Source organism: Mucilaginibacter segetis, from assembly GCF_016522075.1.
Taxonomy (GTDB): Bacteria; Bacteroidota; Bacteroidia; order Sphingobacteriales; family Sphingobacteriaceae; genus Mucilaginibacter; species Mucilaginibacter segetis.
This window is the reverse complement of the sequence record NZ_JAEHFW010000003.1, coordinates 346,029-461,371: the sequence shown is the minus strand read 5'-3', so window position 1 is coordinate 461,371 and position 115,343 is coordinate 346,029. Positions and strand designations below refer to the sequence as shown.

At 41.5% G+C, this 115,343-nt stretch carries 106 protein-coding genes (2 of these 106 cut by a window edge); 42 read left to right on the top strand and 64 right to left on the bottom strand.

The window, feature by feature from the left end:
- Nucleotides 1-411: the 5' end (the start) of a SulP family inorganic anion transporter gene (locus I5M19_RS15805; RefSeq protein ID WP_200067326.1), read on the bottom strand. It extends 1,197 nt beyond the left edge of the window; the window shows 411 of its 1,608 coding nt (coding positions 1-411); its start codon is at nucleotides 409-411; its stop codon lies beyond the left edge, outside the window.
- A 142-nt stretch (nucleotides 412-553) separates the two neighbouring features.
- Nucleotides 554-844: a hypothetical protein gene (locus I5M19_RS15800; RefSeq protein WP_200067325.1), complete on the bottom strand. Its 291-nt coding sequence runs from the start codon at nucleotides 842-844 to the stop codon at nucleotides 554-556.
- 139 nt (nucleotides 845-983) lie between these two features.
- Between I5M19_RS15800 and I5M19_RS15795 the strand changes: the two genes are divergently transcribed.
- Complete coding sequence (locus tag I5M19_RS15795; protein ID WP_200067324.1) at nucleotides 984-2,525, top strand: acyl-CoA carboxylase subunit beta; 1,542 nt, start codon at nucleotides 984-986, stop codon at nucleotides 2,523-2,525.
- Nucleotides 2,526-2,637: 112 nt separating this feature from the next.
- On the opposite strand, the gene I5M19_RS15790 is transcribed toward I5M19_RS15795, so the two are convergent.
- The gene (locus I5M19_RS15790) at nucleotides 2,638-2,964 is read right to left on the bottom strand and encodes a hypothetical protein (RefSeq protein ID WP_200067323.1); all 327 of its coding nucleotides are present in this window, start codon (nucleotides 2,962-2,964) and stop codon (nucleotides 2,638-2,640) included.
- A gap of 152 nt (nucleotides 2,965-3,116) precedes the next feature.
- On the opposite strand from I5M19_RS15790, the gene I5M19_RS15785 reads away from it, so the two are divergent.
- From I5M19_RS15785 to I5M19_RS15765, 5 genes are all read left to right on the top strand, one after another.
- Nucleotides 3,117-3,479 carry a transposase gene (locus tag I5M19_RS15785; RefSeq protein WP_200067322.1) on the top strand — a complete coding sequence of 121 codons (363 nt, stop codon included), beginning with the start codon at nucleotides 3,117-3,119 and terminating at the stop codon, nucleotides 3,477-3,479.
- Between the two features lie 70 nt (nucleotides 3,480-3,549).
- A complete protein-coding gene (locus tag I5M19_RS15780; protein WP_200067321.1) occupies nucleotides 3,550-3,966 on the top strand; it encodes a GNAT family N-acetyltransferase in 417 nt (138 codons plus the stop codon).
- Between the two features lie 202 nt (nucleotides 3,967-4,168).
- The gene (locus tag I5M19_RS15775) at nucleotides 4,169-5,284 is read left to right on the top strand and encodes a M42 family metallopeptidase (protein ID WP_200067320.1); all 1,116 of its coding nucleotides are present in this window, start codon (nucleotides 4,169-4,171) and stop codon (nucleotides 5,282-5,284) included.
- Nucleotides 5,285-5,357: 73 nt separating this feature from the next.
- Complete coding sequence (locus tag I5M19_RS15770; protein WP_200067319.1) at nucleotides 5,358-6,257, top strand: nucleotidyltransferase family protein; 900 nt, start codon at nucleotides 5,358-5,360, stop codon at nucleotides 6,255-6,257.
- Nucleotides 6,258-6,954: 697 nt separating this feature from the next.
- Complete coding sequence (locus tag I5M19_RS15765) at nucleotides 6,955-7,320, top strand: response regulator (protein ID WP_200067318.1); 366 nt, start codon at nucleotides 6,955-6,957, stop codon at nucleotides 7,318-7,320.
- Nucleotides 7,321-7,323: 3 nt separating this feature from the next.
- Here I5M19_RS15765 and I5M19_RS15760 read toward each other — a convergent pair whose 3' ends face one another.
- The gene (locus I5M19_RS15760; RefSeq protein WP_200067317.1) at nucleotides 7,324-8,430 is read right to left on the bottom strand and encodes a hypothetical protein; all 1,107 of its coding nucleotides are present in this window, start codon (nucleotides 8,428-8,430) and stop codon (nucleotides 7,324-7,326) included.
- Nucleotides 8,431-8,666: 236 nt separating this feature from the next.
- On the opposite strand from I5M19_RS15760, the gene I5M19_RS15755 reads away from it, so the two are divergent.
- From I5M19_RS15755 to I5M19_RS15720, 8 genes are all read left to right on the top strand, one after another.
- Complete coding sequence (locus tag I5M19_RS15755) at nucleotides 8,667-11,744, top strand: tetratricopeptide repeat protein (RefSeq protein ID WP_200067696.1); 3,078 nt, start codon at nucleotides 8,667-8,669, stop codon at nucleotides 11,742-11,744.
- Nucleotides 11,745-11,775: 31 nt separating this feature from the next.
- The gene (locus tag I5M19_RS15750; protein WP_200067316.1) at nucleotides 11,776-13,566 is read left to right on the top strand and encodes a porin family protein; all 1,791 of its coding nucleotides are present in this window, start codon (nucleotides 11,776-11,778) and stop codon (nucleotides 13,564-13,566) included.
- Between the two features lie 39 nt (nucleotides 13,567-13,605).
- A complete protein-coding gene (locus I5M19_RS15745) occupies nucleotides 13,606-14,682 on the top strand; it encodes an HU domain-containing protein (protein ID WP_200067315.1) in 1,077 nt (358 codons plus the stop codon).
- Nucleotides 14,679-15,389 (top strand): MotA/TolQ/ExbB proton channel family protein, encoded by a 711-nt coding sequence (locus I5M19_RS15740; protein ID WP_200067314.1) that lies wholly within the window; start codon nucleotides 14,679-14,681, stop codon nucleotides 15,387-15,389. Before I5M19_RS15745 ends, I5M19_RS15740 begins: the two co-directional genes overlap by 4 nt.
- Nucleotides 15,386-15,787 (top strand): ExbD/TolR family protein, encoded by a 402-nt coding sequence (locus I5M19_RS15735; protein WP_200067313.1) that lies wholly within the window; start codon nucleotides 15,386-15,388, stop codon nucleotides 15,785-15,787. The genes I5M19_RS15740 and I5M19_RS15735 overlap by 4 nt, the downstream gene beginning before the upstream one ends.
- Before the next feature lie 10 nt (nucleotides 15,788-15,797).
- Nucleotides 15,798-16,610 carry an energy transducer TonB gene (locus tag I5M19_RS15730; protein WP_200067312.1) on the top strand — a complete coding sequence of 271 codons (813 nt, stop codon included), beginning with the start codon at nucleotides 15,798-15,800 and terminating at the stop codon, nucleotides 16,608-16,610.
- Between the two features lie 111 nt (nucleotides 16,611-16,721).
- Nucleotides 16,722-18,050 (top strand): bifunctional folylpolyglutamate synthase/dihydrofolate synthase, encoded by a 1,329-nt coding sequence (locus I5M19_RS15725; protein ID WP_235985860.1) that lies wholly within the window; start codon nucleotides 16,722-16,724, stop codon nucleotides 18,048-18,050.
- A gap of 122 nt (nucleotides 18,051-18,172) precedes the next feature.
- The gene (locus I5M19_RS15720; RefSeq protein ID WP_200067311.1) at nucleotides 18,173-20,629 is read left to right on the top strand and encodes a DUF5686 and carboxypeptidase regulatory-like domain-containing protein; all 2,457 of its coding nucleotides are present in this window, start codon (nucleotides 18,173-18,175) and stop codon (nucleotides 20,627-20,629) included.
- Nucleotides 20,630-20,632: 3 nt separating this feature from the next.
- Here I5M19_RS15720 and I5M19_RS15715 read toward each other — a convergent pair whose 3' ends face one another.
- Nucleotides 20,633-21,718: a lipid A-modifier LpxR family protein gene (locus tag I5M19_RS15715; protein ID WP_200067310.1), complete on the bottom strand. Its 1,086-nt coding sequence runs from the start codon at nucleotides 21,716-21,718 to the stop codon at nucleotides 20,633-20,635.
- Nucleotides 21,715-22,581, bottom strand: a complete 867-nt coding sequence (locus tag I5M19_RS15710; RefSeq protein ID WP_200067309.1) for a caspase family protein — start codon at nucleotides 22,579-22,581, stop codon at nucleotides 21,715-21,717. Before I5M19_RS15710 ends, I5M19_RS15715 begins: the two co-directional genes overlap by 4 nt.
- A gap of 191 nt (nucleotides 22,582-22,772) precedes the next feature.
- On the opposite strand from I5M19_RS15710, the gene guaA reads away from it, so the two are divergent.
- Genes guaA through I5M19_RS15695 form a run of 3 tightly spaced genes read left to right on the top strand, consistent with a single transcriptional unit; the run spans nucleotide 22,773 to nucleotide 26,687 of the window.
- On the top strand, nucleotides 22,773-24,302 hold the full coding sequence (guaA, locus tag I5M19_RS15705; protein ID WP_200067308.1) for a glutamine-hydrolyzing GMP synthase: 1,530 nt from the start codon (nucleotides 22,773-22,775) through the stop codon (nucleotides 24,300-24,302).
- Nucleotides 24,259-25,530, top strand: coding sequence for an ABC transporter substrate-binding protein (locus tag I5M19_RS15700; RefSeq protein ID WP_200067307.1), 1,272 nt, complete (start codon nucleotides 24,259-24,261; stop codon nucleotides 25,528-25,530). The genes guaA and I5M19_RS15700 overlap by 44 nt, the downstream gene beginning before the upstream one ends.
- A complete protein-coding gene (locus I5M19_RS15695) occupies nucleotides 25,527-26,687 on the top strand; it encodes an RsmB/NOP family class I SAM-dependent RNA methyltransferase (RefSeq protein ID WP_200067306.1) in 1,161 nt (386 codons plus the stop codon). The genes I5M19_RS15700 and I5M19_RS15695 overlap by 4 nt, the downstream gene beginning before the upstream one ends.
- 124 nt (nucleotides 26,688-26,811) lie before the next feature.
- Here the strand turns inward: I5M19_RS15695 and I5M19_RS15690 are convergent, their stop codons facing one another.
- The 5 genes from I5M19_RS15690 to I5M19_RS15670 form a co-directional block, all read right to left on the bottom strand.
- Nucleotides 26,812-27,381 (bottom strand): MarC family protein, encoded by a 570-nt coding sequence (locus I5M19_RS15690; RefSeq protein WP_200067305.1) that lies wholly within the window; start codon nucleotides 27,379-27,381, stop codon nucleotides 26,812-26,814.
- A 7-nt stretch (nucleotides 27,382-27,388) separates the two neighbouring features.
- Nucleotides 27,389-28,594 carry an MFS transporter gene (locus I5M19_RS15685; RefSeq protein ID WP_317193245.1) on the bottom strand — a complete coding sequence of 402 codons (1,206 nt, stop codon included), beginning with the start codon at nucleotides 28,592-28,594 and terminating at the stop codon, nucleotides 27,389-27,391.
- Nucleotides 28,595-28,648: 54 nt separating this feature from the next.
- Nucleotides 28,649-30,205: an APC family permease gene (locus I5M19_RS15680; RefSeq protein WP_200067303.1), complete on the bottom strand. Its 1,557-nt coding sequence runs from the start codon at nucleotides 30,203-30,205 to the stop codon at nucleotides 28,649-28,651.
- A gap of 173 nt (nucleotides 30,206-30,378) precedes the next feature.
- Nucleotides 30,379-30,657 (bottom strand): hypothetical protein, encoded by a 279-nt coding sequence (locus I5M19_RS15675; protein WP_200067302.1) that lies wholly within the window; start codon nucleotides 30,655-30,657, stop codon nucleotides 30,379-30,381.
- Between the two features lie 73 nt (nucleotides 30,658-30,730).
- Nucleotides 30,731-32,974 carry a sodium-translocating pyrophosphatase gene (locus I5M19_RS15670; protein WP_200067301.1) on the bottom strand — a complete coding sequence of 748 codons (2,244 nt, stop codon included), beginning with the start codon at nucleotides 32,972-32,974 and terminating at the stop codon, nucleotides 30,731-30,733.
- A gap of 151 nt (nucleotides 32,975-33,125) precedes the next feature.
- Between I5M19_RS15670 and I5M19_RS15665 the strand changes: the two genes are divergently transcribed.
- Complete coding sequence (locus tag I5M19_RS15665; RefSeq protein ID WP_200067300.1) at nucleotides 33,126-34,577, top strand: APC family permease; 1,452 nt, start codon at nucleotides 33,126-33,128, stop codon at nucleotides 34,575-34,577.
- Entirely contained in the window at nucleotides 34,549-35,967 is a 1,419-nt protein-coding gene (dacB, locus tag I5M19_RS15660) for a D-alanyl-D-alanine carboxypeptidase/D-alanyl-D-alanine endopeptidase (RefSeq protein ID WP_200067299.1), read from the top strand. The genes I5M19_RS15665 and dacB overlap by 29 nt, the downstream gene beginning before the upstream one ends.
- Before the next feature lie 14 nt (nucleotides 35,968-35,981).
- Here dacB and I5M19_RS15655 read toward each other — a convergent pair whose 3' ends face one another.
- Together I5M19_RS15655 and I5M19_RS15650 are read right to left on the bottom strand one after the other, a co-directional pair.
- Nucleotides 35,982-36,368: a type II toxin-antitoxin system VapC family toxin gene (locus I5M19_RS15655; RefSeq protein WP_200067298.1), complete on the bottom strand. Its 387-nt coding sequence runs from the start codon at nucleotides 36,366-36,368 to the stop codon at nucleotides 35,982-35,984.
- A complete protein-coding gene (locus I5M19_RS15650; RefSeq protein ID WP_200067297.1) occupies nucleotides 36,343-36,528 on the bottom strand; it encodes a hypothetical protein in 186 nt (61 codons plus the stop codon). The genes I5M19_RS15655 and I5M19_RS15650 overlap by 26 nt, the downstream gene beginning before the upstream one ends.
- Nucleotides 36,529-36,871: 343 nt before the next feature.
- On the opposite strand from I5M19_RS15650, the gene I5M19_RS15645 reads away from it, so the two are divergent.
- Genes I5M19_RS15645 through I5M19_RS15630 form a run of 4 tightly spaced genes read left to right on the top strand, consistent with a single transcriptional unit; the run spans nucleotide 36,872 to nucleotide 39,207 of the window.
- Entirely contained in the window at nucleotides 36,872-37,588 is a 717-nt protein-coding gene (locus tag I5M19_RS15645; RefSeq protein WP_317193241.1) for a bifunctional helix-turn-helix domain-containing protein/methylated-DNA--[protein]-cysteine S-methyltransferase, read from the top strand.
- A 4-nt stretch (nucleotides 37,589-37,592) separates the two neighbouring features.
- Nucleotides 37,593-38,300, top strand: a complete 708-nt coding sequence (locus I5M19_RS15640) for a 2OG-Fe(II) oxygenase (protein ID WP_200067296.1) — start codon at nucleotides 37,593-37,595, stop codon at nucleotides 38,298-38,300.
- Entirely contained in the window at nucleotides 38,297-38,560 is a 264-nt protein-coding gene (locus I5M19_RS15635) for an Ada metal-binding domain-containing protein (RefSeq protein WP_200067295.1), read from the top strand. Before I5M19_RS15640 ends, I5M19_RS15635 begins: the two co-directional genes overlap by 4 nt.
- Nucleotides 38,561-38,610: 50 nt before the next feature.
- The gene (locus I5M19_RS15630) at nucleotides 38,611-39,207 is read left to right on the top strand and encodes a tetratricopeptide repeat protein (RefSeq protein WP_200067294.1); all 597 of its coding nucleotides are present in this window, start codon (nucleotides 38,611-38,613) and stop codon (nucleotides 39,205-39,207) included.
- Nucleotides 39,208-39,209: 2 nt separating this feature from the next.
- Here the strand turns inward: I5M19_RS15630 and I5M19_RS15625 are convergent, their stop codons facing one another.
- The gene (locus tag I5M19_RS15625; protein ID WP_200067293.1) at nucleotides 39,210-40,157 is read right to left on the bottom strand and encodes an MBL fold metallo-hydrolase; all 948 of its coding nucleotides are present in this window, start codon (nucleotides 40,155-40,157) and stop codon (nucleotides 39,210-39,212) included.
- 84 nt (nucleotides 40,158-40,241) lie between these two features.
- Here I5M19_RS15625 and I5M19_RS15620 point away from each other — a divergent pair, with 84 nt between their 5' ends.
- Complete coding sequence (locus I5M19_RS15620; RefSeq protein ID WP_200067292.1) at nucleotides 40,242-40,547, top strand: hypothetical protein; 306 nt, start codon at nucleotides 40,242-40,244, stop codon at nucleotides 40,545-40,547.
- 2 nt (nucleotides 40,548-40,549) lie between these two features.
- On the opposite strand, the gene I5M19_RS15615 is transcribed toward I5M19_RS15620, so the two are convergent.
- Nucleotides 40,550-41,644 (bottom strand): AI-2E family transporter, encoded by a 1,095-nt coding sequence (locus tag I5M19_RS15615; protein WP_200067291.1) that lies wholly within the window; start codon nucleotides 41,642-41,644, stop codon nucleotides 40,550-40,552.
- Nucleotides 41,645-41,699: 55 nt separating this feature from the next.
- On the bottom strand, nucleotides 41,700-42,575 hold the full coding sequence (locus I5M19_RS15610) for a nucleoside phosphorylase (RefSeq protein WP_200067290.1): 876 nt from the start codon (nucleotides 42,573-42,575) through the stop codon (nucleotides 41,700-41,702).
- A gap of 135 nt (nucleotides 42,576-42,710) precedes the next feature.
- Between I5M19_RS15610 and I5M19_RS15605 the strand changes: the two genes are divergently transcribed.
- Nucleotides 42,711-42,884 carry a DUF6496 domain-containing protein gene (locus tag I5M19_RS15605; RefSeq protein WP_183551407.1) on the top strand — a complete coding sequence of 58 codons (174 nt, stop codon included), beginning with the start codon at nucleotides 42,711-42,713 and terminating at the stop codon, nucleotides 42,882-42,884.
- 36 nt (nucleotides 42,885-42,920) lie between these two features.
- Here I5M19_RS15605 and I5M19_RS15600 read toward each other — a convergent pair whose 3' ends face one another.
- From I5M19_RS15600 to I5M19_RS15540, 13 genes are all read right to left on the bottom strand, one after another.
- Nucleotides 42,921-43,442 (bottom strand): hypothetical protein, encoded by a 522-nt coding sequence (locus tag I5M19_RS15600; RefSeq protein ID WP_200067289.1) that lies wholly within the window; start codon nucleotides 43,440-43,442, stop codon nucleotides 42,921-42,923.
- Nucleotides 43,443-43,546: 104 nt separating this feature from the next.
- The gene (locus I5M19_RS15595) at nucleotides 43,547-44,521 is read right to left on the bottom strand and encodes a Gfo/Idh/MocA family protein (protein ID WP_200067288.1); all 975 of its coding nucleotides are present in this window, start codon (nucleotides 44,519-44,521) and stop codon (nucleotides 43,547-43,549) included.
- Between the two features lie 12 nt (nucleotides 44,522-44,533).
- Nucleotides 44,534-46,549, bottom strand: coding sequence for an NAD-dependent DNA ligase LigA (gene ligA, locus I5M19_RS15590; RefSeq protein ID WP_200067287.1), 2,016 nt, complete (start codon nucleotides 46,547-46,549; stop codon nucleotides 44,534-44,536).
- A 77-nt stretch (nucleotides 46,550-46,626) separates the two neighbouring features.
- Nucleotides 46,627-47,469: an endonuclease/exonuclease/phosphatase family protein gene (locus I5M19_RS15585; RefSeq protein ID WP_200067286.1), complete on the bottom strand. Its 843-nt coding sequence runs from the start codon at nucleotides 47,467-47,469 to the stop codon at nucleotides 46,627-46,629.
- A gap of 158 nt (nucleotides 47,470-47,627) precedes the next feature.
- On the bottom strand, nucleotides 47,628-49,700 hold the full coding sequence (locus I5M19_RS15580; RefSeq protein ID WP_200067285.1) for a hypothetical protein: 2,073 nt from the start codon (nucleotides 49,698-49,700) through the stop codon (nucleotides 47,628-47,630).
- Between the two features lie 156 nt (nucleotides 49,701-49,856).
- Complete coding sequence (gene fabG / locus I5M19_RS15575) at nucleotides 49,857-50,600, bottom strand: 3-oxoacyl-[acyl-carrier-protein] reductase (protein WP_200067284.1); 744 nt, start codon at nucleotides 50,598-50,600, stop codon at nucleotides 49,857-49,859.
- 154 nt (nucleotides 50,601-50,754) lie between these two features.
- The gene (locus I5M19_RS15570; RefSeq protein ID WP_200067283.1) at nucleotides 50,755-51,492 is read right to left on the bottom strand and encodes a hypothetical protein; all 738 of its coding nucleotides are present in this window, start codon (nucleotides 51,490-51,492) and stop codon (nucleotides 50,755-50,757) included.
- Nucleotides 51,493-52,198: 706 nt separating this feature from the next.
- Nucleotides 52,199-52,462, bottom strand: a complete 264-nt coding sequence (locus I5M19_RS18760; protein ID WP_200067282.1) for a cysteine-rich CWC family protein — start codon at nucleotides 52,460-52,462, stop codon at nucleotides 52,199-52,201.
- A complete protein-coding gene (locus tag I5M19_RS15560) occupies nucleotides 52,462-52,854 on the bottom strand; it encodes a hypothetical protein (RefSeq protein ID WP_200067281.1) in 393 nt (130 codons plus the stop codon). The genes I5M19_RS18760 and I5M19_RS15560 overlap by 1 nt, the downstream gene beginning before the upstream one ends.
- Before the next feature lie 317 nt (nucleotides 52,855-53,171).
- A complete protein-coding gene (locus tag I5M19_RS15555) occupies nucleotides 53,172-53,369 on the bottom strand; it encodes a cysteine-rich CWC family protein (protein ID WP_200067280.1) in 198 nt (65 codons plus the stop codon).
- A 142-nt stretch (nucleotides 53,370-53,511) separates the two neighbouring features.
- Nucleotides 53,512-55,884: a ribonucleoside-diphosphate reductase subunit alpha gene (locus I5M19_RS15550; protein ID WP_200067279.1), complete on the bottom strand. Its 2,373-nt coding sequence runs from the start codon at nucleotides 55,882-55,884 to the stop codon at nucleotides 53,512-53,514.
- 142 nt (nucleotides 55,885-56,026) lie between these two features.
- A complete protein-coding gene (locus I5M19_RS15545; RefSeq protein ID WP_200067278.1) occupies nucleotides 56,027-57,001 on the bottom strand; it encodes a ribonucleoside-diphosphate reductase small subunit in 975 nt (324 codons plus the stop codon).
- 637 nt (nucleotides 57,002-57,638) lie between these two features.
- Nucleotides 57,639-58,010: a methionine-R-sulfoxide reductase gene (locus I5M19_RS15540; protein ID WP_200067277.1), complete on the bottom strand. Its 372-nt coding sequence runs from the start codon at nucleotides 58,008-58,010 to the stop codon at nucleotides 57,639-57,641.
- A gap of 187 nt (nucleotides 58,011-58,197) precedes the next feature.
- On the opposite strand from I5M19_RS15540, the gene I5M19_RS15535 reads away from it, so the two are divergent.
- Nucleotides 58,198-58,710, top strand: coding sequence for a hypothetical protein (locus I5M19_RS15535; protein ID WP_200067276.1), 513 nt, complete (start codon nucleotides 58,198-58,200; stop codon nucleotides 58,708-58,710).
- 102 nt (nucleotides 58,711-58,812) lie between these two features.
- On the opposite strand, the gene sucD is transcribed toward I5M19_RS15535, so the two are convergent.
- The gene (gene sucD / locus I5M19_RS15530; protein ID WP_200067275.1) at nucleotides 58,813-59,688 is read right to left on the bottom strand and encodes a succinate--CoA ligase subunit alpha; all 876 of its coding nucleotides are present in this window, start codon (nucleotides 59,686-59,688) and stop codon (nucleotides 58,813-58,815) included.
- A gap of 196 nt (nucleotides 59,689-59,884) precedes the next feature.
- On the opposite strand from sucD, the gene I5M19_RS15525 reads away from it, so the two are divergent.
- Entirely contained in the window at nucleotides 59,885-60,622 is a 738-nt protein-coding gene (locus tag I5M19_RS15525; RefSeq protein ID WP_200067274.1) for a carboxypeptidase-like regulatory domain-containing protein, read from the top strand.
- Nucleotides 60,623-60,789: 167 nt separating this feature from the next.
- On the opposite strand, the gene dctA is transcribed toward I5M19_RS15525, so the two are convergent.
- Together dctA and I5M19_RS15515 are read right to left on the bottom strand one after the other, a co-directional pair.
- On the bottom strand, nucleotides 60,790-62,025 hold the full coding sequence (gene dctA, locus I5M19_RS15520; protein WP_200067273.1) for a C4-dicarboxylate transporter DctA: 1,236 nt from the start codon (nucleotides 62,023-62,025) through the stop codon (nucleotides 60,790-60,792).
- Nucleotides 62,026-62,192: 167 nt separating this feature from the next.
- Nucleotides 62,193-63,029 carry a sulfite exporter TauE/SafE family protein gene (locus tag I5M19_RS15515; protein WP_200067272.1) on the bottom strand — a complete coding sequence of 279 codons (837 nt, stop codon included), beginning with the start codon at nucleotides 63,027-63,029 and terminating at the stop codon, nucleotides 62,193-62,195.
- A 142-nt stretch (nucleotides 63,030-63,171) separates the two neighbouring features.
- Here I5M19_RS15515 and I5M19_RS15510 point away from each other — a divergent pair, with 142 nt between their 5' ends.
- Together I5M19_RS15510 and dapA are read left to right on the top strand one after the other, a co-directional pair.
- On the top strand, nucleotides 63,172-65,010 hold the full coding sequence (locus tag I5M19_RS15510; protein ID WP_200067271.1) for a UbiD family decarboxylase: 1,839 nt from the start codon (nucleotides 63,172-63,174) through the stop codon (nucleotides 65,008-65,010).
- Nucleotides 65,011-65,415: 405 nt separating this feature from the next.
- A complete protein-coding gene (dapA, locus tag I5M19_RS15505) occupies nucleotides 65,416-66,294 on the top strand; it encodes a 4-hydroxy-tetrahydrodipicolinate synthase (protein WP_200067270.1) in 879 nt (292 codons plus the stop codon).
- A gap of 64 nt (nucleotides 66,295-66,358) precedes the next feature.
- On the opposite strand, the gene I5M19_RS15500 is transcribed toward dapA, so the two are convergent.
- Both I5M19_RS15500 and I5M19_RS15495 read right to left on the bottom strand, forming a co-directional pair.
- Nucleotides 66,359-66,535: a histone H1 gene (locus I5M19_RS15500; RefSeq protein WP_096354567.1), complete on the bottom strand. Its 177-nt coding sequence runs from the start codon at nucleotides 66,533-66,535 to the stop codon at nucleotides 66,359-66,361.
- Nucleotides 66,536-66,851: 316 nt separating this feature from the next.
- The gene (locus I5M19_RS15495) at nucleotides 66,852-68,063 is read right to left on the bottom strand and encodes a hypothetical protein (protein WP_200067269.1); all 1,212 of its coding nucleotides are present in this window, start codon (nucleotides 68,061-68,063) and stop codon (nucleotides 66,852-66,854) included.
- Nucleotides 68,064-68,125: 62 nt separating this feature from the next.
- Between I5M19_RS15495 and I5M19_RS15490 the strand changes: the two genes are divergently transcribed.
- Nucleotides 68,126-68,866: a DUF5020 family protein gene (locus tag I5M19_RS15490; RefSeq protein WP_200067268.1), complete on the top strand. Its 741-nt coding sequence runs from the start codon at nucleotides 68,126-68,128 to the stop codon at nucleotides 68,864-68,866.
- A 57-nt stretch (nucleotides 68,867-68,923) separates the two neighbouring features.
- On the opposite strand, the gene I5M19_RS15485 is transcribed toward I5M19_RS15490, so the two are convergent.
- The 16 genes from I5M19_RS15485 to I5M19_RS15410 all read right to left on the bottom strand — a co-directional run bounded on the left by I5M19_RS15485 (nucleotide 68,924) and on the right by I5M19_RS15410 (nucleotide 88,647).
- Nucleotides 68,924-70,168 (bottom strand): aminotransferase class I/II-fold pyridoxal phosphate-dependent enzyme, encoded by a 1,245-nt coding sequence (locus tag I5M19_RS15485; protein ID WP_200067267.1) that lies wholly within the window; start codon nucleotides 70,166-70,168, stop codon nucleotides 68,924-68,926.
- Nucleotides 70,169-70,305: 137 nt separating this feature from the next.
- Nucleotides 70,306-71,907 (bottom strand): cell division protein FtsZ, encoded by a 1,602-nt coding sequence (gene ftsZ / locus I5M19_RS15480; protein ID WP_200067266.1) that lies wholly within the window; start codon nucleotides 71,905-71,907, stop codon nucleotides 70,306-70,308.
- 126 nt (nucleotides 71,908-72,033) lie between these two features.
- Nucleotides 72,034-73,377 (bottom strand): cell division protein FtsA, encoded by a 1,344-nt coding sequence (ftsA, locus tag I5M19_RS15475; protein WP_200067265.1) that lies wholly within the window; start codon nucleotides 73,375-73,377, stop codon nucleotides 72,034-72,036.
- Nucleotides 73,378-73,415: 38 nt separating this feature from the next.
- Nucleotides 73,416-74,318, bottom strand: a complete 903-nt coding sequence (locus tag I5M19_RS15470) for a cell division protein FtsQ/DivIB (RefSeq protein ID WP_200067264.1) — start codon at nucleotides 74,316-74,318, stop codon at nucleotides 73,416-73,418.
- On the bottom strand, nucleotides 74,311-75,666 hold the full coding sequence (gene murC, locus I5M19_RS15465) for a UDP-N-acetylmuramate--L-alanine ligase (protein ID WP_200067263.1): 1,356 nt from the start codon (nucleotides 75,664-75,666) through the stop codon (nucleotides 74,311-74,313). The genes I5M19_RS15470 and murC overlap by 8 nt, the downstream gene beginning before the upstream one ends.
- 50 nt (nucleotides 75,667-75,716) lie before the next feature.
- Nucleotides 75,717-76,820, bottom strand: a complete 1,104-nt coding sequence (gene murG / locus I5M19_RS15460) for an undecaprenyldiphospho-muramoylpentapeptide beta-N-acetylglucosaminyltransferase (protein WP_200067262.1) — start codon at nucleotides 76,818-76,820, stop codon at nucleotides 75,717-75,719.
- Between the two features lie 39 nt (nucleotides 76,821-76,859).
- Nucleotides 76,860-78,005, bottom strand: a complete 1,146-nt coding sequence (locus tag I5M19_RS15455; RefSeq protein WP_200067261.1) for an FtsW/RodA/SpoVE family cell cycle protein — start codon at nucleotides 78,003-78,005, stop codon at nucleotides 76,860-76,862.
- Nucleotides 78,006-78,086: 81 nt separating this feature from the next.
- Nucleotides 78,087-79,445 (bottom strand): UDP-N-acetylmuramoyl-L-alanine--D-glutamate ligase, encoded by a 1,359-nt coding sequence (murD, locus tag I5M19_RS15450; protein ID WP_317193239.1) that lies wholly within the window; start codon nucleotides 79,443-79,445, stop codon nucleotides 78,087-78,089.
- A gap of 19 nt (nucleotides 79,446-79,464) precedes the next feature.
- Nucleotides 79,465-80,706: a phospho-N-acetylmuramoyl-pentapeptide-transferase gene (gene mraY, locus I5M19_RS15445; RefSeq protein WP_200067260.1), complete on the bottom strand. Its 1,242-nt coding sequence runs from the start codon at nucleotides 80,704-80,706 to the stop codon at nucleotides 79,465-79,467.
- An 82-nt stretch (nucleotides 80,707-80,788) separates the two neighbouring features.
- A complete protein-coding gene (locus tag I5M19_RS15440; protein WP_200067259.1) occupies nucleotides 80,789-82,249 on the bottom strand; it encodes a UDP-N-acetylmuramoyl-L-alanyl-D-glutamate--2,6-diaminopimelate ligase in 1,461 nt (486 codons plus the stop codon).
- Nucleotides 82,246-84,342 carry a penicillin-binding protein gene (locus I5M19_RS15435; protein ID WP_200067258.1) on the bottom strand — a complete coding sequence of 699 codons (2,097 nt, stop codon included), beginning with the start codon at nucleotides 84,340-84,342 and terminating at the stop codon, nucleotides 82,246-82,248. Before I5M19_RS15435 ends, I5M19_RS15440 begins: the two co-directional genes overlap by 4 nt.
- Nucleotides 84,339-84,746: an FtsL-like putative cell division protein gene (locus tag I5M19_RS15430; protein WP_200067257.1), complete on the bottom strand. Its 408-nt coding sequence runs from the start codon at nucleotides 84,744-84,746 to the stop codon at nucleotides 84,339-84,341. Before I5M19_RS15430 ends, I5M19_RS15435 begins: the two co-directional genes overlap by 4 nt.
- The gene (gene rsmH, locus I5M19_RS15425) at nucleotides 84,743-85,645 is read right to left on the bottom strand and encodes a 16S rRNA (cytosine(1402)-N(4))-methyltransferase RsmH (RefSeq protein ID WP_200067256.1); all 903 of its coding nucleotides are present in this window, start codon (nucleotides 85,643-85,645) and stop codon (nucleotides 84,743-84,745) included. The genes I5M19_RS15430 and rsmH overlap by 4 nt, the downstream gene beginning before the upstream one ends.
- Nucleotides 85,638-86,102, bottom strand: coding sequence for a division/cell wall cluster transcriptional repressor MraZ (mraZ, locus tag I5M19_RS15420; protein WP_200067255.1), 465 nt, complete (start codon nucleotides 86,100-86,102; stop codon nucleotides 85,638-85,640). Before mraZ ends, rsmH begins: the two co-directional genes overlap by 8 nt.
- A gap of 572 nt (nucleotides 86,103-86,674) precedes the next feature.
- A complete protein-coding gene (locus tag I5M19_RS15415; protein WP_200067254.1) occupies nucleotides 86,675-88,159 on the bottom strand; it encodes a glycoside hydrolase family 32 protein in 1,485 nt (494 codons plus the stop codon).
- 65 nt (nucleotides 88,160-88,224) lie between these two features.
- Nucleotides 88,225-88,647, bottom strand: a complete 423-nt coding sequence (locus I5M19_RS15410; RefSeq protein ID WP_200067253.1) for a hypothetical protein — start codon at nucleotides 88,645-88,647, stop codon at nucleotides 88,225-88,227.
- A 161-nt stretch (nucleotides 88,648-88,808) separates the two neighbouring features.
- On the opposite strand from I5M19_RS15410, the gene I5M19_RS15405 reads away from it, so the two are divergent.
- Nucleotides 88,809-89,339, top strand: coding sequence for an OmpA family protein (locus I5M19_RS15405; protein ID WP_200067252.1), 531 nt, complete (start codon nucleotides 88,809-88,811; stop codon nucleotides 89,337-89,339).
- Between the two features lie 80 nt (nucleotides 89,340-89,419).
- On the opposite strand, the gene I5M19_RS15400 is transcribed toward I5M19_RS15405, so the two are convergent.
- The 14 genes from I5M19_RS15400 to I5M19_RS15335 form a co-directional block, all read right to left on the bottom strand.
- On the bottom strand, nucleotides 89,420-90,181 hold the full coding sequence (locus I5M19_RS15400; RefSeq protein ID WP_200067251.1) for an oxygenase MpaB family protein: 762 nt from the start codon (nucleotides 90,179-90,181) through the stop codon (nucleotides 89,420-89,422).
- A 71-nt stretch (nucleotides 90,182-90,252) separates the two neighbouring features.
- A complete protein-coding gene (locus I5M19_RS15395) occupies nucleotides 90,253-90,645 on the bottom strand; it encodes a ribosomal maturation YjgA family protein (protein WP_200067250.1) in 393 nt (130 codons plus the stop codon).
- Nucleotides 90,635-91,207: a hypothetical protein gene (locus I5M19_RS15390; RefSeq protein WP_200067249.1), complete on the bottom strand. Its 573-nt coding sequence runs from the start codon at nucleotides 91,205-91,207 to the stop codon at nucleotides 90,635-90,637. Before I5M19_RS15390 ends, I5M19_RS15395 begins: the two co-directional genes overlap by 11 nt.
- A 3-nt stretch (nucleotides 91,208-91,210) precedes the next feature.
- Nucleotides 91,211-92,554, bottom strand: a complete 1,344-nt coding sequence (xrtN, locus tag I5M19_RS15385; RefSeq protein ID WP_200067248.1) for an exosortase N — start codon at nucleotides 92,552-92,554, stop codon at nucleotides 91,211-91,213.
- 2 nt (nucleotides 92,555-92,556) lie between these two features.
- Nucleotides 92,557-95,073 (bottom strand): XrtN system VIT domain-containing protein, encoded by a 2,517-nt coding sequence (locus I5M19_RS15380; RefSeq protein WP_200067247.1) that lies wholly within the window; start codon nucleotides 95,071-95,073, stop codon nucleotides 92,557-92,559.
- A gap of 50 nt (nucleotides 95,074-95,123) precedes the next feature.
- On the bottom strand, nucleotides 95,124-95,426 hold the full coding sequence (locus tag I5M19_RS15375) for a winged helix-turn-helix domain-containing protein (RefSeq protein ID WP_317193238.1): 303 nt from the start codon (nucleotides 95,424-95,426) through the stop codon (nucleotides 95,124-95,126).
- Entirely contained in the window at nucleotides 95,423-96,034 is a 612-nt protein-coding gene (locus I5M19_RS15370) for a hypothetical protein (RefSeq protein WP_200067246.1), read from the bottom strand. Before I5M19_RS15370 ends, I5M19_RS15375 begins: the two co-directional genes overlap by 4 nt.
- A 102-nt stretch (nucleotides 96,035-96,136) precedes the next feature.
- A complete protein-coding gene (locus I5M19_RS15365; RefSeq protein ID WP_200067245.1) occupies nucleotides 96,137-97,351 on the bottom strand; it encodes a hypothetical protein in 1,215 nt (404 codons plus the stop codon).
- On the bottom strand, nucleotides 97,344-99,716 hold the full coding sequence (locus tag I5M19_RS15360; RefSeq protein ID WP_200067244.1) for a DUF2339 domain-containing protein: 2,373 nt from the start codon (nucleotides 99,714-99,716) through the stop codon (nucleotides 97,344-97,346). The genes I5M19_RS15365 and I5M19_RS15360 overlap by 8 nt, the downstream gene beginning before the upstream one ends.
- Before the next feature lie 115 nt (nucleotides 99,717-99,831).
- Nucleotides 99,832-100,773, bottom strand: coding sequence for a sugar phosphate isomerase/epimerase family protein (locus tag I5M19_RS15355; protein ID WP_200067243.1), 942 nt, complete (start codon nucleotides 100,771-100,773; stop codon nucleotides 99,832-99,834).
- 83 nt (nucleotides 100,774-100,856) lie between these two features.
- Nucleotides 100,857-102,218 (bottom strand): MATE family efflux transporter, encoded by a 1,362-nt coding sequence (locus I5M19_RS15350; protein WP_200067242.1) that lies wholly within the window; start codon nucleotides 102,216-102,218, stop codon nucleotides 100,857-100,859.
- Between the two features lie 150 nt (nucleotides 102,219-102,368).
- Complete coding sequence (locus I5M19_RS15345) at nucleotides 102,369-103,310, bottom strand: right-handed parallel beta-helix repeat-containing protein (protein WP_200067241.1); 942 nt, start codon at nucleotides 103,308-103,310, stop codon at nucleotides 102,369-102,371.
- Nucleotides 103,311-103,354: 44 nt separating this feature from the next.
- A complete protein-coding gene (locus tag I5M19_RS15340; protein ID WP_200067240.1) occupies nucleotides 103,355-104,113 on the bottom strand; it encodes a WecB/TagA/CpsF family glycosyltransferase in 759 nt (252 codons plus the stop codon).
- Nucleotides 104,114-104,471: 358 nt separating this feature from the next.
- On the bottom strand, nucleotides 104,472-105,200 hold the full coding sequence (locus I5M19_RS15335) for a ChbG/HpnK family deacetylase (RefSeq protein WP_200067239.1): 729 nt from the start codon (nucleotides 105,198-105,200) through the stop codon (nucleotides 104,472-104,474).
- 352 nt (nucleotides 105,201-105,552) lie between these two features.
- On the opposite strand from I5M19_RS15335, the gene I5M19_RS15330 reads away from it, so the two are divergent.
- The 11 genes from I5M19_RS15330 to I5M19_RS15280 all read left to right on the top strand — a co-directional run.
- Complete coding sequence (locus I5M19_RS15330) at nucleotides 105,553-106,329, top strand: polysaccharide biosynthesis/export family protein (protein ID WP_200067238.1); 777 nt, start codon at nucleotides 105,553-105,555, stop codon at nucleotides 106,327-106,329.
- A gap of 18 nt (nucleotides 106,330-106,347) precedes the next feature.
- On the top strand, nucleotides 106,348-108,756 hold the full coding sequence (locus I5M19_RS15325) for a GumC family protein (RefSeq protein ID WP_200067237.1): 2,409 nt from the start codon (nucleotides 106,348-106,350) through the stop codon (nucleotides 108,754-108,756).
- A gap of 296 nt (nucleotides 108,757-109,052) precedes the next feature.
- The gene (locus I5M19_RS15320) at nucleotides 109,053-109,970 is read left to right on the top strand and encodes a phosphoglycerate dehydrogenase (RefSeq protein ID WP_200067236.1); all 918 of its coding nucleotides are present in this window, start codon (nucleotides 109,053-109,055) and stop codon (nucleotides 109,968-109,970) included.
- Nucleotides 109,971-109,982: 12 nt separating this feature from the next.
- Nucleotides 109,983-110,975 carry a Gfo/Idh/MocA family protein gene (locus tag I5M19_RS15315; protein WP_200067235.1) on the top strand — a complete coding sequence of 331 codons (993 nt, stop codon included), beginning with the start codon at nucleotides 109,983-109,985 and terminating at the stop codon, nucleotides 110,973-110,975.
- Nucleotides 110,976-111,011: 36 nt separating this feature from the next.
- Entirely contained in the window at nucleotides 111,012-111,617 is a 606-nt protein-coding gene (locus tag I5M19_RS15310) for a D-sedoheptulose-7-phosphate isomerase (RefSeq protein WP_200067234.1), read from the top strand.
- Between the two features lie 13 nt (nucleotides 111,618-111,630).
- Nucleotides 111,631-112,392, top strand: a complete 762-nt coding sequence (locus tag I5M19_RS15305; protein ID WP_200067233.1) for an SDR family NAD(P)-dependent oxidoreductase — start codon at nucleotides 111,631-111,633, stop codon at nucleotides 112,390-112,392.
- Nucleotides 112,385-113,461 (top strand): AroB-related putative sugar phosphate phospholyase (cyclizing), encoded by a 1,077-nt coding sequence (locus I5M19_RS15300; RefSeq protein ID WP_200067232.1) that lies wholly within the window; start codon nucleotides 112,385-112,387, stop codon nucleotides 113,459-113,461. Before I5M19_RS15305 ends, I5M19_RS15300 begins: the two co-directional genes overlap by 8 nt.
- Complete coding sequence (locus I5M19_RS15295) at nucleotides 113,458-113,910, top strand: YhcH/YjgK/YiaL family protein (RefSeq protein WP_200067231.1); 453 nt, start codon at nucleotides 113,458-113,460, stop codon at nucleotides 113,908-113,910. Before I5M19_RS15300 ends, I5M19_RS15295 begins: the two co-directional genes overlap by 4 nt.
- A 7-nt stretch (nucleotides 113,911-113,917) precedes the next feature.
- Nucleotides 113,918-114,601 carry an acylneuraminate cytidylyltransferase family protein gene (locus I5M19_RS15290; RefSeq protein WP_200067230.1) on the top strand — a complete coding sequence of 228 codons (684 nt, stop codon included), beginning with the start codon at nucleotides 113,918-113,920 and terminating at the stop codon, nucleotides 114,599-114,601.
- Nucleotides 114,602-114,625: 24 nt separating this feature from the next.
- Nucleotides 114,626-115,075: a YhcH/YjgK/YiaL family protein gene (locus I5M19_RS15285; protein WP_200067229.1), complete on the top strand. Its 450-nt coding sequence runs from the start codon at nucleotides 114,626-114,628 to the stop codon at nucleotides 115,073-115,075.
- A gap of 82 nt (nucleotides 115,076-115,157) precedes the next feature.
- Nucleotides 115,158-115,343 carry the 5' portion of an HpcH/HpaI aldolase family protein gene (locus I5M19_RS15280; RefSeq protein WP_200067228.1) on the top strand. The gene runs 639 nt beyond the window's last position, so 186 of the gene's 825 nt are visible here — the first part of the coding sequence; it begins with the start codon at nucleotides 115,158-115,160; the stop codon falls past the right edge of the window.

Sequence of the window (115,343 nt, the reverse complement as noted above, 5' to 3'; positions counted from 1 at the left end):
GGCAAGCATCCCCTCAATTACCGGCGAAGGAAAATAATTGGCTATAGTGCCTGCTTTTACCAGCCCCAGAATGATCTGGAAGATACCTGCTATAAGCAGGCTAAGTAAAAACGCCTCATATGAACCTAAACCCGTAATGGCATTTAAAACTATTACCGTTAAACCGGCCGCAGGCCCTGCAACACTTAGTTGCGACCCACTAAAGGCCCCTACTACTATACCGCCTATAATACCGGTAAGTAAACCGGCAAATAACGGCGCGCCTGATGCCAGCGCAATACCCAAACATAAAGGCAGTGCCACTAAGAACACTACTATACTTGACGGGATATCTTTTTTTAAGTTTTTGGGTAAAAAATATTTCTTGAGGTTAAGACCGCCCGTAGCTGTCCCGCCTTGATCTTTTTGCATAAATGATTCGTTAGAAAATTAAACTTTGATAGAAATTGCTGTTACGACTTTAAAAAGCACATAGAAAAACATAAACTTTGCCCATCCAAAAAAAATTGAACAGGTAAAGCAAACCTATACCGGTTGGCACCGGCATAAAAAATTATGCGTTTGGAGGGGGCGTGGGTACTACAGGATGATATACCTGTGTGTAAAGGGAACGTTCCTTATTATGCAATACATTTGTTTCAACAACATACGCTATATGCGCTATGTGGTGAACATAATTCTCGTCAAAAAACTTCTTTTCTTTAAACATATCCTTTTCAGGATCATCCTTATCTGTTTTCGACTCATGCTCAAGCTGCAGGATAACTGCGCTTACGGCTTTGCTGTCCATAGATAAAAATATCGGCGCTGCTGATATAACCATCTTTAAGGTAAAGATGATCATGAACAGCATAGTTACAAGATATTTAAATTTCCGGACTTGCATTTCCACAAATATAGCAAAAATTGATAGTAAAACACCCCTAAAAGGTATTCTTACAATATAATTACTAATTTTAGCGTCAACACAAATAAACCTGATCGTGGATAAAAAGTTAGAGATATTAAAGCAAAAACGCCAGAAAGCATTACAGGGTGGCGGGCACGTACGTATTGAGAGTCAGCACAAAAAAGGCAAATTAACTGCCCGTGAGCGTCTTCATTTTTTACTGGACGATGGTTCTTTTCAGGAAATAGGCATGTTGGTTGCCCATCGCTCTACTGATTTCGGAATGGAGAAAGAACATTACCCCGGAGATGGTGTAGTAACCGGCTACGGTACAGTAAACGGACGTTTGGTATATGTTTTTTCGCAGGATTTTACCGTTTTTGGAGGATCATTATCAGAAACCCACGCCGAAAAAATATGTAAGGTCATGGATCTGGCCATGAAGAACGGTGCACCTGTTATAGGCTTAAACGACTCCGGCGGGGCACGTATACAGGAAGGCGTAGTATCACTTGGCGGTTATGCTGATATATTTTACCGTAATACTATGGCAAGCGGTGTAGTGCCGCAAATATCGGCCATTATGGGGCCCTGCGCGGGGGGCGCGGTTTACTCGCCGGCTATCACCGATTTTATACTGATGGTAGAACATACCTCTTATATGTTCGTTACCGGGCCAAACGTGGTAAAAACTGTAACACATGAGCAGGTAACCTCCGAAGAACTGGGAGGCGCAAACACCCATGCCACCAAAAGCGGTGTAACCCATTTTGCCTGCGCTAACGAAATTGATGCTATACAGCACGTTAAAAAATTGCTGAGTTACATGCCGCAGAATTGCGAGGACAGAGCACCTGCCCTGCCCTACGAAGCCGGAAACGAAACCAGAGATGCTTTAACAACACTTTTACCCGAAAACGTTTCTCAACCCTATGATATCCGTGAGGTTATTGAACAGGTTATAGATAGCGGCTCGTTTTTAGAAGTACATAAAGATTTTGCCGAAAATATAGTGGTGGGCTTTGCCCGTCTTGCAGGTCGTAGTATTGGTATAGTAGCTAACCAGCCTGCTTTTTTAGCCGGTGTGCTTGATATTAATTCATCCACCAAAGGTGCGCGTTTTGTACGTTTTTGCGACAGCTTTAATATTCCGCTGCTGGTGTTTGAGGATGTGCCGGGCTTTTTACCGGGTACCGACCAGGAGTGGAACGCAATAATCACTAACGGTGCTAAATTATTATATGCCTTTTGCGAGGCAACCGTGCCGCGTATTACGGTTATTACCCGTAAGGCTTACGGCGGCGCTTATGATGTAATGAATTCTAAACACATAGGTGCCGATATGAACTATGCATGGCCAAGTGCCGAAATTGCGGTAATGGGCGCTAAAGGAGCAGCGGAAATTATATTTAAAAGAGAAATTAACGCCGCCGATGATCCACAGGCCAAATGGCTGGAGAAAGAGCAGCAATATGCTGATATATTCGCTAATCCCTACCGTGCGGCAGAACGAGGCTTTATTGATGAAGTGATAGAGCCCGCAGAAACACGCATCAAACTCATCCATGCCTTTAAAATGCTGGAGAATAAAGTGGTGAATAATCCTAAGAAAAAACACGGCAATATACCGTTGTAGCTAACTTAGATTTTTGGCTAAAGCCAGTTAAAAACTCTTACATCCGTTGGCTAAAGCCAACGGCAATGAAAAAAAACAGGATAATTAATTCTATTTTCCACAGAGTTATTTATTAGTTTTTGCCAACCATAATGAGTTTATAAATGGTGTCATTATTTTTAGCTACAAACTTCAATAATATTAACAATAAACTTATTATTTCATTGCCGTCCCATTTATGGGGCGGACTATAAAAAAATCTTATTGACTTTATCCAAAAATCATCTCCGATAAGCAAGTCAGGCATCCCATTGTGTGCAATCAAGCAACTATTAAAGTCATCATTAATTTTCATTGCCGTCTCATTTATGGGACGGACTAATTTTAGCCAAAAATCATCTCCGATAAGCAAGTCAGGCATCCCATTGTGTGCAATCAAGCAACTATTAAAGTCATTCATCACTTTTCATTGCCGTCCCATTTATGGGACGGACTAATAAATTACTATATTGGCTTTAGCCAAAAATCAGAAAATGTCATTTGTAAAAGTTTGGATTCATTTAGTTTTCGCCACTAAAAACAGAGAGCCGTTGCTTCAACCAAAACTCAGGTATGATATCTATAAACACATTATTGAAAATTGAAAATTGCAAAGAGAAAGGAATTTTCCTGCAAGCTATTAATGGATATACAGATCATATACACTGTCTGATCTCATTAGGAAAAGATCAAAGTATCTCAAAAGTGGCACAACTTATTAAGGGCGAATCTTCCTTTTGGATAAACAAACATGAACTAACAGTTCAATCGTTTAGCTGGCAGGACGATTACTTCGCTGTTTCGATAAGTGAATCTCAGGTTGAAAAGGTTACTAAATATATCAAAAATCAGGAGATACACCACACCAAAAAAACTTTTGATGAAGAAGTGAAACAATTTATGACAATATATGGCTGGAATATATTTAACACCTGATCTCTAATCATCAGTTTAAAGTTAGCTGTTATTTATTTTAGTAAATTTAAAATCCCAAGTCATATTTACCATGCTCTCCATTGAACAAATACGCCCCGAGCTTACCTGGCGACTGCGACGTGAGGTGTTATATCCTGACGAGCCTTTGTTTAAAATGGAGATGGAGGAAGATAACAACGGTTATCATTTTGGTGCGTTTAACCAGGATAAACTTGTAGCGGTGATATCATTATTTAAAAATGATGCCGACTGGCAGTTCCGAAAATTTGCTGTAAGTAAAGATATGCAGTTTACCGGCGTAGGCACCAAACTGTTGAATCACATTACCAGGTTTGTTGAACGGGAAGGCGGCAGGCACTTATGGTGCAATGCCCGTTTAACAGCCACCGCTTTTTACAAAAAGTTTGGTTTTAGTGAAACCGGAGAGGTTTTTAGCAGGAACGGGCATGATTATGTCATTATGCAAAAACCAATATTATCTAATTAAAAAAAGACCAGCCTGCCTTGCGCGGAGTGGTCTTTTAACTAACTTTAACTGATCTAATTATTATGCCGCAAAGGTGGCCTTATGTTATTAAGTTAATATTAAGCAACCAATAATATTAATATTCGCTTTATCATAATTACGCTGTTCTCCTCAGCTTTATTATATTTGTGCGTAGCCACCTAATGGCTGCTTAATAAAACAAATGGCTAAAAAAAAATCTGAAAGTAAACAGCATCCTGCTGTAGTAAATAAAAAATCGCTATCGTTCTTCGAAAAATATATCAATAATTCATCGCCCACCGGCTTTGAATGGAAGGGTCAGGAGTTGTGGCTCGATTATTTAAAACCTTACATTGATGACCATTATGTAGATAATTATGGTACTGCCGTAGGCATTATTAACCCCAAAGCCGACTACAAGGTGGTTATTGAGGCCCATGCCGACGAAATATCATGGTTTGTAAACTACATTACCAATGATGGTTTAATATATGTGATCCGTAACGGCGGATCAGACCATCAGATAGCCCCGTCAAAAAGGGTAAACATCCAAACAGATAACGGCGTGGTAAAGGCCGTATTTGGCTGGCCCGCCATACACACCCGTCTGGGTGGCGAAAAGGAGGAATCGCCTTCACTTAAAAACATCTTCCTGGATTGCGGTTGCACCAGCAAAGACGAGGTAGAAAAATTGGGCATACACGTTGGCTGTGTTATTACCTACGAAGATGAGTTTATGGTACTTAACGACCGCTATTACGTAGGCCGCGCGCTGGATAACCGTGCAGGTGGCTTTATGATAGCCGAAGTTGCCCGTTTACTTAAAGAGAATAAAGTTAAACTTCCGTTTGGTTTATACATCGTGAACGCCGTACAGGAAGAGATAGGCCTGCGCGGTGCCGAAATGATAGCGCACCGTATAAAGCCAAACGTGGCTATTGTTACAGATGTTACCCACGATACCGGAACACCTATGATCAATAAGATAACACAGGGTGATCTGGCCTGCGGTAAAGGGCCGGTAATATCTTACGCCCCGGCTGTACAAAATAACCTGAATAAATTACTGATAGAATCAGCTCAAAAAGCGGATATCCCTTTTCAACGCCAGGCATCATCGCGCAGCACAGGCACCGATACAGATGCATTTGCTTACTCTAACGACGGGGTACCTTCCGCATTAATTTCCCTGCCGTTACGGTATATGCACACTACGGTTGAAATGATACATAAAAACGATGTAGACAATGTAATACGCCTTATTTATGAAACCCTGCTGAACATAAAAAACGGACAGGATTTCCGCTACATCAAATAATTTCTTAAAACATTTAAGCGTATTCTGTATTTGTGTATAACATATACATTACATATAATAAATTTACTTAAACATGAAACCTACATTATTAATATTGGCCGCAGGTATGGGCAGCCGTTATGGAAGTATGAAACAAGTTGACGGTTTTGGCCCCAACGGCGAAACCATTATTGACTACTCCATTTACGACGCTATTAAAGCCGGGTTCGGAAAAGTATCCTTCATTATCCGGGAGGAATTTCTGGACGACTTTAAAGCCATATTTGAGCCAAAACTTAAAGGAAAGGTTGAAACCGATTATATATTTCAAACTTACGACCTGAAACCTTTTGGTATTGATGAAACCATAGAGCGAGCCAAGCCCTGGGGAACAGCACATGCAGTATTAGCCTCACGCGATCAGGTTCATGAACCTTTTTGCGTTATAAATGCCGATGATTTTTACGGATATGACGCTTTTAAAAAAATGGCCGATTTTTTAACTACCGAAGCCGCTGATGACCGCTACTCGCTTATCGGGTACCAGATAGACCGTACCTTGTCTGATCATGGTTCCGTATCGCGCGGGGTGTGCCAGGTAGAAGATGGTAACATGGTTGCCATTAATGAGCGCCTCAAGGTATATTTTAAAGAAGATGGCTCAGTAGTTTATGAAGATAATGGCCAGGAAGTTCCCCTTCCGTCAAATACACGTGTATCCATGAACTTTTGGGGTTTCACACCTGCCATATTTGAACAAAGCCTGGATCTGTTCAAAAAGTTCGTGGCTCAAAATAAAAACAATCCTAAAGCGGAATTTTTTATACCGCTGGTTGCTGATGAACTCATAAAAAACAATACTGCTACATTTAAAGTAATACCAACCGCAGAAAAATGGTTTGGTGTAACTTATAAAGAAGACAAACCTATTGTAGAAAATAACATTGCAGAGCTGGTAGAAAACGGCACCTACCCTGCAAACCTTTGGGAATAATATAACAGCTTTTTTTAATAATTTTAAATCCTGATGCGCGGTAATATTTACCGTGCATTTTTTTTATATATATTTTTATATATCAGTAATACTTATATATTTGTTATAGGTAATTAATACATAATCAATACAATAACCCCTGATTGTATGGTAGCAGCATTTCCTGATAAGGATATTCATCATAAGAGGGCACACACCCGTTTTAAATGTCCGAAATGCAGAGCAGAATTTGACAGCCGCATTCCCCGGGGTTTTTGGGTTAAAACATTTTTTTTCTGGCTGCCGGTAAAAAGATATATATGCTACCGATGCAACCGTACCAAATATTTTTTGGGCAAATAGCGTGCGTACCCCAATTTTTTTCTGAAAAACTCTGAAAGTTATTATGCTTATTTAAATATTTCTTATAATTGAATTATAACCTACAAATAATTCAATTGCAAACCACCACACATTCTATGGATACCCGTTGCCCTAAATGCGGTAAACACTTTCACCATAAATTACGCAGAAGCTGGGTGGTAAAAAAGCTCTTGTTCTTTTTACCGCTTAAAAGATATTTTTGCGCTAATTGTAAAAAAAGCATGTATATATTAAAACGCAGCTGATCAAATATTTATATATATTAATATTTGGTACAGGTATTGCTATTCACTGTTAATAATATGTATTAATGCTGATACAAAAAACAATTGACATGAGACGGATACTGGCGGTGGATGACGATAAAGATATTTTGGAAGTACTCCAGTTGATTCTGGAAGATTCCGGTTATGAAGTAGAAACACTTTCTGACGGTCATTTTTTAATGGATAAGATAAGGGATACAAAACCCGACCTGATTTTGCTTGATATTATGCTGGGCAATTTAGATGGCAGGGAACTTTGTAAATACCTTAAAAAAATTGACAACACCCTTAACATTCCTGTTATTTTAATATCGGCAAGCCATACAGTTAACACCTCTCTAAACCAGGAAGGCGCTCCTAATGATTTCGTTGCTAAACCTTTTGATATAAGTACACTGCTCAGTAAAATAAAAACGCAGCTGAACGCAGCTTAACACTTATAACTTCCCACTTTCGGCCAGTTCCTCATCAATTTTTTTATTCCATTGCTGCTGCATATAATTATTTATGCTGTGCGCTGTTTCCGCATCATATTGTTTTTGCAATTTGTCCAACTCTCTTAATGCATCAAAATAAGCCACATTTATAGGGCCGTCATAGTTTTCAACGCTAAGTTTCTGCGCAGCTAAATTTTGTTTAAAATGGTTAGCTACAATTTTCGCAATATCAAAATGCCGCTGTTCATGGTTTAACCCGTACCCATTGCGAGCCTCGCTTTTTACCCAGTTTGCACTTTTAGGCGCATAAACCTTAAGATAAAGTTTAACATAAATAATACCTTTAATCAGTTTTACTTCTTCATCGTAGCCTATGCTTGCAAATATTTCGGCACTATGTTTTGTAGAATATTGTGGTTTTTCAAGGAAATCAGTCCATTTTAAAGGTCGGTTAGCATCATAGTAAATCGTATCGCCTTCAGCGGCCGTACTGTAATCGTCAAAAGATAGTTTTACATTTGTTGCAAGCTTAATATTATTATCAGCCTGCACATTTATCCAGTTGTTTATATAAATTAAACTATTGCTGATCACAGTACGCAATAAAGGCTCAATTTGCTGAGCCGGCCCCGCGTTACGTTCATAGGTACTGCTACTGGTATAATCATCCAGCTTAATAAATATATCATCCTTTTGCAATCCAAAGGTTAACGAAAACGTAATATCCCCCTTTACCCGGTTGGCATTTATGGGCCTTTCGGTAATATTTAATGCTTTAAGCATAACTGCTACAGGCCGCATTTTGGTGTTTGCCGGAAAATTAACATCAAAAAAACTCTTCAGGCACTGCAATGTTCCCCCCTTCAGGTCAACCTGTACCGGCTCTCCTTTACCGTCGGCAGGTTGTAACTTACCAATGGGGCCTTTATGTGCACGCTCGTCAGTAAAACTGGTAATATAAAACTCCGCATTACCCACCTTTACAGGCTCATTTTGTAATACGATCTCCTCCCTGCCCTGCCCATCCGGACCAAAAGCACAGTAACAATTACTTCCTGCAAATAACAGGCTGCTGATAATAAATAGTTTTAACAAGTACTTCGCCATTCTTTACATAAACGATTTTGGTATATCAATATTTTGCAAAACTCATTTCAAATAACGCCCGTGATATTGCCTGCATTTACTATTTTTGCATGGCAGCTTCCAAAAGTTTTCCACAAGCATACCAGCAAAACACAATCAACGTTTGAAAGAAAAACGTTTTCCACATTTGTTAATTACTAATGTGGATTGCATTTTTGCGTTTAGCTATTTTAGCATCATCATTACTATGCGCTTATATGACCAAATTTAAATACATCACCTTAATAGCACCGGTATTTTTAGCCCTGCCATCACTTGCGCAGCAAAACCCATCCTATCAAACCAACCGTATCTACCTTAACGCTGGTGAACTGCTTGATAAAGGCAAGTATGCCGATGCTGCTGAACAATATCGCCTGGTAGAACAGTCCCGGCTTAAAACAGGCACACAATCTAAATTTGAATCGGAGCTTTCCCTCCTTAAAGAGAACGCACAGTATTACGAGGCACTTTGCGCGCTGGAACTGGATAACGATGATGCTGAAGGGATGTTTACCCGCTTTATTAACGAACATCCTGAAAATCCGCTGGCTAAAGTTGCTAACTTTCAGATTGGCAGATCATATTTTAAACAAGGTAAATATACCGATGCCTTAACCTGGTTTAACAAGGTAGAAGCGGGTGAACTTACCGGTAGTCAGAACACGGAATATAAATTCCGTAAAGGCTATGCCTATTTTGTAACCAACGATTATAAAAATGCGCAGGTACTGTTCAGTGAGGTAAAAAATAAACGCTCATCATTTACTGACGATGCCACTTATTATTTTGCCTATATAGCTTATTTGAATAAAGATTACCATTTAGCACTGGTAAATTTTGAACGTTTAAAAAATTCTAAAAAATACGAAGACAGCTATCCGTACTACATTACCGCCGTATATTTTTTGGATAACCGTTACGATGATGTACTTAACTACGCCATCCCGATCATAAACAGCACCCATCAGCAAAACGAAACTGAAATGCTGCGCATTATTGCCGCCTCGTATTTTGCAAAAGGCGATTATCCTAACGCGGTTAGCTATTACAACCGTTTTCAGGCGCAGGATGAGGGCCGTACCCAAAACACACAGGACAGCTACCAAATAGGTTACGCTTATTATAAAACAGGCAACTATAATAAAGCGGCAACGGTGTTAGAGAAACTGGTGGCCCAAAATGATAATTACAGCCAGAGTGGTAATTATACACTTGGTGATATATTCCTGAAACTGAATAACAAACAAAGCGCGCGAAATGCCTTTCAGGTAGCCTCAAAGCTAAGTTTTGACAGACAACTACAGGAAGATGCCTTGTACGAGTACGCCAAGCTATCGTACGAACTTGATTTTAACACTCAGGCGCTTGATGCTACACGCTTATATTTGAAAAATTATCCTAATTCCAAACGTACTGATGAGGTAAAAACGTTATTAGGCGAGGAACTACTTAACTCACGCAATTACAAGGAAGCGGTAGAAATTCTGGAACCGATACCTAACAAATCACAAAGTGCTTTAGCAGCCTATCAAAAAGTAGCTTATTACCGGGGTTTGGAATTTTATAATGAACGTGCGTTTGAAAATGCCATAGGCATATTTTTGCGCTCGTTAAACAACCCTATCGACCCAAAAATAGAAGCGCTTACCAATTACTGGATGGCAGAGTCGATGTACGAAGTGCGTAAATACACCGAATCAGTAAAAACCTTCGAGCATTTCTTAAGCATGCCCGAAGCAAAACAAACCGATGTTTATAACTACGCTAACTATGCGCTGGCTTATGCGGCTTTTGGCGGTGAGCAATACGGTAAAGCAGCCAGTTATTTCGAAAAATTTTTACGCGGCGGCGTTACCGATAAAAACACAGAAAACGATGCCATAAGCCGCCTCGGCGATAGTTATTTTGTTTTAAAAAGCTATGGCAAGGCTATGGAGTATTATAATGATATTATAGCACGCCAAAGCCAGGGGCAGGATTATGCGCTGTTTCAACGCGGTATAATACAAGGCCTGCAAGGGTCACAGGACGCAAAAATCAGCACACTTACTGATGTGCTAAACCGCTTTCCTAACTCTGATTATGCTGATGATTCGGCTTTTGAGATAGCTTATGCTTATTTCCTGAAAAATCAGGGTGATACATCGCGAACCGAATTGCAGGCCATGATACAAAAATATCCGCAAAGCAGTTACGTACCACGCGCCTATACTACCATAGGCTTAATTGATTATAATGCCGGTAACGATGATGCCGCTGTAGAATCCTTTAAAAAGGTAGTACACGATTATCCGTCGAGCGATGAGGCACGTACTGCACTTAAACAAATAGAGAAGATATACACCGATAAAGGCGACGCGCAAACCTTTATTACCTATGCAAGTACAACTCCTGTTGGTAATTACACCACGTCCGATCAGGAAAGCATTATGATAACGGCCGCCAACAACCTTTACCTGCGTGGCGACTGGCGCGGCGCAGCCGGTGCGGTGAACGCTTACTTTGATAAGTTCCCTTCCAGGCAGATCTATGAAAAGCAGGCCAGGTTTATCCGCGCGCAAAGTCTGGCTAATTTAGGCGATTACGATAACGCTGTTATTGATTACAATGTGATACTGAACGACTGGACCAGCGCTTATACCGAAAAATCGCTTATAAGCATGGCTAAACTGTACATGGCGCAAAAGAAATATAATGATGCTATCGTGTTCCTGAAAAGGCTGGAAACCAATTCAGAATACAAAGCCGATTATACCTTTGCTATAAACAACCTGTTGTTAAGTTACTCGCAGATAGACATGCCCGACGATGTGCTTAAATATGTTACGCTGGTACGTAACAACGAGAAATCCGCACAGGAGGATAAATATAAAACCGGGTTATATGCGGGCAAGGCGTATCTGCAAAAAGGTGATACCACATCGGCAGTAAACGAATTTGACTATACGCTCAGTAACACCAAAACCGTTGCAGCGGCTGAGGCCAAATACAATATTGCCAATATTGAATACCTGCGCGGCAAATACAAGGCATCGCAAAAAACCTGTTTCGATCTGGTTAAAGAACTGCCCAATTACGATTACTGGGTAGCACGTACCTACATTTTGCTGGCTGATGATTATGTAGGCCTTAAAGACGATTTTCAGGCAAAGGCAACCCTGCAGAGTATTATTGACAACTATAAAGGCAATGATGACATCTTAGAGATTGCCAAACAAAAACTGAGCAGGCTTGCCCCGCAAACCGACGCAGGGCAAAAGCCGGATACTACTACTACGAATGAAAATAATTAGCGAAACAAAGAATAACAATACACGACAAGCAATGAAATTAAAATATACAGGCCTGCTGCTTACCTTGTTAATGGTAGTTTACTTTGTTCCCGCAAATGCGCAAACAAAGCCCGTTAAAAAGCCGGCTAAAGGCACCGAGTCGCAGCAAAAAACTTCAGCAAAAAACTTAGGCGATGCAGCGGCTAAAACCACTGCAGATACTACTAAAAAAGGCGGGCAGGGCAATACCCCTGCAAATGGCGGCAGCCTTTCCGAAGAGATTGTTGTAACTACGGCCTACAAACCTGTTTTAGCCGAGGCTGTAAAAATACGCCGCAACCCCGATCTGGAAGATAAGGTTCCGTTTAAAGCGCCGTTAAGCTATTCCCCACTTGACAAAAAGCTTACCCAGGATAACAACATCCGCCAGCTGGAAGCCATGAAAAGACCTGCCGAGCAGGATTCAGCCTTGCTTAACAATTATGTGAAGGCCGGCTTCGGGAGTTTAAAAACCACCTTTGCCGAAGGTTATTTTGCCAATGGCCGGGATGAAGCACTGCAAACCGGGGGATATTTTAAGCATCTTTCGCAGCAGGGTAATATTTACAAGCAAAACCAAAGCGTTAACGAGTTAGGCGTATTCGGCAAAAGCATTAATGACGAAAACACCCTGAGCGGCCGTTTGAATTACAAACGTATGGGTACCTACTTTTATGGGTTCGATCCGCTTAACCCGCCTGTAAATTTTGAGCCTGCCAGGCAAACCTTTAACACTTTTGGTGCCGAGGGCGAACTGGCCAAAAATTATCAGGATGTTGAGAACGCCTTTACTTACGCCTTAAAGCTTAAAGGCTATATTTTCAGCAACGCATTTAGCGCTAAAGAGAACAACCTGGTACTTTCAGGTTTTCTTAACAAAACAGTTAACCAGTTTTATGCCGGTGTAAGCGGCTCACTTGATCTCAATACGCAAAAGGATAGTTTATATTCTATCAACAATAGCCTGTTAAGAGCAAACCCTTACATTAAGTTCCAGGGCGATAATTACAAGATAGATGCGGGTGTTAACCTGGTTAAGGAATTTGGCTTTTCCTCAAGGTTCTTCGTTTTCCCTGCAGCAAAGCTGGAGTTCCAGGTAATACCTAAATACGTTCGTTTATTCGCCGAGGCTAAAGGCGATGTCAACCGCTCATCATTACAGGAGTTTAGCGAAACCAACCCTTTCATTGGGCAAAACATCAACATACTTAACTCGGTCGATCAGTTAGATATCACCATCGGTTTAAAGGGCACCTTAGCACCGGGCTTAGGCTTTAAGGCCGCTGTTTTCCGCGATAACGTAAAAAACCTGCCGTTATTTGTAAGTAACTTTGCAGCAGAGGGTAATAAATACCAGGTAATATATGATGGCGGTAAAGCGCGCATCAGCGGTTTTAATGGCGAGCTTGACTTTAGGGCCAGCGATAACGTAGATATATTTGGCCGTGTAGAGTTTAAAGATTACAAACTGGCTACCGAGGCAAAACCATGGAACCTGCCTAAATTTAAACTTACAGCGGGTACAACCATACATATCAACAATAAAATTGATGTTACCGGCTCTTTGTTGTTCCGTGGCGCTACTATCGATCCGCAACCGGGTTATGGCAGTTCAGCTTCAACAACGGTGTATTCCAATATCGCATCGTTTGCTGATCTTAACGGGGGCTTATCCTACAAGGTGAATAAAAATTTCTCGGTATTTGTGCAGGCTAATAATATTTTAAACTCATCAAATCAAACGTGGTTATATTATCCAAACTATGGTTTTAATATATTTGGCGGCGTTGGATACAGCTTTTAACATTTTTTGTTGTTTTATAATAATCCGTACTTTTAGCGAATGGATGTAGGCTATTATATAAGTGAGTTGCTGGGGCAGCACGGGGATGTAAATGTACCCGGTTTGGGTTATTTTGCCTATACCCGCGTAAACGGACGCTACGATGCAGCCGAATCAAAATTTTATCCGCCCGGGTATAGCGTACAATTCGATCCGCAATCATTTGAAGACGATACATTGGCGGAATATATAGCCGTTAAAAAAAACATATCCATAGCATCGTCTAAGTATTTTACCGAGAAATTTATAACCGCGCTGAAACAAAATGCGGTGTCCGGCAATGCACAGTTATCAGATTTAGGCTTTTTCAGTATTGAAGGAACAAACCTTTTTTTTCATCCTAACAAGAATGAAATTCCGGGACCCGATTTTTTTGGTTTCCCGGTTATAGATGTGGCAAAAACAGGCGAACAAAAACCTGTAGCAGTTACCGAACCTGTTGCCGTACCGCAACGACCGAAAGAGATACTTACGGAAATTATTAAACCACTGCCGGTTGGTCCGCAGTTTGAATCAGACCGGGCGCATGAGGAATATTTGGTGGAACTTACCACTAAGCGCCGCAGAAAAACAACCTGGGTGTTTATCGGGCTGGCGCTCGCTTTTACCGCGTTGGTGGCATTCCTTATATACCGGTATGATCCTTCTGAATTGAGCCTCATGCAATGGGGATCTGAAAAAAAGGCACCTGCACCAAAAATACAGGTATTACCCCCTACCGATACACCAAAAAAACAGGAACCTGAAAAGGATACTTCTGAAATAATTACACCCGTTGCAAAAACTGATACGTTAGCAAAAACAACCGCTGCAAAAACTGATACGATACCACTTCCCCGATGGGAAATTATGGGCGGAACATTTAAAACACTCAAAGAAGCAAACCGCTCCATACAAAACTATAAAACATTGGGTGTAGAAGCCCGTATTGCTGATGATGTACCCGGGCCAAGAGTACATATTACCCTAGGCACCTTTAAAAAACGCAGTGAAGCAATGACCGCCATACGCGAGTTGATAGACACAAAAAAAGTTAGTAAAGACATTTATCCATTAGAAATTAAACCAAAACTATGACGCTATTATTGCAGGTTGCAGATACAGCCGCACGACTATTAGACACCACTACCCAGGCTGCTACACAAGTATCACAAATACCTGATCAGGAATTAAGGTTTGGCGACCTGCTTATAAAGGGTGGCTGGATAATGTTACCCATAGGGCTATTATTAGTGCTTGCGCTGGTTATATTTTTTGAACGTTACTTTACCATACGTAAAGCTGCTAAAAATGAATCACACCTCATAAAACAGGTACGCGACAGTATTGAATCGGGTAACCTGCAATCGGCAATAGCTATTTGCCGCAACAGTAATTCACCACTGGGCCGTATGTTACAAAAAGGACTGCTACGTATTGGCAGGCCTATAAAGGATATTGAGGGCGCGATAGAGAATGTTGGTAAATTGGAAGTTGCGAAGCTGGAAAAAAACATCAGCATAATAGGCATTGTAGCCGGTATTGCACCCATGTTTGGTTTCCTGGGTACCATTGCAGGGGTTATCAAAATATTTTACGACATATCAAAAACCGATAACATCAGCATGGGTGTGATATCCGGTGGTTTGTACGTAAAAATGGTAACATCGGCAGCCGGACTATTGGTAGGTATAATTGCCTATGTATGCCATAATATACTGAACATGATGGTTGACAAGATGATATTAAAACTGGAAACCGATGCCATTGAATTTATAGATCTGTTAGAAGAACCAAGTAAATGAATCTGAGAAAAAGACAAAGAGGCGCTGCTGCGGAGGTACACACCTCGGCAATGAACGATATTATGTTTTTCCTGATGTTGTTTTTCCTGATAGCATCAACAGTTACCAATCCAAACGTTATAAAACTGATGTTGCCCAAATCATCAAGCGGGCAATCGGTTTCCAAAAAAACAATTACGGTATCGGTAACCAAAGATCTGAAATATTACGTTGATAAAAAGGAGGTGGCTATTGATAACCTGCAAAACACCTTATCAGGCTATAAATCATTAGCTACCGAACTTACTATTATCCTGTATGTAGACAGGACTGTTGCCATACAGGATGTGGTACAGGTAATGGATATAGCGCAGAAATTGAATATTAAACTGGTTTTAGCTACCGAACCAAAAGGTTAGAGCGTTTAAAATGGAATACAGAGAAGAAAATAATTATCCCAAGGCATTTGCAGCAACAGGCATCATAATTGCCGTTGTAATGGCTTTGTGCTATTTTATTGTATTTCATTCGCCCGCCAGGCATGAGGAGGGCACAGGTGGCATTTTGGTAAATTACGGCACTACCGACGAAGGCATGGGTAACGATTATATGAGTACCGAGGAACCGTCAGTTGCCGAAAAAGCCAACAATACCAAACCCGATAAAGTTACCGACGCCCCAACTACCGAACAAAAAGTACAGGAAGAAAGCAGCGATAAAAACATTGTAACCCAAAATAACGAAGATGCGCCCGAAGTAGTTGCCAATACTACAAAACCAACTAATACTGTAGCTACGGAGCAAAATAAAAAAGAAGCCAAACCAACCGTTAACCAAAACGCCTTGTATAAGGGTAGTGCCAACAAAGGTACTGGCGAAGGTGACGGAACCGGTAATAAACCCGGTAACCAGGGCAAGCCAACAGGTACAACACTTACCAATAATTATAACGGCACCGGATCGGGCAATGGCGGCGACCTTAACCTGTCGCAGCGTAACTTTGTGCGCAAGCCCGATGTAAAGGACGATCATCGACGCACCGGAAAAGTGGTTGTAGATATACGGGTAGACCGCGATGGTAACGTAATATACGCCCGCGCCGGCGCCCGCGGAACAACTATTACTGATGCCGACCTGTTGAATAAATGCGAGGAAGCAGTAAAAAACTCCAAACTTAACTCTCTGGATAATGCGCCCGATACTCAGATAGGTACAGTGGTTTTTGTGTTTAAGGTAAATTAAAATTTAAGCGTTTTAAGTACCGGTTGCCTGAGTAGCAGGAGCAGAATTTTGAGTGGTACTTGCAATAAATCATCCTTTAATTATTTATAAATTTACCCGCTTTCCATAGCTATGGCCTATGGACTATGGACTATGGACTACCAAAACACCCTCCATTACCTCTACACCCGCCTGCCCATGTTTACCCGGGATGGTGCTTCGGCATTTAAAAAAGACCTGACCAATACGCTTGCTCTGTGTAAACTCCTCGGCAATCCTCAGCACAGGTTCAAAAGCATACACATAGGCGGCACCAATGGCAAGGGTTCTACCTCACACATGCTCGCAGCCATACTGCAAACTGCGGGGTATAAAACAGGCCTGTACACCTCGCCACATTTAAAAGATTTCAGAGAGCGCATCCGTATAAACGGCGAAATGATAAGCGAACAAACCGTTATTGATTTTGTGGCGCTGCATCAAACGGATTTTGAAAACATACAACCTTCCTTTTTCGAGATGACCGTTGCCCTTGCCTTTGATGTATTCGCCAAAGAGCAGGTTAATATCGCGATAATAGAAGTTGGCCTGGGGGGCAGGCTGGATTCCACCAACATCATCACCCCCCTTTTATCTGTTATTACCAATATAGGTTGGGATCACATGAATATGCTGGGCAATACCCTGCAACTGATAGCTGCAGAAAAAGCAGGCATTATTAAACCAAACGTACCCTTAGTAGTGGGCGAATACCAGCCCGAGGTAGCAGATACCTTTATAAATAAGACGAAAAAGGAAAACAGTGAAATGGTATTCGCATCCGAAGAATGGGGATTGATTGCTGCTGAAAAAGATGGCAATTACCTGGCCGTGGATATTCAAAAACACGTATTGCCAACCTTCGGCCTTTCGGATGATCCGGTGCTGCATCTTCAGCTCGATCTAACCGGCACCTATCAGCTTAAGAATTTAAAAACTGTACTTTCAGCCGTGCAGGAACTAAGGGAACAGGGTTTTACCATTACTGATGAGCATGTTGTAAAAGCACTTAAGCAGGTAAAAACCTTAACCGGCCTGCATGGCCGTTGGGAAGTGATCAATAACCAACCATTAACCATTTGCGATACCGGCCACAACCCGGATGGCATACAGGAGGTATTAAAAAACATTGCTGCAGTAAGCTATAACAAACTGCACTTTGTAATAGGCGTAGTTAATGATAAGGATAGCGCTAAAATTCTGGCTATGCTGCCTAAAGCTGCCGTGTATTATTTCTGTAAACCTGATATTCCGCGCGGACTGGATGCTGAAACGCTAAAGCAACAGGCGGGCGTATTTGATTTGCACGGAGATGTTTATCCATCGGTACAAAGCGCCTTGCAGGCTGCACAGGCTAACGCTGCTGATACCGATCTGGTTTTTGCAGGAGGCAGTACATTTGTAGTTGCAGAGATCATCTGATCGGCGGCGGTTGATAAGCCTTATTAAAGTTTACTGGTGGTTTTCTTTAACAATTATTAACATCCACAGTCTAAAAACTTTATAAAATAAGCCACATATTCGCATAAACCTAATCTGCCAACATGAGATACACCCTTTTACTGTTTGTTCTACTAATTTCCGCAACTGCCTTACACGCTCAGGACGCCATGATAAACGGCAAGATCACCGATGATAACGGCAATGCTGTACCGTTTGCCACTGTATACATAAAAAATACTACTAAAGGGGCCTCAGCAAACAGCGATGGTGAATACACACTTACCTTAAAAAAAGGAACTTATGATATACAATATAAAGCGGTAGGCTACAAGCAGGAAAGTCGTAAGGTTAACCTTACAGCAAACCAGCAACTAAACGTAGTTTTAAAAACGGAAGAGTATCAGTTAAACGAGGTAACGGTACATTCCGGCGGCGAGGATCCCGCCTATGCCATCATTCGCAAGGCCATTAAAAAAAGAAAAAGTTATCTGAACCAGGTAGATGCCTTTACCTGCGAAGTTTATATTAAAGGTTTACAAAAATTGCTTGCAGCGCCAAAAAAATTCCTGGGCTTTGATGTACAAAAAGCTACACGCGAAGCCGGTTTAGACTCCAACCGAACCGGTATCATTTACCTGTCGGAGTCGCAATCAAAATTTAGTTTCATGCAGCCTGATAACGTACACGAGGAGCTGGTCTCTTCTAAGGTTTCGGGTAGTAACAAGGCTTTCAGCTATAACCGGGCCTCAGACATGAAGGTTGATTTTTACGAAAATCTGCAATACTGGGACGGACTTAGTAATCGTCCGCTCATATCACCCATTGCAGATAACGCCCTGTTTTACTATAAATATACCTGGATGGGCATTTCCATAGAGAACGGCGAAACCATTAATAAAATACGGGTTACACCACGCCGCGAGCACGACCCATGTTTTAGCGGTTATATATATATACTGGATGACAGCTGGCGACTGCAAAGCGTTGGGCTTTACATTACCAAAAAAGCCAACATTAACTTTGTGGATACCCTTAAGGTAGATCAGCAATTTTTTCCGGTAAGTAAAGACGTTTGGATGCCTGCTTCTGTTAAGTTTGAATTTACAGGTGGCATATTTGGTTTTAAATTCGGTGGGTATTTTATCTCGCTTTATAAAAATTATGACCTTAATCCCCAACTCAATAAAAAGGATTTTAACGAAGTATTAAAAATAACCAAAGGCGTTAATAAAAAAGATTCTACCTATTGGGAGCAGGAACGGCCTATTCCGCTCACCGCCGAAGAAAAAACCGACTATCAGAAAAAAGCGGTACTGGCTGCCAAACGCGAATCAAAACCTTACCTCGATTCATTGGATAGTGTAAACAATAAAGTAAGCATTGGCAAGCTGCTATTGGGCGGGTATAATCACCGCAACCGCTACGATCATGAATATTATAACTTCAATTCGGTTTTGGGCTCCCTGCTTTATAATACCGTGGAAGGATTCGCTATTGACTACGGCGCATCCTTCACCAAACAGATAGACAGTGCCAACAATCGGTATCTATCGGTATATGGCAAGGCACGGTATGGCTTTTCCAATCATTTATTTAACCTTAACGGCGGCATAACAGTACCTGCCGGACCGGTTAACCTTAACTTTACAGGCGGCTCTGACGTGCTGGATATGAACAACCGCAATTCAATTACCGACTTTAACAATACTATACATAGTTTATTTGCCCGTGAGAATTTCGAGAAGCTTTACCAAAAGAAATACGCGGCTGCTTCTGCATCAACCCGTATTAGTGGAGGCTGGCTGGCCAGCGCATCGGTAGAGTGGGCTAATAGAAAATGGCTGCCAAACACTTCCTATTTCAGTATCTTCCATCCGGCCAACCGCGAGTATTCGTCCAATAATCCGTTATTACCTGCGCAGGATGTTCCGCTCTTTCCGGAGAATCAATCTTTTAAGATAGGTTTCCGTACTACGTATAACTTCAGCAATAAATATGAAACCTATCCTGCAGGCAGGCGTTACCTGCCATCAAAATATCCTACTATTGGGTTATCATTTACAAAGGCGGTAAAAAATGTCTTAGGTGCTGACGCCGATTATAGTCTAATTTCTGCCGATGTGACCAAATCCGACATTCCGTTGGGGATGTATGGCCGCACATCATTTTATATAGCTGCCGGTAAGTTCTTCGATGTAAAAAACATCTATTTTACCGATTTCAGGCATTTTAGCGGCAACCAGGCATTATTTTATAAACCCGGGGAAAGCAAGTTCCTGCTGCTTGATTATTACAACTTCAGCACGGGCAACAAATACCTGGAGGGCCATCTCGAACATAATTTCTCAGGCTTTATTTTTAATAAGATCCCCCTTTTACGATCGCTTAAATTGCAGGAGCTGGTAGATGTGAATTACTTAACTACCCCCACCCTGAAAAATTATACCGAACTGGGCTTTGGCATACTTACACCAGCAGGCATTCGTATCATGTATGGCACTACGCTTAGCGGCAATAGTTCTGTTAATTCAGCTATAAGAATAGGGATAGGCTTTTAGTAACTAATAGCTAAAGGTAAGGTATATTCCACCCCATTGATGCGACCGGCTATAGGCGGTATTTAATTCACTTGTTCTGCCTGAATTAAATGCCCAGGTAATATTAGTGGTTAGCGTTTTACAGGGCAGGGTTACCCCTATGCCACTCTCCCATTCTAAAATAAAATGATTTAACTGATTAAAGCCCAGTGTGTAATCGGAGTGTGAAAACCCACCGCTTAATAATTCATTATACAACATTACAGATGGTTTTACCCCGCCGAAAACAAACAGCTCAAACTTCCTCTTCTTCTTTGCATAGATACCTTTGTTCATGTCGCCCATCGGATTAAAATTCATATACCAATTATCATTATTCAATATCCCTAACCTGCCGCCTAATTGCACATTAGCACCATTATAATAACCGGCCATTCCCTGCCATCCCCACTTTAGCTCATAAAATGTATTGCCGCCTGGCGAGTTCGTTGTCAGCAATTTTTCGTAACTAAGCGAATATAGTAATGTCGGCTCACCGCCATCTGATATCTGATGCGGCCACCCTCTGGGTATAAAGGGTTCGTGGGTATTTCCGTCATTCATAAGTTTATGAATAGCCGTTTGCACGGTTTGCCCCAGTCTAAGCCCCAACACTCCGTAAACAAAATCACTGGCGTAAAGCTCATTAGTGCTTCCGTTTAAATAAATCTGCTTGGCTGATAAGCCTAACAAAAACGCGTAGGGCCTGTCGCCTGCAATTACATCATAGCTTTGCAGATCATCGGGTGTAAAGGCGGTACCATTAATAGATAAACCTGGCGACAGGTGATCTACCTCTGCTTTATATACATACCTCCCTGTAAATAGTTTGGTTAACCATTCCCCGGGTTTAAAAAGTAAAGTATGTTCCAATTTGGGGTTAGTAAATCCGCCGCCAAAACCCATTGTATAATTCTGATCGCGCGCGTTAGAGAACTGAAGTATTGGGTTCAGGTCTTCATCCGTATAGATCATTATACTGCGGTTTTGCTCACGTAAAGAATCAGTTACCTGCGCTTTTGCCATATAACAAGCAGCGCATAATAAAACAATTAAAAATGTAGTTTTCATTTTCTAAAAGCTGGTTGATTTCTGAATTGTGCATCTGCACTGTTGCAGGCATTTATCTTTTCGCATATGCCATTACTGCTTAATTCCATATATACAGGTTGTTGATCGGCCTTAACATTTGCTTTAACCCGCTGAAGTGTGTTATAATAATTAAGCGATGCACCCTGTGTGCAAACCCCGAATAAGGCAGAAGTAAATACGGATCCGTCTGGTTTCGATACCGCGCGTTCCCCATCCAGGCTGGCACCTAAATAAATTATCTGGGCGTTAAGCTTACTGATGTCAAGTCCTTCGGCTAAATTAAAATCGTTATTTATACTTTTTTCACCAGTTAAAGCTGGCAACGTGCCTCCATCGCAGCAATCAGCTATAAAAACAATATTTACTTTTTTGGAAAAGCCGGCAAACTTATTAAACAGCTCATCATCTACCAACTGGCCATCGTATAATAAAATAGTTTCATCTAACGTATCCCCGGGATGAATAGCGGCTTCGTCATGGTTGCTATCGTAAACCTGGCCCCCGTGGCCTGTAAAATACAAATACAGATAGTCGCCATCTTTTAAATTATCCGCATAAGATTGTAGTTGAGAAAGCACGTTCCCCACGGTCGCGTCGTTACTTCTTGTTAATATGGTGATATCATTACTCTCTACGCCTGCCCTTTTAACCAGGGTTTCCATATTTTGAATATCCTTGCTCATACCCGGATTTCTTGTAGATATACCAACAAGCAATGCAAATTTTTTTGTTTCAACGGGTGCAAATTCAGCCTTCTGAGGGGTGAATGGTTTGTAAATAATAAATAATGTGGCGGCAAGTAATACTATAAAAACAATAATATATATGGTTTTGCGGCGCATATTAAAAAAGTGATAAGAGGTTAACTGAACTATACTTAAATTTAGCTATAGGTTTTTAAATTTCACCCCGTTAAAACACCTGATTTTTACACCTCAAATCGCGGTGTTTTTTCGTTTCCCAGTATTTTTATTTCTTGTCACATTTTAACAATCTCCCTTCTCACATCTCAAACAAAAACTTATCTTTGCCCATGCAAGAAAAAATCCTCATTCTTGACTTCGGTTCGCAATTTACCCAGCTTATCGCGCGCCGTGTCCGGGAACTCAATATTTACTGCGAGATCCACCCCTTCAACAAGTTTCCTGATATTGACGAAAGCGTAAAAGGCATTATCCTTTCAGGCAGTCCCTATTCCGTTCGGCAGGACGATGCTCCTTATTTTGAGTTCGCTAAATACCATCAGCAACTGCCCATTTTAGGTGTATGCTATGGCGCACAGCATCTGGCTCATTTTAACGGTGGCGAGGTAATGGCTTCCAGCACCCGTGAGTATGGCCGTGCTAATCTGGATTACATTAAGCAGGAAAACTCTTTGTTTAAGGATGTACCGGCGGGGTCGCAGGTATGGATGTCACACGGTGATACCATTGCACGCCTGGCCGATGATTTTGAGATCATAGCGAGTACTGACAGCGTAAAGGTGGCCGCATTTCAGATCAGCGGAACAAAAACTTACGGTATTCAATTTCACCCCGAGGTAACCCATAGTATTGATGGTAAACAATTACTGCAAAACTTTTTGGTAGATATTTGCGGATGCATACAGGACTGGACACCTGACTCCTTTGTAGAAACCACCATTGCCGAACTGAAAGAAAAATTAGGTAATGATAAAGTAGTGCTTGGCCTTTCGGGCGGAGTTGACTCATCCGTAGCTGCGGTATTACTGCACCATGCTATAGGTACCAATTTACATTGTATATTTGTTGATAACGGCCTGCTGCGTAAAAATGAGTTTGAATCTGTTTTAGATTCATACCGCCATATGGGGCTTAATATAAAAGGGGTTGATGCCAGACAGCGTTTTTATGATGCGCTGGCAGGGTTAACCGATCCGGAGAAAAAACGCAAAGCCATAGGCCGCGTGTTTATTGAGGTTTTTGATGATGCCGCGCACGAGGTACAAGGTGTTAGCTGGCTGGGCCAGGGCACCATATACCCGGATGTAATTGAATCCGTATCGGTTAAAGGGCCATCGGCAACCATTAAATCGCACCACAACGTGGGTGGCTTACCTGATTTTATGAAACTAAAAGTGATAGAGCCGTTAAACACCCTGTTTAAAGACGAAGTGCGTAAAGTAGGTAAGGCTTTAGATATTGATCAGAATATTTTGGGCAGGCATCCATTCCCGGGGCCGGGCCTGGCTATCAGGATATTGGGTGAAATTACACCCGAAAAAGTACAGATACTGCAAGAGGCAGATGCGATTTATATCAACAATTTGCGTGCTGCGGGTGTTTATGATAAAGTTTGGCAGGCAGGCGCTATTTATTTACCGGTACAATCGGTAGGTGTAATGGGCGATGAGCGTACTTATGAGAACGTAATTTGCCTGCGTGCGGTAGAATCGTTAGACGGTATGACGGCCGATTGGTGCCATTTACCCTATAACCTGCTGGCAAAAATCTCCAACGAGATCATTAACAATGTAAAAGGAATTAACCGGGTAGTATATGACATCAGTTCGAAACCACCGGCTACTATTGAATGGGAATAAGTGGCTGATATTTTTTTTAGCGGCAACAATGGCTGCCTGCTCGCCAAAAGTGAGACAGACACCTAAACCCACACCTATACCACCACCGCCAACAGAGAAAAACCCGTCTAAACCCGAAAAACCCGTTGAAAAAAAACCGGTAAAAAAACATACAGATAAACCCGCGTCTATATCAATGATATTACCGCTGGGACTGGATCAGTTAAGACCCGGGCAACAATATTCAGCCGCTAACTTAACCAAAGCCAATATGGCTGCGGAATATTACCAGGGGTTTAAACTCGCACTGGATTCATTGGCTACAAGCACCGGTACCGACTATAAGCTGGAGATCTTCGACTCTAAAGACAGGGTTGCAGAGGCGCATAGCCTGGGTTATAATCCGCGTATACGTTCGAGTGATCTGATAGTAGGGCCTGTTTTCCCCGAGGATATCAAGGCTTTTACATCGGTACTCGCCTCAGCTAAGCAACCTATAGTATCACCGCTTTCGCCCTCAGCACCATCCACCTATAAAAATCCGCATCTGTTAACCATGACCCCGCCGCTGGAATATCATGCTGCGGGCGCGGCCACCTACGTTTTTGAACGTTTGCGCCCCAAAAAAATATTCATACTTAAATCCGGTTACAGCGAGGATAACGATTATATTATACCCTTTAAAAAAACGATAGATAGCTTAAGCAATAAGCACATACAGGTGATAAGCACCACCGTTGTGCATGGCGACCTGAAAGGGTTAATGCCTCAGCTATCAAGAACGGCTGATAATATTTTTATCATACCATCAACAAAGCAGGCTTTTTTAACAATTACTTTGCGCTCGCTTGAGGATCTGTCTGATGAGTACCCCGTACAGGTATTCGGCCATCCGAACTGGGAGAAATTGACCTACTTAAAGGCTGCACAATTACAGCATGTTAATACCCATATCACCTCATCATACAAGGTGGATTATAAAAGTGTAGCTACCGTAGTTTTTTTACGGAATTATCGTCGTGCCTACCATACCGAACCTACCGAATACGCTATAAAAGGCTTTGATGAAGGCTTATACCTGGGCCAACTGCTTGCCGACGGGGATGATCATATCAAAAAACCTGATGAATATAACTACTTAGGCCTGCACAACGATTTCCATTTTGTAAAAGTGCCGGGACAAGGTTGGGTAAATGCCCATGTTGACATATTGAAATACGAAAACTTTGAACTTAAACGGGCCGAATGAAAGCCATTAATCAGCTTAAAACGTTTCACACAATTTTGGGTGCCTACCCGGCTGAAACGCCTTTAAGTAAATTTTTACCGGGCTTTTATAGGCAAAACAAGCAAATGGGCTCTACCGACAGGCGTGTGGCAACAAGGCTTATTTATAATTACTTCCGCCTGGGACGTGCGCTACCCGATCTGCCGGCTGAGGACCGTTTAATGGTTACCGAATTTTTGTGTAACACACAAACCAATTCCTTTTTGCAGCATTTTAAACCGGAGTGGGCTGCCTGCATAAGTTTTGATACTGATGAAAAAATAAAGCTGATTACTGCCGCACACCCCGATTTTAATTTGAATGATGTATTTCCCTGGGTGGGTGAGTTATCCGCGGGCATCAATAAAGCATCTTTCTTAAAGTCCATATTCATACAGCCCGACCTTTTTATTCGTATAAATGCAGGCTTTGATACGCAGGTAAAGGCTGGCCTTACCAAAGCAGGTATAACTTTTAAAGATGAAGGTAATGGCTGCATCTCCTTACCGAACGGCACCCGCTTAGAAGCCATATTCCCAAAGCATAACTGGTTCGAGGTACAGGACCAGTCCTCACAGCAAACCGCTCAATTTTTCAAACCAGAAAAATGGGACAACTGGTGGGATGCCTGTGCAGCATCTGGCGGCAAATCGCTGCTATTGCACAGCTTGCAACCTGATATTAAGCTGGTGGTGTCAGATATCCGTGAATCTATCCTGGTCAACCTCGACGAACGTTTCCAGGAAGCAGGCCTGCGCAGGTATCAGAAAAAACTGCTCGATCTCACCGAAAATAACGATCAGGTTTTACACAACTACGAATTTGATGGTATTATACTGGATGCTCCTTGCAGCGGTTCAGGCACCTGGGGCCGCACCCCTGAAATGATCAGCCAGTTCGATATTCATAAGACCGACTTTTTTAAGCGCCTGCAGCAAAGCATAGCGCGCAACGTGGCCAAACATTTAAAACCGGGCAAGCCAATTATCTATATCACCTGCTCAGCCTTTAAAGCCGAAAACGAAGCCATTGTAGATTTTATGGTAAAAGAGCTTAACCTGCAGCTCGAAGAAATGCAGGTGTTAAAAGGCTACGAACATAAAGCCGATACCATGTTTGTGGCAAGGCTGATAGCTTAAGAAGAGAATAGACATAAGAGTTAAGTGACAGGGGTCAAGGTATAAGAGCCAAGAGTCAGGATAAATGAATCAGGATCGCTTTTAAATCATTTATTCCGGCATTCCTTTCTCCTTCCCATCTATACTACAGCCCCGAATTACTCCTGAACAATTTTATAGCGATCGCCAATAAGATAATACCGAATGCTTTGCGCAGAATATGCAGCCCTGTGGGGCCTAACAACTTTTCGAGCCAGCGTACATTTTTAAGCACCAGGTAAACTATCAGCGTGTTTACTACAATGCCTACAATAATATTTTGAGTTTGATACTGCGATTTTAGCGATAAAAGCGTGGTCATGGTGCCTGCACCCGCAATAAGCGGGAAAGCGAGTGGTACAATAGATACCGCCTCGGGCATTTCTTCCTTAAAAAAGTTAACCCCCAATACCATTTCCATAGCGATGATAAAAATAACCAGGGAACCCGCTATCGCGAATGACGAAATATCCAGCCCGATGATCCCTAATAATTCATCTCCTAAGAAAAGGAAAGTTATCATTAGCACCAATACGGCTATACTTGCCTTCTCCGACTGTATATGCCCTGCACGCTTGCGCATTTCAATAATAACCGGTATGGCTCCCAGTATATCAATAATGGCGAAAAGGATCATGGTTACAGAAAGGATCTCTTTGAAAACTAAAGGATGCATGGTATTGTCAGTTTTGTTCTTTTGATTTTAAGCGAATACTGAACAAAAATGCAATTAAAATATAGAAAGACGATAAAAAGAATACGCTATGTACCGATATTACTGTAATTAATCCTGCACTAACCGGCCCGAGAGTTTGCCCGATGGAAGCGTACGACTGATTGATCCCCATGATTTTGCCATGCGTACCCTCTTTATTATGGTCGGCAATTATCGCATTCAGCATAGGGTTGCGCAAGCCGTTAAATAAGCCATAAAAACCAACGCATATCGCAAATACCAGCGTACCCATAGCAAAGCCGGCTACTACCATAGCCCCAAAACACAACATGGTAGAAATGAGCAATATCAATGATTTGGACGAAATTACCTTAGTAACCAACGGTACCGCCAGCTGCATTAAAATGCCGCTTATTCCAAATCCGGCATAAAACAATCCTATTTGTGATGGACTAAGCTTTAACGAATCAACACTGAAAGTCTGAAAACCTATCAGCATGGTAAATTGTGCCATGGTAAGTAAAAACCCGGTGAATACCGCCGTACCAATTACAGGAGTCTTTAATACCGTTATCAGCGATATAAAATTGAAGCTCTGCTCTTTGGTATGGGAGCTTTTGCCCTTTCTTTTATTAGTTTCTTTCAGAAAAAAAAAGGTAAGCAGTATACCAATTAATGCGATACCGGCCGCAAAAAAGAAAGGCACCTGTATACCAAATTTACTCAGTAACCCGCCTATAGCAGGCCCTATAACAAAGCCAAAACCAAATGCCGAACCTAATATGCCGAAATTGCGTGCACGCTCCTGCGGCGATGATATATCAGATATCATGGCCTGCGCTACAGAAATATTACCACCGGTAAGTCCATCAAGTATGCGGGCGGCGAATAATATAAAGATGCTGTTGGCCAAACCAAACATCAAAAAAGATGCGCAGGTGCCTGCCAGGCTGATGATCAGTATAGGTTTACGGCCAAACCTGTCGGACAGGGAACCCAACACCGGCGTTGCAAAAAACTGCGCGATGGAAAACGCGGCCGTAAGCAAACCGATGGTTTGCTGCGTAACACCAAACTTTTTACCATACGGATAAAGCAATGGGATAATAATACCAAAGCCCATTGAGTTGATTATCGCGATAAAAACAAGTACCCATAATATTTTATTGATCTTCATCCGGCGTGTTTTCTTTTTACTCCTTACAAAAGCGATAAAAACAAAAAAGGTTCTGCTGCGGCAGAACCTTTACATTATAATGGGATAATATTACTCCATAAAATTAGGATTCGGCGGATCGTCCACCCCTTCAACTTTACCATGCCTTACATGCGATCTTTTAACACTGTAACCAAAGTAAATAATAAAGCCTATTAACAACCATACTAATAATCGTAACCAGTTCTCTAAACCTTCGCTGGCTATCATACAGGCACAAATAGCGGCACCCAGAATACAAACTACCTGGTAAGCCGGAGTCCTGAAAGGTCGCTCCAAATTCGGATCGGTTTTGCGGAGGATAAATATACCTATACAAACCAGCACAAACGCAAACAGTGTACCAATACTCACCATTTCGCCCACAACGCTATCCGGAATAAAACCTGCAAATAACGATACGAACACAAAGAACAACCATTGTGATTTATAAGGAGTACGGTGTTTCGGATGTAATTTTGAGAAAACAGGCGGAATTAAACCATCAGTACTCATGGTATAAAATACACGGGTCTGGCCCATCAGCATCACAAGTATTACTGATGAAAAACCTGCCAGAATTGCTACGGTAACTAAATTAGCCAGCCAGTTATAACCCGGCATAGCATGCTTAATAGCATAAGTTACTGAGGCTTCTTTACCTTGTACTAAAAAGTCTTTATAAGAAGTTAATCCGGTTAATACGTGAGAGAATAATATGTATAGTGCAGTACATATCACTAAAGAGATAAGAATACCTTTCGGCATATCTTTTTGCGGATTTTTAGCTTCCTGAGCGGCAGTTGATACGGCATCAAAACCGATGAACGCGAAGAATACCACACTCGCTCCCCTTAATACACCGAGCCAGCCATGATTAAAGGTATCGGCGTAGTTAACTACACCCGTACTGGTAGTAACACTACCCTCATCCGCAGGGATCATGTAAGGAGTATGTAAAGCAGGGTTAATGAATTGCCATCCTAAAGAGATGATCATTAACACGATTGCTACTTTCACAATTACAATAACGTTATTCACAATTGCCGACTCAGACATCCCGCGGATAAGCAGCATGGTAAGCATCAGCAATATAAATATGGCAGGCAGGTCAATCATACCCCGCGTACCAAATTCACCAGCGTACATACCGCTATGCAGGTTGGCTACCTCAAACGGCGAGTGAGAGAGGGAGTATGGTATGTGAACGTTAAAGAACGTATGCAAAAATTCATTAAAATACTGTGCCCAACCTATAGATACCGTGGCGGCTCCCAAAGCATATTCCAGCACCAGATCCCATCCTATTATCCAGGCGATAAGCTCGCCCATAGTAGCATAAGAGTAGGTATAGGCCGATCCGGCTATAGGTATCATACTGGCAAACTCTGCATAGCAAAGTCCGGCCAGCGCGCAACCAGATGCCGCTATAATAAATGAAATGGTAACTGCCGGTCCGGCGTGTTCACCTGCTGCTGCTGCGGTCCGCACAAAAATACCCGCGCCAATAATGGCACCGATACCCAGGGCAATAAGCGAACCCAGGCCAAGCGTTCGTTTTAAGGTTTTCTCTGTCTCCCTCGAGGCAGCCAGTAACTGCTCGATCGGTTTCTTAATAAATAACTTCATTTTAATTTTAAGTAAGATCAGTAATAGTTAAAATCGTGTTGTCCCAAACGTACTTAAATTTATTGAAAAGATAAAGTACAGAATGTAACAACAGCATAGTTGTTAATAACGGAATTAAAAATTGTTAAAATGACTTAATTGACCACCGCTATCATTTAGTTGCTTGTAAGCATTTATCCTATAGCTTTTATAATAAACAATGGGGTAATTACCAGGTTAAGTATCAGCATTATTACCCCTAAACCAATGTTAAATGTGCCTCCTTTTTTAAACAGGGCCCAACCCAGTATAATACCCCCGAATAAAAGCATGGCGGCGTCAAAATAAACCATAAAGGAAATGTAGGGAATATGAATATCTATTTTGAATACATCAAATATATCCGGCAGGTACAGGTAGATATCATATAAACATAATAGATATAAAACTATACGGAATGCTTGCTTATTCATACAAAAACTTATCCATCTAAAATAAACAAAAAAAGCCGCCCGGTTGGGCGGCTGTATGCAAATAGGATTACAATTACGCTTTTTTATCGGTCTTGATCACGTGTGTGATCATCGATTGCACCTTCTCCTGCTTTTGGATAAACTTGCTGTTATTATCCGCTTTATTCAGGTGCGGGGCAATAACCAATGACACTATGGACATCAGTTTGATCAGGATATTCATGGACGGGCCCGAGGTATCTTTAAACGGATCGCCCACGGTATCGCCTGTTACCGATGCCTTATGCGGTTCAGATTTTTTGTAGTATATCTCGCCATTTATTTCCACCCCTTTTTCAAATGATTTTTTGGCGTTATCCCATGCACCGCCGGCATTGCTCTGGAAAATTCCCATCAGCACACCCGATACAGTTACACCTGCCAATAACCCGCCCAGCACTTCGGGTCCAAATGCAAAACCTATAACAATAGGGGTTATTAAAGCGATCATGCCAGGGGCAACCATCTCACGGATAGAAGCCTTGGTAGAAATGGCCACACATTTTTCATATTCGGGCTTAGCCTTGTATTCCATTATACCCGGTATCTCTCTAAACTGGCGTCTAACCTCTTCTACCATCGCCATAGCCGCACGGCCTACAGCCGATATTGCTAACGCCGAAAAGATGAAAGGGATCATACCGCCTACAAATAAACCTGCCAATACATTAGCTTTGTAAATATCAATATGCTCAATACCTGCTACACCCACAAAGGCCGCAAACAACGCCAGCGATGTTAACGCGGCCGAAGCTATTGCAAAACCTTTACCGGTGGCTGCTGTAGTATTACCCACGGCATCCAAATTATCTGTACGGCCGCGCACTTCTTCGGGAAGGCGGCTCATTTCGGCAATACCACCCGCGTTATCCGCTATCGGCCCAAAGGCGTCAATAGCTAATTGCATGGCGGTGGTTGCCATCATACCGGCTGCGGCAATGGCCACACCATACAGGCCTGCAAAAAAGTAAGAACCGTATATACCGGCTGCTAAAACTAAAATCGGCAACACGGTTGATTCCATCCCTATGGCTAAACCACCTATAATATTTGTGGCATGCCCGGTTGATGATTGTTTAATAATACTCATTACCGGACGCTTACCCATTGCGGTATAGTACTCGGTAATAATGGACATCAGCGTACCTACTACCAATCCCACAAGTATGGACATAAATACGCCGGTTTTAGTAAACACCAGTGAACCCGCTTTAAGATCGGTAGTACCCGGAATAACATCCCTGGTTAAATGGAAATTACCATCAGGCAGCATCCACATTACCACAAAATAAGTAGCAATTGCTGTTAATATGATGGATGTCCAGTTACCAATATTTAATGCTTTTTGTACACTGTCGGTTTCCTTTTTTATTTTCACCATAGATGCACCAACAATAGAGAAGATCAACCCTAATCCGGCTATCACCATAGGTAAAAGTACCGGGGCAATACCGCCAAAATTATCAGGCGACACGATCTCGCGGCCCAGAACCATGGTAGCAAGCATAGTAGCTACATAGGAGCCGAACAGATCCGCACCCATACCGGCTACGTCACCCACGTTATCGCCTACGTTATCGGCTATTGTTGCCGGGTTACGTACATCATCTTCGGGGATGCCTGCTTCCACTTTACCTACCAAGTCGGCACCTACGTCGGCAGCTTTGGTATAAATACCGCCACCTACACGCGCGAAAAGCGCTATTGATTCTGCTCCTAACGAAAAACCCGCCAAAACATCCAGCGCTTTGGCCATTGCCTCACCGTTAACACTGCTGCCTGCTACCTGTACCACATAAACCTGGTAAAACACAATAAACAGCGAGCCTAAACCGATAATTGCCAAACCGGCAACACCCAAACCCATAACGGTACCACCTGTAAATGACACCTTTAAGGCTTGCGCCAAACTGCTTTTTGCCGCCTGTGTAGTACGAACGTTTGCTTTGGTAGCTATACGCATACCTATAAAACCCGCAAAAGCTGATAAGAAAGCTCCTATCAAGAAAGACACTGCGATAACCGGGCTTGATGTGGCCACAGTAGTACCCGAGTACGCCAGCAATAAACCGGCAACTACTACAAAGTAGCCCAGTATCTTCCACTCTGCCCGCAAAAATGCCATTGCCCCATCAGCAATGTACCCCGCCAGTTGATTCATGGAGGCATCACCCGTTTCCTGTTTGGTTACCCAGGCAGATTTTACTGCCATCACCAGTATCCCGATAAGTCCAAATACAGGAATTAAATAGATTAAGTAATTGTTCAAAAGATCCATATTTATTAATTAGTTTATAATGTGCTGTACAATTTTACACGTAGCGTGTAAATATAATTGGCTCACGCAAAATAGTAAAATTAATTTCTCCGCAATAGCCTGTAATAATTTAAAGTTTTTGAATAGCTTAGGACTTTAAACTCAACTATTGATGGCAAAAAACACAGGTCAACCTAAAATGAAGCACGAGCTGAGCCTGCTCGACGGCACTATGCTGGTATCAGGCTCCATGATCGGCTCCGGTATTTTTATCGTAAGCGCAGATATTATACGTAATGTAGGCTCATCGGGTTGGCTAATTGCGGTATGGCTCATTACCGGTTTCATGACCCTCACCGCGGCCCTTAGCTACGGCGAGTTAAGCGCCATGTTCCCCAAAGCGGGCGGCCAGTATGTTTATTTAAAAGAATCATATAACAAGCTTATAGCCTTTTTATACGGATGGAGTTTTTTTGCGGTGATACAAACAGGTACAATAGCCGCTGTTGGCGTGGCATTCTCTAAATTTACCGCCTACATTATGCCCGGTTCTTTAAAGTATCTGGTTAGTGAAGACTATATCGTATTAACTACAGGTGCCTTTAAAATCAGTTCGGCACAGCTCGTATCTATCCTGATTATTATCTTACTTACCTATATAAATACTCGTGGTGTTAAAGAGGGTAAGCTTATACAAACCACCTTTACCCTTACCAAAATTTTAAGCCTGTTCGGGTTAATAGGTTTTGGCTTTTTAGCATTTAAAGGTGATATATGGAACGCCAACTGGACCAATGCCTGGGATCTGCACCATCTTAATACCGATGGTACCTTTACCAGCCTTACTATGGGTGCTGCACTGGGTGCCATAGCCGCTGCCATGGTTGGATCCATTTTTAGCAGCGATGCCTGGAACAGCGTAACCTTTGTAGCCGGCGAAATGAAAAACCCCAAACGCGATGTGGCACTCAGCATGATGTTCGGTACTATTATAGTTACGGTAATTTATGTACTGGCTAACGTAGTATATACAGGCGTACTTTCGTTACATGATATTGCAACTGCCGACAAGGATCGTGTAGCCGTAGCGGCATCGCATGTTATATTTGGTAACGCGGGTACTTACGTTATCGCGGTAATGATCATGATATCTACCTTTGGCTGTAATAACGGATTGATACTATCAGGCGCCAGGGTTTATTATACCATGGCAAAGGACGGATTATTCTTTAAACGTACCGGTACGCTAAACAAAGCATCTGTTCCGGCATTTGGGTTATGGATACAGGCATTGGTTGCATCGGTACTTTGCCTGAGCGGTAAATACGGCGACCTGCTGGATATGATCTCCTTTGTAGTAGTGCTGTTTTATATACTTACCATAGCGGGCATTTATATTTTGCGCGTAAAACGCCCCGCTGCCGAACGCCCGTATAAGGCATTTGGCTATCCGGTATTACCCGCCATGTATATTTTAATGGGTATAGCTTTTTGTATTTTATTAGTTATTTACAAACAGGAATACACTTTATATGGTTTAGGTATTGTACTGATAGGAATTCCTATCTATTTTATATCACAACGCAACATCACGAATGAGGATAAACCGGACTTGGTTAATTAGTTTTTTATTTATTGTTACCAATGCGGCACAGGCACAAACCCTGGAACAAAAATTACAAACCGCATTTGAGCGATTGCAGCAGGACGATCAGTGTAAATACGCTACGGTTTCCTTAACGGTTTTGGACACAAAAACTGGCGCACAGGTTTTTGCGGCAAACTCCGAATTGGGCCTTAACCCGGGTTCAACCATGAAAACCGTTACCAGTATTACCGCATTTAATGTTTTAGGGAAGGATTATCAGTTTAAAACACAACTGGGTTATACAGGTACTATCGCAGCTGATGGCACACTTAACGGCGATATTGTTATAAAAGGTGGCGGCGACCCTACCCTGGGCAGTTGGCGCTGGGAAAGCACCAAAGAAGCGCACGTATTATTTTTAATGACGGATGCCATAAAAAAGGCCGGTATAAAAAGAATAAACGGCAGTATAATTGGCGATAACGGGGAAATTAGTCATCAAACCATACCGGATGGATGGATATGGCAGGATTTGGGCACATATTATGGCGCGGCCATTGCCGGACTTTGCTGGCGCGAAAACCAATTTGATATAAAGGTACATACCGGCAGCGTTGGCGACCCGGTTACCGTTACAGGCACAGCTCCCGATATGCCTTACCTGAAATTTAAAAGTGAACTAACAACAGGGGCCGCCTATACCGGCGATCAGGCTTACCCTTATTTACCTGCTTTTAACAGCAATGTAATGCGCGTGCGGGGCACATACGCGGTTGATCAAACCAAAAACAGGGTATCGGCATCCGTACCTGATCCGGCTTATGATGCCGCACTGCGCCTTTCAGATACCCTTAAAAGCATAGGCATACCGGTGATGGAACTGCCTCAGTCATCACTGATGTTGGGCGAACAGGGTAAACCTGTACCACAGGCTACCCGAAACCTAACCATCATTAACTCTCCTGAATTAAGCAAAATAGTTTACTGGCTCAACAAAAAAAGCATTAACCTTTATGCCGAACAATTATTGGTTACCCTTGGCGCTAAGCTGGGTAAACCGGCTGATCCTAACAATGCCGTACAGGCATTAAAGGATTTTTGGGAAGCCCGTGGTATCGATCCTAACTCTATGAATGTGTTTGATGGCAGCGGCCTTTCGCCTCAGGATCATATCACCACGCTGACTATTGCCCGCATATTACGCTCCGCCAAAACAGCAAGTTGGTTCGATTACTTTTACGACAGTTTGCCCATATACAACAACATGCACATGAAAAGCGGCAGCATCAACAGTGTACAGGCCTACGCGGGTTACCAAAACCATGATGGCCGCGACCTTTGCTTCTCCATTATGGTAAATAACTATAATGGTTCCGGCAGTGGCATACGTTCAAAAATGTTCAGGCTATTGGATGAATTGAAATAATATGGACCCAAAAATCATGTTAAATTAATACCATGCTGATAAGAAATCAAATTTAATTCCTTTACGGTTTTAAATTGCTTATCAGCTGTTATGAGTGGCATATTATAAACTATTGCGGTAGCGGCAATTAAAGCATCAGGAAGTTTTAAATGATATTTTCTCCGGATTTCAACATACTTTTCTTTGATCAATTTATTAATTGATAAGATAGAACAGTCATTTAAAACTTCCACTATTTGTGATTCTTCTTTTGAACTAATATTCTTAAACCCCAGGAGTTCCAGTTCAGTAATAAATGAAAGATAAAGGTTTTTTCCTTGCAGAATTTGTTCTAATGTATCACTACCATCCAAAAGGTATAAGATGATGTTAGTATCAACGAGTATCTCTTTCCCACTCATCTCTTAATTTTTCCTGGATAGTTAAAGCATCCCCTTTAAATTTCAATGTACCATTGTATTTTTTCGCGTTAAATCCACCTAAAGCTTTTTCTTTATATAAAGCTTTTTCGATAGCATCAATCTCTTTTTTGCTGGCACCTTTTTTTAACACTAATACCATAATATCCTTATTTATAACAAAAATAACAAAAACACTTTTATAAAGCTAAATACTTTTCAGGACTTAATACTGCCTGCTTATTGGGCTTTACACCGAAGTTTTCGTATGTTTATATAGATATATAACGTCAAAAAAAGGTATTATTTTGAGCAATAATCGGGTTTTTGCGCTCTGGTTTCTAACTTAAGTTTGTGTTATAATTTTCGATCATGGAAACGCAAAAAAATATCAATTACGAGCGCATAGCCGAAGCCATTAACTATATAAGGCTGAATTTCAAAAGCCAGCCCAATCTGGATGAGGTAGCCGAAAAGGTAAACCTTAGCCCTATCATTTTCAACGCATGTTTACGGAGTGGGCGGGCATCAGTCCAAAAAAGTTCCTGCAATACCTCAGTCTGGATTATGCCAAAAGCATCCTGAAACAACAGCAGGCCACCCTTTTTGATACCGCTTACGAAACCGGACTTTCCGGAACCGGTCGCCTGCACGATCTGTTCATTAATATTGAAGGTATGACCCCGGCCGAATATAAAAACGGCGGCCGCGAGCTGAACATCAATTATAGTTATGCCGAAAGCCCTTTCGGTAACATCATTGTAGCATCAACCGCAAAGGGAATTTGTCACCTTGCCTTTGCTGATGACCGCGACGAGGCCTTCAGCCAGTTACATGTGCAGTTTCCGAACGCGGTTTACACACAGGTGGTAGATATGGCACAGCAAAATGCCCTGCATATCTTCACTAAGGATTGGTCGCAGCTGCAGGATATTAAACTGCATTTAAAGGGTACGGATTTTCAATTAAAAGTATGGCAGGCCCTGCTCACCATCCCGGTAGGCGGATTAAAAACTTACGCTACCGTTGCCGAAAAAGTAAAAATGCCAACAGCAAGCCGTGCCGTGGGCAGTGCTATTGGTGCAAACCCGGTAGCCTTTCTTATCCCCTGCCACAGAGTAATTAAATCAACCGGGGAGTTTGGCCAATATCATTGGGGAGCCAACCGTAAATCGGCGATCATAGGCTGGGAGGCAGCGAGTTTAAGCACCATAGAAGTTTAACGGGATGGATATAAAGCAAAGAATTGAAGCGGCCCACTGGGCAGAGGTAACCGAAAGTATGAATGAGAGAGGTTATGCCTGCATTCCAAAAATACTTTTAACAGAGGAATGCAATAGCCTGATCGCAAGTTATGCGGATGACAGTTTGTACCGCAAAACCATAACGATGGAAAAGCATGGTTATGGCCGTGGGCAGTATAAATATTACAACTACCCGCTGCCCGGCATAGTACAGCAATTACGTGAAATGGTTTATCCGCATATTGCGCCCGTTGGCAATAACTGGATGGATGTATTAAAAATTGAAAAGCAATTCCCTGCTGCTTTAAACGATCTTACTACGCTTTGCCATGAGCATAGCCAAAACCGGCCTACCCCATTAATATTAAAATACGCGCAGGGTGGTTATAACGCTTTGCATCAGGATCTATACGGCGAGATATTCTTCCCGATGCAGGCGGTGGTATTTTTAAGCGAGGCGGGAAAGGATTACCACGGAGGTGAGTTTGTTTTGGTAGAACAACGCCCCAGAATGCAATCGAAACCTATTGTACTCAAGCCCGGCAAAGGCGACATGCTGATATTCACCACCAATTTCAGGCCGGTGATGGGTAGCCGGGGTTATTACCGGGTGAATATGCGGCATGGTGTGAGCGAGGTAATAGCAGGTAACAGGCATACGCTGGGCATTATTTTTCATGATGCGGCATGATAGCACATACCGAGCTTGGAAACAACCTTTTTGGCAGGGCCCGACAACTAAAATATAAATTAACCAATGGCGAAATACGCTTCGCCGGAAACCGCAAACTAAAAATTTATGGAACGTTGCAATGCACATCGGGTAAGCGGATGAAAGCGGCGAACCGGATTTTCTTTATCAGCGAAACTGAGGCCTTAAATAACGGATACCGCCCTTGCGGGCACTGCATGAAAGTAAAATTCCTGATATGGAAACGCCTTAACGTATAATGTAAATAGCATTATTACGTTAGCTGATTATATTTGTTGAAAGTTTACCTATGCTGAAAAGATTGTACCTGCTGCTTATAGCCGTTTTTATACTAAGCGCGGCAAAAGCGCAAACTGCCGACGATGTTTATAACAAATATCTCGATTTTAATCTGGCCCGACTGCAGGGCGAAACGTCAAAGGCTATGGATCTGGGGCAGGAAATTGCACCTAATTCGGATAAACTTACCGATAAGGCACGTATAAGTTTTTATTACTCTATCGGCAAGTTATATGAGGATGACAGCCAAACCGGCAAAGCTTTAAGTTATTACGAAAAAGTGGCCGCTGCAGTACCGGATTATTATGTAGTGCAACGCGCATTAGGATATATATACGCCAAACAGGCCGAAGCTATTGCCGATAAGCTTAACGCGGCAAAGTCGGACCCGGCAGAAAACAAAAGACTTACTGCACTTTATACCGAAGCGGTAAAGAAGGCATTACCCCATCTGGAAAAGGCTCAGGCCTGTGATCCGACTGATGAAACGCTGGCGCGTATAAAAGTGCTCTACAAAAACATTGGTGATACAAAAGCAGCAAGTACATTAAAAGCCCGTTTGGCGGCAATGGCTAAAAACTGTATCGATCTCCTCTCCGATCAATAAATTTAAAACTCCAATGGTTTACCCTGCTGAGGATAAATAATATTTACCCCAAGCTGATTCTCTGCCTTTATTTCATTTTTTATTTTTTTGATGCTTGCCTTTGGTGGCTTAACATGCGTTACCACTACATTTAAACCGTTTAAGGGCATACCCGTAATTTCCTGCAACCTGCCAAGTTCGGTCATTAGCAAGTGTGGGGTAAGGTGGCCAAACAAACTTTTCTCCGGTTGCTCATCCGGGAACGACACCTCTATCATTATCGCTTTTAACTTATGGGCTTTTATTAACGGCGCAACCGCCTGCCAAAGGTTTTGCAGGTTATGGCTCTTCTCTACCGTATCGGCCCCGGTATCGCCAAGGTACAACAGGTAATTGTCCTTACTCCTCACCAAAAAAGCGGCGCTCTGCAAATTGGAATGACTCAATTGGTAGATCTGCACCTGCATTTCGGTATGGGCAATGGCTACCTCGTTACCGGGAGCTAAGGACTGGTAATGATATTTTTTTAACAGTGGCGCTTCTCCTTCATCCGCGAAATTGGCCCAGCTTTCCCAGGTGAAATAGTGAGTTTTTATAGTTTCGAGGCAGCTTTGCAAGCCGTATATGGTTTTGGTACTGTCGTCGGGGGCGTTGATGATCAGTCCTGCTACATGGTCAAGGTGGGCATGCGAAATAAAATAGCCTTTAATGTATTGTTTCAATACCTGTTCGGCAGGTACGGTAAAAGTTTTACTGGCAACGGCTTTAACAATACCATCATGCAGTGTTCCGGCATCTAAACAAATATAATTAGTTGAGCCAACAGGGGCTACCATGTAAGCGGAGAGGTTGCTTTCATCTATACCGCCTTTAACACCCAATGGCACCACACGGAAAGCGGTATTACCCTGCGCGCAAACGCAAAATGGCAACATTAAATAAAGCAGGAATATGGTTATGTTTTTATACATATATATAGAAGTATACACCTTGCAAATTACTAATCAAACAGAAAATACGGTCGATAATTTCTGCGGATTTATTACTTTGGCATCATGAAAATCAGCCGTATTGCCGCTAAAACCATTGTACGCATATTTTTAATATTGTTACTGGCGGCGCTTATACCGTTTATAAAAGGCGATAATGAAAAACTAAAGCACCTTTATTTAATGCCCGCTCATATCTGGACACTGGCTTTCCCTATATTGCTTATTCTCGGTTTTATTGTTCTGCTGGTGATGTGTACCTTAAAAAAATACAGCAAGCCCGATCTTAACTGGCTACTGTTTATCAACACACTGGTGCTAATAGCTTACGGAGTAACTTTATATATAAGCATAAGCCGTCTCATCAGTTAATATTATTCGGTTTTCATTCTTTTTTCCGCCGCTGGTTTATACTCATAATCGCCGCCAAGCAGGTAACCCCAGGGCTTTAGGCTATCGATACGATCAAACACGATCTTAAATATGGCAATTACGGGAATGGACAGGAACATGCCCGACAACCCCCACAGCATTTCGCCTAAAATAATACCTATGAAGGTGATCAGCGCGTTCAAACGTACTTTTGAGCCAACTATTGCCGGCAATAAAAAGTTAGCGTCAACCGCGTGTATACAAACCACGCTTATAGTAACTGCCAGGGTATCGCTTAAAGTACCTGTGGCAAAGGTTACAATAACGCTTAAAAGCAAAGCAGTAAAAATACCCAGGTACGGAATGATATTAAAAAGCCCTACAATTAAACCTAATAAGGTGGCGTATTTAATGCCGATTATCCAAAAGGCGGCCATAGCAGCGCTGGATACAATGATCATCTCCAGCAACAGCCCTAAAATATACTGGCGCAGTATGTTTTGCACATTCTCCACGATATCCATCACCAGGCTGGAGTTATCTCCTTTAAATACCGCTATAGTAAACCTCAACAGCAAGCGTCTGTAAAACAATATAAAAAAGGTAAATACCAATATAAACACGTAAAACAGCACCAATGATGATATGGCGCCGAATGTAGTACCTAACACCGTGCCGCCCGAAGCAATTATTTTTTTGGTGGTATTATTTACATAAGCTATCTGTTTGGTTTCGGTAACGTGGAAGGCGTGTTGTATCCATTCCTGCAGATCTTTTAACGATTGTGACACCTGGCTTTGCAGCATGGGCCAGTCGTTAGCGATATTTGATATTTGCGCACCTACCATATACAGTATACCTCCAACAAAAATCACCATTAACAGTATCGACAAAAAGGAAGATGCACTGCGGGGCAGCCGTAACTTCCGTTCGAGCAAATTGGATACAGGCAAGAGTAAAATAGCGAACAGGAAACCAAAAATAAGCGGGTCTACCAGTTCCTTGGCTGATATAACCAGATAACCAAGTATGCAAAAGCCGATAAGAATGAGGGCGAGTCGTTCATAAAACGGGGCTATTGTTTTTTTTGTCGGCATGGTGTATTAATATATTTTTTAGTTGGTACCTGATTATAAATGTGCGATAAATAACTTATAAATTATTGTTTATTTTCTCTATTATGCCGGCTATGTAGTTATCCACTATTTTACCCGGCTGCTTACTGAATTTTTTTGTGGCGCGGTTAGCCAGTATCACGTTAAATGATATAGCATGATGTCCCAAACTTTTTGCCAGTCCGTAAATGCCGGCGGTTTCCATCTCCAGGTTGGTGATGCGTTTTTCTTTATAAGCAAAGCCTGCTATCATATCCATTAAACCGGGTACGGCCGTTAAGGCCCTTACCTGCCTGCCCTGCGGCGAGTAAAAGCCCGGCGAAGTTATAGTGATACCCCGGGCGATATCTTTAGCCAGCTTATCCAGCAGCATGGGTGATGCCGGGGCCAGATAAGGTTTCATAGCAAAATGAGAAGGGAATACCGACGTAAATTCGTTAAGCATTTCCTGCTCAGCTGCATTGTTTTCTGTTTTGTAGAAACCCATCAATGCATCCAAACCAAAGGCCGCTGATGATACAAGCAAACTATCCACCGGTATATCGGCTTGTATGGCGCCCGATGTTCCTATACGTATAATATTCAATTGCTTTAATCGTGCATTTGGCGTTCGTGTGTTAAAGTCGACATTGACCAGCGCGTCCAGTTCATTTAGTACAATATCAATGTTATCGGTCCCAATCCCGGTAGAGAGTACCGTTATCCGCTTTTTACCAACATATCCGGTATGCGTAATAAATTCGCGCTTGCCTTTTTTAAGCTCAATACTATCAAAATACTTACTCACCTCACCAACCCTGTCCGGGTCGCCTACGGTTATTACGGTATCAGCAACATCCTCCGGCAGCAGGTTTAAATGGTAGGCGCTGCCATCAGCATTCAGTATAAGGTCCGTTTCCGATATAATTTCCATACGCATAATTAAACACAGCAAAACTATTATAGTTATTTAAACTTTATTATTTTTTTTAACTAACAAACACAGCGACATGTATATACTTTGGCAGTTATTTTGCTAATATTTTTATGTAACTAAAACTTAATAATCATGGCAAAGTATTCAGAAAAAGCAGGAGAAAAGGTTGAAAAGACCATGCACGAAATGAAGGAAGGAAAACTGAAAAGTGGCAGCGGTAAAAAAGTTACCAGTAAAAAACAGGCCGTGGCCATCGGTTTATCCGAAGCGCGTAAAGAGGGAGCCAAGGTTCCCAAGAAAAAATAATTGCTGATACTTTAAAAGCCCGGATGCGGGCTTTTTTTATTCGCGGTAATCTTTATAAAATTCGTTGGCTACCCAATCTTCCAGTTTACCCTCTTTATCCCGCTGTATCAACCGGTCTACATCAAAATCCTTTCTTTTGGTGGGCTCTGTTGAATATTTGGCCATCATGGCGCGCAAAGCTACTAAGGTGGCTTTGTTAACATCAAAATCTGCCTTGTGCTGCAGGGCGTATTTAGAGTATTGCGCCATATAAGTAAAACCAAGTTCAGGGTTCCTGTCTGATAGCAGCATTACCGATTCGGTAAGCCTTACGGTAACGGCGGGCGTACCTTTTACCCAGCTTAAAAAAAATTGGGTAGCGGCTTCCCGCTTTTTTGGCTGTGCGGTCCAGGGCATCTGGTTCATCCAATCGGCAATCTTTATAATTTCGGGTTCGTAACGTGCATAGTCTTCATCAGAATTAAAATGATAATTTTTGGGTATATCAATATTCTGGGCAGATGCCTTTATGCAGGTTATTAGCAGCAACATAAAGCCCGATCTGATGATTTTTTTCATTATTTTAAAGCCTGAACCCTATTATTAGGCTATTATAAGCTCAACTGAAAATTAAGGAGTTCTTTTTTAATATCAAAATGTTGTTTTGATGATTTGATTACCTTTTATTTCATTGTAAAGGCATCTATAATTTGCATTAATACAACTGCCTCGTCAATAGTGCAGGGATTTGGCCCCTCATCCTTAAAATAGGCAACTATCTTTTCTATCATGGGCTGCTGTATATGTTCCGGATGGGTAAAACTGATAGTTTCTTCGCCTGTTTCAGTTTTGCAGGTTACATACTTACCAAAAAAAGGAAAGGTAATGCGTCCCTTTGTGCCGATGATCTCGCAGGTATCCGTAGTTTCGCTTTCGGCAACATTAAAGCACCAGGAGCCGTTAACCACCACCTTGTTCTTAAATACTATACTGCCACACACATGGTCGTCCGCTGCGCTGCTGTGTGCCTGGTTTAAACTATAGCCGCTGTACTTTTCGGGCTCACCAAAAAAATAAAGCATCAAATCGAGCTGATGTGGTGCCAGATCATGAAAATATCCTCCTCCGGATATTTCCGGCTGCAGGCGCCAGTTGGTTTCGCTGTCGGCAATCAGTTTTGGTTCGCGTTTTTGCCACATCCTTATTTGCACGGTTCTTACCTCACCAACGGTTTCGTTTTCCAGTAAGGTTTTTACATGCAAAAACATGGGCAGGGCACGGCGATAATGGGCAACGGTTAACTTAGCGCCACTTTGCCTAACTGCATCCGCCATGGCTACAGCTTCCTGCGCATTGCGGGTAACGGGTTTTTCTACATAAACATTGATGCCCTGTTTGATAGCTGCTAAAGCATATTCCAGATGAAAGGCGGGCGGGGTAGCTATAGAAACCGAATTAACGTCCGCATCATTCATCAACTCCCCGGCATCGCTATACCAGCGGGGTACACCGTGGCGTTTGGCGTAGTCGGCAGCCTTTGCGGCATCGCGGCGCATAACCGCTACCAGGCTGCTGTCTTCGATTTTATTGTAGGCTTGTCCGCTTTTTACTTCGGTAACATTGCCGCATCCAATTATACCCCATTTTATCGCACTCATTTAGTAGCTGTTTTACTTTATCATTGCCAGTAACTCGGCATCACTAATAATTGGTATATTTAGTTTGGTGGCCTTTTCCAGTTTGGCCGGACCCATATTATCACCGGCAACCAAGTAGTTCAGTTTAGCGGATATACTGCTTAAAATTTTACCGCCGTTCTGCTCTATCATTTCTTTAAGCTCCTCGCGCGAAAACCTTTCGAACACGCCTGAAATAATAAAGCTTTGCCCGGCCAGTTTTTCGCTTGCCAGCTTTACTTCGCGCTCCTCGGCAACAAACTGTAATCCGCTTGCCTTAAGTTCTTCTATTTCCCGGCGATGTGTTTCATCAGCAAAATAAGTGGTAATACTTTGGGCTATGCGTTCGCCAATTTCGTCGGCAGCGGTAAGCTCTTCGGTACTTGCTGCCATTAAATTATCAATATTTTTAAAATGGGCAACCAGCTTTTTGGCTACCGTTTCGCCTACATAGCGGATCCCTAAGCCAAAAAGCACTTTCTCAAAAGGCATCTGTTTAGATTTCTCTATACCTTCCAGCATATTATTGATGGATTTTTCGCCAAAGCGGCCCAACTGTTTCAACTCATCCGCATGCTGATGAAGGTTGTACAGATCGCTAATATGGGTAATAAATCCTTTTTGATACAGGGTATCGATGGTTTCATCGCCCAGGCCATCAATATTCATGGCCTTACGACTAATAAAATGCTGCATTTTACCTACTATCTGCGGCGGGCATCCTTCGTCGTTAGGGCAGTAATAAGCAGCCTCTCCCTCCTGCCGCAACAGTTCGGTGTTACAAGCCGGGCAATGGGTAATATAGTAAATGGGCTTGGCACCGGGTTTACGCTTATCCAAATTTACGCTGATGATCTTGGGGATAATTTCGCCGCCCTTTTCCACGAAAACGGTATCGCCTTCGTGCAGCTGCAGCCTTACGGTTATTTCGTCGGCATTATGCAGGGTGGCGCGTTTTACGGTGGTGCCGGCCAGCTGTACAGGTTTTAAATTAGCTACCGGTGTAACGGCTCCGGTACGGCCAACCTGGTAAGTTACTTCTAACAGTTCAGTTTCTACCCTTTCGGCCTTAAACTTATAGGATATGGCCCAGCGCGGCGACTTAGCGGTAAAACCCAGCTCGTGCTGCTGCGCGTAACTGTTCACTTTAATAACAATACCGTCAATATCATAACTCAGGCCAAAACGGTCTTTATCCCATTTGGTAATAAATTCCATTACCCCGTTAATATCGGTGCAAAGCCTGCTGTGTTCGTTTACATGAAAACCCCATTGCTTTACTGCCTGCAGGCTTTCCCAATGAGTTTTGAACACCGGTTTATCCGTATATAAAAAGTACAGAAAGCAATCCAGCGGGCGTTTAGCCACCTCGGCAGAGTCCTGCAGTTTTATGGTACCCGATGCGAAGTTACGCGGGTTTGCATAAGGTAATTCTCCGGCATCTATACGCTCGTTGTTTAATCGTTCAAAAGCCTTAAGGTGCATAAAAACCTCGCCCCTTATCTCAAACATATCCGGATAGTTACCGGGTGCTAACTTTTTGGGTATGCTGTGTATGGTGCGGACGTTGGTGGTTACCTCATCGCCTTTGGTGCCATCGCCGCGGGTTACCGCACGCAGCAGTTTGCCGTTCTCGTAAGTTAAGCTCATGGATAAGCCGTCGAACTTCAGTTCGCATACGTACTCAAAGTTATCGCCTATGGCTTTGCGCACGCGCTGGTCAAACTCCAGCAACTCCTGCGCGTTATAGGTGTTCCCTAAGGATAGCATTGGCCAGCGGTGCTTTACTGTAACAAACTCCTTGGTAATATCGCCCCCTACCTTTTGGGTTGGCGAATCGGGGTCGGCAAATTCCGGAAATTGCTTCTCCAGCACGTTTAACTGCTCCAGTTTTTTATCAAAATCGAAATCGGCAATGGTTGGCATTGCCAGCACATAATAGTTGTAATTGTGCTGCTTAAGTTCGGCGGTAAGCGACTCAATCAGTTTTTTTGCTTCAGCGGGCGACATGGAAACGAAGATAGTTTTTTTAGCTTACAGTAAATAAAACATAGCAGTGCATTTTACTAATTTGCTGGTAGCCTGTATCAATACTTTATCGTGATCACCACGGGGTAATGATCTGACGGGGTGCGGCCATGATAGGTATTGGTAAGTATACCATAACGGGTAACCTTAAACTGTTTGCTCACAAAAATATGATCGATACGGCTGTGGCCTGCGGTATTGGCATCAAACCCGTTAAAGGTGTTTGACGGTGCCAGTTTTACAGGCGATAATTCGTAACTATCCTTAAATAAGCCGGAATCGTTCAGCACCGCATAACTGTCGGAAGTTTGATCAACATTAAAATCTCCGGTCACAATGGTTGGGGTGTTACCCGCCATTTCGCGTACTTTGGTTAATACCAGTTTGGAACTTTCTTTACGGGCGATAACACCTATATGATCCATATGGAGGTTGAAGAAGAAAAATTTAAAGCCTGTTTTTTTATCCTGAAATTCCGCCCAGCTGCAAATACGGGGTAATACCGCGTCCCAGCCTTTATTTGGTCGGTCGGTAATGGTGGACAGCCAGAAATCGCCGCTTTTGAGGATCTTGAATTTATCAGCCTTATAAAAAATAGCGGAATGCTCTCCGCCATTTTTACCGTCATCGCGTCCGGCTCCTATCCATTTGTAACCCGGCAGGCTATCGGTGAGGTTATTCAGCATGTGGTAAAGACCTTCCTGTGTGCCAAATACGTCCAATTCATTAAACATGATGAGCTGCGCAATATTGGGATACCGTTGCCGCCAGCCGTTGCCTGCAATGGAATCAGATTTGGCATCGTACCGCAGGTTATAAGTACCTATATTTAATTGCTGTGCCTGTGTTAACGAGGTGCTGGCCAATAGCAACAGGACAATAATGATGAATTTGTTTTTCATGGATGATTTGTTTTATAGTTATTAATTTTAGTTTCGGCTAAAGCAGCAGACAACTGTTGTTTTATATGTTGGTTTAACCATCGGTAATGATCCTGTTTTTGAAGTTTCAATATTAGGGAGCTTATGTTTACGCTGCAATAAATTTTTAATATTTATTGCTACACTTCGCCTTCGCGCTTTCTGATAAACCATTCGGTGCTCAGCAATAATACTATCAGCACGAACACCCATTTAATATCTATCAGCTCGCTGTAGTGTTTATCTTCGTAAACCACGGTTTTAATATTTTCATTCTTACGGATAAGCCCGGCCAGTTGATCAATCTGCGATGGATACAACATTTGCCCGCCCGACCGTGCCGAGATGCTTCTTAACAAAGCATGATCCGCAGTGCTTTGCCGCGCCTCCAGATTGAGCGGTTTAACGGTTATTATCCCCTTGGCGCTGTATTGTTCTTTTCCGTTTTTAACGTTTGCCGCGTAAGTATAATCGCCCACGGGCAGGCTGCCCGCGTTCAGCTGATAACTTTGCCCCGAGCGTGTAAATAAAAAGCTGTAGTTTTTACCATTCTGATTTTTAAGATTAATACTTACATCCGGGGTATTGATGAGTTGCAAAGCATCGTTATATAATTCGGCATTCAGCAGGATATTCTCGCCTTCGTCAAACACTTGCTTAGCAGGATAAACCCTGAACCTGTTACGGTTGGCATTGGCGGTTAAATACTGTACAATTTGCGTAAGCAATTCCTCTACCGCATGGTGGTTACCATAGGTTTGGTAACCCGCCAGTTGCCAGCGCCATAAACCCTCGCCTGCCAGTGCCGCTGTACGCCTGCCGTCGGCTTCGCTAAACGCCAGCAAGGGATAATTAGTGGCAATATTCCCTATTTTTTGTTTCAGCAATACCGATGCGGATGCCGGGCTTTGGTAGATACCAAAAGGTGCCAGCAGGGGCGGCATTTTACTTATTTTGTTTTGGGTAGAATCCGAGAGTGTAAAGGCTGAAAACCCTGCGGCGGGCTGCGCGAAAACTTCCTGCGCATCAGACCGCGAGGTACTTATCTGTATTGCTTTTTGCGCGTTATTAAACCCGTTAACGTCAGTTTGCATGCCTGCTATATACCATACGGGCATTTTACTATCGATAACTGACTTTAACCGGGGGTAGCTTGCTGCCGAGGGCTGGTAAAGTATAGCCATGCTATAATCGCTGAGCTTTAGCGAGGCGAGGTCATCTGTTAAGCCGGTAGTTACCTCAAAGTTCTTGTCGCTTTCTATACCCTGTTTTATCACGCTGATATCAGGGTGAGGTGCATCATACACCAGCAGTACCTTTTGGCGGGCGTCCAGCACTTCTACATAAAAGGTTTCGGTATTGTTTTGCAGGGATAGCTCGTTACTTACCGCGCTCAGGGTTACCGTAAACTTGCGCATCCATTTTTTATCGGCATTCAGTTTCAGCTGAATTATCTTTTTAAAAGCATCTGATGTTATGCCGATATTTTGGCTGTGTACCTGCCTGCCATCTTCAGTTACGGAGAGGTGTATGTTTTCGCCCTTGCTCTGGTAGGCTTCTGCCAACAGCTCCACCTCAAAATCGTTACCCAAAAAAGCGGTCTTATTATAGTTGATGTTGCCGATAAGCAGATCGCGGCGGGGTATGGTATCACCTTCGGCAATGGTATAAATGCTGGTTTTTATATTGCGCGCCTCGTATTGCGGATCGGCGCCTATGTTATACAAACCATCGGTAGCCAATATCAGCGCGCCTATGTTGCGGTTCACAAAACGCTCATTAAGCTGGCGCAGCGCTGCCGAAATATCGGTTTGCCTGCCATTATACGTGTTCGACAAACCATTGTGCAGCTCCTTGTCAAAATTAAATTCGTGTACTTCGTATTCGTTGCCTAATTGGTTTTTAAGGGAATTTAAAGCCCCGGCAGTATTAGGTTTAGCCGGAGTTTTCCCAAATAACTTTATGGATTGTGAATTATCCTGAGCAATTAATATCAATGGTTTTTGGGGCAGATAACTTACCGACTTAATCAGCGGGGAAAGTAATAATACTGCTATGAGGGTAACCACTATGGCTCTTACGGCAAAAAGCGCATACCGTGCCTGCTTTGCCAGCCGCACCGGCTGCCGGTACATCAGCCAGGCGTATAACAAGCCAAGCACTAAACAGGCAGGCAACCACCATCCGGAAACCGATTCCCAGGTTAGTGACATCTTTTGTGAATAGTGAGTTGTGAATGGTTAGATAAACGCATAACATCCATACCCGCAAAATGCGAATTTATTGTGAATGGAATGAATTAAATCCCAACAAAAAAGCCAAAACCCGAATGGATCCTGACTTTTGAATTTTTAGTTTTGAATTTAAAATTAAAGCATTCCGCCGTCAACAGGGATAACCTGCCCGGTAATGTAAGCGGCCATATCTGATGCCAGGAAAACACAGGCATTGGCAACGTCTTCAGTTTCGCCGGCACGTTTAAGCGGGATAGCCGCTGCCCAACCCTCTACCACTTTAGGATCCAGTACTTCGGTCATTTCGGTGCGGATAAAACCCGGTGCTACCACATTGGTACGGATATTACGTGAGCCTAATTCCTTAGCTACCGATTTTGAGAAACCGATGATACCTGCCTTTGAAGCGGCGTAGTTAGATTGCCCGGCATTACCTTGTACCCCTACTACCGAACTCATGTTAATAAACACCCCCTGGCGGTTTTTCATCATGATCTTAGATGCCGCTTTGGTTACATTAAATATAGATTTCAGGTTAACGTTCAGCACATCGTCCCATTGCTCTTCGGTCATGCGCATGAGCAGGCCATCCTTGGTGATACCCGCGTTGTTCACTACAATGTGCAGTGTGCCAAAATCGGCCACAATATCGTTGATCAGTTTTTCGGCCTCGTCGAATTTGGATGCATCGCTGCGGTAACCTTTTACGGTAGTGCCAAAGCCTTGCAGTTCCTGTTCTAAAGCCTGTCCTTTTTCAACAGACGATAAGTAAGTGAATGCTACGTTGGCGCCATGCTCGGCAAATTTCTCCGCTATTTTACGGCCTATTCCTTTAGATGCGCCGGTGATCAGCGCTGTTTTTCCTTCCAGTAATTTCATAGTTTTATTATGATTTTGCAGGGGGTGAAGATAGGGAATTAGTAGGAAAGTCGGAAGTCCGGAAGACCGAAAGACGGGAAGTCCGGAAGACCGTAGTAAGTCAAGTAGATAGTAAAAACACGATCATCTATGTATTACCCTTACATGAACCTGTTTAAAAGCTGTAGGTTAAAAATAAATTACCCGCGTACGAATTAAATGCCTTAGTAGTTGAGCCTCCGTACCTTGTGTTATAACTGGCGCCTGATATGCCCAAACTGTACCTTGCCTCTATCCCTATGCTGATTTTTCTGTTGATGGCACAGTTAAAACCCAGTTTTGGCCCCAGGTAGGATATTTTTGAACTTGACGATACGTAACTGTCCGTATACGCCCCGTCCGTTGCGTACATTTCGTATTTGGTGAACATCACCCCGCCGTTTATACCCCCGTAAACATCAAGCAGGCCGGTTATGGGTAGTTCATAGCCAATGCCTGCATACAGCCCTATTCCCTGGTAATTGCTATATGTTGCGGTGAGGTAGGTAACATCATCATAAGTGTAGGGGAACTCGCTTTGCTTTGGTTTGTAACTGCGGTAATCTGCCGTGCCGGTATAGATAACATTACCCATGCGCCGGGTAACGGTAGCGCCAAAAGTTGGCGCGGCGTTATAGGTTTCTTTAAGATCGCCGAGGGGAGCCTCGTAACCGCCACTAAGTGCTACCGACCAGCCATCCTGCCGGATGATACCACCGCTATTGTAGCTATTGCCATGCATTACATCGCCATCGGCATTCATGCCCTTACTTGATGAGTGCTGTGCTTTTGAAGGCGACCAAATGATCATAAAAAAGGCAAAAAGGAATAAGTAAACCCAACGGATGGGCTGCTTAGGCGGATGAGGGTACATTTTGTGAGATAAGATTTAGTTTAGTGTACTAAACTAATGCAATTACCTGAACCTGAGAAAAAAAACAAGGAAATTATTTATAGGGTGTCTTAATTTTTGTGGGTGGACAGGCTTAACGTGTTTTAACCGTCTTAATTTGTGCAGGGGCACAGGCAAAAAGCTGTAATGAGTGTCTTAATTTTTCTGCTCAATACCTATTTAACTAACTGAAATACAAATAATTAAATATTAAAAACAATAACTGTACCGTAAAAAATATGCGGTTTTGGAGGATTTTGAAAGAGTGAGGTTATTGGGGATTAAAAATCCTGTGGTGTTATATACAAATATACGAAAAAACAGACAATCTTTCAATAACTTCATTGTAATATTGCCTGTTTCCTTTAGTTAAAATTCAAGGCGTAATAAACTCATGCATAGTATCAACCATTCATATAATCACATGGAACTAATACACATTGATGACTAATACATTCATATGCGTCTATTACATCGTGGCCACCGCAAACTCGAGGGCATTGACTGTCAGTACTACAGTAGTTACCCCCACCTTTAATTGCTTTCATTTCGTGCCTTGTTAAGGCTTTCTGGTTGCTTTTAAAATCTTTCATGGTTTAATTTTTAGTTAATTATAATCACATATTAACTAAAGGTAAATACAATATTTCTATAAAACAACATAAATAAATATTTAATCTCTTAATTTTTATCTTAAATCTTTATTGTACTCCTGCTGCAATTCCAGCAAACAGGCGGCGCATAAGCAGCCTTCGTATAATTCGCTTATGTATTGCACTTCGTTAAGGGTTAGCTGCATGGTACTGCACTGGCATGTGGTGAATAAATAAAGATATTGAGACCCAATAATAAAAATTTCTTGTATATGTTGATGCTTTACAATATCTAAACCTAAGGCAATTTTATCAGTAATCCATATTAATAACGACCAATAAAATTGCCTTAATAGCATTAAAAACTAAATACTACTCCATTTCCGGACATACCACCAGAACACACTGGTGTAAGCCTTCCGTTACCGCCACAGCCGCCGGGGCCAAGTGGTATAGTTACCGTCAAACTTGTGGTGTTAACGGAAAAGCTGGTACCGGTAGAGCAATAATAATTACCACCACAGTTAGTATAACTGGGGATATCACCTGATATACTAAATGTAATGGTTACAGTATTATTACCATAGTTATAGCTTTTATTAATATTAGATATAACCGTTGAACATGCATACTGCTGTATTGAATTTGTTTTTACAACTACTTTTTTATTAACCGGTTTTAGCACTGTGAATGAATAAACAACAGCTAAAACAAGGCCTGCTATGAGGCTGTAAATTACTTTTCTTTTCATTTTTTTAAGTTTTAATTGGTTAAAACAATAATTGAATAGTACTGTAACTAGATCACTGTAATAGTTAAGCTAACTAAACGATAAAGGGTGATTAGGTGGCGATCTTTCTTCCATAATAACTAAATTTATTTTATAGTTAAATATAACTTCATTAATTTAATTAATCAAACAAATTGATTTAATATTTTAACTAAAGTTAATAATTAATTATAAACGAAAGTCGTTGCTGATGGTGAGATCAAATCTTTATATGCACTTTGACATAAATTAATGTACAGAACTTATAGCTGCGGTCAAATCACGGATAGGATTTTCCGTTATAAGGCTTCCCTATACTCCTGCTGCAATTCCAGCAAGCAGGCGGCGCACAGGCAGCCTTCGTATAATTCGCTTACGTATTGCACTTCGTTAAGGGTTAGCTGCACGGTACTGCACTGGCATTTGGTGAATGCATTAGCCTTACATTCAAATTTCGCGCCGCAACGCTCACAGGGGATGATCTCGTGTTTGGGCATGGTAATATAAGACCGGATGTCGGGAGGTCCGAAAGTCCGGAAGATGTTTTTTTGTTTTAACGCAAAAAGACCCGCAAGCTATACCGCCTGCAGGTCTTTTTTTTATCTAACGGACCTTCCGACTTGCGGATTTCCGGACTTTCTATGCTGAACAAGTAACGCAGCCTTCTTCCATTGAACAGGTAGGGCCTGCAGGTACATCGTTATTCACATCGGCAACAACTTCGGGTATTACAGCGTCCATATTTTTGCCGCCCTGGTTCTCAACCGTAAACTTAACCGCTTGCGATGCTGCCTGTGTGCGCAGGTAATACATACCTGTTTTAAGGCCCTTTTTCCATGCGTAAAAGTGCATCGAGGTTAGTTTTGAAGCATTGGGCTGGTTAATGAACAGGTTAAGCGATTGCGACTGGCAAATGTACGCGCCCCTGTCGGCAGCCATATCAATAATGTTACGCATCTTAATTTCCCATACGGTTTTGTACAGTTCCTTAATATCTGCAGGAATTTCAGGGATATCCTGTATCGATCCGTTCGCTCTGATGATTTTATCTTTCATGGCGGTGGTCCATAAGCCCAGGTCAACCAGATCGCGCAGCAGGTGCTTGTTCACAATAACAAACTCTCCGCTTAATACACGGCGGGTGTAAATATTAGAGGTATAAGGCTCAAAACATTCGTTGTTACCCAGTATTTGTGAGGTAGAAGCGGTAGGCATTGGTGCTACCAACAGCGAGTTACGCACACCGTGGTTCATTACATCTAAACGCAGGTTTTCCCAATCCCAACGGCCGCTTTCAGGTTTTACACCCCACATATCAAACTGGAACTGTCCTTTTGATAAAGGCGAGCCTTTAAACGTTTCGTAAGCGCCCTCTTTTATCGCCAAATCCTTAGAGGCGGTCATGGCGGCAAAGTAAATGGTCTCGAAGATATCTTTATTCAGTTGCTTAGCCTCTTCGCTCTCGAACGGCATGCGCAGGGCAATAAAGGTATCGGCCAAACCCTGTACCCCTAAACCTATAGGGCGGTGGCGCAGGTTAGAGTATTCGGCTTCTTTAACCGGGTAATAATTATTATCGATGATCTTGTTCAGGTTAAGTGTAGCCTGGTAAGTTACCTCGTATAATTTATCATGATCGAACCCGCCATCAGTAATATAGCGCGGCAGGGCAAGCGATGCCAGGTTACAAACCGCAACCTCATCCTTAGAGGTGTACTCGATAATTTCGGTACAAAGGTTAGAGCTTTTTATGGTACCCAGGTTTTGCTGGTTTGATTTGCTGTTAGCGGCATCCTTATACAACAGGTATGGTGTACCGGTTTCTACCTGTGAATCCAGCACGGCGAACCAAAGTTCCTGTGCTTTTATGGTTTTACGGGCACGGCCTTCTTTTTCATATTTTTCATAAAGGGCTTCAAATTCGTCGCCAAAGCAATCGGCAAGGCCGGGTGCTTCATGCGGGCAAAACAGGCTCCAGTCTTCGTTAGCTTCCACACGTTTCATGAACAGATCCGAAACCCAAAGGGCGTAGAACAGATCGCGTGCGCGCATTTCTTCTTTACCATGGTTTTTACGCAGATCTAAAAACTCAAAGATATCCGCATGCCAGGGCTCTAAATAAATAGCGAAAGCACCTTTACGTTTACCGCCACCCTGATCAACATAGCGGGCGGTATCATTAAATACGCGCAGCATAGGAATGATGCCGTTGCTGGTACCGTTAGTGCCGCTGATGTAGGAACCGGTGGCCCTTACATTGTGGATGCTTAAACCTATGCCGCCCGCGCTTTGCGAAATTTTAGCGGTTTGTTTAAGTGTATCGTATATACCATCAATACTATCATCCTGCATGGTCAATAAAAAGCATGACGACATTTGCGGTTTTGGCGTACCGGCATTGAAAAGGGTTGGCGTAGCATGGGTGAACCAACGCTCGCTCATCAGGTTATAGGTTTTTATAACGCTGTCGATATCGTTTTTGTGGATACCTACCGATACACGCATAAATAAATGCTGCGGGCGTTCTACAATTTTACCTTCTATTTTTAACAGGTATGATTTTTCGAGGGTTTTAAACCCGAAGTAATCAAAGCCAAAATCGCGGTCGTAAATAATGGTGCTATCCAGTAATTCGGCGTTATCCCTGATAACCTCGTAAACATCATCAGCCAGTAAGGATGCCGGTTTGCGGGTTTTTGAATCCACATACTCATACATCAGCTTCATGGTCTCGGAAAACGACTTGATAGTATTTTTGTGCAGGTTACTTACCGCTATACGTGATGCCAGCAGGGCGTAATCAGGGTGCTTGGTGGTTAACGATGCCGCCGTTTCGGCCGCCAGGTTATCCAGTTCTGACGTGGTTACCCCGTCATACAAACCCTCGATCACCTTTTTGGCAACATCTATAGGGTCTACCAAATTAAAACCATAGCACAGTTTCTCTATCCGTGCAGTGATCTTGTCAAATTTTACGCTTTCTTTTCTGCCGTCGCGTTTTATTACAAACATAATGGTAAGTATTTAGTAATTAGTATCAAGTATCCAGACCTGATCTATTGTTTATTTTGTTAACACCTTTTATTATAATCCTTAGTACTTGTATAAGTTTTAAGCAGACTTGCTACTTGACACTTTATACACTTATACTGCTTTAAAAGTCCTCGTCCAGTGAAAATGATTTGCTGTCTGCCGAGGTATTCATTACGCCGCTTTTCTGGTAATCGCCTACCCTTTTCTCAAAAAAGTTGGTTTTACCCTGCAGGCTTATCATCTCCATAAAATCGAACGGATTAGTAGCGTTGTACACCTTATCGTAACCCAGCTCGCCTAACCACCGGTCGGCCACAAACTCAATATACTGGCTCATCAGCTTGGCGTTCATCCCGATCAGGTTAACCGGTAAAGCATCGGTAACAAATTCCTTTTCAATTTCCACCGCATCGGTAATAATTTTAGTAGCCGCCTCTTTTGAAAGTTTATTTTCCAGCATGCTGTACAGCAAACAGGCAAATTCGCAGTGCGAACCCTCATCACGCGATATCAGCTCGTTACTAAAGGTAAGCCCCGGCATTAAGCCACGCTTTTTAAGCCAGAAGATGGAGCAGAAACTACCGGAGAAGAAGATACCCTCTACAGCGGCAAAGGCCACCAAACGTTCGGCAAAAGTTCCGTTATTTATCCAGCGCAGCGCCCAATCGGCTTTTTTACCTACACAAGGCACGGTATCAATAGCGTGGAACAAGCGGTCTTTTTCTACTGCATCTTTAATATAAGTATCAATAAGCAGCGCGTATGTTTCAGAATGGATGTTCTCCATCATGATCTGGAAACCGTAAAAGCAACGCGCCTCGGGTAATTGTACCTCGCTCATGAAATTGATGGCCAGGTTCTCGTTCACTATACCATCGCTGGCGGCAAAAAATGCCAGGATGTGCGATATAAAATGTTTTTCGCCGGGGTTAAGCTTTTCCCAATGTTTCATATCGTCCGAAAGATCGATCTCCTCGGCTGTCCAGAAACTGGCTTCAGCTTTTTTGTACATTTCCCATATAGCAGGGTACTTAATGGGTAAAATAACAAAGCGGTCCTTGTTCTCTCTTAATAATAATTCGGTTTCCTCGGGCATCTCAAAAAATGTTTTTCAGTGTTCAATAACTCTTCAACAACTCATCTTATAGCTGTAAGACATACGGTTAAATTAGAGACAACAATTCCACGCGAGTTACCTGCTGATGAAAAATGTCATCATTTTAAACTCGTTCAAAACACCCTCACTTGATCCTTTTTAAACTAATTTAACTTTAACCTTATCCCCATGCTTTTACATGGGCCTCCGCTTTCACCGGCAGATAAACCGGTAATTGGATAGCGTTGAAAGAACTTATGCTTCAAAGATAGGGCATCCGCAAGTTTACAGGTAGTCTAAGTTTTTAACATCCCCTATAAGTTATAAACAAATAAATATTTTTTGGAATTTATTGCACCATCGCCTGTAAAAGTCAACCAACTATGCTGCAAGCAATTAATAAATATTAACAGATGAAAAGCAACTTTTATTTAACACTAAATTAATTGTTTGTTAACCGCGGACAGCCGCCAAATATGACATTAAAAACATAGTACATTCACCTATGAAAAACATTATTTTTATACTGATTTTAAATTGTGTATACGGCAAAATTTTGCAGATATAAAAATTGTGGAAAACAAAAAAATGATGCCACCAAAAGCAGCATCATTTTTATAAATTTTGACGTGGCGTTTTATTTTAGTTCATCGGCCGGTACAAATTTCATTGATACGGAATTTACGCAATGGCGCACATTTTTGGGTGTGAGGTATTCCCCTTCAAAAACGTGCCCGAGGTGAGCGCCGCAATTATTGCACAGGATCTCAACCCGCCTGCCATCGGCATCGGTTTCGCGCCTTACAGCTCCGGGTATCTCATCATCAAAACTCGGCCAGCCGCAGTGCGATTCAAACTTCGACTCGGAAGTATACAAAGGCGCGTCGCATCTTTTGCACACATACACCCCCTGTGCCTTATTATCCAACAGTTCACCCGTAAATGGCCTTTCGGTACCCTTATATATGATTACCCTTTCCTCTTCGGGTGTTAATTTGTTATAGTCCATAATTTTTATCTCGTTTATATTTTTATGCCCAAGCGCGGCGTTTCAGTGTTATCAATATACGACAATTTGCCGCGTTTATTTGTTTGCCACGTAATGTTTACAAAGGATTGACTTTTTGAATTACCGTAAAAAAGGGCAATCAATTTATGGCTGATATTGTTTAATTTTAAACGTAAAAGTATAGTAGATGCATCTGTTAACCCTTATCACTTATTTTATACTGCAAGGCCACCCGGATATTGGGCCACATACAATGCAGCCTGAAACAGACACCCTGGCTATAGATACCTCGCGTTATGCGGTGTTAACATACACTAAAAGCCGTGATAGTTTCTTGTTTGACAGCGATGTAAAACCGGCAGATCTGTCGGCAGCGGAAATTGCCAAAATTGAGAAAATCATACGGGTAATGGTAAAGGAGTATAACAAGGCAAACAATAAAACCGACAAATCGCAGCCTGTGGTGTTGGTTCATGATGCTATTAAAAAACCCGGCAATTATTATAAGCAGCTTATAGCCGTTACAGATAAAAAAGGCGAAAAACTGGTTTGGGTAAATTGCTTTTGTACCCCGCACGAAAAAAAATACTGGAAAAAAGGTGTAGTAATGGTATTAGATGGCGGACCCTGCTTTTTCAATATCAAAATAAACCTGAGTACCAATACGGTTTTAAACTTTAAAGTGAACGGAACTTCATAACTGTGTTTACTGTTTACAGTAATAAACCCTTTAAATAAAAGATCCCGGCCAAACATGACCGGGATCTTTTTTTAGTTCCTGACACTTAGTGTCTTGAATCTGCTATTTTTTTGCTAATTCTTCGGCCATTGCCGCGCCAATTTCAGCAGGTGATTCCACTACGCGGATACCACACTCGGCCATAATTTTCATTTTAGCGGCAGCGGTATCATCGGCACCGCCAACAATAGCACCCGCGTGACCCATACGGCGTCCCGGAGGCGCGGTTTGGCCGGCTATAAAGCCCACAACAGGCTTAGTACCGTTTTCCTTTATCCAGCGAGCGGCTTCAGCTTCCATACCGCCGCCAATTTCACCTATCATAATAATACCATGGGTATCTGGGTCGTTCATTAATAATTCCACTGCTTCTTTGGTTGGGGTACCAATAATAGGATCGCCACCAATACCAATAGCGGTAGTGATACCTAAACCTGCTTTAACCACCTGGTCAACAGCTTCGTAAGTTAATGTACCCGATTTTGATACCACACCCACATTACCTTTTTTAAAGATAAAGCCCGGCATAATGCCAATCTTGCTTTCATCGGCTGTAATAATACCGGGGCAGTTAGGTCCAATTAAACGGGTGTCCTTATCGGTTAAGTATTCTTTCACCATTATCATATCCTTAGTAGGGATGCCTTCGGTGATACAAACAATAACCTTAATTCCGGCTTCGGCAGCTTCCATTATCGCATCAGCGGCAAAGGCAGGCGGCACAAAAATGATAGATACATTAGCTCCGGTTTCATCAACCGCGTCTTTAACAGTATTAAATACGGGCCTGTCCAGGTGGGTTTGGCCACCTTTACCCGGTGTAACACCGCCAACTACCTGTGTACCATATTCAATCATCTGGGTAGCGTGGTATGTACCTTCGTTACCTGTAAAACCCTGAACTATAACTTTGGAATCTTTATTTACGAGAACACTCATTGGTTTTTTTATTTTGTATGGCAAAGCTAAAGTTATTGGCTTTAAAGTCAAATTAAATTTTGCCCTATAAAAGCGATTGCGCCATTTATCATTAAAATTTACTTTAATGTTATTAATAAAGCGTGTTAAAGTATGTTAAACGGCGAGCATAAACAGCAACGTTCATTAACTTTACGGAACCTAAAACTGTAGATAGATGAAATATCTTTTATTTGTCGCCTTAAGTATTTTATTTTTTAATGCCGGTGCGCAGGATATAACGGGCAACGTAACCGACAGATCTACCGGCCGCCCCCTCCCCTATATTTTAATAAGCGGCGGCAAAAGCGCTGTTTACAGTGATGCCGACGGCCACTTTAGCCTGCCGCCCAATACCGATACCATCAGCATCAGTACTATGGGGTATAAGCCTTACAAACACGCCATCAGCAAAATTACCCGCAAAATAAGTGTACAGCTTGAGCCGGGATCTATAGAGCTGAATGAAGTGCATATTATGGCAAAAAAGAACTTCTTTAAAGATTCCCTTAATACGCGCCGGGAATTTGAACGTACGTTTAACTACCAGCCCACCCGGTTTTCGGATATCTTCCGACCTACATCAACCAACGTACCCTTCGCGTTTGTTACGGTGGATGTTTTTAAAATTATTGATCTGCTGAACAGGAAGAACGACCCGCAATTGAAACTGAAAAAGCAACTGCTGAAAGATGAAAGAGAGAACCACATAAACCAGCGTTTCAATAAAAGCATGATAAGTAATGTATCACAGTTAAAAGGTGATTCGCTCGAAACATTTTTGGTAAGATACCGCCCATCGGTACAGCAAATAGACCATCTTTCGGATTATGAGCTGATACAATACGTTAAGGAAAAAACCGAAGAGTTCCGGGCTGACAATAATTCCGGGGGTACGGCCCTGATACTACATTAGCATAAAATCTAACGCGCCGATAATGATAAGTAACATCCAGGTTAATAAAAACAGGAGTATTCCCTTTCGCTGTTTTAACTTATCCTTTTTTATAATCCCTGGTATAAAATTAGCAAGTGCCAATCCCATACCTGTAAATATTATAATAACTTTTATAAAGGTTAATATCATTCTTCTGCATTTTTCCAGCCGGTAAATTCACCCTCGCTTTTAGATACCACAATGGCAGCTACGCCATTGCCTATCACATTGGTAATGGCCCGTGCTTCGGACATGAACCTGTCTACCCCCAGCAATATCGCCACGCCTTCTACCGGTATAACCTTTATTGCCGCCAGTGTAGATGTAAGTACAATAAAACCACTGCCGGTAACGCCTGCCGCACCTTTTGAGGTGATCATTAATATGCCTATAATACTTAACTGCTGCTCCAACGATAAGGGGATATGAAACACCTGCGCCAAAAATATAACCGACATGGACAGGTATATGGTGGTACCATCCAGATTAAAGGAATATCCGGCCGGGATCACCAGCCCTACAACTGATTTGGAGCAGCCAAACTTTTCCAGTTTTTCCATCATACCCGGTAACGCGGGTTCTGATGAGGATGTACCCAACACAATAAGTATTTCTTCTTTAATATGTTTAAGATACTCCCACAGGCTGAACTTAAATACCCTGCAAATAATATTAAGCACCACAAATATGAACAGCGCCATTGTAATATACACCGATGCCATTAACAGCGCCAGCGGCTTAAGCGTTGACAGACCATAGGTACTGATGGTATAAGCCATACCGCCAAAGGCACCCAACGGAGCCACCCGCATTACGATCTTCATGATATTGAAGAACACTTTTGACAGCTTATCAAATGACCGGATAACGGATTGCCCTGCCTCGCCCATACGGCTAAGGCCGAAGCCAAATAATATGGCGAAAAAAAGTATCTGCAATATATCTCCCTGTGCAAACGCCTCAAACACATTGCCGGGTACAATATGCGCTATAAAATCGCCCCAATGCATATCGGCAGCGGCTTTTTCATACACGTTAAGTTTGGCGGCATCTGCAGCAGCATGATTTATAAAGCCTGCTCCGGGTTTAATTACATTAGCCACTACAACGCCTATAAGCAAGGCAAGCGTGGTAACCAGTTCAAAGTAAAGCAGGGCTTTTCCGCCAACGCGGCCCACTTTTTTCATATCATTCATGCCGGCTATGCCCAGCACAATGGTGAAGAAAATAATTGGCGCTATCAGCATAGTAACCAGCTTGATGAATATCCCGCTGATAAGTTTGGCCGTGGGTGCAAAATCCTTGAAGTACAGGCCCACCAGCACCCCTAATAAAATGGCGACTATAACCTGAAAGGTAAGATTACCAAATAAGCGTTTCATTAATAAGTAAATGGTTAGCCGCGAGGGTTTAAAATTTAATTCAGATCGGTTACAATATAAGATGTTTTATTTTAAGTTGGTATAGTTGGGTATCAGGAAGTCCGGCAGATGGTAAGCAGGTATTATAAATGGTCCAAAAATCTCATTCGCCAACTCTCTGCTTACTATTATATCTTCCCGGTGATGCCGTTGTATATCATCTGGATGGCTAAAAAGGTAACCACAATAGCAAAAACCCAGCGAAGCCAGCCTGATGATTTGGTGTGTACCAATATTTTTGACCCTGTTAAAGCACCCAACAGTACACCTATCACCACCGGCATAGATAAACCCGGATCAATATACCCTCTTTGCAGGTAAACTACCGCGCTTGCCGCAGCGGTAACGCCTATCATAAAATTACTGGTGGTAGTTGATACCTTAAAGGGTATCCGCATAATGCCGTCCATAGCTATCACCTTTAACGCGCCTGAACCAATACCCAGCAAACCGGATATAATACCCGCGAAAAGCATCATGAAAAAACCACCGCCAACGCGCGTAACGCCATATTCAATAGTTTGGTCGCCATCCGGATAGCTGCCGTTAAGTTTCAGTTTTTCGGCCAGGTAACTGGGTTTATTGATGATATGCTGCGCCTTTTTTTGCAGAGAAGATATGGCGGAGAAGATAAGGATCAGCCCGAATAAGATAGCGATATATTGCGTAGGGATATACACCGCGAGCAAAGCCCCGGCCAATGCGCCCAGCGTAGTTGCTATCTCTAAAAACATTCCCAAACGTATGTTGGTGATGCCCTCTCTGACGTATGCCGCAGCCGAACCTGACGACGTGGCGATTACCGAAACCAGCGATGCGCCTATGGCATAATGGATATTTACCCCTAATAAAAGGGTAAGTAACGGTATAATAACCACCCCGCCACCAAGGCCTGTGAGTGAACCTAATAAACCCGCGAAATAAGCGCCGAAAAGAATAATGAGAGTAAATACAATTACGGACATGGAATGCTTTAAATGTATTAAAGCCGTAAAAGTAACAATAACTTTAGTACATGGCTAAACTGCGGGGCCAATAATTTGACCCGCCGCTGTAAATAAATAAATGAACTTAGGTTATATTTGGCAAAAACCATAACACCTGCCAATGGGGTACAATAGTTTACAGGCCTGCCTTACCGATCTTGAAAAAAACGGCCATCTGCTTAGAATTAAGGAAGAAGTTGATCCTTACCTGCAAATGGCCGCCATCCACCTGCGTGTTTTTGAGCATGAGGGGCCTGCTATATTATTCGAGCGGGTTAAGGGCAGCAAATTCCCGGCGGTATCCAATTTATTCGGCACGCTTGATCGGTCCCGGTTTATCTTCAGGGATACGCTGGATAAGATCAAAACCCTGATAGATATTAAGAATGACCCTATTAAGGCGATAAAACATCCGTTTACCTATGCCGGTACAGCGCTTACTGCCTTATCGGCCCTGCCTATGCGTACAGGTCGTAGCGCACCCATAAATTTCGGCAAAACTACCATAGGCGCGTTACCTCAAATTGTTAACTGGCCAATGGATGGCGGTCCGTTTGTAACCATGCCTCAGGTATATACCGAGGATGCAGATATGCCCGGCATCATGAACGCCAACCTGGGTATGTACCGTATACAGTTAGGCGGCAACGATTATGTACAGGATAAAGAGATAGGCCTGCATTATCAGTTGCACCGTGGTATAGGGGTGCATCAAACCAAGGCAAACGCCAAGGGGCAGCCGTTAAAGGTGAGCATATTTGTAGGAGGGCCGCCCTCGCACCCTGTCGCGGCGGTAATGCCCCTGCCCGAAGGTTTATCAGAAATGACCTTTGCGGGTGCTTTAGGCAACCGCCGTTTCCGTTATTTTTATGACGATGAGGGCTTTTGCATTTCTGCCGATGCTGATTTTGTGATCACCGGAACGGTAATGCCTCACGATAATAAACCCGAGGGCCCTTTTGGGGATCACCTGGGGTATTATAGTTTAAAGCATGCTTTCCCGTTGATGAAGGTGCATAACGTTTATCACCGTAAGGATGCTATATGGTCGTTCACGGTAGTTGGGCGCCCCCCGCAGGAAGATACCAGTTTTGGGGCGTTGATACATGAAATAACCGGAAGCGCCATCCCTAAAGAAATACCCGGTCTGCATGCCGTTAACGCGGTGGACGCGGCAGGTGTACACCCTTTGTTATTTGCCATAGGCAGCGAGCGTTATACGCCTTATGTTAAGGAACGTCACCCACAGGAGATCATCACTATTGCCAACCATATTTTAGGCAAGGGCCAGTTAAGTTTGGCTAAATATTTATTTATTGCCGCCAAAGAGGATAATCCAAATTTAAATGTAAACGATATAGGCGGATTTCTAAAACATATTTTACAACGGATAGACCTGACACGCGATCTGCATTTTCATACCCGCACCACTATTGACACCCTGGATTACAGCGGCGAAGGTTTAAACTCGGGCAGTAAAGTAGCCGTTACCGTAGCCGGAGATATAAAAAGAGAGTTATGGACGGAACTGCCCTCCTCCTTTACCCTGCCCAAATTATTCGTGAACTATAAAATGGCCATGCCGGGTGTACTGGCCGTTGAAATTCCAAAAAATATCCGCACAAGTGATGTGCCATTAATGTTGGAAATATTACAGGAGCATTTAGCCGGGGCCGAATTAAGCGGCCTGCCATTAATGGTGCTTTGTGACGATGCCGCATTTACCGCCCAAAATATCAACAACCTTGTTTGGGTAACATTTACCCGCAGCAACCCTTCGCACGATATTTACGGTATTAACAGCTTTACCGAGCATAAGCATTGGGGATGCCGTGGTCCGCTTATTATTGATGCCCGCATAAAACCACATCATGCCCCTGTTTTGGAGCGTGACCCAGCAGTGGAAAAACTGGTTGACAAGATGGGCGAAAAGGGCGGTGCTTTACATGGCATTATTTAATTAACAGTTGTAACTTTAGGCTAAAGCCATTCTAACATTTTATTTACCGTTGGCTAAAGCCAACGGCAATGAATACAGTTGAAATCTCACATAAGAATAAATAAAAAAGCATATAGCCTTTAGCCACAATTATTGAAATTAGCTAAAGCCAACGGCAATGAATACAGTTGGAATCTCACATAAGTAAATAAAAAAGCATACAGCCTTTAGTCACAATTATTAAAATTAGCTAAAGCCAACGGCAACGAACGCCGGAACTTTATAAAAAATTCATTACCGCCTCATTTATGGGGCGGAATAAATAAAGGGCATATCGGCCTTAACCAAAACCTGGGCATTTTAAAAAGTATATACCCTTACCACTATTTAAGTAAATTCTTAACTTAGCATCCTTTTAATAACAACATGAATAGATTTTATGGAACGGGAGTAGCAATGGTAACTCCTTTTCAGACAGACGGGCAAGTAGATTACGACGCACTAAAAAAACTGATCAACTATCTGATAGATGGCGGCGTGGATTATTTAGTATCATTAGGTACAACCGGCGAGAGCGCCACATTAAATAAAGAAGAGAAGAAGCAAGTTTGGGCATTTACAGCCGAAGTGGTTAATAGGCGTGTACCGCTTGTTGCAGGTATTGCAGGTAACAATACCCACGAAACTGTTGCGCAAATAAAAGCGTTTGACACCACCGGCTACGATGCCATATTATCGGCCAGTCCGCATTATAATAAGCCTACGCAGGATGGTATATACCAGCATTATAAAGCTATTGCAGAGGCATCGCCCCTACCTGTTATTTTATATAACGTACCCAGCCGTACAGGCAGTTCTGTTAGTGCCGAAACCACAGTAAGGCTGGCAAAGGATTTTAAAAACATTATCGGGATAAAAGAGGCCTCAGGTAATTTTGAATTGCTGAACCAGTTAATGCGCGATAAACCCGAAGACTTTTTAGTCATATCCGGTGATGATCCTATTACCCTGCAAATGATAGCTATGGGTGGTGTAGGGCTGATCTCTGTTGTGGGTAACGCATTGCCTGCCAAGGTATCCGGTTTGGTACGCTCCTGTTTAAGCGGCGATTTTAAAACCGCGCAGCCCGTACATTATAGCTTAGTAGAATTTACCCGCCTCATGTTTACCGAAGGTAGCCCCGCGGGGATAAAATCTGCCTTAAAGCAACTGAACATTTGCGGCGATACCTTACGCCTGCCGCTGGTGCCTGTAAGTACAGCCACTGCCGAAAAGATAGGCGCTGAATTACAAAAACTCCGCTAAATAAAAAATCCGGCTGTTATCAGTCGGACTTTTTATTGAAAGTAAAACGATCTTTCTGGTTTAATTACGCTTTGTTTTTTGCTTCCTGAACTTCCAGGCGGATAGCTTGTGCTAAATTTTTAAGGTCCTGCATACCTTTACGAACACGTGTACCAGCCGCGCTGTTACCCTTGTTGTAGAATTTGTCAGCATCAGCTTCAAGGGATGCAACCAGCTCTTTTACTTCAGTAAATTTTTTCATTGTGAATACTCCTTTTAATTTATGAGGTTTATTGTTTTAATTAAAGCTAATCTAACGGGTTTTTTTTTAAATAAAAACTTTTAGCATATAAAAATAGTGCCTCAGAAGCGGTTTTTTTCCACATTTTGAACTTATTTGGTGCAAAAACACGCTTTTATTTTGTGTGCTTAAATGCTTGCTGATGCAATAGAAAAATTGTTTTGCTAATATTTTTGCATAATCTGCTATTTATTTGCTTAATATTTAACGTATTCATAACTATTAATTGATTTTATTAAAGAAGTATAACAATTTAATTATTGCTTTTTATATCTGTTTATTCACAGCTTACGCTTTGTAATAAAAATCTTTTAATGTGCACCGGTGCCACTTTTGTAGTGTTTACCCATCCTTTTATTGCAAAAATTCCAATATAATTCGGTTTAACAGCAAAGCTACGTGCCGCGAGTTGCTTAAATGCGGTATTTACCGCTGCGCCGCCGGCATATAAAAACCGATAATTTACTCCCTGTTTCTCTATCCTCAGGGCCGTGTGTTTTAAATTCGACAATAAAACCGGATTAACTGCCGAACTATCAGGTGTTAAAATTGCCGCATGTGCAAATTCCTCGGGCTTACGGCCGCCACCCGGCGAATATATTGCCTGCACTATCACTTCCTTAGGCCGCTTAAATCCTCCAAAAAAATCGTTATAGGCTAATGATATACGAATGCTCGGGCTGTTAAAGGTGGTATCCTCCATTAACAGTAAGCCGGCCTGCTGCCATTCGCCCGATGGTATAAAATCCTGCATTTGCAGTTCGGTTATAAAGCAGCCGTTTGGAAGGTCCGTCAATAATAAGTTTTTTATAGCAGGTGCGTGTGTGCCGTCGGGCCAGTTATCGCCCGGCAGGGTAAATAGTGTTATACCACCCTGTATAGTATCGCGTTTATGCCAGTACCGTTCATCCTTGTTTTTTACTTGCCAGCCATGCTGTATTAATTTCGCCGCTGTTACATCAGCAAAGTTTTCATCTATGTTAAAACTACGGTTGCGGAATATCCAGATAAAAAAAGCTGTCAATATTAAAAACAAGGCGATTATAGCAGGCCACCAGAAATATTTTTTACGGACAGGTACAGCTAATAATTCATTTTTTAAATACCTGTTGCGGTACATAAACCAATACGGATGATGCCCCTCATTATCTTTCCGTTCTATCTCGTTAGTATAAGGCGCTTTAAGCACATACCGGGCCAATGTATCCATTGATGCGATAGAGGGATTATCCTGCCGGGTACCGTCTAAAATAAAAAGCGAGTAATTTTTTAATGTGCGCCAGCCTATGGTAAGTCCGGTTTGATCCAGTATCTGCTGGTAAAATAGTTTCCCTTCTGTTTCCGTAAGAGGTTGCGTAAGCAACTGTCCGAAGCAGCGCGTATAAGCCTCGCGGTATAAGTTGGAAAAAATGGTTAAATCGGGTTCTTCCATTGCAATTTCTAATGGTAAATATACAATTTCGGCAGGTTTCCGTTCGGTTACCGCCATATTTATTGCACTAAAAGCAATTTTACAGCGATGCAATTACGTACACTAAAGCTGTAAATTTTATGAGATACCTTTTAATTCTCTGTTTGTTGATTTTAACTACCGGGGCCAACGCGCAACTTTTACAACTGCACTATGATGCACGGCACACGCTGGATCCGGAACGAAACCCTAAAAATTACGCGACACTTTATTTTGAATATTTTAAACCCGCGGCAAATTCCGACACCACCTTTATTAAACGCGGAGCCTTTTTGCTTAAACTGCAAGCCGATTTTACCGGCGATAAAGCGAACATAGGCAAGTATTACATGCAGGTGTCACAGGAAGTTCGCTTTTGGCAACCAAAGATATACCTGAACCTCCAGTATAGCGGTGGTTTAGGGGTTACTGAACCCAAACAATACAGCTACTATATTTTAAACACCTATTCAGTTGGAGTAAGCTACCCCTTTAAGTGGGGTAGTGCCTATATGAGTAGTGTACTTAATTTTAAGTATGTACCTTATGCCAAACCCAGTAAAGATTTTTTATACACGCTGTACTTTTACAAGGGGTTATTTAACTATCGTGCGGAATTTTCGGGCGATTTTTCTATATGGACGGAAAATAAAGATCATGGTGATGAATATACAGCCGGTTTACAGGGCAAACGTTTTTTCTTTTTTGCCGAGCCTCAATTTTGGTATAATCTGAATAAAACCATTGCCTTAGGAACAAAGGTGAATACCAATTATCACGTACTAACTACCGATAATGTATTACAAATATATCCTACGGCGGCCATACGGGTTAAGCTATAGGGCATAAAAAAAGCTTTACGTTTCCGTAAAGCTTTACACTATATATAAAAAGATCAGTTAAGCTATTGCCATTTTGTTCTCTTTGTAAGCACCTGCTTTAAGTTTGGCTGATACTTCGCTAAAGGCATCCAGCGTACGGTTCACATCTTCGATGGTGTGTACTGCTGTAGGTATTAAGCGTAGCTCTATCAATCCTTTAGGGATAACCGGGTAAACCACTATAGAGCAAAATATGCCATGATTTTCGCGCAGATCCATAGTTAGGCTGGTAGCCTCATTTAAGTCGCCTTTTAAAAACACGGGGGTAACCATGGTATCTGTAATACCGATATCAAAACCATGCTCTACTAATCCGTTTTGCAGGGCTTTGGCAATAACCCATAAGCGTTCGCGCAGTGCAGGATTTGATTTTAGTAACTCAAAGCGCTTTTTAAGACCCAGTACCATTGGCATTGGCAATGCCTTTGCAAATGTTTGCGAGCGCATATTGTAACGCAGATAGTTAATGATCTCCGCCGTTGAAGCTACGAATGCCCCGATACCTGCCATTGATTTAGCGAACGTTCCGAAATAAACATCAACCCCGTCAATACAATTCTGTGCCTCGTGAGTACCGGCCCCGGTGTTACCCATAGTACCAAAACCATGCGCATCATCTACCAGTAAACGGAAGTTATATTTTTCTTTTAAAGCGATGATCTCTTTCAGCTTACCCTGCGCGCCCGACATCCCAAAAACACCTTCGGTTATTACCAGGATGCTTCCGCCGGTTTGTTCCACCATGCGTTCGGCACGTTCCAGTTGTTTCTCACAGCTTTCAATATCGTTATGTTTGTATACAAAGCGTTTGCCCATGTGCAGCCTTACGCCATCAACAATACAAGCATGAGATTCTGCATCATAAACAATAACATCATTACGGTCAACCAGGGCATCAATAATTGATACCATTCCCTGATAACCATAATTCAGTAAAAAAGCGGCTTCCTTGCCCACATAAGCACCCAGATCATTCTCCAGTTCTTCGTGATGTTTGGTATTACCAGACATCATACGCGCACCCATGGGGTATGCCATACCATAATCTGCAGCAGCTTTAGCATCAGCTTCCCTTACTTCGGGATGATTAGCCAGACCGAGGTAGTTATTCAGGCTCCAAACCAAATGTTCTTTACCGTTAAACTGCATATGAGGTGCTATCTCTCCTTCTAAACGCGGGAAAGAAAAATATCCGTGCGACCATTGCTGGTGCTGCCCTATCGGGCCGCCCATGTTCTTATGTATTTTATCAAACAGATCCAAATTGCTATTTCTTAATTGTTAAAATAATTGCAAATATACGGCTTAATCCTCTTTTATCAAACGTTATAACTTTTTATGATAGTTTATAACAAAAAAGCCCTTGCGTTATACAAGGGCCATATTTGGGTTTAGATTAATTAGTCTACATTATCGTGCAGGAAGGAATTATTGTTCCTTATCTCCGTTTTACCCTCGCTGTCTGTTAACAGGGAAAACCTTGATATCTGGCTTTCGTCTGAAGCGGGAGTTTCCTGCAATGCTATTTCCTTACGTTTATAAGCGGGGATATTCTCCAGTTCCTGGATATTACCGTTACGTAACTTCATACTCAGATCCTTAAGCCGCATAATGCGCTCGCGCGACTTGCGTAATTGCTCCTCAATAGATTCATCGGTTTTATGCTCATCCGCATTAACAACCGGTTCCGGTTCGGGTTCCGGCTCTTTCTCTTGTTTTGCAGGTTCAAAGTTCATTACCGATTCGGCAACCTTAAATGTAAACTCTGTTTCAGATGCTTCTGTTTCGTCAGCAGCCGGCGTTTCTTCGTTCAAATTATACCTTACCACATCATCGTCGTCTTCCTGCTGCTCTTCGCGGGCAAACAGATCAAACAAACCTGTTTGTTTGGGCTCCTCCTTGGTTTTTAAATAAGGCTGTGCTGAAGTTGGTTCGGCTTTAACCGGATTATTAATAAACTCGTTAACAGGTTTAACCAATGGGGCACTCTCCGGTACCAGCATTGATACTATCTTTTTGTTGCTGTTCTCTTTCTCACGCTCGTCCTTGGTTTGGAAACCGGTAGCGATAATAGTAACTGATATCTGGTCGCCTAAATTCTCATCACGGCAGTTACCCCATATCAGGTCGGCTGCTAAGCCTGCTTCTTCCTGTATGTAATCGGTGATCACGCTCACCTCATCCATGGTCACCTCTTTATCGCCTGAACTGATATTTAATAATATATAGCGTGCACCCTCAATTTCGTTATCTTTTAACAACGGTGATGACAATGCGCCTTCTACGGCCTTTAATGCCCGGTTCTCACCATCGGCAGCGCTGCTGCCCATGATAGATACACCGCTGTCTTTCATCACGGTGCGCACATCTTTAAAGTCGACGTTTATATAACCCGGCAAGGTGATAATTTCGGCAATGCCCTTAGCGGCAGTTGTTAATATATTATCGGCCTGTGCAAATGCAGAACCCAGTGTAAGGTTGCCGAATATCTGACGCAACCTGTCGTTTGATATCACCAGGAAAGAGTCAACATATTTTTTCAGCTCTTCCATCCCTTCTTCGGCCTGCATACGGCGGCGTTTGCCTTCGAAAGAAAAAGGTGTAGTAATAATACCTACGGTAAGTATATCCAGTTCGCGGGCAGCCTTAGCAATAATAGGGCTTGCACCTGTACCGGTACCACCACCCATACCTGCTGTAATAAACAGCATTTTGGTGTTGGGGCCAAGCATTTGTTTAATATCGTCGATATTTTCGATAGCCGAATTTTTGCCCACTTCCGGGATAGAGCCGGCACCCATACCTTCGGTTAAACTTGCGCCTAATTGTACCTTATTAGGTATAGGGCTAAGCTCCAAAGCTTGCGCATCCGTATTACAGATGATGAAGTCAACACCTGTTATTCCCTGCCTGTACATGTGGTTTACCGCGTTACCGCCACCACCGCCAACACCAATTACTTTGATGATTGACGATTTTTCCTTTAACATCTCAAACTGCATAATCCTTGTTTTCAGCTATATGTGATCCGATGATTAGATAGATTTTCTTAACGTAATAATAACATTTTTTCCACAACGTTTTTCCACAAATGTCAATAATGTGGAAAAGTTACCCGATGTGAATAATTATTTCAAAAAGTCCTCATCTTTGATATCATCCTTAATAAATTTCTTTCCTGATTCTAATATTTTACCCAGCAATCCGAATTTACGGTCATCAGTGTACTTTGCTTTTTCCACTTTGGCAGTTATTGGCGCCTGTACAGTATTGTTATATTCCATTTTTTGAATACCCTTAATAAGCAGTCCTATACCTGTTGCAAAAGTGGGACTTTGCAATTCCTCAAATACCGGTTTTGGCAGCACCTCATTTTTAGCCAGGTGTTCGTTAGGGTAACCTACGCGGCAATCTAACCCGGTAACGTATTCAATTAACTGGGTTAAATGCTTTAACTGAGCGCCACCTCCTGTAACCACTATACCTGCTATCAGCTTTTTCTCGTAGCCGGATGATTTGATCTCGTAATAAACATGCTCGATGATCTCTTCCATACGGGCCTGTATCACAAAGGCCAGGTTTTTTACTGATATTTCCTTGGGTTCGCGGCCACGTAAGCCCGGTACGCAAACAATCTCGTTCTCTTTGTTTTCCTCAGCAAGTGCCGATCCGAAACGCACCTTTAACTGCTCGGCAATGTTGCGCATTACAGAGCATCCTTCGCGGATATCTTCTGTTACACTATTACCGCCGAAAGGAATAACCGCCGTATGGCGAATAATACCTTCGTGGAAAATAGCAACATCGGTTGTACCACCACCAATATCAACTAAAACCACCCCTGCTTCCTTTTCTTCATCACTCAACACAGATTCTGATGAAGCTAAGGGTTCTAATATCAGCTCCTGGCTTTCCAGCTGGGCTTTGTTTACACATTTAACAATATTTTTAATGGCCGTTACCTGGCCGGATATGATATGAAAATTAGCCTCGAGCCTTACACCCGCCATACCTATAGGATCTTTAACACCCGGTTCATTATCCACAGTAAACTCCTGCGGCAATACGTGGATGATCTCCTCGCCCGGAGGCATTACCAGGTTGTACATATCCTCTACCAACTTATCAATATCTCTGCGGCTTATTTCGCTTGACAGATCCTTACGGGTTATAAGGCCGCGGTGCTGCAGGCTTTTTATATGCTGCCCCGCAATACCCACGTTAACTATCCTGATCTCGACGTTAGACTGGGAGCCGGCCACATCAACCGCCTGCGTTATTCCCTGTACCGTTTTGTCAATATTTGAAACCATACCTCTGGTAACTCCTGCCGATTCGGCTTTACCAATACCCAAAACCTCAATTTTGCCATTTTTACTGCGGCGGCCAACAATAGCGCAGATCTTGGTGGTACCAATATCAAGCCCTACTACAATTGGCGAACTTTTTTCCTGTGTTGAACTCTTGTCCATATTACTTGTTTTTATAGATGTGTCTTGTTGTTCAATTTTTAATGATATAAGCTATCGGGTGCCAGCCGTGCCGAATCTTTTTTAATACTGTCCATTTTAATGGTTGCGATCCTTACCGAATCGCGGTGTGCTTTTTCCCTTACTTCCCGCAATGAGTCAAGCAAGGTTTGGTTCTTAACGCCTATTACCTGGTTGCCGTATTTAATGTTGATGAGCTTATAAGCATCCCACCCTACACGTGGTAAAGCTTTCTCGTAAAACAGTTTAAGGTTATTAAACTTGGTACTCAGGGAATCGGCATTACCTAATAATATCCTTTGATTGCCTACCCTTGGTATCAATTCTATTTCACGCTCCGGTGTAACATATATTTCTGAAACCTGTGCATCCCATAACGGATCGTTATGTATAAATGTGGCTGTTTTAAAAACATCATGCGCCAGTTTTGTTTGCAGCGAATCTACCTTATTGGCAAAAAGTTCATCAATATATCCGTTGGCCACCAGCACACGTGATGTAAAATTTGGCGACAACGGGATTTTTAATCCATGCTGATCTACATAAAAATCCTGATCGAAACGGTTCATTATACGCAGGATAGGCTGGCGCTGGCTTACCTCGACATGCAGGGTGCCATCCATATCGGCATAAACCTTGGCAAATTCAATAAAAGGATTTGCCTTAAGCTTGTTTTCCAATCCGTGTATGTCAATATTATCAATGCGGCGACCAACCAATGTATGGCTGCTCATTTCTAAAATATTATCTATCTCCTGCCGGTCAATAAAATACTGGTTGCCGGGTATAAACACCTTGATGGTTTTACAAACCACTTCAGATTTTTTTACCTCGATGAAACTCATAAGCACCACCAATCCGCCCAGACTGATAAGCCAGCCAAAGCCAATTAGTATCGGTTTCCATATGCGTTTCTTAAACATTTTCTAACAGTTGTTTTAATGGCGTAACTAACTGATCTATATCACCTGCACCTACAGTTAAAAGTAGTTCAGGTTTTTCAAATCGCACAATATCAAGGCTTTCTTGTTTTCCACATTTTCGCTTATTCCACAATTTCATGCGGCTTAGTAACATATCCGCATTAACACCCTCTATAGGCAGCTCACGGGCGGGATAAATATCCAGCAGTAAAAGCTCGTCAGCCATGTCAAGTACAGCGGCAAAGCCATCCGCAAAATCGCGTGTGCGGGTATACAGGTGCGGTTGAAAAATAACCGTAAGCTTTTTTTCAGGGTATAATTTTTTTACGGATGTAATGCAGGCCCTCAACTCTTCAGGGTGATGCGCATAATCATCAATATATATATGCTTTTCGTTTTTTACTATATACTCAAAACGGCGTTTTATCCCTTTAAAAGAACCTAAGGCTTCGTGAATGGCAGCGGCAGATACATCTAAACGCAGGCATGTTTCAATTGCGGCAACCGCGTTCTCGATATTATGCACCCCTGCTATACCCATTTTTATATCGGTTATAGTTGTTGACGGGTCGCTGAAATCGAAATAAAAGTTGCCGTCCTCTATACGGATATTACTTGCCTTTGCGCCTGCCTCTGTCTCAATACCGTATGTAAAACCTTCGCCAAGGAGCAATCCCTTTTTATAGATCAGCACACCACCCTGTTTTATTTGCGATGCAAACAGTCGGAATGATTCTTCCAGATGGGAATGGTCGCCATAAATATCCAGGTGATCCGCATCCATAGAGGTCACTATAGCTATATCCGGGTGCAGTGTAAGGAACGAACGATCGTACTCATCAGCTTCTACCACCAACAAATTACTTTTACCATATAATACATTGGTTTGGTAGTTTGATGATATGCCGCCCAAAAATGCGGAACAATCCTTACCTGCATCTTTCAGGATATGCGCTATCATCCCTGAAGTGGTAGTTTTGCCATGTGTGCCACCAACGGCTATGGTAAATAAATCTTTACTTATCATTCCCAATACCTGCGAGCGCTTATACATTTCAAAACCCTTGTTTTTGAAATAATTAAATATCACCGAGTTTTGCGGCACAGCAGGTGTATAAATAATAAGTGTACTTGCAGAGGGCTCCAGAAAACTCATGGGTATCCAATCCTCTACATCCTCAAAAACCGCATGTATACCTTCGTTATGCAGGTCGTCGGTTAAGGGGGTAGAAGTTTTATCGTAACCGCATACCACGCAACCTAAATGATGGAAGTAGCGTGCAAGGCCGCTCATGCCTATGCCCCCTATTCCTATCAGGTAAACGCGTTGTATGTTGCTTAATTCCATTTTTTCTTCTCTAAAAAGAGCCGCTCCCGTTTTACCGGGAGCAGGCCCGTTTAATTGTTGTTTGTTATTTGGATAACCTCTTTGGCAATAACTTCGTCAGCATCAGGCAGGGCCAGACTGCCGATATTATCGCTTAATTTTTTTTGTAATTCTTTATCGTTTAATAATTCCAATGCTTTATCAACCAGTTTTTCTTCTGCGTTTCTGTCGGCAATAAAAATGGCGGCGCTTTCCTGTACCAGGGCCAGCGCGTTTTTGGTTTGATGATCTTCGGCCACATTTGGCGATGGCACCAATATCACCGGCTTTTTCACCACACATAACTCGGCAATGGTACCTGCCCCAGCCCGCGAAATAATCACATCGGCGGCAGCATACGCCAGATCCATACGGTTTAAAAACTCTACCACACATATATTAGGGTGGCGATCGGCACCTAACTGATCCGTTATGGTCTTATAATAAAACTTACCGGTTTGCCATACCACCTGCACATCGGCAGCTATAATTTTATGGAGCCCTGCCAGTATGCTGTTATTTAATGTACGCGCCCCAAGACTGCCGCCCGTTATCAGGATGGTTTTCTTAAAGGCCGAAAGTTTAAACAACTCCAGCGCCTGCATGTGCTTACCCGCAATATTTACCGACTCCCTGCGGATAGGGTTGCCTGTTTTAATAATACGATCAAACGGAAAAAACTTTTCCATCCCATCGAAGGCAACACATATCTTCTCTGCTCTTTTGCTCAGCCACTTATTAGTAATACCTGCATAGGAGTTTTGTTCCTGTATCAGCGTTGGGATACCCCGCATGCTGGCCGCATATAGTAACGGCCCTGATGCATAACCCCCAACCCCTACTGCGGCATCGGGTTTAAAATCCTGAATTATTTTTAAGGCTCTGCGTACGCTATTCATTAACTTAACCGGAAACATCACGTTTTTCCAAAAGGCTTTACGCTGTATGCCCTGAATATCAAGTCCGATAATATTATAGCCTGCCGCGGGAACTTTTTCCATCTCCATACGGCCACTCGCCCCAACAAATAATATTTCAGTCGCTGGATCGAGCTTTTTTAAAGCGTTGGCAATGGCAATAGCCGGGAAAATATGCCCCCCGGTACCTCCACCACTTATAATAATTCTCTTTGCCATGCTTTAACTAATAAAATCCCTCTATATATTAATACTCTTTTAAGCTTCTCTTATTTCGCCAACCACTACTTTTTTAGGTTCATCAATATCTCGGCTAACTGATAGTATTATACCAAATGCTATACTGGTAAATAATATGGATGTACCGCCCATACTAACCAATGGCAGTGGAACCCCCGTTACCGGTCCCAAGCCTACAGCCACAGCCATATTGGCAAAAGCCTGTATGGTTAAGCTGAAACTAAGGCCAGCGGCCAATAACGCTCCGAAGGCCTTTGGCGCCTTAGTTACGATCTTTATACACCGGTACAGTAAAAACAGATAGATGCCCACGAGGGCGAAACCGCCAACAATACCGTACTCTTCCACTATAGTGGCGTATATAAAATCCGAATAAGGGTGCGGTAAATAGTTACGTTCCGTACTGTTGCCCGGCCCTTTGCCAAACACCCCGCCGGTTGCAATAGCTATTTTAGAGTGATCGGACTGGAATGATTTATCCGGATCTGCTTTCTCCGGGTGCATAAAAGTATCAATACGCGTTAAGTACATGTGCCTGCGGGGGCCTAACAACATGATACCCGCCAGCAGCACCATTCCGGCTACACATACTACCGAAATTTGCTTAACACTTATGCGCCCCATTATCAGCAGCAATATACTTACCCCAAAAAGCATTAATGCGGTTGAAAGATTGGCCCATGCAATAAGCACAAACACCAGACAAACCGAACCCATGATAGGGATAAATGATTGCTTAACGTTTTTAATATTTTCCTGCTTGCGCGATAAAGTGCGTGCCAGATAAGTTATTAAGGCCAGTTTTGCCAGATCGGAAGTTTGAAAAGTAAGCCCTGTGCCGGGGATGGCTATCCAACGACTGGCATCATTTACATGGTTACCAAATACCAGCGTATATAACAATAACGGGATAGTAATGATCATGAGCAATTTAGAGATGCCCGCATACCACCTGTAATCTAACCTGTGAGAAATGTACATCAGTGCGATACCACCAAACAGCATGGCCATGTGCTTCATCAGGTATGACTCCGCACCGGTATTGTGCTTGTAAGCTATGGTACCTGTGGCACTATAAACCGCCAATAAGGATAACAGCGATAACAATATCACGATAAGCCATATCCAACGGTCACCTTTTACGTTATTTAGTATCTGGTTCATCTTTCTAATTATAAACTAAAACAACTCTGCTCATCTGCATATCTTTCCTCTTAACATCCTCTCATCTGCATATCCGCACATTTACAACTCCTTCACTGCTTCTTTAAACTGACGCCCCCTATCTTCATAGTTCTTAAACAGATCAAAACTGGCACAAGCCGGCGAAAGTAAAACCGTATCACCCTTTGTTGCCAGATGATAAGCCACCTGTGCCGCTTCCTGAGCCGATGAGGTATTTACTATAACCTCTACATCGTCCTCAAAAGCATCATGAATGCGCTTATTATCCTTACCTAAGCATACAATAGCCTTTACCTTTTGCTTAACCAATTCGCGCAGCATGCTGTAGTCGTTGCCTTTGTCGACACCGCCAAGTATAAGTACCACATCAGTGGTCATGCTCTCTAAAGCGTACCAGGTAGAATTTACATTGGTAGCTTTTGAATCGTTTATAAAACTTATACCCGATATTTTGCCAACCGACTCCAGCCGGTGCTCAATATTGCTGAAATTACCCATGCTCTCGCGCATTGAATCGCTGCGTAATTCCAGCACTTTTGCCACAATGCCCGAAGCCATAGAATTGTAAATATTATGTTTACCCTGAAGGGCCAATTCATTAATTGACATTTGAAAATGTTGTTGGTGTATGTTAATGACAATATTGTCTTGTTCGAGATATGCTCCCGTTGTAATTTTTTTCTCTATTGAAAACGGCAGTTGCTGTGCCGCTATTTGTTTGCCTTGCAAAACCTTTGCGGTTTCAGCATCGTCGGCGCAGTATATAAAATAATCTTCCCCGGTCTGGTTCTGTGATATCCTGAATTTGGATGCCGCGTAGTTTTCCAGCTTATAATCGTATCGGTCCAGATGATCCGGAGTAATGTTGAGCAGAACAGCAATATCCGCCTTAAACTGATACATGTTATCCAGCATAAAACTGCTGATCTCCAGCACATAATAGTCGAAATTTTCGGTAGCTACCTGATAGGCAAAGCTTTTACCTATATTACCCGCCAACCCTACGTTTAACCCGCCATTTTTCAGGATATGGTAAGTAAGGCTTGCCGTAGTTGTTTTACCATTTGAACCAGTAATGCATATCATTTTAGCATTGGTATAACGGCCTGCAAATTCTATTTCAGATATCACGGGGATATTCCTCTCCAATAAACTCTTTACTATAGGCGCCCTATCAGGTATACCGGGGCTTTTTACTACCTCAACCGCGCTCAAAATTTCCTCTTCGGTATGTCCGTTTTCCTCAAAGCGAATGTTCCAACTTTGTAACTGCTTTTTATAATGGTCGGCAACCGGGCCAAAATCAGAAACGAAAACATCATACCCCTTTTTTAGGGCAAGGTAGGCCGCGCCAACGCCGCTTTCGCCTGCGCCGAGTATGGCTAACCTTTGGGATGATATGTTATTGTTTCCGTTCACTTAATTTATTATCTATCTTTTATCTCAACTTTAATGTGATCACCGTAATAATGGCCAGCATGATACAGATGATCCAAAACCTGGTTACTATCTTTGATTCGTGGAAACCCTTTTTCTGATAGTGGTGATGCAGTGGCGCCATTAAAAATATCCGCCTGCCTTCGCCAAAACGTTTACGTGTATATTTAAACCAGCCTACCTGTAAAATAACTGATGCGTTCTCCACCACGAATATTCCGCACAATACGGGTATCAGTAACTCCTTACGTATCATAATAGCGAATACCGCTATAATACCACCAATAGCCAAACTGCCGGTATCACCCATAAAAACCTGCGCCGGATAGGAGTTATACCACAAAAATCCCACACATGCTCCTACAAACGCCCCTGCGAAAATTACCAGCTCACCCGAATTAGGGATATACATAATATTAAGGTAATCAGCGATCAAAGTGTTACCCGATACGTAAGCCAGTATAGCAAGCGTAAGCCCGATAATAGCCGAAGTACCCGTTGCCAGGCCATCGATACCATCGGTTATGTTAGCACCGTTTGATATGAAGGTGATAATAATGATAACAAAGAACATGAATACCAGTAATCCGTAATGTTCGTAACCCGGCCCTAAAAACTTTAACACCTTTGCATAATCGAACTCGTTGTTCTTATAAAAGGGCATGGTTGTTTTTGTGGACTTTATATCCTGCGTAAGCACCTGTTTATCGCCACGCATATGAAAATCAACAGGAGCATCATAAGTAACCGGCAATTTAACTTCCTGCCGCATGGTGATATTATTGTTGAAGTACATGGTATAGCCAATAATAAGTGCTAAACCCACTTGTCCGGTTATTTTAAACTTACCCGCTAACCCCTCTTTATTTTTTTTGAATACTTTGATATAATCATCCAGAAAACCAATTGCACCCAACCATACGGTGGTAATTAGCATCATGATAACGTAGATATTATCTAACCGGGCAAATAACAGCGTTGGCACCAGTATACCCAGCAAAATAATGATACCCCCCATGGTTGGTGTACCCGATTTTTGCATCTGCCCTTCTAACCCTAAATTCCTTACTGTTTCGCCCACCTGCTTAAAACGTAAATAATCAATAAGCCTGCGGCCATAAACTGTGGTAACCAGTAAGGATACAATTACAGCCATAGCCATACGGAACGTAAGGTATTGGAACACCCCCGTACCGGGAATACTGTAATTTTTATTCAGATAGCTAAACAGGTAATATAGCATTGGCTTTGAAATGTGCAGATCTGCCCGTTCAGCTTTTAAGGCCTCCGGATTTGCAGATTTGCGGTTATTATTATAAGGTTATTTAGTTCATCAGTTTAAATTGTTCCAATAGTTCTTCCATATCATCAAAGTGGTTTTTTACACCCTTTATCTCCTGATACTTCTCGTGCCCTTTACCTGCAAGCAGGATAATATCCCCCGGCTGGGCCAGCATACAGGCGGTTTTTATAGCCTCTCTTCTGTCGGCAATACTAAGCGTATGGCGTTTAAACGCAGGGTCTACACCTGCCTCCATATCTTTAATAATAAGCGCCGGATCTTCGGACCTCGGATTATCGGAAGTCAGGATCACCTTATCGCTCCACTCGCTGGCCACTTTGGCCATCACCGGCCTCTTGGTTTTATCCCTGTCGCCGCCGCAGCCTATTACAGTGATCACCTTTTCGCTGCCTTTACGGATGTCATGGATAGTGCTTAACACATTTTGTACAGCATCCGGCGTATGCGCGTAATCAACAATACCCACGGTTTTATTAGGCGCGGTAATATAATCGAACCTGCCCTCGGCGCCAGACAATTTACTCAGGCTTACCAGCACCTTAGCTTCGTCCTGCTCCAGCAGCATGGCAGTAGCATATACGGCCAATAAATTATAGGCATTAAATGTACCCACCAGCTTAAACCACACTTCCTGGTTATCAATATTTAAAAACAAGCCGCTGAACTGATTTTCAATAATGCGGGCTTTATAATCGGCCATGCTTTTAAGGCCATACGTTTTTTTGTGGGCGGCGGTATTCTGCAACATAACGCTGCCGTTTTTATCGTCGATGTTTGTTAAAGCAAACGCGCTTTTTGGCAGTGTATCAAAAAACTGCTTTTTGGCTTTAAGATAACTTTCAAAAGTTTTATGATAATCCAGATGATCGTGGGTAAGGTTGGAGAATATACCGCCGGAAAATGTAAGTCCGTTTATACGATGCTGGGCAACCGCGTGTGAGCTCACTTCCATAAAACAATAATCGCAGCCTTCATTCACCATATCGCTCAGTAACTTATTCAGTGCAACCGGATCAGGTGTGGTATGCGTTGCCGCTATTACCCTGCCGTTGATCTGATTTTCAACAGTTGACAACAGGCCGCATTTGTAACCCATATCGCGGAACAGCTTATATAATAAGGTAGCAATGGTGGTTTTTCCGTTAGTGCCGGTTACCCCTACCAATTTTAAGTTAGATGATGGGTTTTCGTAAAAGTTCGCGGCTATGATGCCCAATGCCTTCGCCGAATCGGCCACCATTAAAAAATCGACCTCTCCGGTTACATGCGCGGGCAGTTCCTCGCATATTACGGCAACGGCGCCATCTTTAACAGCTTGTTCAATATAATCGTGCCCGTCAACCAAGGTGCCCTTCATGGCTACAAACAAGCAGCCCGGCACAACCTTTCGCGAATCAAAAACAATTGCTGTTATATCCACATCGGCACTTCCCTGTAATTCGGTAAATGCCACCCCCTCCATTATATCGCTTAAATATCTCATTGCAATTCAATTATTATTCTTGATCCTTTAGGTATTAAGCTGCCACCCGTAACTGATTGACTGATTACCGCACCGCTGCCCCTCGCCGTCACCTTATAACCGGCATTACCCAACAGGTAAAGCGCATCGCTAAGGCCCATACCCGTTACATCCGGAACTGTACCTGGTTTATACTTGTTATCCTCGAAAGCTATACCGTTACTTGTATCGATACCTGTAGCGGCCGCATTAGCAGATGCATATAAGGGTTTAAGTTTAAATGTGCTGTAAACCTTTTTAAGCGCCTGCATATTGCCGGGCTTGTACTTTGGCAGTGTTGTATTACCAATAAAATGTACCGGAGCAGAATTTAATTCCAGATCGCTGGCAAAAACCTTATCGGCTATCTCTTTAAAAACCGGACCCGCTACCGATGCACCATAATACCCGTTCTTAGGATCGTTAATAACCACTATCATGGAGTATTTAGGATGATCTGCCGGAAAATAGCCGCAAAACGATGCCTGATATTTCCGGTTAGCCTTATAACCCTTATTATCATCAGCAACCTGAGCCGTACCCGTTTTACCGGCTATTTTATAAAGCGGGCTATATATTATACTGTGACCGGTACCGTCCTCAACTACCCCTTCCAGCAGGGCATGCATCTTACGCAGGGTTTCTTCCGAGCATATTTTTTGGTTAACCACCCGTGCATGGAATTGTTCCACAGGGTTACCCAGGCGCCTTATCTCTTTAACAAAAATTGGCGTAATATTTTTACCATTATTAGCAATGGCATTATAAAACGACAACATTTTTAATGGTGTAAGCTGCATTTCATAGCCATAAGCCATTTGCGGCAATGTTAAATTCTTATTCCAACTTCGGAAGGTGGGGTTTTTTACCACAGGTTTGGCTTCGCCGGGTATCTGAAGCCCCATACGTTCGTTCAAGTGCCAATCGTATAAATGATCGGTAAAACGTTCCTGATCTTCGTGATAACCCTCATACACCATTCTGGCTACCGCCGCGTTTGAAGATTCCTCAAAAGCTTTTTTTACCGTAATGGTACCAAGGCCCATATGCGAGTCCTTAATAAGATGGCCGGGAACCTGGTAGGTGCCGGTTTGTATCATATCGCTGGTATCTACCTTATGATCCTCGAACAGCGCCATATAAGAGGCCACTTTAAATGTTGATCCCGGATCCTGGTTACCGGCTATGGCGTAGTTAAATTTTTCGCGGTATTCGCCGGGTGCCACTTTGGTAAAGTTAGCAATGGCACGTACCTCACCGGTGGCAACTTCCATCAACACAACCGTACCGTGGTCGGCGTCACTTTTTATCAGTTGTTTCTCTAACGCGCTTTGCGCCACATCCTGGAAATTAACATCAATGGTAGAAATGATATCCGCGCCTTCTTTTGGCTCAATCTCATCCTCATTATTTATAGGCATCCATACACCACCCGCCATGCGGCGCTCCAAACGTTTTCCGCTTTCGCCATCAATATAACTGGCGTAAGCCCCTTCGAGCCCTACACCGTTTTTTACATTTTTATTTTTATAACCTATGGTACGCGATGCTAATGAATGATACGGAAGTATGCGTTTGTTTTCCTGAACAATAATAAGCCCGCCTTTGTACCTGCCCATGTTAAACACCGGAAACTGGCGAAGCTTTTTAAGCTCGTTATAACTTACGTTGCGTTTTATCAGCTGATAGCGCGCCTTGTTTTTACGTGCTTCGCGAAACATCCTGGAATACTCACGTGCAGATTTATCGCCATACATGGCTGATAATTTCATGGACAGGGAATCAATTTTATCGTCAAAAACCCTTTCGTCGGCTATTCCGGATGCCAGCATATCCATACGTAATTCGTACTCAGGTACGGATGTAGCCAGCAAACTGCCATCAACGGCAAAAATATTACCACGAGCGGCTGCAACATTCTCGTACCGGGTAGAAACCTCGGCCGACATTTCTTTCCACTTAGCACCCTGCACAAACTGAACCCTGCAAAGCTGAAAAAGTACCGCCCCGGCAAATAAAAGAATAAGGCCAAAAGCCAGGTAAACTCTTAGTAAGATATTGGTCCTGATACTCATTGCTGTGCCTCCTCCTCTGCTATTTTTAACGGCGGCTCAACAGGTGTTTTTATACCCAGTGTATCAACCCGTTTAGCAACCTCTGTTAATGTACTTTTGTAAGCCAGATCAGCTTTTGTGCTTTTATATTCCCAGCTCAGTTCTTTTACCTCTTTACTTATTTTAGCTATATCGCGAATATTATTCTCGGACATGTGCCTGTTACCTATATAAAGCATGCACAAAAAAACCACGTATAAAATAAAAGGCATTGCGCGGGTTGCATCCTCGGTAGTAATGGCACCCTTGGTTAAAAATTGAATTACAACATTATCCTGAAGTTCCTTTTTAGGGCGTTCTTCCACGATAAGCTCCTTTTCAGCTAATTCTTCTGCCTGAATTTCTGTACGTAAACGGTTGGTCATCTTTTTACAGCTATTCTTAATTTGGCGCTGCGCGCCCGGTTGTTATTAGTTATTTCTTCACTATCTGCAGTTATGGCACCACGGCTTACCGCATTATATGGTTTATTATCATTCCCATAAAAATCCTTCTCTACCTCGCCGCTGAACTTTCCCTTGGCTATAAAATTTTTCACCAGGCGATCTTCCAGCGAATGGTAAGACATTACCACCAGCCTGCCGCCGGTAGCCAGCACCTCTGCCGACTGGATCAAAAAATCTTTTAAGGCTTCCAGTTCCTGGTTTACCTCTATCCGCAACGCCTGGAAAACCTGTGCCAGGTATTTGTTTTCTTTACCGCGTGGTATAAGGTTACTTATGGTGTTTTTCAGATCGGCAACGGTAATTATCGGGCCGTTAAGCCTTGCAGTTACTATGGTTTTAGCCAGCGATTTAGCATTTTGAATTTCGCCGTACATACCAAATATGCGGTGCAGTTCTGCCTCCGAATAATTATTCACCACTTCCTTAGCGCTAAGTTCTGCCGACTGGTTCATGCGCATATCCAGCTCTGCATCAAAACGAATGGAAAAGCCCCGCTCCGCCTGATCGAACTGGTAAGAGGAAACCCCGAGGTCCGCCAGTATACCATCAACAGGGATAGCGTTATGCAAACGGCAAAAATTCTTCAGGTATCTGAAATTCTGATCAATTAAAGTAAAGCGTTCATCATCTATAGCATTTTGCTGCGCATCGGCATCCTGGTCAAAAGCCAGCAGGCAGCCATTATCACCCAAATGCTTCATGATCTCACGCGAATGTCCGCCACCGCCAAAGGTTACATCTACATAGGTACCGTCGGGTTTAATTTCGAGCGCTTCGATGCACTCCGCCAGCATAACAGGAGTATGGTAATTACTCATACATCCTCCTCACTTTATTCCCCATTACTTCCTCTGCCAGTTCAGCAAAGTTTTCCGGTTCGTTGTTTACCATTTCCGCATGTGCCTTTTTATCCCAAACCTCTATTTTGTTGAGCATACAAGTAAGCACTACATCATTACCGATGCCCGCATATTCCTGTAAATTTTTCGGTAAAAGCACACGCCCGGCACTATCGGGTACCAGCGTGGTGGCCCCTCCGGTAAAATATCTTACAAATTGTATACTTTTTCTATCGTATTCGTTAAGTTTGCTCAGTTCATCCAGTTTTTTGTCCCATTCCTTTTTGGTGTAGATAACAAGATACTTTTCCAGGCCGCGATTGATCACAAGCGCCTCTGTTTCAGCTTCGGGAAGCTGTTTTTTGAGGCCAGCGGGGATCATCATGCGACCTTTGGCATCCAGTTTACATTCAAATTCACCGGTTAAGTAGGACATTAGCTTGGCTAAACAATATTTGTAACGTAAATGTAGGTACTTTTACCACTTTTTAACACTTTTTACCACCAAAAAGTTTTCAACACTTTTTTGGTCAATTTTTCTATTGCGCGTTTTTAATAATTTTTATACAGGTAAAGGCCATTTTACCGTTCCTGAGCTTTGTTTTTGATACAAAACGGCTTTTAGTATATCAGGAAATAGTATGATTTCTGATGAAAATCAGACCCCGTCTATCGGAAGGAATAAGGCAAAATTTTTACGCAGAAGGGTACAGATAAGGTGCTTTATTTGCTTTTTATAGACCAGCGACGGTTTATCGGAACGTATAAGATTCCTCGCTACTGCCCGTATGACAACGTGGGTTGGTATAGTTACCTCTGCATGGCAAATAGAGGAAAACAACCTGTCATTTCGAATGAGCGATAGCGAAGAGAACTATCTCTTGAACGGAGTGAAAAAAACTTAAACAAGCGATGGTTTATCGCAACGTATACAATTCCTCGCTACCCCCGGATGACAAGATGAGGGACCAGTGGGATCATTACCGGGTGAACAAATTTTTTATCTTCCTACCAAATAGAGCTTAGTGGTGTTAGTACCATGTTTTTAATATCGGCCTGATTGCTAACCACCTTTAAATGTGTGTAGGTTTTTGAAGGGAAAAATATACCGGTCATGATAGTCAATCCGCCATCGGCAAACAGCTCAACTGATGAGGCATCCATAACCAGTTCTACTGTTGATGTTGATGAAGCGGATAAACGCGGTGCATAGGCCATATTGACAAATTCTTTATTAAAAGCTATCTCTCCTGATCTCGATCTGTCTATATAATACCTGCTCTTCTGTCTGTCATAACCTATTATCAGTTTTTCACCTGCATCATTAGAAAACTCGAGGGAATAATCATTGATTTTGGTTACATCAAACTTAAGCGTGTATTGTGCAGGAAGCTTTGCGGTTGCAGGGTTTATTCTTAACGATTTTGATGCAATACGGCCTAACTCCTTCACCGGGGTGCCGGTCAGGAAAATATCAGACCCAACCTGTTTCAACGACAATTCGCGCGGAATGGTCATGGCGTTGCGCCAGGTTTTGGTTGGCACCTGGTTGGCGTATATCCAGTTACTCATCCAGCCTAAAAATATTTTACGATTGCCTGTGTTTGACCACGTTACCCCTGCATAATCATCCGGTCCGTAGTCTATCCATTTGGTATTGGTGCTTACCGGGGTAAACGTATGACCGTTAAACTCTCCAACAAAATATTGCGTGGCCGAGCCGCCGTTTTCGCCACCCGGATTAATGCTCACCAGCAGCACCCAATACTGTTTACCGTTTAACTGCAGCGATATCAGATCAGGGCATTCCCAAACCCCTCCGTGTGCACCAACAGTTTTACCGAACTCACTTTCTTTTGTCCAGTTTTTCAGGTTTTTAGAGGAGTAGAAGGTTATCCTGTCCTTAGTGGCCAGGCTCATTACCCATTTATGCTGCGGTGCATACCAAAATACTTTAGGGTCTCTGAAATCTTTTATGCCTGGATTTTTAAGTACCGGGTTAGCGGCATATTTAGTCCAGGTTTGCCCTGCATCTAAACTATAGGCCAGGCTCTCATTCTGAAAAGTATTTGACCCGGATTTTTCACCTTCGGGATCGTGATGGGTAAAAATAGCTACCAACGGCGTTTGCCCGTTTTTACCAAACCCGGATGTATTATTTTCATCAACTACCACGCTGCCGCTGAATATATAGCCCAGTTTATCGGGATACAGCGCAATGGGCATTTGTTTCCAATGGATAAGATCAGTACTTACGGCGTGGCCCCAATGCATTGGCCCCCAAACAATATCATCAGGATAATGCTGGAAAAATAAATGATAAGTTCCTTTATAAAAAACCAACCCGTTAGGGTCGTTGGTCCATTTAGCTTTGGGTGAAAAATGCACCTGCGGACGGTAACCTTCGTGATATACTTTGGCGGGGGTTTGTGAGCAAACAGCACCAGCCGCCAGCATAAGGCAACCGATAAGGGGTAATTTAAGAAGGTTCATACTAAGCGGTTTACGGGTATAATATTACGCATAAATTGGCAAAAACCGTAACCGAAGAAAATAGTTTAATTGAATTGAACCGTTTCCGGACCGGAAATCCTTGCTACATGGCATTGGCACTTGCCGCCTGCTAATTTCTCGATAACGGATATGGTTTGGCCGGTAGCGGCATAAGTAGCCGTAACACGGATATCATCGCCTTGGGCAGATATTTCATTAAGATTGGTATCGGAGGCAAATATGGTGAAATGGCTACCGGGCAGTTGGGTGGGCGTAGGTAATGGCTGAGTGAGTTCTTTATTAGTTCGCAAATTAACTACTTTAAGACCGGTAACATCCACTCCATTACCCTGGTTGTCTTGAAAAAAGATACCTATCTGTGTGTATATCTGGGTACAGGCCACCATGCCGCAGCCTTTATTACCTCCATTTTTACAGGCTGATATTCCTACAAGTAATACTAATGCAAAGCAAATTCTTTTATACATCTTAATTAGTTTTTATATGCTATTACGTACGGGTATAGGGTAATGATACAAACAAATGAATTTAAAGCATACGTTAACCAACCGGGAATATAAATAGTGGTTTTTCAAACGTTTTTATATTTTTACCGCTATACAATATCAAATCAAACTAATTTTTAATTATGAAACTATTCAAATCATCAGTTCTTGCAATTGCTATTCTTTCATCAGTAGTGCTGTTACCGGCCTGTAAAACCAAAAAAAAGGTGGTGGCTGCCAAACCAACGCCTGCTGCTGAACCTGCAAAACCTGTTGTTGCTGAAACACCAAAACCTGAACCTGCAAAACCTACTCCACCGCCACCTGCACCAAAACCTGATTATAACTTTAAAAACATACAGTTTGAATTCAACTCAGGTATATTAAAAACTGATGCTTACCCTATTTTGGATAATGCAGTTACCGAAATGAAGAAAGACCCCTCGGTTAAATTTGTACTTAATGGCAATTCATCAGCCGAAGGTACTACTGAGCATAACATGGCACTGTCTGTTGAACGTGCCAACTCCGTAAAAACCTATCTGGTTAACAGCGGCGTTAATGCAGATAACCTGATGGTAAAAGGCTATGGCGAAAGCAAACCCGTAGCTCCTAACACTACCGAAGAAGGCCGGGTATTGAACCGCAGAGTAGAGATAAAAAAACTTAACTAACATATTTCCTTTTAAACCTCCCCTTTCGGGGAGGTTTTTTATAAACATCATTTAATCTTTCCTTTCTCTCTGAAAAAGATTCAGGAAGAAACATCCAGCCCTTGTATCTGCACCTTATATTGTGCAGGCAATAGTGCTCCTTTTAAGGGTTTATCCAACTTTATCAACCGGAAAAATTTATAGATGGCTATAATAGGTGCCAGCCATCGCATACCATTTATACCAATTAAACGGGTTACTAAAGGCGGGCATACCAATAACTGCACTTGCTTAACTAATAAATAGCGTATTAAACCTAAATGCTTTTTATACTGACGATAAAGGTCGGTTGTAAATTTGCTTTTTATCAGATCGGCGTGTAAATGCTGATTACGCATTATCTGCCATTGGCGATAGCTTTCAGGCAAGCCTTCCAAACCCATGCGCTGGCCCACTTTGTTGAACACCCTGAATACTTCCTGTTTTTCGGCCGCGGTTAAAGGTCGTTCCAGCAGTTCATAGGAACGTACCGAATAATCTATCAACATAAATAAAACATCGCGATAGGCCCATGCGGGTATTTGCGCTCCACGGGTTTTCTCTACCGATTGATGGATGGCTGTTATCTTGTCTATTGCGGCAAGCGCATCGTCATTGCTTGAAAATATGATTTGCCTTGCATAAGTGACCGTAGAGAACAACCGCCCCAACGGATCGGCCGGTAACCTCCCTGTAAAATACAGCCAGTCTACCGCTTTATTAACTGCAAATTCGGCAGCCGCTCCCGCAAAAATAAACAGTACCGTATCTGCCTTTCCCCATATATGCCGTACAATTGAATTTTTATCTACAAAATATTTCATCCTTTATGTAACGTTAAAATACCCCAAATATTAATGCCCTCTAAATTTCTCCGGAATGTGTTGGAGTGAGGTTAATAATTCGATAAGCTCCAGGCCAGCCGTTCGTAAGCCAACACCAATATAATACCCAGGGTATATGACAATATATCCCCCCACTGAAATGTAGTGCCTATTATTATACGCGCCAAATTATTATTTCCCCAATCCAATACTTCTACTAAATTATAATATTGTGATATCTCTATGGCGTAGGCAAACAGCAATACGCTGAACGCAATAGAGCGGGCATCCTTTTTTATAAAAGTTTTAACCATACAATACAGCATTATCACCACCAAAAGATCCCCGCCATAAGGGCGCAGCAAGTCGTCGTGAATACAAGCGGCTATCCATACCTCGGTTGCCAGCAATACCAGGGCAAACCATGCATATTTTTTATTAAAAGTGAGCACATTAGAGTCCATTTCTGTCCAGATATTTTAGGTGTTTAACATTGGCATAAGCAATAAATAACGGGATGATGCCCAGCAACCCGAAACTACAATCAATAAAGCGCCAAAACCATGGTATGCCGCGCACAGCACCTGCTATAAATGCCAGCGGAAACACACACAAACATGCCAGCATTCCGAATTGTATTACCCACAAGTTTTTTACAGGATCGCGAAGCGGCCCTGCAAACAGCAGGGCAAGCATAAGATGGGCAAAAGCCAGCCAGTCGGTTCCGTAACTCAAGAAGGGGTATTGCGCATTACTTACGACAATTGCATGGTATACGGTTTGCAGCCAATGTTGCGCGACAACAGGCAACCAATTGCCATTGTTAGTAAGCCAGTTAAGTTCCGTTTGCAGCGGAAAAGCCGTAATACCACTAATAGCAAGCCCTGCAATAACTATCCAAAGGCATATTTTAATACGCCGCATTAAACGATGGTAGTTTAGGGTACGTTTCAATTTAATAACCGGGCGATGTTTTTTTGGCGTGTCCGGTGAAAGATCCTTTTGAGTTATATGACAGGTATTCATTGGTTATTTTTTTATTTGTGATGGATTATTATTAAACAACTCTTTAGTTATAAGCAACCTGAATACTTTGCTGTGGAGGGCCTTTGGCGTTGCAGCATTCACGTTTACCAGGTAAAACCTGCTTTTGCCTTTCGCAGCATCCCACCGCCAGGTTAACTGATCGACCGTTTTAAGTTTTCCGTTATCAAACCACCAGGCGGCATATATCTTATCTTTTTGCTTTTGCAGGGTGGCCATGTAAATATTGAAGCCTGCTACCCTTTCCTTTTTTATTTTTTTAAACTGGTAGCCGCTACCTGTCCAACATACCATCGGGTCGTGTTCGGGTGCATAAAACGATGTTGGTTTAATGTAGATCAGGGCCTCCTTATTTTCCAGTTTAATGATCCCGTTGTCCATTGCTGTTTTCATATAACCTTTTAGGCGGATATTATCAGATGGGACAATAAGTTTATCGGCATTTATAAGATGAGTGGCCAAAAAGAGTACATTAGCCAGCAGTATCAGATGTAAAAGCGGATAGCGTAAGCCACGGTTATTGGTTTTTGTATTTAACAGCGGCGCACTTATAGCCTCTTTACCCCATCGCTTAACAAACGGCCTGAGGCATACCAGCAAAGGAAGCATCACATATATTATTAAACACCCAATGCCCACCAGGTCATGAAAAAAAGTACCCGGCATAATTTTAAAGTTCACCAGCAACATTATCCGGAAGAAATTACAAACGATATTTAAAAGCACGGTTACCACGCATACCATTAATACGTGTATAAAACGAACCTGCTTACCCAATTGCCTTTGATAAAAAGTTAATAAGAACAGGCCTATCAGTAAAGACATTACCAGCATATTTAAGCCCGCGCACGCCGGATCTACAGAAAACTCATAATTGCCACTTACCAGTTGGTTACCTTCGGCGGTAATATTCGCGCCGGAAAAACTTAGTACACGGGCTACCATATCACTTACCCAAAGCCTCGCCGGAAACTCTGCCAGATGCGTAATGTGAGCAAACACCGGTGAAATAAGCACCAGGAAGAACAGCAGCATATTGTTCAGTTTACCTATGCTATTTTCTATCAGTAGCAGCAGCGCAAATAGTGCGGCAATAAAGAACATTGTGTTTACAGGAGCCATAACAGCCAACACTGCTGTTATTAGTGCCGGGAGTAAATACCTTAATGAAAATTGCCGGATGTTAACGGTACTTAACAGCCCTGCTATTATATTGGCGTCCCACACAAAATACCCGGGGATAAACCAAATAGTTATTAACAGGTATATAAGCCCTAATAGCATGGCGTAGTTAAGTTTATGATACTGCTTTAAGGGTATTGCTAACATGTTTACAGTTTTTGGGTAGCTATTTTTTGTTTGGTAACCATGTAGATAACAACACTTGCAGCCAACAGAATCAGTAACCACTCCTGCGGTTCAGGCACCGCACCTGATGATTTCATGGAGGCATTTTGTAAACTGTTCTTGTTTTCTTCGATACCAAAACGCTCATAATCCTTTGGGGTTTCCAGCACTATTAGACTTGATACCGGCGACACTACATAAGCCTGTTCCGCTTCGGCAACTATAGAATCCGGCACCTCATTTTCATTAAAGTAACCCGCGGCAACCTGTTTCATAATATCATTGTAGGCAAACAACCGTAAAATATGATCGGGAGCGTGACCTGTATTTACCGCTACGCCCTTGTTTATAATCAGGCCGGCGCTACTAATTACTACTGTCGTGCTATTTTCCGCGTTATGTATAAAACGGTGTTTATCAAGCAATTCCGAAAGCTCTGCTAAGCTGCCATTAGCGTAGTTAAATACCCGCAGTTCCTTTAATGCTTTAAGGTATGGGCTAAGCTGATAACCAATATTAAACAGGCGTATTTGTCCGGGTTGATGTTTCAGATATGCTGTCATATCCTCTGCAAAACCACTCCCCACCAGATCGTTTAAATTGGGTGAAGTATCGGTGCTTTTAGATACCAATAAAGCAGTAGCAGGATGACCGATCTTATTAACAGGGAAAAGACTAAAATTCTCTTCTTTCAGCAGGTCGAACAGTTCATCGGCATTTGCATCGGTAAGTTTAACCAGCTTATCGTAATAAATGTAAACGGGCTGCTTTTTAAAGCTGGTATAAACCTGTTTAAATTCATCCTTTGTCCACGAGCTGTTTACATCCAAATAAATAACATCAGGTGTAAATGCTTCATATTGCTGACGGTAATTACTTACCTGATAGCGGGCTCCACCGAAGGTAAAACCTGTACTTTTTAATGCAGGTGCATCGCATGCTATTTGCCAATTCGGCTCATAAGTGCTGTTTGATATATATCTATCAACACCGGCTTGTTTAAATACAGATGGCATTTTCAGGTTCATCGGTTTTTCAGAAAAGCTTATCTGTGTGGTCTCAAGAGCATTTGCCGCCTGCGGGCCGTCAAAAAAAACGTTATCATAAACCAAATGATTTCCCTGTTTACTAAGCGGACTTGTAATTCCTATCCTGAATTTACGGTTTTCCTGGGAGGTACAGGGGAATACCCGCACACTTATGGTGTTACCTTCCTGCCAATGTACCACCGATGGGTCGTGTTGTTCTACTCCCACCACCTGCTGATAGGCCGAATCTGCTTTTGCCTTGGTGGTAAGTCGCGATTTTTCTTCCCTGCCATTTATCCATAACGATAGTGAACTTACCACAGCTCCTTCCGGCAAGTGGAAGGTATAAATGGCCTCCTGCTGATTCCACGCCCAACCTGTATTGTTTTTTATGGTGAGTGTTTTTTCGGTATATGCTAAGCGGTATTCCGGAAAAAGTTTAACGTTACTGATAATGCTTATTGTCTCCAGATTATCGCCTGACCATAACCTTTCCTGCGCCTGGTGGCGGGAATTATACATCGCCTTTAAAATGTTGATCTGCTCCCGTTCATCTAAATTTGGTTTTTTAAAAAACAAAGTTGCCAGTACTACCAGCGGGTCATGCTCTCTTCGGCCATCGAATGAACGTGAAGGCATGCCGCCCCAAAACCATGAACCTCCGGGTGCCACCTCGTGATAGATCAAACCTGTTTTTAGAATACGTTCGGCAAAAGGTGAATTTTTTATTTGCTGACTAACGGCTACCCATGCGGGCAAACGCCCCTCATCAAGAGTGTTTTGGTTGATAATAAGGTTGATCTTCCGGTTGGTTTGGCTCCAGTTTATTAAAAAGACAACGGCAAACATAATCGGCAATACAAAGCCGGATATGGCCATGTATAATACTTTTTTATCCTGCTTATATGCTTTAATGATGATAACTATTGTAACCAGCGCGAGGCAAAATGGCACATAAGTATGCAGCGAAATGCCAATAGCAAGAATACCTACTAAACCAATAACGTACAGCGGTAACAAATAGAGCGAGTAATAAGTAAACAACAGCAAGGCTGATCCCGTAAAAAAAAACACTATATACTTTACTGCATTCCCAATTACCTCAAAATAGGCCGATACTATTAATACCACACATGACAATACTATCCACACGCTAAGCCAGGTTACGGAATCTTCAAAAACGTTCATTTCGCGATTAAGTGCGAAGGCACTAATGAACCATAATAGCAACAAAAATACCGTATGCTGAATTTTACCCTTGGATAACTTGCCTTTGTGTGATGTTGCGGTATGTATCCACACTACCAGTAAATACCCGGCAGATAGCATATAATTAATAAAGAAAGCGCCAAAGAAGGAGGTATCGGTAGAATAGCTCCCGGTTAGCATAAAAATGGCCGACGACACCGCCACCAGGATAAGGCCGGTTAATGATACCCTGTCATGTAATAAGTTGTTGATCATTTTTTCCATTTTATATATATTAAAAGTACTTTGAATTGCAAAGTTATTAAGTAAAAAAATTACAGTTTTTGCTGCTTTATTAAATTTTCGAGCGACTGCAGATGTTTTTTAAAAGCCGCTTTTCCCAAATCCGAAGCAAAATAACGGGTGTTAGGTTTTCGCCCTAAAAAGGATTTGTTTATGGTGATGTACTGCTCCTTCTCTAACGCCTTAAGATGCGATGCCAGGTTACCATCGGTTACTGCAAGCAGTTCCTTCAGCGAGTTAAAATCATAACTCTCGTTAGCTACCAGCACACTCATTATCTGCAAGCGTACGCGGTTCTCAAAAGCCTTATCAAAATCAGTTAACGTAACCTTCACCTGTCGTATTTAAAATGCATAATAGTACCATATAAAATATGCAGCACTCCAAAGCCTAATGCCCAAAAAAGCAAACCATAGCCCGGCAACAGGGTAGCCAGCAGGCCCAATCCTATGTCACACAGGCCCAGCCATTTTACATCCCCGTAAGTGTAACGACTGGCGGCAACTAATGCCAAACCATAAAATATAAGGCATCCCGGCGATATAACTCCGTAATAACCGCGGCACAATAATAATAAAACAAAACAACCTCCGGTTAATAAAGGTAAAGCCCCGTTCTTCAACAGCATCTGGCTGCTTTGGTTCCAAACACTTTCACCTTTTTTTGCCGCCTTGCGCACAGTAAGCCAGACGCCTGTACCAATGGAGCATACCAATACCGCACATGCTATTAAAAACAACTGTACCACAAGTGGGTCGTTATAGCGCACATAAACTACCTGTGGCTCGCCGGTATAAATAAGCTTGTAGGCTAACCCTGCCCCTATCAGCGCATAAATTCCGGCCATAACACCAGACAAACCGCTGAGCGATATGAACTTGGTTGAGCGCTCCATTATGCTGCGGATGGAGGCGATCTCAGCGTATAAATCTTTATCTTCCATTATAAAGTACTTTGTGTTTCAAAGCAACATAATTAATTTGATATCTGCAAATGATATTTTAAAAAATATTCGGTCCTTACAAAGGAAGTTTAGCACGCTGCCTCACTCCCTTTTACCTATTTCTTTTGTAAGCTTATAGGTAAGCACAGCAAGGATTGTTACCACTATCAAAATTGCTGCCCATATTAACCATTTGGGAACATGCTGTTCGCTATCCGCAATTTTTCTTTGATATAACGGATTAGGAGTAATTTTTCCGGTAGTTAGCAAGGGTATCTGCAAGTGCAGACTGTCTGCAAAATACCCAAGATCGTAAAATGGTTTCATAGCTGTACTATCACCAAATAAAAGCTGGTAGGTATCGGCTTTGTTCAAATAGGCAACTAAAGATTGATTTAACTGATAGGCAGTTATATTTTCAAAAGCTAGTGGCGGGTTATCTTCATTTTGTATCTCTAATTCTATCTGTTTGGCACGGGCAGAAAAGTACAAATCATTACCGCCTGCAGAACTGATTACTGTATCGCCCAAAAACGTGCGATTTTGATTTTCAACCGCATAAATAGCAATAGCACGTTTAAAGAATTTAGTTACTGCTATATCAAAATGTATTTTATTAATGGTATAGGCATTACTTAAACGAATATGAACGCTACTGATATTGCCACTATCCTTTTGGGTAAAGGTTAGCCCTTTTAAGGCGGTATATTCGGGATTTACTTGTTGAAGTTTATATATGCCTGCTTCTAAAATAGCTACAGGTGCCTTTTGCCTGTTATTTACCTGTATCTTAAAATAATGATAGGTGCTGGCAGGAAAATTCAATAACTGCTCATAATTCCCATCAGCGTTATTGCCTGGTACTGCACTGCCAAGTTGAGCATCTTCGGTTATGGCGTACCACCTGGTCATGTCATCGCTGCCCAGCACACTAACCATACGCTGAACGCTTGTATTACGCATCTTCAGTATAAGCCCGTTAATGGTGGAGCGCAACTTATTCTCAGCTATATAGGTAGTCACCGTATCCGGTTGCGATGCAGGTACTATTTGTGGAAAAGAAATAAAACTATCGCGATAATTACGCTTTAGTAAATCACCAAACACATACGGAACAAATTTTCCCTGCCCGTCAAGTATCCTTAAGTCGGACAGATCATATTTACTTTTTGCAATTACAGCAGGCGGTAAATTTATTTGGTAAAAACCAGCAGTATCCGGCTTAGGCAATACTGCCCGGTATTTAAAAGTATGCTGTGCGAAAACTACATTTATGCTATTTAAAACAATAACCAACGTTAATAGTAGTTTATTCATCGTTCTTTTTAATTTCATCACTAACAATTATTTTTTTCACTTTTTGATACATAAAAGAAACGATGAGCAGCAGCACCCCCAAACTAAAAAACGCTGCTATTTTACCGGCAGGCGGAATACCGCGTATATCAAATACAAATAATTTAACAAGTGTTATGGTAAACAGGGTTAAGGAGATGATACGTAAAGTACGCACCTTACCACGCATGCCCAATATCATAAACGCGAAGGATGATAGTCCCCACAATATAGGTAAGCCAACCTTTATGTATACCGTTTGTATATTGCTAAGTGCAATACCCGGTTTATAGAAAAGCATATTGCATACAAGGCTTACTTCCAAACTTAAAAATAATACTACAGCGCCGGCGAGTATCCAACTAAGGGCAGGCCGCATAGCTTCATCAATATTACTACGGCACAGGCTTATTAACTGATAAAATAACATACTTATAAAAATGGCACCCAGCCAATGTGCTGCAAAATGCATTACAGATACCTTATGTTCAATAAGAATATTGTATTGCACATTAAATAAAACAGGCATCGCAAACAAGTATACAATTATGCAAATAGCCATAACTCCAGCAGCTACCGGCCACATAAACTGCAAGTTCTTTATCCGCTTTGTTAAAATATAAAAGGAAAATATAAATGCCGGTATATACATCATTATATAAACTACGTTTAGATCAATGTTAGGATAGCGGTTAGAGAATTGATGGTTAACCTCCAGCAATCCGCTTAAAAAGAAGAATATAAAGGCAATATATTTAAAAACAGTTGGCGGCAGGGAAATCCCATAAACGGGTTGGCTACTATCTTGCTCCACCAATCTACTGAGCAGATAAAAGCTCAAAGCAGCTACTACGGTAGTAATAAAACCCTTATTAGCAATAATAGTTAGCGTTAAATATGATGATCCATATAAATTCACCCAATCCAACATCAGGCTTATCAGCATGGCACCCGCAACAATTAACGAGGTGAGTTTCATTAACCGGATATTGGATTTTAAATAAAGCCAATAAAGCAGTACGGTTTCCGCGGCCCAAAACAGCGTAATATAATGTCCGTTAAGTTGTATAGGTGCAGTTAAGGATATAAAAGTAAGTGTGATACCAATAAGCAAATAAAGAATATTATTATCTGCCTTTTTATTCCTGAATAACAGAAATGATAATATTAGGTTTATAACGGCCAGCGCGGCAGAGAATAAACCACGCATTTGGTGTTGATGCATCGCACTTAACAAATACAACCCTAGGGCAAAATACAGGCCCGTGTTAACAAGCAAGATTGTAAAATCGCTTGCAATAAACTTCTTGTTCTCTTTAATATTATTAGCAACATTTATGCTGAAAAACATTAAATACAATATCCCTGCATACCAAAACCCTGTTGAATAGGTTGACTCAGTTAACGTAGTTAAAGTGGCTAAAAACACAATTGCAGTTAGCCCGAATGCAGTTGCATTAAGTATACGCCATGATTTGTTGTAGGCAATAACCAACAATCCCGCGTTTAATATAACCAGGTAGGTAAAGAATGCGATGTAATTGGCCTGATCGCTGCTTACTAAAAACGGACTTAAAAGGCCGCCTACCAATGCTATTACGGCAAGTTCCTGTTTATTATACAATAGCGACAAAACAACAGCGAATGCAGTTATTACGATAAGGATTATAAATGAAGCCGTTTGATTAAAAAGATGAAACTGATGATAGGCTAATGTTATGGTAAAATATAACACAGCAAGCCCCCCGCCTACCAGTACAGAGCTAAAGGCGCGATAGCTATTCCGTAACCTATGGGCAATACCAATTAATATACCGCCGCAAATTACACCTATGCTAACTCTGCCCACCGGGCCAACCCAGTTATTATCAATGGCATATTTTACAAAAAAGCCGATAGCTAATACCAATATGGCTATGCCGATTTTATTAACCAGATTTTCGCCAATAAACTTCTCCAGATCAGGATACTGTTCAAAAAAAGAAAGCTTCCGTTCTTGTTTCTCAAATAAAGGCTCACCTGATGGCTTATCTATATGGTGCAATGATTTTTGCGTATTCGCTATATCATCATGGTGCGTTGCACTTTTCGGCTTAATTATAATTGGGGCGGGTGGTTTTATAACCGGAGAAATCACCGGCTCAGGCTTTGGTGCCTCTTCGGGGTCAGTAATAGGTTCGCTCTTGGTGGTTTTCTCCGTAGGATTGATTAGCGTAATTTGCCGGATCAGTTTTTGAAGTTCAAATAACCTGTACTCCAGTCCTGCAATTTTCTCGTTATTGGCATTTTTATTAGTGATCAGCAGATAAATAATTACCAGCAAAAGCACCACATAAATAAATTCCATATAATAATTTAGGTTTAAGCTATCTAAAGTACGATTATAATAAATATTACAAGCATACCGCTTATGCTATTTAGCGCTATGCTCGTAATGTATCTCTTTAGTCTGCCTAAATTCTTTACGCCAGTGCTTCTGCGGCATAGGCGCGGCATTTCTTTACTTCGGTTACGGCATCAGAGCCGGCCGGTATATTGTATTCCAGCTCTATAGTAGCCGGAAATTTGTAATGGTTCTTTTTTATCAGTTCCAATACCTCTTTAATCGGCGTATCACCTTCGCCCCATGGTGCGTTAGGGCCGTTATTAAATTTACGATCCTTAAGGTGCATACTGGTAATACGGTCGTGATATTTTTCAATGAAAGGTATGGGGCTGCTGCTGGTACCCGCCACATAATGGCCTATGTCTAAATTGATAGCATTATATTTTGATTGGCTAAGGGCGGTATCCCAAAGCGTTGGGGTAGCCTGTGTATGGGCGTGGTAGCCTACCAGCATTTTATGTTTGGCGGCAATGGTACCTAACCGCATGGTTTGCTCATCATCATTAGGCAACTCCACCGTAACATGGCTCACGCCTAAAGCTTTGCCCGCGTTAAAGGCGTAGTCTATCTCTGCATCGGTGTTTCGTTTACCAAGGGCATTAGGTTTCCAGGCGTAAATGGTTACCCCTGCATCGTTATACATTTTGCGCAATTGCTTAAACTTATCCATTGGCGCTTTGCTGCGCCACTCGGCTAATATGGGCGCATATTCATTCCAGTTTTGGCTGCTTTCACGCTTGGGCGCCCCTGCATATGCCTCCGCTGCATCGCCCATCAACTCAATGGCGTTTATATTACAATCTAAACAATATTTAAGCAGATCTTCGGCCGTGCCCGGCATACTACGGAAGGAGTAGGTGATAACGCCTATCTGCACACCATTAATCACCGAATTGGGTTTTGCCGTGTTACTCAGCAATGCGCTTGCAAAAGACGAGCGCGATAAAAACAAAAGGCTGGTTGCGGCAATGGCTCCTCCGCTAATAAACTGTCGCCGGGTTAAGTGCTGCTTTTTCATGAAAAATTATTTATAAGTGGTTTATTATTGGTTATACCAAAGTTATAAAATTATAAACAGCAGCAAAGGGTGTATTAAAACTGTTACCTATACCATATACCTGTGGCCCTGCGCTCTACAATAAGCTTGCACTGGTAAGTAATAAATATGTTCATGATGATCATGGTGATAATGTTGGCCCATACAGCGCCTGATATTCCCACATTATTGATAAGCCATATGGATAACGGAATATTCATTACTCCTGTAAACAGCACCATTATAAGCTGTATCCTTAACTTACCTATACCGTTAAGCAGATAGGCGTGTATAACCATCCATGTTTGCAGGATGCTGTATATAGCCATGGAGAGCGACAGTATATCGGGCACCGTTACTAACTCATGTATCCATATCTTATAAAAAAACCCCGAAAAAAAATAAAGCAGGACAGCAAATGCAGAAACATACACCCAAAGCAGGCGCATTTTGTTCAAAGACGACTTTATCCATTCAAAATCGCGGCGCGCATATGCATCGGTAAAAGCACTCCAGTAAGGTGTGATAATAATATAAAAAATAATACTGATAATAGAAAAATACTTAAAGGGGATGTTAAATGTAGTAACCGATCCGGGTCCAAGCATACGTGTGATAAGTATATTATCAGTTTCATAGAGCACAAGCGCGCCTATTTGAATTAAAAAGAAAGCTCCGCCAATGTTAAGCAGACTTTTGGCATTATTAACCAACACGGCGTTTACTCGTGGCGATATTTTTTTAAGTGAAGTATTGTATAAGTATATATTGGCTAAAGCAAGTACCAAAACCGGCGAACCGGCGGCTATAAATACTAAAATGAACAAATTGCCCTTAGTGAATGCCGAGAGTACATAAATAAGAATATAGGTAAGCGCCTGCCCCAATAACAATATTAATGACGATTTAAAGGGTTGGTGCGTAGCAATAAGTACACTATTTATAGGTTGCAGTATAAATTGCACGCAAAAGAAACCAAGCGTAAGTATAATTACCGGCCATATATTAAGCTTTACTGACAGGGGCACTTTTAAAAGATCGTTCCAGTTAAATAGAGAGCCTATACTAAAGAACAGTATAAATGTTACCGATGCTATAATAAAAAGCAGGGCATAAGTAGTACTAATATCTTTTTTCATATTAGTTTTATCGCCAAGCGCAAGTGAGTGGGCCAGCCTGTTGCGCAACCCGTTACTAAGCCCTATATCAAATGTGTTTATCCATGATACCAGGGATGCTATAGTTATCCATATACCATTTTGAACCGGATTTAAATAATCGATAGTAAGCGGTATTAACATAAAGCCAATAAATACACTTATTCCCTTTATTAAAAAAGTATAAATTATATTCCTCTTTATTTTAAGTGTCCGCTCGCTGCCTACTGTCCAAAAGGTTTGTACTTTATTTTTTAAGAAGGACAGCATCTATATTCTATAATTAATATTTTACTGATCAGCATAAAACATATTACGTTTACTCATACTTTTATAAATTTATGAGTTTGTACAGGCGCATTATACAATAATAATCAGTATTTATTGTTAAAATTCAATCAACACTAAATTTTTTATCAGCTATGGTGTATTGATTAAAAGTTGATCAGGCAAAATTGAGGGGCCAATACGGGCTTTCCAATTATTATTATCCCAGCCGATTACCGATCCGCAATTTCCGTTATTCCAGTTACTGAAGATTTCTCCGTCAGCTTTGGTCCAGTTTACTTTATTACCGCTAATAGTATTTAAGGCACATACGTATTTGCTTTGATTCCAGATGTATATCCCAACATTAGTAAAAGGCTGTTGTTTAGCATATATGGTATTATTTATTATTTTTATGTTAGTGCCACCTGCAATGGCCATACCGTATTGCCCTGGATCGACCAAAATATTATCACTCGCGGTAAGGTAGGATCCTCCGTTATCACCCAGCATAATACCGCCGCCATACTTACTGGGGCCGCCACCACGTATACGGTTACCTACTATTTGTACAGGATCATAGAAAGTACCGTTTGTTTTAAACATATTTATAGCATCCTGCGGGTCGCTTTTACCGGGGAAATTTTCCCCGCTGTTATAATTTACCCGATTATTACTGCCGCTAACGTCATCAAACTGTACAAATTGCCCTCGCGGAAATGGTCCGCGCATGTTTTTAAACTGGTTATAACTGATATTTATTCCCTGGCTCTCCAATGCATATACTCCGGTTGCAACATTTTCAAAATAACACCCCTGCACTGTTATATTACTACAATTATAAATATTTAAGCCATTTTTTATTGAATTGTGAAACGTGCTGTTTTTAATAATGATGTTGTAACAATTAGAAAGTGTGATACATGCCGATGTATCTCCTGCTATATCTAAACCGGAGATAACAGTATCGTGTAATGCAACAAGATTTAGGGGGGCTACTGCTTTATGGTTTTTGGTTTGGCCATAAACGTGACCTATAGTGATTCCCCATAACAGAGCAGCTATTATTAAATAAGCAGTTGTAAATTTATACATTAACTATAGGTTTTAAATTCCGTGGCTAAAACCGTACAGCAAACTTAATTTGAATTTTTGTTAAGTACGATCAATAATTTTTCCTTATAAACATGATATATAAAAACCGGCCCATATAGGATGTAGCGTTTCCATAAATGAATAGGCTCACGTACTAAGCGGATAAACCACTCCAGGCCCATATTTATCCAAAACTTACCGGGCCTGCGTACAGTTTCCGAATAAAAATCAAATACAGCACCTATAGAACATATAACCTTCACATTTAGTCTGTGTTTATGTGCGTAAACCCATTTTTCCTGTTTGGGTGCTGTCATCCCCACAAAAAGTACGTCAGGATTAAAATCATTAATATCGTTTATCATCCTGTCATTATCATCGTCGTTAAATTGCTTCTTAAAAGGTGGAGAATAAACTCCAACCCTGATTGCAGGATATTCAATAGCTAAACGTTTTTTTATACCATCCAAGGTTTCCTGAGAGGAGCCTAAATAAAAGCAACTTCCGGCTACGGCATTAAGTTGCTCAAGCAAATGCTTATGCAGGTCTGCGCCGGCTATTTTTTTTATTTTTCTACCCTTTAATATTTTAGTAGCTCCCACTATACCAATTCCGTCGGGCAGCAACAAATCCGACTCCACTAACACCTTTTTAAAATATTCGTCCTTTTCAGCTATAATATAAGAGTACTGATTAAGGGTATTAATAATACATTTTTGGGTTTGTTCAGTATAATCGAACCGATCTAAACTGGAGATATAAATTGAATAGTCAAATAATTTTAACGTTTCGTATCTATTCATTTTATTTCAAAAAAATATCCCATCAGCGAGAAAGCAATAACATTATCAGTAAATCAATCAGCGTTTTAAAGATTTATAAAGCCAATGCTATTATAAATCTTAATATCACTTAAATACGATGTTTTTAAACAATTTTAAATGCAAAACTGCTGAAATAGTTCGTTAACGCTAAAATTATAAATTTTATACATAAAACATCTTTCAACATTAAACTAAATTCAATACAAACAATTAAATATCTGATTGTAAATTACTTATAAATATTCTTTTAGAACTTTTGCAACTCGTTTGCAAGAAAGTTTTAACAATAATTTTCTCTTATTTATGATCAAATAATAATTACATCCCGAATATCTGCTCAAGCCTTTAAAAACATCAACCAGTTTCGCATAGTGTCCTTGTCAAAATGGTCGGTTAATTTTCCTGTCTGATCAAGATCAGGGTGCAACATAATTTCTATATTACCATTGGGCTTCCTGCCATTGTTAATTATAGTTAAAAAATGAGCAACAGTTTGAAAATTATCAGAATAGTTTAATTTGCTTTTTTTAATAATGTAATTAATGTACTGCCGGTACAAAAATTTGATGTAACTGTTTTCTCTGAAAGTTTGTGCCAGGCGCAGCTTTAAATTAAAATGCTTTGCTGTTTTAATAAATAATTTATAAAAACCCGGCAACGTATGTAAGTGATAATGTGAGTCGATGTGAGTGAGCAGAATATTATTTGCGCGAGCCTTATTTATTTGTGCATGTATTTCTTTCTCGAAAGCAATAGACATTTGTTTTGTATATAAATTAAGCTTGCTGTTAATTTTAGCAGTATCCCATTGACCATTGTTATCTAAAAAGGTTCTGCTCATGTTGGTAAGCGGCTTACCTTCTGCAAGGTTAATATGTATGCCTACGTTTTTTATGCATGAATACTGATTTATGAATTCTGCAGCTTCTTTAAAACCTGCCGTGTTGGTTAATAGCGAAGTACTGTTTATAATCCCTTGTTCATAGCTATATAAAACGGCCTTGTTGACAGAATTACTCAGCCCGAAATCATCTGCAGTTGCTATAACATTGTTTGGGATAGGCATGTTTTAAGGTGTAGTGGAGGATATATTCAGCGAATATTAAAAACTTTTAAAATTAAAAATTCGTAAATGTTATACTCTTAAAAATATAATTTATGCAAATTAAATCTTTTAAAATTTACCAAATGATATTTTTTATTATTTTCGCATGATAAAAAAGTACAAAATCAGATTTATGCTGACAAAAAAAACGTCTATTGCGATAATAATAACATTCCTCACGCATACGTTTAGTTTTCTCAAATTTCATCATTAAACTTAAGTAAAAACATAGATAGTTTTCAAAATATAACTTTGTTTATGATTACAGCAAATTTTATGTCTTAATGCCCCCTTATAAATCAAATAACGTAATATGAAATTGAAACATTTATTAACGCTGCTTTTTGTTGCAGTTATATTTTTTAACTTTTCCTGTACTGCATATAAAGATGTCCCTTATTTTCAGGACATTTCAAAAGACAGCATCAACACAGAAAATATTGAGAATTTTACACAGTTGACAATTCAGCCAAATGATTTACTGGGCATACATTTCACCAGTCTTAATCCGGACGCGTCAGCAATGTTCAATTACAATTTAGAACGACCAAACGGAAATAACAATTTGGATAAAAGCGAAGAAAATGCGGTAATAGGTTATTTGGTTGACATGAACGGAGACATACACCTACCTATGGTAGGAGCAGTTAACGTAAAAGGCTTAACTACTTTACAGACATCCGAATTGCTCGAGAAAAAACTTACCCCTTATTTAAGTCAGCCAAAGGTGGATACCCGTATTCAAAATTTCAGGATATCTGTATTAGGCGATGTAAAAAGCCCGAACACCTTTAATGTATATAATGAACGCATTACTGTACCTGAGGCTCTTTCATTAGCAGGCGACCTAAATGTTACAGGTATTCGTAAAATATTATTAATAAGGGAGATTGACGGTAAACGCACATACATCCCCTTTGACCTTACTAAGAAAGATATTTTTAACTCTCCTTATTACTACTTAAAAAATCGGGATGTTATTTATGTACAGCCCAATCACTCAAGAGTTGAAAATGACGGAACAACTTTTCAGAAAGCAAGTATAATTGTTTCATTGATGTCCGTTATTGCTATTCTTATAACCAGATAATTTATTCATTTTTTTTCTATGAGCAAGCAAACTACTCAACTAACAACCTTCACACTACCTGCATCTGAAGGGGAATCTACTTCCGGAAATTATCTTGTTAAAAAATACCTTTTTCACTGGCCCCTATTTTTGGTATGTGTTGTTGCATTTATAATTGCGGCCTTTTTTTACCTTAAAATTACCAACCCGGTGTATCCTATATTAGCTACGCTTGAATTTAAAGGACCTACAAGTTCAGAAGGTACCGTTATTAATAAAAGCGGAACAGAACAACAGTTAGATCCAATTAGCACGCCTGTTATTGTAGAAAATGAGATAGAGGTAATGCAATCAAAAAAACTAATGTATAAAGTAGTAAATGATTTGCAATTATGGGTAAATTATACATCAAAAGATGGTTCAAAATCTGAAGATCTTTATAAAAAGTCTCCCGTAAATTTTCAGTTTATAAAAAAGAATGGAAGTATTGACGGTAAAGGTGTAAAACTCGAAATATTAATTAAAAGCACAAACGCTTTTACCTTGGTTGATGATCAGAACGGTAATAAAGATTTCAAATATGGCACACCCATAAAAAGCGATTTTGGAAGCTGGCAATTGTTGCCAACTGCGGATATAAGTAACTATATAGGATCATCAATTAATGTTGTTATCCAGGATCCCGACCAGGTAGCAGATAGTTATCAAAGTAAAATAAAGGTTGAACTGGAAAATAAAGATGCTCCTTTTGTTAATTTATCCACGTCAGATGAAGTGCCAGAACGCGGTAAGGATATATTGAATGAATTGATGGCACAATACAAATTGGATGCTCTTTCAGATAAAAACAAGGATGCTCAAAAAGCAATTGATTTTATTACACTGAGGCTCGATTCCTTAAAAAAGGACCTTACAGTTGATGAAAAAGAAATCCAGGAGTATAAAAGTAATCAGGGGATGACCGATATTGCCTCACAGGGACAAGGTTTCAGAGACATTCGACAGGCAAATATTAAAGCATTGAATGAAGCCGAAATTCAATTGAGAATATTAGAAGGCATTGAAAAATCTATTGCCCAGTCGGGCGGCAAAATAAGCTCGCTTCCACCAACAAGCGCTTACCTATCCGATCCTAGTTTAATGGCTTTATATGATAAGTTAACCGACCTGGAAGTAAAAAGAACGCAGTTACTTGCTACCGTTCCGCCGGGCAACCCAATGTTTGATCCTATAAATGAACAAATACAAACTTTACAAAAAGCATTCAAAGAGAAAGTAGCTGCGTTAAAAGCTTCACAATTGGCTATAAAAAAGCAAATGCAATCATTTGATGCCGGCATACAATCGGGTTTGAAGAAAATACCTGAACAAGATCGGGCATATACTGCAATGAAAAGAAACCAGGAAAGTAAAGAAAAGATATATACATTTTTATTAGAAAAACGCGAACAAATAGCTTTGCGATATGCCTCAACTGTATCTGACGCTGAAATTGTTGATGATGCACACGCTGGCAAAGCAAAGTGGCCAAAACCTTCTATTGTATATGCACTGGCCTTAATACTGGGTTTAGGTGCACCTGTGGGATTATTATATGCACGTGAAAGTTTAAACGAACGCATAAGCAATCGTAAGCAAATTGAAGATGCCGTTAAAGTACCTATATTGGGCGAACTATCATACCAGGAAGATACCGAACCTATTGTGGTTTCACAGGGTCGTGGAAAATTTGCAATTGGGGAGCAATTCCGGGTATTACGTACCAATCTTTCGCACCTGCATGGTACAAATGATAGTGGCAGGGTAACTTTATTTACATCAAGTATTGGTAGTGAGGGTAAAAGCTTTGTAAGCTCTAATTTATCCGTTACGTTGGCATATGCATCCAGAAAAACCATCATTTTAGAGATGGACCTTCGTAAACCTAAAATTTCCGGTGTGTTTAATTTATCGCCGGAACATGAAGGTATTTCTGATTACTTAACAGAAAGAAACACCAATTTAGATCAACTTATTCAGCCATCCGGAATTCCTGGCTTAGATGTATTAAGTAGCGGCCAAATTGAGCCAAACCCTTCAGAATTATTAGAAAAGGACAAACTGGATCAATTAATCAGTTCACTTCGTGAACGTTACGATGATGTAATTATTGACTCCCCTCCAATACATTTAGTTACCGATGCTTTAATTATTGCACGTACTACAGATGCCTCTGTATATATGGTAAGGCAAGGTCATACTCTTAAAGATGAACTTGAGTTCATAAACGAAGTTGACACCTCAAACAGATTCCCTAAATTTACCATTGTGTTCAATGGTATAAAACGCGATAAGTTTAATTATGGTTACGGATACAGCAATAGCTACTATAGCTCGTATAACACCTACACTGAAAAAGAAAAGGAAAGCTTTGGCAGTGTATTAAGAGGTTTCCTAAGGAGATTTTAAAAGTAAAATCGGAAATAATCAACTTAAATTAAATGCACGTTAAATTAATAGTTATTAATTTAATGTGCATTTTTTGAACCCGTTGGATATTATTCTGTAAATTTAAAAAAGCATTTAACTGTGTGTTAAAATTTACTAACTTCTCCAATAAAACAATCATTTATATATGAAAGTTTTATACAAATATTATAACATAAAAGTATTATGTTATTAACAGTTTATTACAATATTTTTAATATTTTCGCAGAAGACTAATTACTTTAATAAATACAGACTTAATATATAATAATATTTACATGAAAGTACTTACCTCCCCATCTTCTTTTGGCCAAATATCATCTAAACCTTTTGATCTGCTAATGGCTTCAGGTTATGAAGTTATAAATAACCCGTACGGCAGAAAATTAACCGAAGATGAAGTGATAGAAATAGCAAAAGAATGCGTAGGTATTGTAGCCGGTGTTGAGCCCTTAACTGCACGTGTAATGGATGCTCTGCCAAATTTGAAAGTAATAAGTCGCGTAGGAATAGGGATGGATAGTGTGGATCTGGAATATGCCAAACAAAAGGGTATTATTGTGAAAAATACCCCGGACGGTCCTACACGCGCAGTAGCTGAATTAACCTTAGCGATGACACTCTCACTGTTAAGAAGAATACCCCAGGCAGATGCCGCTTTAAAAAACCGCGAGTGGAAAAAGCAAACCGGTAATCTCATACTTGATAAAACCATCGGCATAATTGGCCTTGGCCGAATTGGCCGTTTAGTAGCCGAACTTTTCAGGGGAATAGGTAATCCGGTTATTGGTTATGATCCCTACCCTAATACTGAATGGGCAACACAAACCGGTGTTAAACTGGTTGATTTTGAGACGGTGTTAAAAACTGCTGACATTATTAGCTTACACGTACCGGGCAACGAGGATAAATCGCCGGTAATTGGTGCAGCTGAGTTGGAAAAAGTAACAACAGGTAGTTACCTCATTAATATATCTCGCGGCGGTATTGTTGATGAAGAAGCTTTATATACTGCGCTTTCATCTAAAAAAATAGCTGCAGCTGCAATAGATGTTTTTGTTGAGGAGCCTTATAACGGGCCGTTTTGCGATCTTGATAACGTTATTTTAACCCCGCATATTGGTTCATATGCCGAAGAGGGCAAATTATTAATGGAAATTGATGCGGTTAATAATCTTCTTGAAGCCTTAAACTAAATCACTATATAAATGAATTACAAAATTGGCATAATCGGTTATGGTGTTATGGGAAAAACCCGCCGTACCGCTATTGAAGAAATTAAAAAAGGAACAGTAGTAGCTATATCAGAACCAAATGTAGGAGCTGAGGTTGACGGAATACCTAATGTAAGCCATGATGATATCATTAACAATCCGGAGATTGATGTACTTATAGTATGTACTCCTAATTTTTTAAACAAACAGCTTACCATTCGCGGCCTAAATGCAGGTAAACACGTTTTTTGCGAAAAACCACCGGCTTTTACCGCAGCAGATATAATTGAGATACAGGAAGCCGAGCAAAAAAGTGGGAAAACTCTTATGTATGGGTTTAACCATCGGCATCATGACAGCGTTTTACACATGAAACGCCTTATTGATAGCGGCGAGTACGGTAAAGTATTATGGCTAAGAGGCCGTTATGGAAAAAGCGTAACAAAAGATTATTTTAACCAATGGCGTGCTAAAAAAGAGCTTGCCGGTGGCGGTATCCTGATGGACCAGGGTATACATATGCTTGATCTGTTCCTTTTCCTGTCAGGAGACTTTGACGTAGTAAAAGCCGAAGTAACCAATTTGTACTGGAAAATGGATGTTGAAGATAACGCCTTTGTTATATTGAAGGAATCTTCAACCGGTAAAGTAGCATCACTTCACTCTACCATGTCGCAATGGCGCCATCTGTTCTCATTAGAGATATTCCTGGAAAAAGGCTATATGGTATTGAACGGGATAATTACATCTACTATGTCTTACGGAGAAGAAACATTGTCAGTTGCCAGAAACAGGTCTACTGCCCCTGCTGCAACCTGGAAGGATGAAGTAGTTACCAAATATGTTAATAATAATAGCTGGCGTTATGAGATGGATCATTTTTTTGACTCTATAGCCAACAATGAGCCGATAATATACGGCAGCTCTACTGATGCATTAAAACTAATGACAGTAATTGATAAAATTTACGAACAAAAAGATTTCTAATCAGCATTAAATTCATTTAACTACAACTAAACAATCATGGAAAGAACTGATTTATTAAAAGACTACTTACAGGATTACGTTGGCCGTTTAACCGACATTTTAAACAAAATTGATCCTGAAAAATTAGGCCAGGTGGTTACTACTTTTATTGACGCTTTTAAAAGTGGCAATACTATATACGTAGTAGGTAACGGCGGCAGTGCAGCAACAGCTTCACATATGCAGGCTGATTTTAGATTTTTTGTCCGTTATTTTTCAAAATTCCGTCCCAAAATCGTCGCCTTAACAGATAACATGCCTATGATAACAGCTATAGGTAATGATAATAATTTCGAAGATGTTTTTGTTGAACAGATGCGCGGACAGTTTGTTGCCGGCGACGTTTTAATTGCTATATCAGCAAGCGGTAATTCGCCAAACCTGGTAAAAGCAGCAGAGTATGCTAATGAATTGGGTGGCAAAACCATAGCTTTTGTAGGCTTTTTGGGTGGTAAATTAAATGAAATATCAACTGTGCCATTATATACGCCAAATCCTAAAGGCGATTACGGTCCGATTGAAGACGTACATATGATCCTGAATCACATTATAGTGAATTACCTGTCTAAAGACGAGGAGTTTTTGGCCATTCCCGAAAAATAATACCATTATATAAATGAACAGTTTATCAAGTGTTGCCATTGATCTTTCAGGAAAAACAGCATTAATAACCGGAGGAACCCGTGGTATTGGCAGAGCCATTGCCGACCGCTTTATTGACGCCGGAGCGTCAGTTATTCTTACCGGGACAAAGAAGGAAGAAATAGACCGGCTGAATGGAGAAAGTTCAGATAGCAGAGTAGCCTATTTACAGGTGGATTTTGCTGATGAAATTTCTGTAGCTGCTTTTTTAGAAAAAATTAAGGCAATAGGTAAAGTTGATATTCTGATCAATAATGCCGGTGTTAATAAAATAGCGTTGAATACAGAAACCACCCTTGACGATTTTAACTTTTTAAACGATGTTAATATCAAAGGGCCGTATTTAGTATCACGTGAGGTAAGTAAGCTCATGAAAGCCAATAATTATGGCAGAATAGTAAATGTCACCTCCATCTGGAGTGTGATAACCCGGCCGGGCAGATCACTTTATACCACTACTAAATATGCCATTGCGGGGTTAACAAAAACATTGGCCATTGAGTTGGCTGCTGATAACATTTTAGTGAATGCGGTTGGCCCGGGCTTTACCATGACAGAACTTACCGCAACAACCAATACGCCGGAGGATATTGAAAAAATAACGCAGATAATACCTGCCAAACGTTTTGCCCAACCTGTTGAAATAGCCAACCTTATTCTTTTCCTATCAAGCGATTTAAACAGTTACTTAACCGGTCAGAATATAATAATAGACGGAGGATACACCAATGTATAATTTTAAAGTAAAATCTATTATTCATGATTATGAAGTTGCCTTTATAGATAATACTAAAGAAGTTTTAAAGAACGAATTAAAAGAAGGCGATTTTATTATTATTGATAATAAAATAAAGGAACTTTATAAAGACGAACTAAACGATACCCTTGCCAGCTTCCAGCACATTGGTATAGATGCCGCCGAGCCAAAAAAGAGTTATCAGGGAGCCATGCCAGTAATTCAATATCTTATTGAAAATGGCTTTCGTAAAAATCACCGGCTAATTGCCATTGGTGGCGGTATAACACAGGATGTTACCGCTTTTATGGCTTCTATTCTTTACCGCGGGGTTGACTGGTATTTCTTCCCGACGTCTCTGCTTGCACAAGGAGATAGCTGTATAGGCAGCAAAACGTCAATTAATTTTAATGAATATAAAAATTTGGTGGGCGGTTTTTACCCTCCCAATAAAATATTTATTAATCCTGACTTTTTAAACACGCTTTCAGATGCTGAATTGAAATCGGGCCTGGGCGAAATGCTTCACTACTTCATCGTATCAAGCGAGGAAGACTTCAGACGATTTAAAAAAGATTATCCACAGGCTTTGGTTGATAAAAAGGTACTTGCAGGTATTATTGCCCGTAGTTTAGAGATCAAAAAAAGCTATATCGAAATTGATGAGTTTGACAAAAAAGAGCGGCAGGTGTTTAACTACGGCCACTCATTTGGTCATGCTATTGAATCACTCACCAATTATCGTATACCACATGGTATAGCTGTAAGTTACGGCATGGATATGTCAAACTTCGTATCGGTAAAACTGGGGTATATACCACAACAAGTACGTAATGAAGTGCGTGAATTAGTAGAAAAAATTTGGGAGGGTACAACCATAACAGATATTGAACTTAATAAGTTTACATCTGCCTTAAGCAAGGATAAGAAAAACATAGGTAAGCAACTTGGCCTTATTTTAAACAAAGGATACGGAAAAATATTTAAAGACCTTCGCCCCATGGATGATGAGTTTGTGAGTTGGTTACAGGAATATTTTGACACACAATTACAACCGCAATTTGCATGATAGTTGACAGATTAGATAATATCGATCTATACAAGAATTTATCGCCCGATATATATGCCGGGTTACAATTTTTGAAAGATGCTAAAGCTGATATAGCTGTAGGCACTTATCCGATAAATGATAATGTAAAAGCTATTGTAAGCGAGTATGAAACCGTTGCTGACTTTTCAAGGGGATATGAGGCTCACCAGCACGTTATTGATATACAATACCCCATACGCGGCTTAGAACGCGTTAAATGGTCGCCTATTGAGGGGATGAATGTTAACATTCCTTATGACGAGGTTAAAGACCGCACCTTTTACAAAGATCCATCAGCACAGGGCACTCATGTTGATATAGGCAATGGTATTTTTGCCATAATGTTTCCGGGCGACGGACACGGTCCGCAGCATTTCATAAATAAGCCAGAGTTAATAAAAAAGATAACGATCAAAATTTCTATTTAATTAAACAATGTCGCAAATTCCAAAGGTAACAGCGTTGGTGCCCATGAAAGGCCATTCAGAAAGGGTTCCGCACAAAAACATTCGCCCTCTTGAAGGAAAACCTGCCTTCCATTGGGTTATGGAAACATTATCGGCCAGTCCGTATATTAACGAAATATTAGTCAATACCGATTCGCCTGAAATAGCTGAAAGTGCTAAAGCTAATTTTGATAAAGTTAAGGTACTGATACGCCCGGACTTTTTATTGGGCGATATGGTAAGCATACAGCCGCTAATTGCCTATGATATAGAGCAAACTGATGCTGAGTATTTTTTACAGACACACAGCACCAATCCTTTACTTACAACCGAATCTGTTAACAAAGCTATTGAAGCCTTTTTTGCTCAACAGGAACATGATGCGCTTTTTTCAGTAACAGAAGTAAAGCAGCGTTTTTACTGGGCCGATGGTAAGGGAATTAATCATGACCCGAAGGTACTGATACGCACGCAGGATCTTCCGCCCATATATCATGAAAACTCCTGCTTTTATATTTTTTCAAAAACAACTAATCGTAAAATACAAAGTCGCTTAGGATCAAACCCGATGATGTTTGAGATTGAAAGGCTTGAAGCCGCTGATATTGATGACATGGAAGACTTTTACTGGGCAGAGTTTCTTTTGAAAAGAAAATTAGAAGGTAATTTATAAAATTCTATAACTAAAATCACCAACATGATAGCCGACTCATTAACCAATATTGAATTTTATAAAGCCATAAATGAGGATATATACCAGGGTTTGGTTTTTATAAAAAATGCCGATCCGGAAATTGAATTAGGGGTTTATCCAATAACAGATAATGCCAAAGCAGTAGTTATGGAATATGACACCAAAATTAAAAACGATTTTGGCTATGAGGCACATAAACATGTTATAGATGTGCAGTATTGCATAAAAAACTCCGAGCGTATCCCCTATTCAAATGTTAAAAGGTTATCTCCTAATACCGAATATGATACAGAAAAGGATTTCACCTTTTTTGATATGATAAAACCACAAGGTGAGGTAATTATAGGCAATGATATTTTTGCCATATTTTATCCGGAAGATGGGCATGCGCCGGTTTATAGTGATGGTGAACCAGGGTACATAAAAAAAATAGTAATAAAAGTTAAGGTGTAATGTTACAACGCATTATATCAAAACTACCATAATAGATAGCTATTATATATTTGTGAAAATATAAATAGTTCATAAATCGGTTGTGGCGACCTTATTACAGCAACAAGGTGGCATACTTAACCGATTTTTCTATATCAACAAAAAAAACATGAAAGATACCACCTTAAAGCAAAAGCTTAAAAATAAAGAAAACACCATTGGTTCCTGGATAACTATACCTCATCAGGCTATTATAGATATTTTGGCCGAGGCTGGTTTTGATTGGTTA

What these genes read in the sequence shown, in the direction of transcription:
- I5M19_RS15800 (WP_200067325.1), bottom strand. Translation starts at nt 844, where the DNA reads ATGATCATCTTTACCTTAAAGATGGTTATATCAGCAGCGCCGATATTT.
- I5M19_RS15790 (WP_200067323.1), bottom strand. Translation starts at nt 2,964, where the DNA reads ATGAATGACTTTAATAGTTGCTTGATTGCACACAATGGGATGCCTGAC.
- I5M19_RS15785 (WP_200067322.1), top strand. Translation starts at nt 3,117, where the DNA reads ATGATATCTATAAACACATTATTGAAAATTGAAAATTGCAAAGAGAAA.
- I5M19_RS15780 (WP_200067321.1), top strand. Translation starts at nt 3,550, where the DNA reads ATGCTCTCCATTGAACAAATACGCCCCGAGCTTACCTGGCGACTGCGA.
- I5M19_RS15775 (WP_200067320.1), top strand. Translation starts at nt 4,169, where the DNA reads ATGGCTAAAAAAAAATCTGAAAGTAAACAGCATCCTGCTGTAGTAAAT.
- I5M19_RS15770 (WP_200067319.1), top strand. Translation starts at nt 5,358, where the DNA reads ATGAAACCTACATTATTAATATTGGCCGCAGGTATGGGCAGCCGTTAT.
- I5M19_RS15765 (WP_200067318.1), top strand. Translation starts at nt 6,955, where the DNA reads ATGAGACGGATACTGGCGGTGGATGACGATAAAGATATTTTGGAAGTA.
- I5M19_RS15760 (WP_200067317.1), bottom strand. Translation starts at nt 8,430, where the DNA reads ATGGCGAAGTACTTGTTAAAACTATTTATTATCAGCAGCCTGTTATTT.
- I5M19_RS15755 (WP_200067696.1), top strand. Translation starts at nt 8,667, where the DNA reads ATGACCAAATTTAAATACATCACCTTAATAGCACCGGTATTTTTAGCC.
- I5M19_RS15750 (WP_200067316.1), top strand. Translation starts at nt 11,776, where the DNA reads ATGAAATTAAAATATACAGGCCTGCTGCTTACCTTGTTAATGGTAGTT.
- I5M19_RS15745 (WP_200067315.1), top strand. Translation starts at nt 13,606, where the DNA reads ATGGATGTAGGCTATTATATAAGTGAGTTGCTGGGGCAGCACGGGGAT.
- I5M19_RS15740 (WP_200067314.1), top strand. Translation starts at nt 14,679, where the DNA reads ATGACGCTATTATTGCAGGTTGCAGATACAGCCGCACGACTATTAGAC.
- I5M19_RS15735 (WP_200067313.1), top strand. Translation starts at nt 15,386, where the DNA reads ATGAATCTGAGAAAAAGACAAAGAGGCGCTGCTGCGGAGGTACACACC.
- I5M19_RS15730 (WP_200067312.1), top strand. Translation starts at nt 15,798, where the DNA reads ATGGAATACAGAGAAGAAAATAATTATCCCAAGGCATTTGCAGCAACA.
- I5M19_RS15725 (WP_235985860.1), top strand. Translation starts at nt 16,722, where the DNA reads ATGGCCTATGGACTATGGACTATGGACTACCAAAACACCCTCCATTAC.
- I5M19_RS15720 (WP_200067311.1), top strand. Translation starts at nt 18,173, where the DNA reads ATGAGATACACCCTTTTACTGTTTGTTCTACTAATTTCCGCAACTGCC.
- I5M19_RS15715 (WP_200067310.1), bottom strand. Translation starts at nt 21,718, where the DNA reads ATGAAAACTACATTTTTAATTGTTTTATTATGCGCTGCTTGTTATATG.
- I5M19_RS15710 (WP_200067309.1), bottom strand. Translation starts at nt 22,581, where the DNA reads ATGCGCCGCAAAACCATATATATTATTGTTTTTATAGTATTACTTGCC.
- guaA (WP_200067308.1), top strand. Translation starts at nt 22,773, where the DNA reads ATGCAAGAAAAAATCCTCATTCTTGACTTCGGTTCGCAATTTACCCAG.
- I5M19_RS15700 (WP_200067307.1), top strand. Translation starts at nt 24,259, where the DNA reads ATGACATCAGTTCGAAACCACCGGCTACTATTGAATGGGAATAAGTGG.
- I5M19_RS15695 (WP_200067306.1), top strand. Translation starts at nt 25,527, where the DNA reads ATGAAAGCCATTAATCAGCTTAAAACGTTTCACACAATTTTGGGTGCC.
- I5M19_RS15690 (WP_200067305.1), bottom strand. Translation starts at nt 27,381, where the DNA reads ATGCATCCTTTAGTTTTCAAAGAGATCCTTTCTGTAACCATGATCCTT.
- I5M19_RS15680 (WP_200067303.1), bottom strand. Translation starts at nt 30,205, where the DNA reads ATGAAGTTATTTATTAAGAAACCGATCGAGCAGTTACTGGCTGCCTCG.
- I5M19_RS15675 (WP_200067302.1), bottom strand. Translation starts at nt 30,657, where the DNA reads ATGAATAAGCAAGCATTCCGTATAGTTTTATATCTATTATGTTTATAT.
- I5M19_RS15670 (WP_200067301.1), bottom strand. Translation starts at nt 32,974, where the DNA reads ATGGATCTTTTGAACAATTACTTAATCTATTTAATTCCTGTATTTGGA.
- I5M19_RS15665 (WP_200067300.1), top strand. Translation starts at nt 33,126, where the DNA reads ATGGCAAAAAACACAGGTCAACCTAAAATGAAGCACGAGCTGAGCCTG.
- dacB (WP_200067299.1), top strand. Translation starts at nt 34,549, where the DNA reads ATGAGGATAAACCGGACTTGGTTAATTAGTTTTTTATTTATTGTTACC.
- I5M19_RS15655 (WP_200067298.1), bottom strand. Translation starts at nt 36,368, where the DNA reads ATGAGTGGGAAAGAGATACTCGTTGATACTAACATCATCTTATACCTT.
- I5M19_RS15650 (WP_200067297.1), bottom strand. Translation starts at nt 36,528, where the DNA reads ATGGTATTAGTGTTAAAAAAAGGTGCCAGCAAAAAAGAGATTGATGCT.
- I5M19_RS15645 (WP_317193241.1), top strand. Translation starts at nt 36,872, where the DNA reads ATGTTTACGGAGTGGGCGGGCATCAGTCCAAAAAAGTTCCTGCAATAC.
- I5M19_RS15640 (WP_200067296.1), top strand. Translation starts at nt 37,593, where the DNA reads ATGGATATAAAGCAAAGAATTGAAGCGGCCCACTGGGCAGAGGTAACC.
- I5M19_RS15635 (WP_200067295.1), top strand. Translation starts at nt 38,297, where the DNA reads ATGATAGCACATACCGAGCTTGGAAACAACCTTTTTGGCAGGGCCCGA.
- I5M19_RS15630 (WP_200067294.1), top strand. Translation starts at nt 38,611, where the DNA reads ATGCTGAAAAGATTGTACCTGCTGCTTATAGCCGTTTTTATACTAAGC.
- I5M19_RS15625 (WP_200067293.1), bottom strand. Translation starts at nt 40,157, where the DNA reads ATGTATAAAAACATAACCATATTCCTGCTTTATTTAATGTTGCCATTT.
- I5M19_RS15620 (WP_200067292.1), top strand. Translation starts at nt 40,242, where the DNA reads ATGAAAATCAGCCGTATTGCCGCTAAAACCATTGTACGCATATTTTTA.
- I5M19_RS15615 (WP_200067291.1), bottom strand. Translation starts at nt 41,644, where the DNA reads ATGCCGACAAAAAAAACAATAGCCCCGTTTTATGAACGACTCGCCCTC.
- I5M19_RS15610 (WP_200067290.1), bottom strand. Translation starts at nt 42,575, where the DNA reads ATGGAAATTATATCGGAAACGGACCTTATACTGAATGCTGATGGCAGC.
- I5M19_RS15605 (WP_183551407.1), top strand. Translation starts at nt 42,711, where the DNA reads ATGGCAAAGTATTCAGAAAAAGCAGGAGAAAAGGTTGAAAAGACCATG.
- I5M19_RS15600 (WP_200067289.1), bottom strand. Translation starts at nt 43,442, where the DNA reads ATGAAAAAAATCATCAGATCGGGCTTTATGTTGCTGCTAATAACCTGC.
- I5M19_RS15595 (WP_200067288.1), bottom strand. Translation starts at nt 44,521, where the DNA reads ATGAGTGCGATAAAATGGGGTATAATTGGATGCGGCAATGTTACCGAA.
- ligA (WP_200067287.1), bottom strand. Translation starts at nt 46,549, where the DNA reads ATGTCGCCCGCTGAAGCAAAAAAACTGATTGAGTCGCTTACCGCCGAA.
- I5M19_RS15585 (WP_200067286.1), bottom strand. Translation starts at nt 47,469, where the DNA reads ATGAAAAACAAATTCATCATTATTGTCCTGTTGCTATTGGCCAGCACC.
- I5M19_RS15580 (WP_200067285.1), bottom strand. Translation starts at nt 49,700, where the DNA reads ATGTCACTAACCTGGGAATCGGTTTCCGGATGGTGGTTGCCTGCCTGT.
- fabG (WP_200067284.1), bottom strand. Translation starts at nt 50,600, where the DNA reads ATGAAATTACTGGAAGGAAAAACAGCGCTGATCACCGGCGCATCTAAA.
- I5M19_RS15570 (WP_200067283.1), bottom strand. Translation starts at nt 51,492, where the DNA reads ATGTACCCTCATCCGCCTAAGCAGCCCATCCGTTGGGTTTACTTATTC.
- I5M19_RS18760 (WP_200067282.1), bottom strand. Translation starts at nt 52,462, where the DNA reads ATGCTATTAAGGCAATTTTATTGGTCGTTATTAATATGGATTACTGAT.
- I5M19_RS15560 (WP_200067281.1), bottom strand. Translation starts at nt 52,854, where the DNA reads ATGAAAAGAAAAGTAATTTACAGCCTCATAGCAGGCCTTGTTTTAGCT.
- I5M19_RS15555 (WP_200067280.1), bottom strand. Translation starts at nt 53,369, where the DNA reads ATGCCCAAACACGAGATCATCCCCTGTGAGCGTTGCGGCGCGAAATTT.
- I5M19_RS15550 (WP_200067279.1), bottom strand. Translation starts at nt 55,884, where the DNA reads ATGTTTGTAATAAAACGCGACGGCAGAAAAGAAAGCGTAAAATTTGAC.
- I5M19_RS15545 (WP_200067278.1), bottom strand. Translation starts at nt 57,001, where the DNA reads ATGCCCGAGGAAACCGAATTATTATTAAGAGAGAACAAGGACCGCTTT.
- I5M19_RS15540 (WP_200067277.1), bottom strand. Translation starts at nt 58,010, where the DNA reads ATGGACTATAACAAATTAACACCCGAAGAGGAAAGGGTAATCATATAT.
- I5M19_RS15535 (WP_200067276.1), top strand. Translation starts at nt 58,198, where the DNA reads ATGCATCTGTTAACCCTTATCACTTATTTTATACTGCAAGGCCACCCG.
- sucD (WP_200067275.1), bottom strand. Translation starts at nt 59,688, where the DNA reads ATGAGTGTTCTCGTAAATAAAGATTCCAAAGTTATAGTTCAGGGTTTT.
- I5M19_RS15525 (WP_200067274.1), top strand. Translation starts at nt 59,885, where the DNA reads ATGAAATATCTTTTATTTGTCGCCTTAAGTATTTTATTTTTTAATGCC.
- dctA (WP_200067273.1), bottom strand. Translation starts at nt 62,025, where the DNA reads ATGAAACGCTTATTTGGTAATCTTACCTTTCAGGTTATAGTCGCCATT.
- I5M19_RS15515 (WP_200067272.1), bottom strand. Translation starts at nt 63,029, where the DNA reads ATGTCCGTAATTGTATTTACTCTCATTATTCTTTTCGGCGCTTATTTC.
- I5M19_RS15510 (WP_200067271.1), top strand. Translation starts at nt 63,172, where the DNA reads ATGGGGTACAATAGTTTACAGGCCTGCCTTACCGATCTTGAAAAAAAC.
- dapA (WP_200067270.1), top strand. Translation starts at nt 65,416, where the DNA reads ATGAATAGATTTTATGGAACGGGAGTAGCAATGGTAACTCCTTTTCAG.
- I5M19_RS15500 (WP_096354567.1), bottom strand. Translation starts at nt 66,535, where the DNA reads ATGAAAAAATTTACTGAAGTAAAAGAGCTGGTTGCATCCCTTGAAGCT.
- I5M19_RS15495 (WP_200067269.1), bottom strand. Translation starts at nt 68,063, where the DNA reads ATGGCGGTAACCGAACGGAAACCTGCCGAAATTGTATATTTACCATTA.
- I5M19_RS15490 (WP_200067268.1), top strand. Translation starts at nt 68,126, where the DNA reads ATGAGATACCTTTTAATTCTCTGTTTGTTGATTTTAACTACCGGGGCC.
- ftsZ (WP_200067266.1), bottom strand. Translation starts at nt 71,907, where the DNA reads ATGCAGTTTGAGATGTTAAAGGAAAAATCGTCAATCATCAAAGTAATT.
- ftsA (WP_200067265.1), bottom strand. Translation starts at nt 73,377, where the DNA reads ATGGACAAGAGTTCAACACAGGAAAAAAGTTCGCCAATTGTAGTAGGG.
- I5M19_RS15470 (WP_200067264.1), bottom strand. Translation starts at nt 74,318, where the DNA reads ATGTTTAAGAAACGCATATGGAAACCGATACTAATTGGCTTTGGCTGG.
- murC (WP_200067263.1), bottom strand. Translation starts at nt 75,666, where the DNA reads ATGGAATTAAGCAACATACAACGCGTTTACCTGATAGGAATAGGGGGC.
- murG (WP_200067262.1), bottom strand. Translation starts at nt 76,820, where the DNA reads ATGGCAAAGAGAATTATTATAAGTGGTGGAGGTACCGGGGGGCATATT.
- I5M19_RS15455 (WP_200067261.1), bottom strand. Translation starts at nt 78,005, where the DNA reads ATGAACCAGATACTAAATAACGTAAAAGGTGACCGTTGGATATGGCTT.
- mraY (WP_200067260.1), bottom strand. Translation starts at nt 80,706, where the DNA reads ATGCTATATTACCTGTTTAGCTATCTGAATAAAAATTACAGTATTCCC.
- I5M19_RS15440 (WP_200067259.1), bottom strand. Translation starts at nt 82,249, where the DNA reads ATGAGATATTTAAGCGATATAATGGAGGGGGTGGCATTTACCGAATTA.
- I5M19_RS15435 (WP_200067258.1), bottom strand. Translation starts at nt 84,342, where the DNA reads ATGAGTATCAGGACCAATATCTTACTAAGAGTTTACCTGGCTTTTGGC.
- I5M19_RS15430 (WP_200067257.1), bottom strand. Translation starts at nt 84,746, where the DNA reads ATGACCAACCGTTTACGTACAGAAATTCAGGCAGAAGAATTAGCTGAA.
- rsmH (WP_200067256.1), bottom strand. Translation starts at nt 85,645, where the DNA reads ATGAGTAATTACCATACTCCTGTTATGCTGGCGGAGTGCATCGAAGCG.
- mraZ (WP_200067255.1), bottom strand. Translation starts at nt 86,102, where the DNA reads ATGTCCTACTTAACCGGTGAATTTGAATGTAAACTGGATGCCAAAGGT.
- I5M19_RS15415 (WP_200067254.1), bottom strand. Translation starts at nt 88,159, where the DNA reads ATGAACCTTCTTAAATTACCCCTTATCGGTTGCCTTATGCTGGCGGCT.
- I5M19_RS15410 (WP_200067253.1), bottom strand. Translation starts at nt 88,647, where the DNA reads ATGTATAAAAGAATTTGCTTTGCATTAGTATTACTTGTAGGAATATCA.
- I5M19_RS15405 (WP_200067252.1), top strand. Translation starts at nt 88,809, where the DNA reads ATGAAACTATTCAAATCATCAGTTCTTGCAATTGCTATTCTTTCATCA.
- I5M19_RS15400 (WP_200067251.1), bottom strand. Translation starts at nt 90,181, where the DNA reads ATGAAATATTTTGTAGATAAAAATTCAATTGTACGGCATATATGGGGA.
- I5M19_RS15395 (WP_200067250.1), bottom strand. Translation starts at nt 90,645, where the DNA reads ATGGACTCTAATGTGCTCACTTTTAATAAAAAATATGCATGGTTTGCC.
- I5M19_RS15390 (WP_200067249.1), bottom strand. Translation starts at nt 91,207, where the DNA reads ATGAATACCTGTCATATAACTCAAAAGGATCTTTCACCGGACACGCCA.
- xrtN (WP_200067248.1), bottom strand. Translation starts at nt 92,554, where the DNA reads ATGTTAGCAATACCCTTAAAGCAGTATCATAAACTTAACTACGCCATG.
- I5M19_RS15380 (WP_200067247.1), bottom strand. Translation starts at nt 95,073, where the DNA reads ATGGAAAAAATGATCAACAACTTATTACATGACAGGGTATCATTAACC.
- I5M19_RS15370 (WP_200067246.1), bottom strand. Translation starts at nt 96,034, where the DNA reads ATGGAAGATAAAGATTTATACGCTGAGATCGCCTCCATCCGCAGCATA.
- I5M19_RS15365 (WP_200067245.1), bottom strand. Translation starts at nt 97,351, where the DNA reads ATGAATAAACTACTATTAACGTTGGTTATTGTTTTAAATAGCATAAAT.
- I5M19_RS15360 (WP_200067244.1), bottom strand. Translation starts at nt 99,716, where the DNA reads ATGGAATTTATTTATGTGGTGCTTTTGCTGGTAATTATTTATCTGCTG.
- I5M19_RS15355 (WP_200067243.1), bottom strand. Translation starts at nt 100,773, where the DNA reads ATGAAAAAGCAGCACTTAACCCGGCGACAGTTTATTAGCGGAGGAGCC.
- I5M19_RS15350 (WP_200067242.1), bottom strand. Translation starts at nt 102,218, where the DNA reads ATGCTGTCCTTCTTAAAAAATAAAGTACAAACCTTTTGGACAGTAGGC.
- I5M19_RS15345 (WP_200067241.1), bottom strand. Translation starts at nt 103,310, where the DNA reads ATGTATAAATTTACAACTGCTTATTTAATAATAGCTGCTCTGTTATGG.
- I5M19_RS15340 (WP_200067240.1), bottom strand. Translation starts at nt 104,113, where the DNA reads ATGAATAGATACGAAACGTTAAAATTATTTGACTATTCAATTTATATC.
- I5M19_RS15335 (WP_200067239.1), bottom strand. Translation starts at nt 105,200, where the DNA reads ATGCCTATCCCAAACAATGTTATAGCAACTGCAGATGATTTCGGGCTG.
- I5M19_RS15330 (WP_200067238.1), top strand. Translation starts at nt 105,553, where the DNA reads ATGAAATTGAAACATTTATTAACGCTGCTTTTTGTTGCAGTTATATTT.
- I5M19_RS15325 (WP_200067237.1), top strand. Translation starts at nt 106,348, where the DNA reads ATGAGCAAGCAAACTACTCAACTAACAACCTTCACACTACCTGCATCT.
- I5M19_RS15320 (WP_200067236.1), top strand. Translation starts at nt 109,053, where the DNA reads ATGAAAGTACTTACCTCCCCATCTTCTTTTGGCCAAATATCATCTAAA.
- I5M19_RS15315 (WP_200067235.1), top strand. Translation starts at nt 109,983, where the DNA reads ATGAATTACAAAATTGGCATAATCGGTTATGGTGTTATGGGAAAAACC.
- I5M19_RS15310 (WP_200067234.1), top strand. Translation starts at nt 111,012, where the DNA reads ATGGAAAGAACTGATTTATTAAAAGACTACTTACAGGATTACGTTGGC.
- I5M19_RS15305 (WP_200067233.1), top strand. Translation starts at nt 111,631, where the DNA reads ATGAACAGTTTATCAAGTGTTGCCATTGATCTTTCAGGAAAAACAGCA.
- I5M19_RS15300 (WP_200067232.1), top strand. Translation starts at nt 112,385, where the DNA reads ATGTATAATTTTAAAGTAAAATCTATTATTCATGATTATGAAGTTGCC.
- I5M19_RS15295 (WP_200067231.1), top strand. Translation starts at nt 113,458, where the DNA reads ATGATAGTTGACAGATTAGATAATATCGATCTATACAAGAATTTATCG.
- I5M19_RS15290 (WP_200067230.1), top strand. Translation starts at nt 113,918, where the DNA reads ATGTCGCAAATTCCAAAGGTAACAGCGTTGGTGCCCATGAAAGGCCAT.
- I5M19_RS15285 (WP_200067229.1), top strand. Translation starts at nt 114,626, where the DNA reads ATGATAGCCGACTCATTAACCAATATTGAATTTTATAAAGCCATAAAT.